The 115,343-nt window shown below is 35.4% G+C and carries 120 protein-coding genes, 1 tRNA gene, 5 pseudogenes and 1 riboswitch (2 of these 127 cut by a window edge); of the genes and pseudogenes, 31 read left to right on the top strand and 95 right to left on the bottom strand.

From position 1 onward, the window contains the following. Together grdC and grdA are read right to left on the bottom strand one after the other, a co-directional pair. A protein-coding gene (gene grdC, locus ACQV2Q_RS00955; RefSeq protein ID WP_428875758.1) for a glycine/sarcosine/betaine reductase complex component C subunit beta crosses the window boundary here: on the bottom strand, positions 1–1,387 show its 5' portion. The gene continues 161 nt to the left of window position 1, outside the view; the window shows 1,387 of its 1,548 coding nt (coding positions 1–1,387); it begins with the start codon at positions 1,385–1,387; the stop codon falls past the left edge of the window. A gap of 148 nt (positions 1,388–1,535) precedes the next feature. After that, on the bottom strand, positions 1,536–2,009 hold the full coding sequence (grdA, locus tag ACQV2Q_RS00950) for a glycine/sarcosine/betaine reductase complex selenoprotein A (protein WP_258435592.1): 474 nt from the start codon (positions 2,007–2,009) through the stop codon (positions 1,536–1,538). 262 nt (positions 2,010–2,271) lie between these two features. Here grdA and ACQV2Q_RS00945 point away from each other — a divergent pair, with 262 nt between their 5' ends. Continuing rightward, positions 2,272–3,516 (top strand): glycosyltransferase family 4 protein, encoded by a 1,245-nt coding sequence (locus ACQV2Q_RS00945; RefSeq protein ID WP_428872811.1) that lies wholly within the window; start codon positions 2,272–2,274, stop codon positions 3,514–3,516. 204 nt (positions 3,517–3,720) lie between these two features. On the opposite strand, the gene selA is transcribed toward ACQV2Q_RS00945, so the two are convergent. From selA to ACQV2Q_RS00830, 23 genes are all read right to left on the bottom strand, one after another. Next, positions 3,721–5,106 carry an L-seryl-tRNA(Sec) selenium transferase gene (gene selA, locus ACQV2Q_RS00940; RefSeq protein ID WP_428872810.1) on the bottom strand — a complete coding sequence of 462 codons (1,386 nt, stop codon included), beginning with the start codon at positions 5,104–5,106 and terminating at the stop codon, positions 3,721–3,723. Next, positions 5,106–7,019, bottom strand: coding sequence for a selenocysteine-specific translation elongation factor (gene selB, locus ACQV2Q_RS00935; protein WP_428881683.1), 1,914 nt, complete (start codon positions 7,017–7,019; stop codon positions 5,106–5,108). Before selB ends, selA begins: the two co-directional genes overlap by 1 nt. Positions 7,020–7,045: 26 nt before the next feature. After that, positions 7,046–7,384 carry a sulfurtransferase-like selenium metabolism protein YedF gene (gene yedF, locus ACQV2Q_RS00930; RefSeq protein WP_428872808.1) on the bottom strand — a complete coding sequence of 113 codons (339 nt, stop codon included), beginning with the start codon at positions 7,382–7,384 and terminating at the stop codon, positions 7,046–7,048. A 22-nt stretch (positions 7,385–7,406) separates the two neighbouring features. Next, the gene (selD, locus tag ACQV2Q_RS00925) at positions 7,407–8,384 is read right to left on the bottom strand and encodes a selenide, water dikinase SelD (protein WP_428873009.1); all 978 of its coding nucleotides are present in this window, start codon (positions 8,382–8,384) and stop codon (positions 7,407–7,409) included. Positions 8,385–8,582: 198 nt separating this feature from the next. Further along, entirely contained in the window at positions 8,583–9,089 is a 507-nt protein-coding gene (locus tag ACQV2Q_RS00920) for a hypothetical protein (RefSeq protein ID WP_428872807.1), read from the bottom strand. 1,209 nt (positions 9,090–10,298) lie between these two features. Next, positions 10,299–10,871, bottom strand: a complete 573-nt coding sequence (gene nrdG, locus ACQV2Q_RS00915) for an anaerobic ribonucleoside-triphosphate reductase activating protein (protein ID WP_428873008.1) — start codon at positions 10,869–10,871, stop codon at positions 10,299–10,301. Continuing rightward, complete coding sequence (nrdD, locus tag ACQV2Q_RS00910; RefSeq protein WP_428874627.1) at positions 10,871–13,036, bottom strand: anaerobic ribonucleoside-triphosphate reductase; 2,166 nt, start codon at positions 13,034–13,036, stop codon at positions 10,871–10,873. Before nrdD ends, nrdG begins: the two co-directional genes overlap by 1 nt. An 18-nt stretch (positions 13,037–13,054) precedes the next feature. Further along, complete coding sequence (gene nrdF, locus ACQV2Q_RS00905; protein WP_428872803.1) at positions 13,055–14,050, bottom strand: class 1b ribonucleoside-diphosphate reductase subunit beta; 996 nt, start codon at positions 14,048–14,050, stop codon at positions 13,055–13,057. A 9-nt stretch (positions 14,051–14,059) separates the two neighbouring features. Then, complete coding sequence (nrdE, locus tag ACQV2Q_RS00900; protein WP_428872802.1) at positions 14,060–16,255, bottom strand: class 1b ribonucleoside-diphosphate reductase subunit alpha; 2,196 nt, start codon at positions 16,253–16,255, stop codon at positions 14,060–14,062. Next, positions 16,248–16,616, bottom strand: coding sequence for a class Ib ribonucleoside-diphosphate reductase assembly flavoprotein NrdI (gene nrdI, locus ACQV2Q_RS00895; protein WP_428872801.1), 369 nt, complete (start codon positions 16,614–16,616; stop codon positions 16,248–16,250). Before nrdI ends, nrdE begins: the two co-directional genes overlap by 8 nt. Next, a complete protein-coding gene (locus ACQV2Q_RS00890; RefSeq protein WP_428872800.1) occupies positions 16,610–16,843 on the bottom strand; it encodes a glutaredoxin family protein in 234 nt (77 codons plus the stop codon). Before ACQV2Q_RS00890 ends, nrdI begins: the two co-directional genes overlap by 7 nt. Before the next feature lie 148 nt (positions 16,844–16,991). Continuing rightward, positions 16,992–17,087, bottom strand: a riboswitch (adenosylcobalamin-variant (AdoCbl-variant) riboswitch). A gap of 150 nt (positions 17,088–17,237) precedes the next feature. Continuing rightward, a tRNA-Sec gene (locus ACQV2Q_RS00885) sits at positions 17,238–17,334 on the bottom strand. A gap of 137 nt (positions 17,335–17,471) precedes the next feature. Then, on the bottom strand, positions 17,472–18,182 hold the full coding sequence (locus ACQV2Q_RS00880; RefSeq protein ID WP_428881682.1) for a YdjY domain-containing protein: 711 nt from the start codon (positions 18,180–18,182) through the stop codon (positions 17,472–17,474). 19 nt (positions 18,183–18,201) lie between these two features. Continuing rightward, positions 18,202–18,588 (bottom strand): hypothetical protein, encoded by a 387-nt coding sequence (locus ACQV2Q_RS00875; protein ID WP_428872798.1) that lies wholly within the window; start codon positions 18,586–18,588, stop codon positions 18,202–18,204. A 20-nt stretch (positions 18,589–18,608) separates the two neighbouring features. After that, positions 18,609–19,511 (bottom strand): nucleoside hydrolase, encoded by a 903-nt coding sequence (locus tag ACQV2Q_RS00870; RefSeq protein ID WP_428872797.1) that lies wholly within the window; start codon positions 19,509–19,511, stop codon positions 18,609–18,611. Positions 19,512–19,517: 6 nt separating this feature from the next. Continuing rightward, a complete protein-coding gene (locus ACQV2Q_RS00865; protein WP_428881681.1) occupies positions 19,518–20,213 on the bottom strand; it encodes a TVP38/TMEM64 family protein in 696 nt (231 codons plus the stop codon). Further along, a complete protein-coding gene (locus tag ACQV2Q_RS00860; RefSeq protein ID WP_428881680.1) occupies positions 20,182–20,871 on the bottom strand; it encodes a TVP38/TMEM64 family protein in 690 nt (229 codons plus the stop codon). Before ACQV2Q_RS00860 ends, ACQV2Q_RS00865 begins: the two co-directional genes overlap by 32 nt. Positions 20,872–20,919: 48 nt before the next feature. Then, the gene (locus ACQV2Q_RS00855; RefSeq protein ID WP_428874881.1) at positions 20,920–21,597 is read right to left on the bottom strand and encodes a TlpA family protein disulfide reductase; all 678 of its coding nucleotides are present in this window, start codon (positions 21,595–21,597) and stop codon (positions 20,920–20,922) included. A gap of 10 nt (positions 21,598–21,607) precedes the next feature. After that, positions 21,608–22,261, bottom strand: a complete 654-nt coding sequence (locus ACQV2Q_RS00850) for a cytochrome c biogenesis CcdA family protein (protein ID WP_428874882.1) — start codon at positions 22,259–22,261, stop codon at positions 21,608–21,610. 127 nt (positions 22,262–22,388) lie between these two features. Continuing rightward, complete coding sequence (locus ACQV2Q_RS00845; protein ID WP_428872790.1) at positions 22,389–23,111, bottom strand: glycine/sarcosine/betaine reductase selenoprotein B family protein; 723 nt, start codon at positions 23,109–23,111, stop codon at positions 22,389–22,391. A 12-nt stretch (positions 23,112–23,123) separates the two neighbouring features. Continuing rightward, positions 23,124–23,804: a TIGR04283 family arsenosugar biosynthesis glycosyltransferase gene (locus tag ACQV2Q_RS00840; RefSeq protein ID WP_428872789.1), complete on the bottom strand. Its 681-nt coding sequence runs from the start codon at positions 23,802–23,804 to the stop codon at positions 23,124–23,126. Next, positions 23,801–25,318 carry a TIGR04282 family arsenosugar biosynthesis glycosyltransferase gene (locus ACQV2Q_RS00835; RefSeq protein WP_428874883.1) on the bottom strand — a complete coding sequence of 506 codons (1,518 nt, stop codon included), beginning with the start codon at positions 25,316–25,318 and terminating at the stop codon, positions 23,801–23,803. The genes ACQV2Q_RS00840 and ACQV2Q_RS00835 overlap by 4 nt, the downstream gene beginning before the upstream one ends. Continuing rightward, complete coding sequence (locus ACQV2Q_RS00830; protein ID WP_428874884.1) at positions 25,318–25,776, bottom strand: hypothetical protein; 459 nt, start codon at positions 25,774–25,776, stop codon at positions 25,318–25,320. The genes ACQV2Q_RS00835 and ACQV2Q_RS00830 overlap by 1 nt, the downstream gene beginning before the upstream one ends. Positions 25,777–25,944: 168 nt before the next feature. Between ACQV2Q_RS00830 and ACQV2Q_RS00825 the strand changes: the two genes are divergently transcribed. Further along, positions 25,945–26,661, top strand: a complete 717-nt coding sequence (locus ACQV2Q_RS00825; RefSeq protein WP_428872786.1) for a rhodanese-like domain-containing protein — start codon at positions 25,945–25,947, stop codon at positions 26,659–26,661. A gap of 54 nt (positions 26,662–26,715) precedes the next feature. Here ACQV2Q_RS00825 and ACQV2Q_RS00820 read toward each other — a convergent pair whose 3' ends face one another. The 5 genes from ACQV2Q_RS00820 to ACQV2Q_RS00800 form a co-directional block, all read right to left on the bottom strand. After that, positions 26,716–27,756 carry an ABC transporter ATP-binding protein gene (locus ACQV2Q_RS00820; protein WP_428874885.1) on the bottom strand — a complete coding sequence of 347 codons (1,041 nt, stop codon included), beginning with the start codon at positions 27,754–27,756 and terminating at the stop codon, positions 26,716–26,718. 10 nt (positions 27,757–27,766) lie between these two features. Continuing rightward, positions 27,767–28,561 carry an ABC transporter permease gene (locus tag ACQV2Q_RS00815; RefSeq protein ID WP_428874886.1) on the bottom strand — a complete coding sequence of 265 codons (795 nt, stop codon included), beginning with the start codon at positions 28,559–28,561 and terminating at the stop codon, positions 27,767–27,769. Further along, positions 28,551–29,480, bottom strand: a complete 930-nt coding sequence (locus tag ACQV2Q_RS00810) for an ABC transporter permease (RefSeq protein ID WP_428881679.1) — start codon at positions 29,478–29,480, stop codon at positions 28,551–28,553. Before ACQV2Q_RS00810 ends, ACQV2Q_RS00815 begins: the two co-directional genes overlap by 11 nt. Next, on the bottom strand, positions 29,461–30,687 hold the full coding sequence (locus ACQV2Q_RS00805) for an ABC transporter substrate-binding protein (protein WP_428874888.1): 1,227 nt from the start codon (positions 30,685–30,687) through the stop codon (positions 29,461–29,463). Before ACQV2Q_RS00805 ends, ACQV2Q_RS00810 begins: the two co-directional genes overlap by 20 nt. Positions 30,688–30,761: 74 nt before the next feature. Beyond that, positions 30,762–31,841, bottom strand: coding sequence for a sulfurtransferase (locus ACQV2Q_RS00800; protein WP_428874889.1), 1,080 nt, complete (start codon positions 31,839–31,841; stop codon positions 30,762–30,764). Positions 31,842–32,040: 199 nt separating this feature from the next. Between ACQV2Q_RS00800 and ACQV2Q_RS00795 the strand changes: the two genes are divergently transcribed. The 3 genes from ACQV2Q_RS00795 (at position 32,041) to ACQV2Q_RS00785 (ending at position 34,912) form a co-directional block, all read left to right on the top strand. After that, a complete protein-coding gene (locus ACQV2Q_RS00795; protein WP_428875766.1) occupies positions 32,041–33,189 on the top strand; it encodes an aminotransferase class V-fold PLP-dependent enzyme in 1,149 nt (382 codons plus the stop codon). Positions 33,190–33,293: 104 nt separating this feature from the next. Continuing rightward, a complete protein-coding gene (locus ACQV2Q_RS00790) occupies positions 33,294–34,220 on the top strand; it encodes a selenium metabolism-associated LysR family transcriptional regulator (RefSeq protein WP_428881678.1) in 927 nt (308 codons plus the stop codon). Between the two features lie 89 nt (positions 34,221–34,309). Continuing rightward, positions 34,310–34,912 carry a TVP38/TMEM64 family protein gene (locus ACQV2Q_RS00785; RefSeq protein ID WP_428874891.1) on the top strand — a complete coding sequence of 201 codons (603 nt, stop codon included), beginning with the start codon at positions 34,310–34,312 and terminating at the stop codon, positions 34,910–34,912. A 43-nt stretch (positions 34,913–34,955) separates the two neighbouring features. On the opposite strand, the gene ACQV2Q_RS00780 is transcribed toward ACQV2Q_RS00785, so the two are convergent. The 5 genes from ACQV2Q_RS00780 to ntdP form a co-directional block, all read right to left on the bottom strand. Continuing rightward, positions 34,956–35,324 carry a Spx/MgsR family RNA polymerase-binding regulatory protein gene (locus tag ACQV2Q_RS00780; RefSeq protein WP_428881677.1) on the bottom strand — a complete coding sequence of 123 codons (369 nt, stop codon included), beginning with the start codon at positions 35,322–35,324 and terminating at the stop codon, positions 34,956–34,958. 123 nt (positions 35,325–35,447) lie between these two features. Further along, entirely contained in the window at positions 35,448–36,353 is a 906-nt protein-coding gene (locus tag ACQV2Q_RS00775; protein ID WP_428872773.1) for a YitT family protein, read from the bottom strand. 132 nt (positions 36,354–36,485) lie between these two features. Next, on the bottom strand, positions 36,486–38,276 hold the full coding sequence (glmS, locus tag ACQV2Q_RS00770; RefSeq protein WP_428875769.1) for a glutamine--fructose-6-phosphate transaminase (isomerizing): 1,791 nt from the start codon (positions 38,274–38,276) through the stop codon (positions 36,486–36,488). Between the two features lie 301 nt (positions 38,277–38,577). Further along, entirely contained in the window at positions 38,578–40,464 is a 1,887-nt protein-coding gene (pulA, locus tag ACQV2Q_RS00765; protein ID WP_428872769.1) for a type I pullulanase, read from the bottom strand. Positions 40,465–40,572: 108 nt separating this feature from the next. Beyond that, the gene (gene ntdP / locus ACQV2Q_RS00760; protein WP_090289229.1) at positions 40,573–41,118 is read right to left on the bottom strand and encodes a nucleoside tri-diphosphate phosphatase; all 546 of its coding nucleotides are present in this window, start codon (positions 41,116–41,118) and stop codon (positions 40,573–40,575) included. Between the two features lie 204 nt (positions 41,119–41,322). On the opposite strand from ntdP, the gene ACQV2Q_RS00755 reads away from it, so the two are divergent. Both ACQV2Q_RS00755 and ACQV2Q_RS00750 read left to right on the top strand, forming a co-directional pair. Further along, positions 41,323–42,462, top strand: a complete 1,140-nt coding sequence (locus ACQV2Q_RS00755) for an LLM class flavin-dependent oxidoreductase (protein ID WP_428874894.1) — start codon at positions 41,323–41,325, stop codon at positions 42,460–42,462. After that, on the top strand, positions 42,462–43,028 hold the full coding sequence (locus tag ACQV2Q_RS00750) for an NADPH-dependent FMN reductase (protein ID WP_428881676.1): 567 nt from the start codon (positions 42,462–42,464) through the stop codon (positions 43,026–43,028). The genes ACQV2Q_RS00755 and ACQV2Q_RS00750 overlap by 1 nt, the downstream gene beginning before the upstream one ends. A gap of 91 nt (positions 43,029–43,119) precedes the next feature. Here ACQV2Q_RS00750 and mutY read toward each other — a convergent pair whose 3' ends face one another. Then, entirely contained in the window at positions 43,120–44,319 is a 1,200-nt protein-coding gene (gene mutY / locus ACQV2Q_RS00745) for an A/G-specific adenine glycosylase (RefSeq protein WP_428872766.1), read from the bottom strand. A gap of 4 nt (positions 44,320–44,323) precedes the next feature. Then, positions 44,324–45,274: a RecX family transcriptional regulator gene (locus ACQV2Q_RS00740; RefSeq protein ID WP_428875772.1), complete on the bottom strand. Its 951-nt coding sequence runs from the start codon at positions 45,272–45,274 to the stop codon at positions 44,324–44,326. A 114-nt stretch (positions 45,275–45,388) separates the two neighbouring features. On the opposite strand from ACQV2Q_RS00740, the gene ACQV2Q_RS00735 reads away from it, so the two are divergent. The 5 genes and pseudogenes from ACQV2Q_RS00735 (at position 45,389) to sdaAB (ending at position 49,396) form a co-directional block, all read left to right on the top strand. Beyond that, the gene (locus ACQV2Q_RS00735; RefSeq protein WP_428872764.1) at positions 45,389–46,180 is read left to right on the top strand and encodes a threonine/serine ThrE exporter family protein; all 792 of its coding nucleotides are present in this window, start codon (positions 45,389–45,391) and stop codon (positions 46,178–46,180) included. Next, positions 46,171–46,626: a threonine/serine exporter family protein gene (locus ACQV2Q_RS00730; RefSeq protein WP_428872763.1), complete on the top strand. Its 456-nt coding sequence runs from the start codon at positions 46,171–46,173 to the stop codon at positions 46,624–46,626. The genes ACQV2Q_RS00735 and ACQV2Q_RS00730 overlap by 10 nt, the downstream gene beginning before the upstream one ends. An 83-nt stretch (positions 46,627–46,709) precedes the next feature. Beyond that, on the top strand, positions 46,710–47,666 hold the full coding sequence (locus ACQV2Q_RS00725; protein ID WP_428872762.1) for a DUF697 domain-containing protein: 957 nt from the start codon (positions 46,710–46,712) through the stop codon (positions 47,664–47,666). A 113-nt stretch (positions 47,667–47,779) separates the two neighbouring features. Beyond that, positions 47,780–48,649: pseudogene (gene sdaAA / locus ACQV2Q_RS00720) on the top strand (L-serine ammonia-lyase, iron-sulfur-dependent, subunit alpha); the annotation flags it as partial. Continuing rightward, positions 48,629–49,396 (top strand): L-serine ammonia-lyase, iron-sulfur-dependent subunit beta, encoded by a 768-nt coding sequence (sdaAB, locus tag ACQV2Q_RS00715; RefSeq protein ID WP_428873007.1) that lies wholly within the window; start codon positions 48,629–48,631, stop codon positions 49,394–49,396. The pseudogene sdaAA and the gene sdaAB, both read left to right, overlap by 21 nt. A gap of 48 nt (positions 49,397–49,444) precedes the next feature. Here sdaAB and ACQV2Q_RS00710 read toward each other — a convergent pair whose 3' ends face one another. The 8 genes from ACQV2Q_RS00710 to ACQV2Q_RS00675 all read right to left on the bottom strand — a co-directional run bounded on the left by ACQV2Q_RS00710 (position 49,445) and on the right by ACQV2Q_RS00675 (position 54,834). Next, the gene (locus ACQV2Q_RS00710) at positions 49,445–49,861 is read right to left on the bottom strand and encodes a hypothetical protein (protein WP_428872761.1); all 417 of its coding nucleotides are present in this window, start codon (positions 49,859–49,861) and stop codon (positions 49,445–49,447) included. Positions 49,862–49,896: 35 nt separating this feature from the next. Next, entirely contained in the window at positions 49,897–50,418 is a 522-nt protein-coding gene (locus ACQV2Q_RS00705; protein ID WP_428872760.1) for a hypothetical protein, read from the bottom strand. After that, entirely contained in the window at positions 50,402–51,232 is an 831-nt protein-coding gene (locus tag ACQV2Q_RS00700) for an NAD(P)H-hydrate dehydratase (RefSeq protein ID WP_428881675.1), read from the bottom strand. Before ACQV2Q_RS00700 ends, ACQV2Q_RS00705 begins: the two co-directional genes overlap by 17 nt. A 142-nt stretch (positions 51,233–51,374) precedes the next feature. Beyond that, a complete protein-coding gene (locus tag ACQV2Q_RS00695; protein ID WP_428874896.1) occupies positions 51,375–52,226 on the bottom strand; it encodes a DegV family protein in 852 nt (283 codons plus the stop codon). Continuing rightward, positions 52,219–52,752, bottom strand: coding sequence for a DUF1836 domain-containing protein (locus ACQV2Q_RS00690; protein ID WP_428872756.1), 534 nt, complete (start codon positions 52,750–52,752; stop codon positions 52,219–52,221). The genes ACQV2Q_RS00695 and ACQV2Q_RS00690 overlap by 8 nt, the downstream gene beginning before the upstream one ends. Before the next feature lie 106 nt (positions 52,753–52,858). Further along, on the bottom strand, positions 52,859–53,590 hold the full coding sequence (locus ACQV2Q_RS00685; RefSeq protein WP_428872755.1) for a YebC/PmpR family DNA-binding transcriptional regulator: 732 nt from the start codon (positions 53,588–53,590) through the stop codon (positions 52,859–52,861). Positions 53,591–53,611: 21 nt separating this feature from the next. Next, complete coding sequence (locus ACQV2Q_RS00680) at positions 53,612–54,439, bottom strand: exodeoxyribonuclease III (protein ID WP_428872754.1); 828 nt, start codon at positions 54,437–54,439, stop codon at positions 53,612–53,614. A 65-nt stretch (positions 54,440–54,504) separates the two neighbouring features. After that, positions 54,505–54,834: a hypothetical protein gene (locus tag ACQV2Q_RS00675; RefSeq protein WP_428872753.1), complete on the bottom strand. Its 330-nt coding sequence runs from the start codon at positions 54,832–54,834 to the stop codon at positions 54,505–54,507. A gap of 191 nt (positions 54,835–55,025) precedes the next feature. On the opposite strand from ACQV2Q_RS00675, the gene ACQV2Q_RS00670 reads away from it, so the two are divergent. Continuing rightward, a complete protein-coding gene (locus ACQV2Q_RS00670) occupies positions 55,026–56,492 on the top strand; it encodes an NCS2 family permease (protein ID WP_428872752.1) in 1,467 nt (488 codons plus the stop codon). A 52-nt stretch (positions 56,493–56,544) separates the two neighbouring features. Here ACQV2Q_RS00670 and ACQV2Q_RS00665 read toward each other — a convergent pair whose 3' ends face one another. The 7 genes from ACQV2Q_RS00665 to ACQV2Q_RS00635 form a co-directional block, all read right to left on the bottom strand. Then, the gene (locus ACQV2Q_RS00665; RefSeq protein ID WP_428881674.1) at positions 56,545–58,530 is read right to left on the bottom strand and encodes an FtsX-like permease family protein; all 1,986 of its coding nucleotides are present in this window, start codon (positions 58,528–58,530) and stop codon (positions 56,545–56,547) included. Next, a complete protein-coding gene (locus tag ACQV2Q_RS00660) occupies positions 58,524–59,282 on the bottom strand; it encodes an ABC transporter ATP-binding protein (protein ID WP_428881673.1) in 759 nt (252 codons plus the stop codon). Before ACQV2Q_RS00660 ends, ACQV2Q_RS00665 begins: the two co-directional genes overlap by 7 nt. A 105-nt stretch (positions 59,283–59,387) precedes the next feature. Next, the gene (locus tag ACQV2Q_RS00655; RefSeq protein WP_428872749.1) at positions 59,388–60,284 is read right to left on the bottom strand and encodes a sensor histidine kinase; all 897 of its coding nucleotides are present in this window, start codon (positions 60,282–60,284) and stop codon (positions 59,388–59,390) included. Beyond that, a complete protein-coding gene (locus ACQV2Q_RS00650; protein WP_428881672.1) occupies positions 60,268–60,969 on the bottom strand; it encodes a response regulator transcription factor in 702 nt (233 codons plus the stop codon). Before ACQV2Q_RS00650 ends, ACQV2Q_RS00655 begins: the two co-directional genes overlap by 17 nt. Before the next feature lie 14 nt (positions 60,970–60,983). Then, on the bottom strand, positions 60,984–61,688 hold the full coding sequence (gene gloB, locus ACQV2Q_RS00645) for a hydroxyacylglutathione hydrolase (protein WP_428872747.1): 705 nt from the start codon (positions 61,686–61,688) through the stop codon (positions 60,984–60,986). Between the two features lie 14 nt (positions 61,689–61,702). Continuing rightward, entirely contained in the window at positions 61,703–62,200 is a 498-nt protein-coding gene (locus ACQV2Q_RS00640; RefSeq protein WP_428874899.1) for a methylated-DNA--[protein]-cysteine S-methyltransferase, read from the bottom strand. Positions 62,201–62,308: 108 nt separating this feature from the next. Next, on the bottom strand, positions 62,309–62,827 hold the full coding sequence (locus ACQV2Q_RS00635; protein WP_428872745.1) for a GNAT family N-acetyltransferase: 519 nt from the start codon (positions 62,825–62,827) through the stop codon (positions 62,309–62,311). Positions 62,828–62,919: 92 nt separating this feature from the next. Between ACQV2Q_RS00635 and ACQV2Q_RS00630 the strand changes: the two genes are divergently transcribed. Next, positions 62,920–63,402, top strand: a complete 483-nt coding sequence (locus tag ACQV2Q_RS00630) for a hypothetical protein (protein ID WP_428872744.1) — start codon at positions 62,920–62,922, stop codon at positions 63,400–63,402. Between the two features lie 42 nt (positions 63,403–63,444). On the opposite strand, the gene ACQV2Q_RS00625 is transcribed toward ACQV2Q_RS00630, so the two are convergent. Next, the gene (locus ACQV2Q_RS00625) at positions 63,445–64,344 is read right to left on the bottom strand and encodes a magnesium transporter CorA family protein (RefSeq protein ID WP_428874900.1); all 900 of its coding nucleotides are present in this window, start codon (positions 64,342–64,344) and stop codon (positions 63,445–63,447) included. Positions 64,345–64,567: 223 nt separating this feature from the next. Here ACQV2Q_RS00625 and ACQV2Q_RS00620 point away from each other — a divergent pair, with 223 nt between their 5' ends. Beyond that, the gene (locus tag ACQV2Q_RS00620; protein ID WP_428881670.1) at positions 64,568–65,875 is read left to right on the top strand and encodes a ClC family H(+)/Cl(-) exchange transporter; all 1,308 of its coding nucleotides are present in this window, start codon (positions 64,568–64,570) and stop codon (positions 65,873–65,875) included. An 89-nt stretch (positions 65,876–65,964) separates the two neighbouring features. Here the strand turns inward: ACQV2Q_RS00620 and ACQV2Q_RS00615 are convergent, their stop codons facing one another. Further along, the gene (locus tag ACQV2Q_RS00615; protein ID WP_428881668.1) at positions 65,965–66,291 is read right to left on the bottom strand and encodes a hypothetical protein; all 327 of its coding nucleotides are present in this window, start codon (positions 66,289–66,291) and stop codon (positions 65,965–65,967) included. A gap of 194 nt (positions 66,292–66,485) precedes the next feature. On the opposite strand from ACQV2Q_RS00615, the gene ACQV2Q_RS00610 reads away from it, so the two are divergent. Beyond that, a complete protein-coding gene (locus tag ACQV2Q_RS00610; RefSeq protein WP_428874902.1) occupies positions 66,486–66,893 on the top strand; it encodes a helix-turn-helix domain-containing protein in 408 nt (135 codons plus the stop codon). Between the two features lie 54 nt (positions 66,894–66,947). Here ACQV2Q_RS00610 and ACQV2Q_RS00605 read toward each other — a convergent pair whose 3' ends face one another. The 11 genes from ACQV2Q_RS00605 to ACQV2Q_RS00555 form a co-directional block, all read right to left on the bottom strand. After that, positions 66,948–67,571 carry an ABC-2 transporter permease gene (locus tag ACQV2Q_RS00605; protein WP_428872739.1) on the bottom strand — a complete coding sequence of 208 codons (624 nt, stop codon included), beginning with the start codon at positions 67,569–67,571 and terminating at the stop codon, positions 66,948–66,950. 1 nt (position 67,572) lies between these two features. Beyond that, positions 67,573–68,436 carry an ABC transporter ATP-binding protein gene (locus ACQV2Q_RS00600; protein WP_428881667.1) on the bottom strand — a complete coding sequence of 288 codons (864 nt, stop codon included), beginning with the start codon at positions 68,434–68,436 and terminating at the stop codon, positions 67,573–67,575. Further along, positions 68,436–68,813: a GntR family transcriptional regulator gene (locus ACQV2Q_RS00595; RefSeq protein ID WP_428872737.1), complete on the bottom strand. Its 378-nt coding sequence runs from the start codon at positions 68,811–68,813 to the stop codon at positions 68,436–68,438. Before ACQV2Q_RS00595 ends, ACQV2Q_RS00600 begins: the two co-directional genes overlap by 1 nt. A gap of 121 nt (positions 68,814–68,934) precedes the next feature. Further along, on the bottom strand, positions 68,935–69,342 hold the full coding sequence (locus ACQV2Q_RS00590; protein WP_428881666.1) for a GNAT family N-acetyltransferase: 408 nt from the start codon (positions 69,340–69,342) through the stop codon (positions 68,935–68,937). A gap of 38 nt (positions 69,343–69,380) precedes the next feature. Then, entirely contained in the window at positions 69,381–69,989 is a 609-nt protein-coding gene (locus tag ACQV2Q_RS00585) for a hypothetical protein (RefSeq protein ID WP_428874904.1), read from the bottom strand. 10 nt (positions 69,990–69,999) lie between these two features. Continuing rightward, the gene (gene hemW / locus ACQV2Q_RS00580) at positions 70,000–71,127 is read right to left on the bottom strand and encodes a radical SAM family heme chaperone HemW (RefSeq protein WP_428881664.1); all 1,128 of its coding nucleotides are present in this window, start codon (positions 71,125–71,127) and stop codon (positions 70,000–70,002) included. 104 nt (positions 71,128–71,231) lie between these two features. Then, positions 71,232–71,495, bottom strand: a complete 264-nt coding sequence (locus tag ACQV2Q_RS00575; RefSeq protein ID WP_428872727.1) for a barstar family protein — start codon at positions 71,493–71,495, stop codon at positions 71,232–71,234. A gap of 13 nt (positions 71,496–71,508) precedes the next feature. After that, positions 71,509–72,051, bottom strand: a complete 543-nt coding sequence (locus tag ACQV2Q_RS00570) for a ribonuclease domain-containing protein (RefSeq protein ID WP_428872726.1) — start codon at positions 72,049–72,051, stop codon at positions 71,509–71,511. 361 nt (positions 72,052–72,412) lie between these two features. Further along, the gene (locus tag ACQV2Q_RS00565) at positions 72,413–73,345 is read right to left on the bottom strand and encodes a metal ABC transporter solute-binding protein, Zn/Mn family (protein WP_428874906.1); all 933 of its coding nucleotides are present in this window, start codon (positions 73,343–73,345) and stop codon (positions 72,413–72,415) included. Further along, complete coding sequence (locus ACQV2Q_RS00560) at positions 73,342–74,181, bottom strand: iron chelate uptake ABC transporter family permease subunit (protein WP_428874907.1); 840 nt, start codon at positions 74,179–74,181, stop codon at positions 73,342–73,344. The genes ACQV2Q_RS00565 and ACQV2Q_RS00560 overlap by 4 nt, the downstream gene beginning before the upstream one ends. A 1-nt stretch (position 74,182) precedes the next feature. After that, a complete protein-coding gene (locus ACQV2Q_RS00555) occupies positions 74,183–74,914 on the bottom strand; it encodes a metal ABC transporter ATP-binding protein (protein ID WP_428874908.1) in 732 nt (243 codons plus the stop codon). Positions 74,915–75,143: 229 nt separating this feature from the next. On the opposite strand from ACQV2Q_RS00555, the gene ACQV2Q_RS00550 reads away from it, so the two are divergent. After that, a complete protein-coding gene (locus ACQV2Q_RS00550; protein ID WP_428872723.1) occupies positions 75,144–75,797 on the top strand; it encodes a metal-dependent transcriptional regulator in 654 nt (217 codons plus the stop codon). 102 nt (positions 75,798–75,899) lie between these two features. Here ACQV2Q_RS00550 and ACQV2Q_RS00545 read toward each other — a convergent pair whose 3' ends face one another. The 7 genes and pseudogenes from ACQV2Q_RS00545 to ACQV2Q_RS00515 all read right to left on the bottom strand — a co-directional run. Beyond that, positions 75,900–76,838, bottom strand: a complete 939-nt coding sequence (locus tag ACQV2Q_RS00545; RefSeq protein WP_428881663.1) for a linear amide C-N hydrolase — start codon at positions 76,836–76,838, stop codon at positions 75,900–75,902. Positions 76,839–78,688: 1,850 nt separating this feature from the next. Beyond that, positions 78,689–78,919 (bottom strand): annotated as a pseudogene (locus ACQV2Q_RS00540) (hypothetical protein); the annotation flags it as partial. Positions 78,920–78,979: 60 nt separating this feature from the next. Beyond that, positions 78,980–79,126 (bottom strand): hypothetical protein, encoded by a 147-nt coding sequence (locus ACQV2Q_RS00535; protein WP_428881661.1) that lies wholly within the window; start codon positions 79,124–79,126, stop codon positions 78,980–78,982. Positions 79,127–79,221: 95 nt separating this feature from the next. Beyond that, a complete protein-coding gene (locus ACQV2Q_RS00530) occupies positions 79,222–80,022 on the bottom strand; it encodes a D-alanyl-D-alanine carboxypeptidase family protein (RefSeq protein WP_428881660.1) in 801 nt (266 codons plus the stop codon). Between the two features lie 534 nt (positions 80,023–80,556). Continuing rightward, a pseudogene (locus tag ACQV2Q_RS00525) lies at positions 80,557–80,649 on the bottom strand (hypothetical protein); the annotation flags it as partial. A gap of 61 nt (positions 80,650–80,710) precedes the next feature. Continuing rightward, entirely contained in the window at positions 80,711–80,899 is a 189-nt protein-coding gene (locus ACQV2Q_RS00520; protein ID WP_428881659.1) for a FeoB small GTPase domain-containing protein, read from the bottom strand. 28 nt (positions 80,900–80,927) lie between these two features. Continuing rightward, positions 80,928–81,068, bottom strand: a pseudogene (locus tag ACQV2Q_RS00515) (FeoA family protein); the annotation flags it as partial. Between the two features lie 335 nt (positions 81,069–81,403). Here ACQV2Q_RS00515 and ACQV2Q_RS00510 point away from each other — a divergent pair. Genes ACQV2Q_RS00510 through ACQV2Q_RS00495 form a run of 4 tightly spaced genes read left to right on the top strand, consistent with a single transcriptional unit; the run spans position 81,404 to position 84,509 of the window. After that, complete coding sequence (locus ACQV2Q_RS00510; RefSeq protein WP_428872715.1) at positions 81,404–82,363, top strand: VOC family protein; 960 nt, start codon at positions 81,404–81,406, stop codon at positions 82,361–82,363. 3 nt (positions 82,364–82,366) lie between these two features. Next, positions 82,367–83,266 (top strand): VOC family protein, encoded by a 900-nt coding sequence (locus tag ACQV2Q_RS00505; protein WP_428872714.1) that lies wholly within the window; start codon positions 82,367–82,369, stop codon positions 83,264–83,266. Positions 83,267–83,279: 13 nt separating this feature from the next. Continuing rightward, on the top strand, positions 83,280–83,891 hold the full coding sequence (locus ACQV2Q_RS00500; RefSeq protein WP_428872713.1) for a flavin reductase family protein: 612 nt from the start codon (positions 83,280–83,282) through the stop codon (positions 83,889–83,891). Between the two features lie 9 nt (positions 83,892–83,900). Continuing rightward, positions 83,901–84,509 (top strand): alpha/beta hydrolase, encoded by a 609-nt coding sequence (locus tag ACQV2Q_RS00495; RefSeq protein ID WP_428872712.1) that lies wholly within the window; start codon positions 83,901–83,903, stop codon positions 84,507–84,509. A 26-nt stretch (positions 84,510–84,535) separates the two neighbouring features. On the opposite strand, the gene ACQV2Q_RS00490 is transcribed toward ACQV2Q_RS00495, so the two are convergent. Further along, positions 84,536–85,888 (bottom strand): MATE family efflux transporter, encoded by a 1,353-nt coding sequence (locus ACQV2Q_RS00490; protein WP_428872711.1) that lies wholly within the window; start codon positions 85,886–85,888, stop codon positions 84,536–84,538. A gap of 110 nt (positions 85,889–85,998) precedes the next feature. Further along, on the bottom strand, positions 85,999–86,886 hold the full coding sequence (locus tag ACQV2Q_RS00485) for a class I SAM-dependent methyltransferase (protein ID WP_428881658.1): 888 nt from the start codon (positions 86,884–86,886) through the stop codon (positions 85,999–86,001). 242 nt (positions 86,887–87,128) lie between these two features. Between ACQV2Q_RS00485 and ACQV2Q_RS00480 the strand changes: the two genes are divergently transcribed. From ACQV2Q_RS00480 to ACQV2Q_RS00470, 3 genes are all read left to right on the top strand, one after another. Then, on the top strand, positions 87,129–87,536 hold the full coding sequence (locus tag ACQV2Q_RS00480; protein WP_428872707.1) for a helix-turn-helix domain-containing protein: 408 nt from the start codon (positions 87,129–87,131) through the stop codon (positions 87,534–87,536). A gap of 11 nt (positions 87,537–87,547) precedes the next feature. Continuing rightward, the gene (locus ACQV2Q_RS00475) at positions 87,548–87,889 is read left to right on the top strand and encodes a hypothetical protein (RefSeq protein WP_428881657.1); all 342 of its coding nucleotides are present in this window, start codon (positions 87,548–87,550) and stop codon (positions 87,887–87,889) included. Between the two features lie 105 nt (positions 87,890–87,994). Next, entirely contained in the window at positions 87,995–89,071 is a 1,077-nt protein-coding gene (locus ACQV2Q_RS00470) for a YeiH family protein (protein ID WP_428881656.1), read from the top strand. Between the two features lie 61 nt (positions 89,072–89,132). On the opposite strand, the gene ACQV2Q_RS00465 is transcribed toward ACQV2Q_RS00470, so the two are convergent. From ACQV2Q_RS00465 to ACQV2Q_RS00425, 9 genes are all read right to left on the bottom strand, one after another. Then, on the bottom strand, positions 89,133–89,576 hold the full coding sequence (locus ACQV2Q_RS00465) for a hypothetical protein (protein WP_428875791.1): 444 nt from the start codon (positions 89,574–89,576) through the stop codon (positions 89,133–89,135). Between the two features lie 168 nt (positions 89,577–89,744). Further along, entirely contained in the window at positions 89,745–90,281 is a 537-nt protein-coding gene (locus ACQV2Q_RS00460) for a GNAT family N-acetyltransferase (RefSeq protein ID WP_428874914.1), read from the bottom strand. A 27-nt stretch (positions 90,282–90,308) separates the two neighbouring features. Further along, a complete protein-coding gene (locus ACQV2Q_RS00455) occupies positions 90,309–91,109 on the bottom strand; it encodes a TatD family hydrolase (protein WP_428881654.1) in 801 nt (266 codons plus the stop codon). A 27-nt stretch (positions 91,110–91,136) separates the two neighbouring features. Continuing rightward, complete coding sequence (locus ACQV2Q_RS00450) at positions 91,137–91,877, bottom strand: tRNA threonylcarbamoyladenosine dehydratase (RefSeq protein WP_428881653.1); 741 nt, start codon at positions 91,875–91,877, stop codon at positions 91,137–91,139. Positions 91,878–91,996: 119 nt separating this feature from the next. Next, entirely contained in the window at positions 91,997–92,749 is a 753-nt protein-coding gene (locus ACQV2Q_RS00445; RefSeq protein ID WP_428881652.1) for an amino acid ABC transporter ATP-binding protein, read from the bottom strand. Next, entirely contained in the window at positions 92,742–94,397 is a 1,656-nt protein-coding gene (locus ACQV2Q_RS00440) for an ABC transporter substrate-binding protein/permease (RefSeq protein ID WP_428881651.1), read from the bottom strand. Before ACQV2Q_RS00440 ends, ACQV2Q_RS00445 begins: the two co-directional genes overlap by 8 nt. A gap of 322 nt (positions 94,398–94,719) precedes the next feature. Beyond that, positions 94,720–96,063 (bottom strand): aminopeptidase C, encoded by a 1,344-nt coding sequence (locus ACQV2Q_RS00435; protein WP_428881650.1) that lies wholly within the window; start codon positions 96,061–96,063, stop codon positions 94,720–94,722. Between the two features lie 561 nt (positions 96,064–96,624). Beyond that, positions 96,625–96,903: a hypothetical protein gene (locus ACQV2Q_RS00430; protein WP_428881649.1), complete on the bottom strand. Its 279-nt coding sequence runs from the start codon at positions 96,901–96,903 to the stop codon at positions 96,625–96,627. A 485-nt stretch (positions 96,904–97,388) separates the two neighbouring features. Then, on the bottom strand, positions 97,389–98,039 hold the full coding sequence (locus ACQV2Q_RS00425) for an alpha/beta hydrolase (protein ID WP_428874071.1): 651 nt from the start codon (positions 98,037–98,039) through the stop codon (positions 97,389–97,391). 457 nt (positions 98,040–98,496) lie between these two features. Here ACQV2Q_RS00425 and ACQV2Q_RS00420 point away from each other — a divergent pair, with 457 nt between their 5' ends. The 4 genes from ACQV2Q_RS00420 (at position 98,497) to ACQV2Q_RS00405 (ending at position 102,662) form a co-directional block, all read left to right on the top strand. Beyond that, positions 98,497–100,359, top strand: a complete 1,863-nt coding sequence (locus ACQV2Q_RS00420; RefSeq protein ID WP_428881648.1) for an alkaline phosphatase — start codon at positions 98,497–98,499, stop codon at positions 100,357–100,359. Positions 100,360–100,513: 154 nt separating this feature from the next. Then, positions 100,514–101,131 (top strand): hypothetical protein, encoded by a 618-nt coding sequence (locus ACQV2Q_RS00415; RefSeq protein ID WP_428881647.1) that lies wholly within the window; start codon positions 100,514–100,516, stop codon positions 101,129–101,131. Positions 101,132–101,151: 20 nt separating this feature from the next. Beyond that, positions 101,152–102,207, top strand: coding sequence for a hypothetical protein (locus ACQV2Q_RS00410; protein ID WP_428874924.1), 1,056 nt, complete (start codon positions 101,152–101,154; stop codon positions 102,205–102,207). A 155-nt stretch (positions 102,208–102,362) separates the two neighbouring features. Beyond that, complete coding sequence (locus ACQV2Q_RS00405) at positions 102,363–102,662, top strand: antibiotic biosynthesis monooxygenase family protein (RefSeq protein WP_428874925.1); 300 nt, start codon at positions 102,363–102,365, stop codon at positions 102,660–102,662. A gap of 87 nt (positions 102,663–102,749) precedes the next feature. On the opposite strand, the gene ACQV2Q_RS00400 is transcribed toward ACQV2Q_RS00405, so the two are convergent. The 6 genes from ACQV2Q_RS00400 to ACQV2Q_RS00375 all read right to left on the bottom strand — a co-directional run bounded on the left by ACQV2Q_RS00400 (position 102,750) and on the right by ACQV2Q_RS00375 (position 107,774). Further along, positions 102,750–103,211 (bottom strand): peroxiredoxin family protein, encoded by a 462-nt coding sequence (locus ACQV2Q_RS00400; protein WP_428881646.1) that lies wholly within the window; start codon positions 103,209–103,211, stop codon positions 102,750–102,752. Positions 103,212–103,499: 288 nt separating this feature from the next. After that, on the bottom strand, positions 103,500–104,114 hold the full coding sequence (locus ACQV2Q_RS00395) for a glutathione S-transferase family protein (protein WP_428874066.1): 615 nt from the start codon (positions 104,112–104,114) through the stop codon (positions 103,500–103,502). A gap of 121 nt (positions 104,115–104,235) precedes the next feature. Beyond that, positions 104,236–104,973, bottom strand: a complete 738-nt coding sequence (locus ACQV2Q_RS00390) for an SDR family NAD(P)-dependent oxidoreductase (protein ID WP_428874065.1) — start codon at positions 104,971–104,973, stop codon at positions 104,236–104,238. 11 nt (positions 104,974–104,984) lie between these two features. Beyond that, positions 104,985–105,740, bottom strand: a complete 756-nt coding sequence (locus ACQV2Q_RS00385) for an SDR family NAD(P)-dependent oxidoreductase (protein ID WP_428874064.1) — start codon at positions 105,738–105,740, stop codon at positions 104,985–104,987. A 145-nt stretch (positions 105,741–105,885) separates the two neighbouring features. Continuing rightward, positions 105,886–106,116 (bottom strand): hypothetical protein, encoded by a 231-nt coding sequence (locus ACQV2Q_RS00380; RefSeq protein WP_428874063.1) that lies wholly within the window; start codon positions 106,114–106,116, stop codon positions 105,886–105,888. Positions 106,117–106,226: 110 nt separating this feature from the next. Further along, a complete protein-coding gene (locus tag ACQV2Q_RS00375; RefSeq protein ID WP_428881645.1) occupies positions 106,227–107,774 on the bottom strand; it encodes a BCCT family transporter in 1,548 nt (515 codons plus the stop codon). Positions 107,775–107,930: 156 nt separating this feature from the next. On the opposite strand from ACQV2Q_RS00375, the gene ACQV2Q_RS00370 reads away from it, so the two are divergent. Next, a complete protein-coding gene (locus ACQV2Q_RS00370; protein WP_428881644.1) occupies positions 107,931–108,560 on the top strand; it encodes a phosphatase PAP2 family protein in 630 nt (209 codons plus the stop codon). An 88-nt stretch (positions 108,561–108,648) separates the two neighbouring features. Here ACQV2Q_RS00370 and ACQV2Q_RS00365 read toward each other — a convergent pair whose 3' ends face one another. The 6 genes and pseudogenes from ACQV2Q_RS00365 to ACQV2Q_RS00340 form a co-directional block, all read right to left on the bottom strand. After that, positions 108,649–109,428, bottom strand: a complete 780-nt coding sequence (locus ACQV2Q_RS00365) for a dimethylarginine dimethylaminohydrolase family protein (RefSeq protein WP_428881643.1) — start codon at positions 109,426–109,428, stop codon at positions 108,649–108,651. Between the two features lie 66 nt (positions 109,429–109,494). Then, the gene (locus ACQV2Q_RS00360) at positions 109,495–110,040 is read right to left on the bottom strand and encodes a hypothetical protein (RefSeq protein ID WP_428881642.1); all 546 of its coding nucleotides are present in this window, start codon (positions 110,038–110,040) and stop codon (positions 109,495–109,497) included. A gap of 586 nt (positions 110,041–110,626) precedes the next feature. Next, positions 110,627–110,770 (bottom strand): hypothetical protein, encoded by a 144-nt coding sequence (locus tag ACQV2Q_RS00355; protein ID WP_428874058.1) that lies wholly within the window; start codon positions 110,768–110,770, stop codon positions 110,627–110,629. Positions 110,771–111,285: 515 nt separating this feature from the next. Further along, positions 111,286–111,468, bottom strand: a pseudogene (locus tag ACQV2Q_RS00350) (YdbC family protein). A gap of 481 nt (positions 111,469–111,949) precedes the next feature. Next, positions 111,950–113,299 (bottom strand): MATE family efflux transporter, encoded by a 1,350-nt coding sequence (locus ACQV2Q_RS00345; RefSeq protein WP_428881641.1) that lies wholly within the window; start codon positions 113,297–113,299, stop codon positions 111,950–111,952. Further along, positions 113,262–113,891 carry a TetR/AcrR family transcriptional regulator gene (locus tag ACQV2Q_RS00340; RefSeq protein ID WP_428874056.1) on the bottom strand — a complete coding sequence of 210 codons (630 nt, stop codon included), beginning with the start codon at positions 113,889–113,891 and terminating at the stop codon, positions 113,262–113,264. The genes ACQV2Q_RS00345 and ACQV2Q_RS00340 overlap by 38 nt, the downstream gene beginning before the upstream one ends. Before the next feature lie 469 nt (positions 113,892–114,360). On the opposite strand from ACQV2Q_RS00340, the gene ACQV2Q_RS00335 reads away from it, so the two are divergent. Both ACQV2Q_RS00335 and rbsK read left to right on the top strand, forming a co-directional pair. Further along, positions 114,361–115,341, top strand: a complete 981-nt coding sequence (locus ACQV2Q_RS00335; protein WP_428881640.1) for a LacI family DNA-binding transcriptional regulator — start codon at positions 114,361–114,363, stop codon at positions 115,339–115,341. Then, a protein-coding gene (rbsK, locus tag ACQV2Q_RS00330) for a ribokinase (protein WP_428874054.1) crosses the window boundary here: on the top strand, positions 115,341–115,343 show its start. 906 nt of this gene lie beyond the right edge of the window; 3 of the gene's 909 nt are visible here — the first part of the coding sequence; it begins with the start codon at positions 115,341–115,343; the stop codon falls past the right edge of the window. Before ACQV2Q_RS00335 ends, rbsK begins: the two co-directional genes overlap by 1 nt.

The raw sequence follows: 115,343 nt of genomic DNA, 5'->3' as shown, positions 1-115,343 counted from the left end.
CTAAGAATAATGAACCCTTACCAACGATCATTGCCCGATTAATACCTGAATCACTTGTCATATCGTCATAAGCGAATCCTAGGTAAGGAGCTCCTGAAGGAATATGACCTTGAGTTGGTGCCCAACCAGGAATTCCTTTTTCTGCAACAAAGTTAGCTAAATCAGCACGTTCTAATTCTTTACGTAATACTCCTACCGCACCAATCATCTTAAGGTTAGCAGTTGGCACATCTCCAGCACCAGCAGATTTAGTAATATCTGGGTTTTGCATTTCAACTGAGAAAATATCAACATCTGGAATAGTTAAGCCTGCTTTATCTAAAGGATCTCCTACCAAAGCAGTCATAACCGCTTGAGGTGAAGAACCAGATGAAACAGTATGACGTCCAGTAACATCTGTACGGATCACTGGGCTCTTTCCATCGTTTTGAGAAATTAAGTAGGCCACACCAGCTACTGAATCCTCTAATAATGGCATATCTTTTTCATAATGAGATTTACCATTCATACCTAATTTAGCAGTAGAACCTCCGGCAACAACCGCTACTGCTTTATATGTTCCAGCTCTTACTAATGAAGCTGCACTGATCAATGCATGTGTTGGTGCCCCACAGAAAGCACGTAAGTCAGATCCTGAAGCATTTTTTAGACCACAAAGCTCTGCAATAGCTTTAGCCATGTTACCCCCACCACGCTGGTTCATGTCGCCGATTGCTTCTTCTGATGCCTCAATCACATATTCAATGTCTTCAGCATTGATATCTTCAGTATCTCGTAATAAGTGGCGTAAAGATAAAACACCTGAAGCTTTGTTAACTAAGTTTTCTAGCATGATATGAGCATTTAAGTTAGGGTCAATATCGTGGGCACGTGAAACCACGCCGACTAATTCACCTTCATAATATAGTCCCTCAGCTTCATACTCATCGATATGTTTTTGTAACCATTCAGCCGATTCGGTGTTTTTAATCTTGTCCACATCATCTTTAAAGATTTCATTTTCTGCCATAACTTCTTTTACCTTAGCAGCAAATCCTTCTTCAAGATATACTAAGTCAAATACGTCTACGATTGAAAGTAGTCCGTAAAATTCAATCTCTGGCATAATTTCGCCACGTTTTGAGTAACGTCCACCTTCAGCTTTAGTTTTGAAACGTGGTTCTTCAATTTTTTTCAATTCAGAATAATGCATATTATTAATATACGTTTGGTTATTAGGGTCTGTTAGAACCTCTTCGTAACTACGTAAATGTTTATCTAGATTCTTAAGATATTCAGAATCTGGAGTGGTGATGCGCTCAGTGGTTTGAGTCGTACCATTATGAATTAACATATTAGGTGTATGTGCTAGAGTATAAGCTGCACCTTTCAATACTGGAAGAGTCATTTGCATTCTCCTTTTTTATGGTTAGTTTATATTGTATATTATTTCACATATCTGTTAAAAAAGCAAGTCTTTAGAACTCTCTGAATAAAAAAGCCAGCATAAGCAAACTGCTTTTACTGGCCCTCCTTTTAGATATAATTTTTAAAAATTATACTGAATATTTAGAAAATTGATCGCGAATTGATTTCATTTCTTCAGCGATTGAATCAACATCTAATACCATTTCCATCATACCGATTTGTTCATCGTAAATGTCTGGATCAGCGTATTCTTTGAACTCAGGTTCAGTTGCATGGTATACAGCTAAACCTAGAGGTGTGTTTGTTAAAGCACCCGCATAAGTTGGGTCTCCGTTGGTAACTGTTTCAGCTGCTAGACCAGCAGATTCTGCTTCAGCCCCACCTAAGATTACAACAAGATTTTCTGCACCGTGTTTTTCAGCAGCTTCTTTAATACGACGTTGGTTTTCCAAATCCATGGCTCCTGCAGCCGTTCAAACGAAGCACTCTGTTGATGACATTAAAATCTCAACTGGTTTACCTTCTAAACTAGCTTCGATTGCTTGTCCTGGAATACCGTCACGGTCTCCAATGATCAATAATTTTTTATTATCCATTGACATAATGTTACCTCCTAAGATATTCGAAATAAAATGTTCGCAACAACAATATATCACTACTATGACTGTAGTATAACCCTAGCTTTCATATTTGTCAAACCAATTTATAAACGATTACGTTTTATTCATTATTCACTAAATCCACCCTCCAAAAACACTTTAACAGCAAGCTTTAAGCATTTATTTAAATTTATAATAAATAATTTTTTAATAAGCATGTGTATCAATTTTAAGCTATAATAATGACAGATTTAGGAGGTTTTTCATGAAGGTCTTACATGTTTTAGCCCAGCTACCTGCTCAAACAGGTTCTGGCATTTATTTTCAAAATTTAATCACGGGCTTAAAAGATAAAGGCATAGATAATGGCATTATCTACGCCACTCAACCCCCTTTTAAAGAATTATTGCAAACAGATAATTGTTACCCTGTTCATTTCCAATCCAATGAACTCCCCTTCTCAATTGTCGGTATGTCAGATGTGATGCCTTATCAAAATTCTATTTATTCTCAATTAACAGATCAGCAGACTGAACAATGGCAACAAGCTTTTATTAAAAGATTAATGCAAGCAAAAGAAGAATTTCAACCGGATATTATCTTAACCCATCATCTTTGGTACTTAACTTCTTTGGTGCTAGATACTTTTCCTGAAATTCCAGTGATTGGTATCAGTCATGGGACGGATATTCGGCAAGCTAGACGCCACCCTCATTTAAAAACACGCTATTTGGGTAATATGAACCGGCTGGCTTTGATTTTCTCTTTAACTCAAGATGATCGTGACAATTTAATCGAGGAGTTTCAAATTGATGCTGAAAAAATTATAGTTACCGGCAATGGTTTTAATTCTGCCATTTTTAATCTAGAAGGTTCACGAAAGTCCAAGCAGTCTTCAATAAATTTAATCTATGCTGGTAAAATCACTCGTTCTAAGGGTGTCTTTGAATTAGTTCTAGCTTTTGAAAAAGTCAAAAAATCTTTTCCTCAAAGCCAACTGTTACTAATTGGTAACGGCGATCCTAGTGAAATTAAAGAATTAAAAACAATTGTCTCTTCTTATGGAATAGAAGATATTCACTTTCTTTCAGCACTTCCTCAATTAGAATTAGCCAGTTGGATGAAAAAATCTGATATTTTTATTCTGCCATCATATTATGAAGGTTTAGCAACTATTTGTTTAGAAGCCATGGCTTGTGGTTTGCGTACAGTAGTTTCTGAATTAGCCCCTTTAAAGAATTTCTTAGCTGATGAGATTAACCAATCTCAATGGATTGAATATGTTCCGCTTCCACGCATTGTTGACCAAGATAAAGCACATCAAGAAGATATCCCAGAATTTATTGCAAACTTAAGTCAATCTATTATTTTACAAATAAATCGATTACAGTCGCAACAAGCCATCGATCCTCATATATATGATTTAATAATGCAATACTCATGGGAACGTTTAATAGATAAACAATATCATTGCATAAACTTCTTATTTAAAGAAAAAGATAAAGCATAAACTTTAAGACTGCAGGCAAAAACCCTTCAAATGTTTACTGTCTGCATTGACTGACGTCATGGAAATCACCCGTTTTCTTTTTATTATACATGACAAAAATCCGTCCCTAACACTGTTACCACAACGGGGACGGATTTTTACTGGGTGTTGGCGTAATTTATGTTGTCGCCTCTTGGTCTTCAATCTTAAACCTTATTCTTTTATTTACAATTGTTTTAAATAACTAATGATTTGCTCCATGTCTGCTAAAGAAAGTGTGCGAACATCAAATTGTACATGATTTTGCTGAACACGTGCTATAACTGGCTTATCTTGACTCCTTAGGTAAGATTCAATTTGACTTGCCGACAACTTTCGGTGGTCGACTTGAACCAAGATGGTTGATAGTGTTGATCCAGGGTATGATCCTCCCCCTACTTGCGATTGTCCTTCTATCAAATCTACTTGCCAAGAACCGGCTAATTCCCCAATGGCTTGTTGGAATTTTTGAGCCTTTTTAAGTAATTGTTCACGATCTTGGCTAATCATTTGTAAGACTGGTATTTTGCTAAAGGCCAGTTCTGGATTTAAATATTGTCGCATGGTCACTTCCAAGGCTGCAAGCGTTAGCTTGTCAGTTCGTAAGGCACGAGTTAATGGGTGGGCACGCATCTTATCTAACAATTCTTTTTTACCAACTATAACCCCTGCTTGCGGCCCACCTAGTAATTTATCGCCAGAGAAAGTTACTACATCGTATCCCGCTTGAATGGCTTCTTGAACCGTTGGTTCATAAGGCAGACCAAATGTTTGCATATCCATAAATAGGCCTGAACCTAAATCGTTTAATGCAAGAAGACTGTGTTCATGAGCCAAGTCTACTAGTTCTTGATCATCCACTTTTTCAGTAAAGCCAACTAAATGATAATTGGATGTATGGACTCTTAATAAAGCTCCGGTCTCTTCATTGATAGCAGCTTTATAATCACTAAGGTGTGTTTTGTTAGTAGATCCTACTTCATGGAGCAGGGCTCCTCCACGGGTTATCACATCAGGTATCCTAAATGAGCCGCCAATTTCAACCAACTCACCACGAGATATAACCACTTCTTTAGCTTCTGTTAGGGCTGAAAGCATTAAAAGTACTGCTGCAGCATTATTATTAACTACTAACGCATCCTCTGCACCTGTTATTTGTTTCAATACATCTTTTAAGTGAGTGTATCTAGAGCCACGTCTGCCCTCTTCTAAATCATACTCTAAGTTAGAGTAATTGGGCCCTAAATCAACAAGAGCATCAATAACTGTTTGAGATAAAGGCGCCCGTCCTAAATTGGTATGTAAAACTGTTCCGGTGGCATTAATTACTGGTTTAAGAGAGGGATTCAGTCTTTTAGCTAAAGCTTCTTCAATATGTTTTATCACACTTTCAAACTCTAATGAACTAGCCTCAGTAATCTCCCCACTTAAGACACCTTGCCTGATAAAGTCAATTTGTTTTTGAATACTTTCTTTAACATAAGCTGGATCTAATTTTTCGGTCCATTTTCTAATACGTTCATCTTGTAGAACTCTATCAACTTTTGGTAGTGATGATAATAAATGTTTCATTAAATGAAAGCCTCCTCAATCTTTTGCAGATATTTAGGGTTCATTACACGTACATCCTCATTTCTTATGGTTATCCCACGCTTATCGAAATCCTCTAACAGTAAGAGAGTGTATTTACGACTGGTTCCTAAAAGGTTTCTAAAATCTGCCAAGGCAATTGTATCATGTTCTTTAAGGAAATCTCTCAACCTTTTGAGCGCCTCATTATAGTAAGAAACGTGAATCTCAGTTTGCTTATCCAAACGGTAAAATTCATTTTGTTTACGCATCAACCTATAAACTTCTCGCATGTTTTTATCTTTACCAACCACTTCTTCAAAAAGTGGCGGTGCGAAAGGGGTTTCAGCTAATTTTGCTTCAATAGCTTTTCTTGCTTTCGCTTGAGCTGGCGTAATAGCAATCGTGTGGTCAACTAAGCGAATTAAATCGCCCTCAATTACAAAGTGGCCCTGACCAACTATGGTTTGAATGATTGCATTCAGCTCCTTAGGTGCAATTTTATTAAAGCGTGAACGGAATTCTTCTAAGGACATACCAGCAATCATATTATTCACCTGGTGAAATTCTGATAATGTTTCTTCCATTTCTTTTTGAATGGCATCAAATGAAACTCGGGCCATATAGAACTGGCCAAATTTCATTAAGTCGCCGGCTTCGACCATCTCTTTCACATATCCTTCAATCGTACGCATTTCTTCATTCAGATAGTCAGCCATTTCTTTAATGGATGTAAAGCCGGCAGAACGATGGGATAAGAAATCCAATAACACATCTGACATAGTGCCTGATTCTAGTACTTCTAATGACTCAATGACATCTTGATTGTAACGTTTATGTTTCTTAGGGGTAGGATCGAGAACCTCACCCCCTCCGATTGTAATTACAGGTGAATAATTTCTTAAAATAAAACGATCGCCTTTCTTTACAGCAATTTGTTCTTCTAAACGTATTTGCATAAAAGCTGTCTGTCCCGGTTGAACTTTTTCAACGCCTAAGGGGACAAGTCTACCAATAACTTCACGCGTTCCAATATGCACATGTACTCTATCCCAAAGTTCCATCGGTTGGCTGGCATCTTTAAGACATTGCACCTTGGTGTCCAACATATATGAAGACTCTAAAGGCGCTGCACTTAGGACATCGCCACGACCAATTTGATCAAGGTCGACCTTGGTTAAGTTGATAGCGGTCCGATTGCCAGCATGCGCCTCTTCTTGATCTTGTTCGTGAATTTGAATTGTACGGATCCGAGTTGGTATGCCAGATGGATAAATCGTTAAATCGTCACCTACTCGAATAGAACCATCAATTAGAGTGCCTGTTACGACAGTCCCAAATCCTTTAACAGAAAAAGCGCGATCAACATTTAAGCGTGCCGGTAAGGATTCGTTATCCCGTTGAATCTTCTCAACCTTTTCAGCCAGTAAGGCCTTTACTTGTTCAATACCAATGCCTGAAATAGCGTCCGTTTCAACGATAGGTGCGTCTTCCAATGGCGTTCCTTCAAATTGTTCACGAATATCTTCGTAAACTAGTAGTTTAAGCTCTTCATCTGCATCCGCTACCTTTGTTAAGACAATGATGAAATCTTTAATACCTAACAAGTTAAGAACAGAAACATGTTCTTTAGTTTGCGGCATTATGCCTTCGTTCACATCAATCACTAGCATTACTAGATCAATACCGGCCGCACCTGCTAACATGTTTTTGATGAACTTTTCGTGTCCGGGAACATCTACTATACCAACTCGTTCCCCATTATTTAAATCAATATAAGCAAAGCCTAAATTGATAGAAAGGCCACGCTGCTTCTCTTCCTTAGAAGTATCTGTTTCGATACCTGTTAAGGCTTTGATGAGCGTGGTCTTTCCATGATCAATATGGCCTGCCGTTCCTAAAACGACATTTTTCATTAAGTAATTCCTTTCTTATCAACTAACTAGGGTCTTACAACTCGGTCATAAGATCTTAATTGTTCAAGAATATAGCGCATATTGGTTTCTTCACCGACCGCAAGCTTGTCTTTTAATTCGTAGAACGAAACACAAGTCCCACAAGCTTTAACTGCAACCCCTTTGTCAAGGAGCGTTTGTAAATCTTCGACGGTGTCAGCACCTTCTGCTGCTAAGGTTACTCCACCATTGTATAATAAAATTTCTTTTGGTAGTTCTTCTTCTTGAGCTAATACACTAATAAACGATTTAATTAGTGTACGACCTAGATCATTATTACCTTCTCCTAGTTTGTCACTTGCAATAACTACAATGTAATCAGTCAAATTATTTCCTCCTAAACTTCACTTATTTTACCACAATTGCCTTGTCTTTTTTTTCAACCATATAACCAATATGAGCGGCTTGAATGGATTTTTCTTTATAAGCCACTAAAATTGCTTCTAGCTGATCTTCAGGAACTGTTATTAATAAGCCTCCTGAGGTCTGTGGATCAAATAGCACTTCCTCCATGGTTGAATCCTCAATTTGAAAATCAATATTCTTAGCATAATGAGCGCGGTTACGTTTGGCACCACCAGTGGTTAAATGTTCTTTAGCTGCTTGGTAGGCACCTTCAATAATTGGTATTTTATCGGCAAATATTTCTGCCGTCAACTGCTCATCACACATCTCCATCAAATGACCTAAAATGCCAAAGCCAGTTATATCTGTACATGCGGTAGCTTGATAATCCAACATGACTTCAGCTGCATACTTATTCAAAGTTGTCATTAATTCTATTGCTTCATCAAAAGCCTTTTCATCAATTAATCCTTTGTTATGTGCAGTGGTTACAATGCCTACTCCCAATTTTTTAGTCGCAATGATAGCATCGCCAGCTTTTGCACCATTGTTGGTAATTATTTTATCAGGATGCACAACTCCTGCTACTGCTAAACCATATAGCGGTGTGGATTGACGAATCGTATGTCCTCCCGCTAGAACTCCTCCAGCTTCTAAGACTTTTTCAGCTCCCCCACGTAGAATTTCAGCTAAATTTTCGAGCGGTTGACTGTCATCAGGATAAGCTACTATGTTGAGTGCCGTAATCACTTTTCCTCCCATTGAATAAACATCCGATAAAGCATTGGTTGCTGATATTTGACCAAAAACATATGGATCTTTGACCATTGAAGGGAAGAAATCAGTTGTTTGAATAACTGCAACATCCGGTGAAACTTGGTAAACTGCTGCATCATCACTAGAATCATAACCTACTAGTAAATTACCATCAAATTGCTTGGGTAATCCTTCTAAAATTTCAGACAAACTGCCTGGTCCAATTTTAGCGTTTCATCCACCACATATTTCTAATTCATTCATTTTTTCTTTATCTATCATTTATATCTCCCCACTTCCTTTTATGATAGTCCTATTATAGCCTTTTTAATTATTGTTTTCAGTAATCAAAAACTTGGATTTATTAGTTTTCATAATAAAAGCAGCACAAGTCTGACTTGTGCTGCTAAGTTAAAATTTTGATTAGAACTCAACTTTTTCAGATTTAACACGACCTTTTTCATTAACATAGTATAAGTCTACACGGTCAGTGAAAGGTGTTGCGTCTGCTCCTACACCATCTTTACGAAGTGAAACTTGTAAAGCTTTATGATCAAAGCCTTCAGTTTCTTTGAGAACTGATTTCATAACCTTCATGATAGAGATTGGTGTTTCAGGTTCTTTTAATGTAACGATTGCTTTACCTTTTTTCAATGCTGCTGCAACTAAATCTTCAACTTGATCAGCTGGCGCTCCAAAGATTAAATAGTAGTCGCCTTCTTTTTCTAAGTCTTCAGCTTTACGAACTTGAACAGAATCATGCGTTTTCTTAGCTAATTGCATGATGTTAGCCATCAAAGGGCGAGATCCAGTTGAGCGGTGTCCAGCAATAATTACTGAAGATTTTTCTGCAAAAGCCTCTTCAATTGCGTTTGCTACTTTCTCGTTAAATAATCCATCTTCAACAAATTTACCTAAAATTGCGTTCATAATTAAACCTCCATATAGTTAGTTATGTGTATAGGTTCACAATATCACAAATTTTCCATTTTGCAAAGGGGTTGGCCTCATCTTTTCACTTATAAACAAAAGATGTGATTTTTTATTTATTTAGATTTATAATAAAAAAGACTTTATTTAAAAGGAGCTAGTCCGATATCAAATAAGCACCTACTAAAAATGCTTGCTAATCGTATCAAAAAGTCAGCCGCTGACTTTTATCATGAGATTGTTATAGAAAAATAAAAACACAGCTAGATAATAATAAATTAAGACGGACTATTGGATAATCTGTTGAAAATATAGCTTTTGCACCGGAGGAATCAAATATAAGGTTAGGTTTCGCCAATCCTCATGAGAAAGCTAAACCTCAATTAGGTGAAACAGTCGTCGATTTAGCTTGTAGTAAAGTTTTTGATGCTTTTTATTGCGGCTAAAACGGCTGGTAAAGAATGAACATCTGCACTTAATGGTATTAAAGTCCCACTACTTGACCCGATGGCTGTCTCACCAGTATTAGCCAGTGCGCCAATTACTGCACCTTCACCACCGATACACGTTAGAATAAATGGTCATCCTAAAGGTCATCTTATTGCATAAATTAATGGTTCACCCATTCCAAAAATACCTACTGGTAAGCCACCCTTTATCATTGAGATCAATTACTTGTTCTGACGATCTTTAACTCTTAAAAAGCTTCTGTTATGTATGAAAATGAGAAGCTGACTGAGTACAATCTTCTACTTAATTTAGACTTTGGTCTTCCTAAGGATCGTGAAGCGTCTTTAATCAGTTTGTTCTTTCGCTTTAAAAGACAATCATCTCTTCCAAGTTAAAGTTTTATTTCTTGACGGCACAAAGCTGTATGCGCCGGTGCTGATAAGTATTCCTTGCGCTTATGCTCAACCTAAGATTGTTGTTGAGAGAGTATTCGATCGCAAGAAGGGTGTAATTCTAGTATGCGAACAGCTTGGAGGAGAAAAAAGACAATAAATAACCTGGGTCTCTTCTTAATGGCTATAAAACTCACCCAATCAGTTCATTATTTACGAACTTCCCACCCCTTTAATGCTTGCTGGTCACTATTTTTATTCTTTAAACCACAAAAACAGTGGCGAATCTCATATTTGATGATTCGCCACTGTTTTTAAGGCTTTTGGTCCAGCCTCTTAATTGTTTAATAAATTATAATAACAATTTTTAATGATAAGAACCTTGGTGCCATAAGGACACTTGCCCTTGCCGTAAAGATTGTTGAACATCAATAATCCTTTGATTACTACTTCCTCTAAATTGCAAACTGAGGTCTTTTTTGTCATTATCAAAGCGACCGTCGACAAGCACATCCACTAATGACAAGAGTTCTAGTTTATCAGAGGAATCTTTTAATAGCTCTTCCCAATAATAACCCGACCAAGACCAAATGTCTTTACGGTCTCCATAAATAGATCGCACTTTTTTGACTAAGGGAATTAGAATTGGTGTAGAAAGAAAGGGTTCGCCACCCAATAAGGTTAAACCTTGAACATAATCATGGGCTAAATCTTCAATAATCTGATTTTCAAGTTCTTTAGTATAAGGCACACCATAATTGAAGTTTTGGACCCGACGATTAAAACAACCCTTACAATTAAAGAGGCAGCCGCTGACATAAAGACTATTACGTACTCCTTCCCCATCCACAAAATTAAAAGGTTTATAGTCTGCTATCTTTCCTAAACAATAATCTTGGGCTAGCCATTCTTTTGGTTTAGGATTTTTGAAATTTTCAATCACTGGTCACACATTCTTTCGGTTAAATGTTTTTGACGGGATTGAATCTCCTTATGACGTCCTTTGACCATCGGTCTTATATTCGGATTACCGAGGTAACCACAGGTTCTCTTCACTACATCACAAGTTTCAGGATTACGATTGTCACATTGCGGACAAGCAAAACCTTTTTCTGTAGGATTAAATTCTCCTTGGAAGCCACATTCATAGCAATGATCGATAGGGGTGTTGGTCCCTAAATACCCAATTTTGTCATAGGCATAATCCCAAACTGCTTCTAAGGCCTTAGGATTTTGACGTAAATTGGGATATTCACAATAATGAATAAAACCTCCTGAAGTATATGGAGCATAGTCCTTTTCGAAATCAATTTTTTCAAAAGGATTTGGACTTTTACGCACATCATAATGAAAAGAATTAGTGTAATAATCCTTGTCTGTCAAATCCTTAATAGCACCAAATTTAGCTCGATCTAAACGGCAGAAGCGATCCGTCAAGGACTCACTCGGAGTCGAATAAACAGAGAAATGATAATCGTATTGCTGAGCTAATTGATCGGCCTTCTTTTTAAGTTCTTGGATTACTTTCAATGAAAAAGTTTTAGCCGCGTCATTCTGCTCCCAATTAGAACCAAAGAAATAAGCCGTAATCTCATACAGACCAATATAACCTAAAGATATGGTGGCGCGCTTATTTTTAAATAATTGGTCAACATTCTCATCAGCTTTCAGATAATGACCAAAAGCTCCTTCACGGTATAGAATTGGAGCATTCTCCGTCTTAGCTTGTTTGACTCGCTCTGCTCGATACACAAGAGCTCGACCGACAACTTCCAGGCGATCATGCAACAATTCCCAAAAATTATCGAAGGAATGATCCGACTCCATAGCGATACGGGGAAGATTTAAGGTGACTACCCCTAAATTCATTCGTCCACTATTTACTTCTTTTCCTTTTTCATCTTGCCAACCTTGAAGAAATGATCGGCATCCCATTGGCACTTTAAAGCTTCCAGTTAGTTCCTTGATCTTATCATACATTAGAACATCTGGATACATCCGATTACAAGCGCACTTGAGGGCTAATTGTTTAATGTCATAATTGGGATCTTTCATTAAAAGATTAGTTCCCTTGCGTAAGCTGAAAACTAATTTAGGAAAAATAGCTGTACGGTGTTCTTTACCTAAACCATTCAAACGAATTTTCAATATAGCTTTTTGAATTTCGCGTGCATACCAAGATGTTCCTAAACCAAATCCAAGTGTAGTAAATGGTGTTTGACCATTTGATGAATAAAGTGTATTGATTTCATACTCCAAACTCTGCATGGCATCATATATATCTTTTTGCGTTTTATTCTTAGCAAAATTCTCAGCCTGTTGAGGATCATCCGTCAATTCTTTAGCTAAGCTAAGATTCTTCTTAAAATTTAAATCCGCATAAGGAGCCAGCACCTCATCAATTCGATCAATCGAGCATCCCCCGTATTGACAAGAAGAAACATTGGCAATAATTTGAGCAATTTGTGCTGTAGCTGTATTGATAGATCGCGGACTTTCCACTTCTGCATTCCCTATATGAAAACCGTGCTTCAGCATAGTCTCAATATCAATCAAGCAGCAATTAGTCATTGGACTATAGGGCGAATAATCTAGATCATGAAAATGTATGTTCCCCTTCAAATGTCCATTAGCTACTTGCTCGGGCAGCATATTCAAGCCAATGGCTTTGGCCGTAACCCCACAGGTAAGGTCTCTCAAGGTGTTAAAAACACGACTATCCTTATTGGCATTTTCATTGACTAAAGTCGGATCGCGTTTAATCAGTTGATCCATACGGTCCTGTAACCGCATCTGCGATTGATAGTCTGCTAATTTAGTTTCAGCAAAAGCGACATATTTATTTGCGGCTGTTTCCAATCCTCGCTTGTTTAATTGCTCAATAACCGATTGCTTGATGTCAGAACTGTTCATCAAGTGAACAACTTGTCTTTCTATTTCATTACATATACCTTCAATTAAAACATGGTCTTTGGTATCTAACGCTTTTTTTAGTGAGGCTTTTAGTTTCCCCCTAATAAACTTTTCAATACTGCCGTCTCTTTTATTTATTTTAATTCTAACTTTACTCGATTGTTCTTGTTTTAATGTTGCAGTTTGAACCATTGTCTTATCGTCACTCCTTTATAAATACTGGTAATCTTCGTCCTCCATTGCTTCTACTCGGCCCATTAAATAACCGGAACCTACTTGAGAGAAAAAATCATGATTAGTTGTTTCTGTCGACAGACCGTTATAGACTATTGGATTAATATCTTGCGCACTCGCTCCATCAAATACTGCTTCAAAGCCTAGATTTTGTAATGCCTTATTGGCATTATATTTAACAAAGCAATCTACTTCTTCTACCCAACCAATCTCTGTATATACCTCCTGAGTATATTGGGTTTCATTCATATAGAGATCAAACACTAAATTATAGGCCCATTCTTTAAGTTGAGCTTGTTCTTGATCACTTAATTCTTGATAACCTAATTGAAATTTGTAGCCTAGATAGGTTCCATGAACCGACTCATCACGAATAATTAGCTTGATAATTTCAGCCACATTGGCTAGTTTATTATTTCCTAAATAGTACAAAGGGGTATAAAAACCACTATAAAAGAGAAAGGATTCTAGAAAAACACTGGCTATTTTTTTCTTGAGGCCGTTAATTATTTGTTCTTTACTCTCTTTTCCAGAAGGTAAAAGATAAACATCTTCAATTACTTTAGCCTTGTACTGCAAGGAGGGATGATTATTCCCCCACTCGAAGATTTCATCAATGGTAGCTGAATCGTTTAAAGAAATAAAAATAGTCGAATAAGATTTGGCATGGACTGATTCCATAAATAAAATATTATTCAGCACTGCCTCTTCGTGAGGGGAGCGAATATCATTTCGCATGACATTTGCGCCTTCTTCTGATTGCAAAGTATCTAAAAGAGTCAATCCCACAAAAGCTTTATTGACCACATCTTTTTCAACCTCAGTCAGTGAACGCCAATCTTTCAAATCGTTTGAAACTGGAATACGCGTATCTAGCCAGAACTGAGAAGTTAATTTTTCCCAAGTCATTTTATCTACTATGTCTTCAATACGATTCCAATCAATAGCTTGATAATGTAAATAATTGGTCATAATTTCCTCCTAAATCATACATGACTCACATTGATTAGCTCCAACAATCTCACCATCCAGACTATGTGTTCGGACATAGTAAAGTGACTTAATCCCTTTAGAGAAGGCATAGTGACGTAAAATATTCAAATCACGTGTAGTCATTTGATTAAGCCCTGCTTTTTTCCACTCATAAAGACCTGCTGGAATCTCTGATAGCATAAATAAAGTCAAAGACATTCCCTGGTCAATATGCTTTTGAGCGGCGGCATAAACATCTATAATTTTTCTTTGATCCATCTCGTAAGCTGTTTGATAATAGGGCAGCGTTTCATTTGAAAGTCCTGGAGCTGGATAATAAATGGCCCCATTTTTCTGTTCTTGCCTTAATTCCATTCGATGAGTAATCGGGTGTAAGGAAGCAGAAGTTTCATTAAGGTAAGAGATTGACCCATTCGGTGCAACAGCTAAACGATTACGATGATAAAGACCATCTACTTTAACCTTAGCTGCTAGATCTTGCCAATCTTTAGGAGTGGGTAATTTTACAGCTTTGAAAAGTTCAGCCGCTGCCATTTCTTCAAATTTAAAAGCTTCCTCAATATAAGGAGCAAAATAAGACCCGTCTGCATATTTTGATTGCTCAAACTTGTGGAATGTCTGCCCTTTTTCTTTTGCTAATTTATTAGATGCAAGCAAGCTATAGTAGTTGAGAGCCATAAAATACGCTTCAATAATTTCGATAGATGCTTTAGACCCATAAGTGATTTTATTTTTTGCTAAGAGAGTGTGAAAGCCCATCGCTCCTAAGCCAATAGTATGATAAAGATCATTACCATTTTGAACCGTTGGCACTTCGGCAATTTTAGTTTTATCAGAAACGGTGGTTAAAGCTCGCACAGCCACTTCTACTGACTTACCAAAATCAGGACTGGTCAACATTTTTTCCATGTTAGTGGAAGCTAAGTTACAGGAAATATCGCTACCTAATCTTTGATAAGATAAATCATCGTTTAAGAGTGAAGGTTCTTGAACTTGAAAAATCTCTGAACAGAGGTTGGACATAATGATTTTTCCATGGACTGGATTCGCTCGATTAACTGTATCGATATTAATGATGTAGGGATAGCCGGATTCTTGCTGTAATTTAGAAATTTCTGTTTCTAACTCACGCGCTTGAATTTTCTTTTTACGGATTCTTGGATTATCTACTAAAGCTTGATAATTCTCACTTATATCAAAGTATGAAAAAGGGAGACCGTACTCTTTTTCGATGTCATAAGGGCTAAAAAGATACATTGGTTGATTGTTTTTTACCAACTCATAAAATTTATCAGGCACTACAATTCCTAGAGAGAGAGTTTTGACACGGATTTTTTCATCGGCATTTTCTTTTTTACACGATAAGAAAGCTAAGATATCTGGATGGAAAACATTTAGGTAAACTACACCTGCCCCATTCCTCTGCCCTAACTGATTGGAATAAGAAAACGAGTCTTCTAACAATTTCATGACAGGAACGACACCTGAAGAAGCATTTTCAATCGCTTTAATAGGGTCGCCCGCTGCTCGAATATTAGACAAATTAACGCCAACTCCGCCTCCTTTTCTTGAAAGTTGCAAAGCTGAGTTAATGGCTCGACCAATCGACAGCATGGAATCATCAACATCTAACAAGAAGCATGACACCATTTCACCTCGACGCTTTTTACCTGCATTTAAGAAAGTAGGTGTAGCGGGTTGATAGCGTTGCGAAATTAATTCTTCAGCAATAGCCATAGCCAATTGTCGGTCTCCATCTGCTAAATACAAGGCATTCATAGCCACTCGATCTATGAACCCTTCCAGATATTGACGACCATCATTTGATTTTAAAGCATATTGATTGAAAAATTTGTAAGCAGCCATAAAAGATTTAAAGTTAAAATTCTTAGCTTGTAAGAAGTCATATAGTTTCTTGATAAAAGCATAAGGATCTTTATCATTTACATCAGCTTCTAAATATTTATTGATGAGGTCTTCTTCTAAGTAATCATTCTCCAATAAATAATTTAAGCGATCCTCTAAAGACGCAAACTTTGGACTATTGGCTTCAATTTCTTCTTGGTAATAAGCTTCCAATGCCTTTTGATCTTTATAAAGAGGAATAGCTCCATCTTCCGGTATATTCAATTGATTATTCCATTGGAAATAGCTTTTTTTCTTTAATGATTGTCTCTCAGTCATTCAGCATTACCTCCTTAATATATGAAACATCTGACTCGTTTCCTTGGAATTCAAACTTATGAATTAAAGGAATTTGATAGTCACGACTAATGTCTTTAGCAGTAAAACAAAATAATTGGGCGAAATTCAAATTACCACCACCTACTACTCCGCGACAATTTTGTCGATTAACTTCATTTTCAAAAAAATCATCCACTAAGTCTCTTACCACTTCTTGATAAGTGGGAACAATCAATAAATAGGGCTGATTGACTATCATGTCACATGTAAGATCGTCCAATTCTAATTGGTAATCAGCTGATAGTTTTTCAACAAAACGACGGGTTTGACCTGTTAAGCTAATAAAGACAATCGCTAACATTGACTGAGTAGCCTCTCAATTACATCCGGTTGGAAACCAACAACAGGAGCTGATTGCCCGATGAGAACAACTGGCAAACTCTGACAATTGAGTTCTCTTACTTCTTCTAAGTAACTTTCGTCTTCGACATTTTTTTCTAAATAGTTAAGACCTTTGCTATCTAAATATCTTTTTAAGAAAACGCACTGTCCGCAACCCGTTTTACTATATAATGTGATTTTTTCCATAAAATGCTCCTCCTCGACAAAAAACGGCTTTCCCTTCCCAGGAAAGCCGATGGTAAAATCAAAAGAAAGCAAAGCATAGGTGTACCTATACTCACTACTAAAGAATATTTCCAAAGATCACTAAACCCTGAGAAGTGATAAGTGTAATAAATAACCTGGCGATCTGACTTATGAGCGAGCTCAAATACAGTAGCATAGGGACTGTGTAGGATTCTAACCTGCTTCCCCAGAATTATTTACATTTTGTCTATATATTGTGTCTTAAAGTTAGATTAACACAAGATGTTGGGTTAGACAAGAGCAATTATCGAAATAATACAAATCAATTAAAAGCAAAAATAATAGCCTAGTTAATCACAGTTAAACTGTGATTAACTAGGCTAGTTTAGTTTCCTGGCGGGAACGTGTGAGAATCGAACTCACCCAAGACGCTCTTAACGCCTCATACTGGTTTTGAAGACCAGAGGGCACACCAGAACCCATCCGCTCCCAATTAAAATCTTTAAAGAAGACTCTTATAATATTAACAATATTTAAAGGAAAACGCAAGTGCTTTTATGAGTCTATTAAGAAACATTCTTTAAGCAAAAGGGGCTGTATCTTTTAGATACAGACCTCCAATGAATTATTATTCTGCTTCAGCTTTTTCGTTTGATTCAACTTTCTTATCTTTACTATCCTCTTTGTGGATTGAATAAGTAATGATTACCGGAGTCCCTTCTTCTGGTAAAATCTCACCATTTCCTGAAAACGCTACTTCCCCTCTTTTTTCAACGGCCCCGTAGGTATAAGTAGCATTTGAAATAAGTCCGACTGGGCATGAATCTAAACAAGTGATACAACCTGTATGTTTATCATGGGCACGCCCTTTATTTCCACCAAAGCGGAATTCAAAGTCATTGCCATTAGAATCAATAATTGTTTCACTTAGGTTGTATTCTTTTTCAGCACCTTCCCAAGTTACTTTAATATCCATTAAATCCCCTGCAACATGCGTTTCTTCCGCATTTTCAGCCGTCATATTATCGCCTGGTTCTGCCCCGATTTCTATTAAAGCTTCATAGAATTTATTTTGATTAGCAGTTGTTCCGAATACCGATTTTCCACCAAAATTACCATCATCGAAGACCACGGCATGACGGGTAGATGTTTCTAAGTATTTTCCATTTACGTAAGCATATATCGAAATGGTGCCTGCTTCCTTATCGACCACCATCGGGTTTTCCTCTGTCGGTAAATTTGCAGGAGCATCTTCCTTTGCAAGTGTTGGGACAGATAAAGATAAAACGGTAACGAAGGCAAAGACAAGTATCATTAATTTTTTAATCATTTTGTTCATATTATTCATCCTTTCAAAATTAAACTTGCTGACTTTTTAGCTTTCGATCTTTCAACCAAAAGTAAATCATTAAAAGAGTCATGACTATCATCAAAATTAAAGTAATCATTTTAATTTGACCTATCTTCATATCTAAAAAAAACATATCGCGAACATTATAATAAAAAATATTAGGTGATTTAACAAGCATTAAAGTAACGACACTAATAAGTCCTAGGAAGTAAGTTATTGGTTTTATCTTGAACAAAAAACTTACCATGATAAATAGAACAAAAACTATCCAACATAAAACCCAAGTATGCACTCGCATTTCTAACCATACCCAATATGACATTAAAGCGCTTGCTAGAAGAGCAAAAATAAACCCTGAGCAAATTGCTATTAGTAAATTATGCCATTTGAACATCTAAAAACCTCCTTTGCTATTTAATCTTCCAATTTAACATTTAGCCAGCGCTGAAATAAATTCTTTCGTATTTGATCTGCCTTTTTAACAACAGGTGTATTAATTAAAGCTTTTTTTAAAGGTCTAGAGCTTGAGTAAGGACTGAAATCAAAATCTTCCGCTATTAAAGAACCCATTGAGAGACTATTAACAGAAACATTAAAAGAAGTCCATTGATCCTCAAATAATTCAGGATTTACTAAATAGACCGCTGCTAATGAATCCCAATTATAAAAGCCTTTAATACCATACTCATCTTCATTATCGACAAACCAAGGTTCTGCATAGTTTTGAATTAAATGAGCAATGGCCGATTGTTGGTTAGAAAAAGCTTCTTCATATTCTGATCGAGTAAATAAAAGATCTAAACAGTGATTAGCTGTTAAAATAGAAACATTTCTTCCCTTAGTTAAAACGGTAAAAGCAGCCTGCGGATCAATGGAAAAGTTCATTTCTCGCATTTCTTGCTTGTCAAAGATCAACGGCTGAGTAATCCCACCCATTAAGACAAGTTGTTTAACTTTTTTGAAGAAATTACTGTCTCTTAGATAGGCCCCTTGCAAGTTGGTCATTGAACCGACTGCAATAATGATTAACTCATCTTTATATTTATTAGCCAAATCTACCAATAGCTGGCTTGCTGGTGTTAGATAATCAGCTGTTTCACTTGCACCTTTTGCATAAGGAATTGAATGAAGGCCAAGTTTGCTTATTAATTGACGGGTCGATTGGTCTACTTGCTCAATGGTCGAATTCCCAAATGTCGAAGTGATACCCACTATAGCGACTTCTGGACTCCCTAATAAATACATCAGCGCCAAACCATCATCAATGTCGCGATGGGGTGTGAAAAAAGTATTATCAAAATCAATTAAAACTTTCATTATCCCTTATTCCTCCTCATCTACTTCAAGCTTTTGGGCTACTTCTGGATTTTTCTTCTTAATAAATTTCCCTAAAAAGGCTGTGCCGAATACTAGTAAAGCCACTAATATTATTGATAGTGAAAAAGAGGCATCACTAGGTTCTAAAGCCTTATCGCCAACATTTACAAAAATAAATGTCCCCGGCAAAATGCATATGAGAGAAATCCAAAGATAGTCCCAGAATGAGATATCCGTTAAGCCAAAAGCATAGTTTTCAACATTATAGGGAATTACAGGCATAATTCGAGCCAATGCAAGAACTAACTTTAAATGTTGGTTATCGGTGGTCAATATCCCTTTGGAACTAGGATATCTTTTAAATAAAAATTTTTGTGCCGGTTGCCTAAATAAATAGCGCGAAATTAAAAACATGAAAGTTAGATTCAAAGCCGCACCTATAAAAGTCAAGATGGAGCCTAACCATAATCCAAATCCCATACCTCCAGCAAAAGCTAGGAAAGGAACAGGGAAAAACCCCATCGGTAAGAAAACCCAAAGTAATACATAAATCCATTTTGCAGAAGACCCTGATTGTAAGATTATTTCTCGTACACGCTCGGTTGAAAAATTTAAGGTCAGCCAGATAGTTAAAGCTACTAAAGCAATCACTAAGCAAACCTTAAACCATTTACTTAGCTGCTTTTTTTGCATGGCGTTCATTATAAATCGATTTAACAATATAAATGACAATTGTTACAGCAAATAGTGACATTAATCCAATAAATAATTGTTTACCGCCACCACCGAAGTTTTGTCCAATATAAGAATAAACAAGAGTAGCCGGTAATTGACCGATTCCGGTTGCTAAAAAGAATGGCCAGAATTTCATAGAAGTTAAACCAGCTGCATAAGAGACTAGGTCAAAACTAACAAATGGTAATAAACGGCAAACTACAATGGTGTACTTTCCATATTTTTCAAAAAACACATCTAAAGATTTCAAGGCTGTTTTACTGGTAATCTTGGCAACTGCGTCGCGTCCCAAAATTTTAGCAATGTAAAAGCATAAGGTCGCTCCAGCCATTGAAGATGTCCAAGACAATACCGCTCCCCAAAACCATCCAAAAATGGCAGCATTAGATAGAGTGATTAAGAAAGCAGGAATGGGTGAAAGAATCGATTGCAAAATCATCAAGAAGAAGGAAACACCAGCAGCAACTTTTCCGTAAGAACGAATATAAGCAATTGTCTCTTCTAAATTAACTGCTTTCATGGCTGAAATAGACTCGTTAATAAATGACTGCACCGAGGGAATAAAGAGATAAGATAAAAGTGATAATACAAGTACAACAATCACTGCCAATTTATTTTTTTTCATAAGAACCTCCTAAATATTAAACTCCACCACCATCAAAATTTTACATTTTTATAACAATTCCTCGATTTGCTCTAGTAATTGCTTTTCATTGATTAGGCCAATATGATGGTATACTACCTCTCCTTCTTCATTTATAAAAATAGTAGCGGGCAAAAAGGTAGCTTGTAGGGACATCATGGTTGAAAAGTTAACATCATAGAATACAGGAAGAGTCAAATTAAGGTCTTCTAAATATTCATTCACTGCTTCTTTAGTTTCGCCAGGTTGCGAATTAGTGGCATTGATCATATAAAAATCAATATCTTCTTGGTAATCTTCCCAAGCCGTTTGAAAATAAGGCATTTCTTTTTTGCATGGTGGACACCAAGTTGCCCAAACATTAACAACCATAGGTCGACCAAAATTTTCAGATAAAGTCATTGATTTATCTACTTGATCTTTAATCCTTACACTATCTACATTAAGATGACCATATCGATCTTGTTTTTCTTCATTTGTGCTATTAAGCTGACTACTTTCTTCCCTTGAAGTTTGAAGAGATACTTCTTTTCCTTCAATAACCTCTTCGCTTGTTTTGTTAAATGTTAAATCGATCTCATTGACAGTTTCCTGAATTGTTTCTTTTTTATCGATAGATAAACTTTGATCTTGAACTTTGTTATAAATAAAGCCCCCCAGACCTATAATAACGATTAAAAGCAAACCATACGTTAATAACTTTTTCATTGTATTCCTCCTAGACTAGTTGTAGTAAAAGCGTTTCTAAGATGCCTGATATTGTTAATAAACCGAAAAGGATTAAAAACCAGCCTGAAGATAGATTGACTAAGTGATAATGTTCCTTGATAAATGTAAGGACTTTTTTACTTTCATCTACCAATAATGCAGACAGAATGAAAGGAATACCTAAACCTAAACAATAGCTAATTATAAGCAAAAATGAAGTCCAGCTAGTAGCGACACTGGCTATATAAGTTAATGCAGAAGCCAAAAATGTTCCAACACATGGCGACCAAGAAATGGCAAAGACTAGACCAAATAAATAAGGATTGGCCACATAGGAACCTCGCGAATGAGGCCTTAACTTAGTCATTAGCTTTTGACCATTAAGATAATCGACACCCATAATAATCATAATGCTTCCTGCGATAAAGTTAACGACTTGTCGGTGCATCATAAAAAAGGATCCTACAGTGGACACAAAAAGACTTAATAAGATAAATATCGTAGAAAATCCTAACATAAATAAAATTGCTTTAATGAGGGTTTGTTTAGTAGAGCTCTCCCCTTCACTGCCTGCAAAGAATGCAATATAAAGTGGAAGCATTGGCAGTAAGCAAGGAGAGACAAAAGTCATTAATCCCTCGATAAATAATAATAGATAGTCCATATTTTTAAGCTCCTTTCTCACAAAGATTATCATGCCATTGGAGTCATTCAACTAAAAGTAATCACGCTAGTATAAATAAATTAATTATTTGAAAGTAAGCCGCTATTCGCATTATGTGATTGAATAATTAAGCTTTTTTAAAAGGTCTTATCTCCTCTGCCCCACCTGATACAGCAAAATCTAAGAATTGATCCATAACTTGCCAATGCTTAATAGAATCATTCGCCTCTCCAAAAGTTAAACCTAAAGGAAAATCAATGGTAAACATTCTAGGTGGTCTCGATTTGGCTGCCACTTTAGGTAAGTGCATAATTGAAGCGGTACGGATCCCTTGCTTTTCTACTTCTCTTTGGATTAGCCCAACGGACTGATGGCAAATATATCAGCCAGGAGAAAGGAGTACCAAATCTACTTGATCTTCAACTAACTGACGGGCAATCGCAGGTGCTGTTTCATCAATTAGTAAATTTACTTTTGGTATATAACCCATTAGGCCATAATGGCGCGGTGCAACAGAGCCGATTTTGCCCTTTGTTGCCATCTCTTGAAGCATCTGTATGGGAAAGACACAGTTTAAATCTTCATCTGCCGGTCCATGATCATAATGATCATGAGTAATCATAATATTTTCCACCCGACTATCCCCAGGAATCATTCGGAAAGTATGATCTCCCTTAATATTAAAAGGGGCATCGCTTTTCAAATGGGTTCCTGCTGTTGTGATAAATGCTACCCTACACTCTGAAAGAGGCTTAGTTAATTCAACATTAGAGGGGGCTTCATCGATGGTAACCACCATTCTTTTGGCTATGGCTGCAATGATATTTTCTTTAATACTTCTCTTTTTCATTCGAATCCCCTTCTACGAATAATAGACTTGAGTGATTGCTTTCATTGAGTAACCCTTACGAAATAGATACTGGCAATATTGCATCTTAAGAAGTGTTCTAAAGACACCTTTTTCTTTAAAACGACGGTCCGAGGTATAAATGAACTGATCTGCTACAACTAATTCTTCACCCTTAGCCTTGTTTCGTAAAAATAAATCATAGTCTTCCATTAAAGATAAAGCATGAAAACCTCCTAGTTCCCAATAGTAATCTTTTGTCATAAAAATCCCTTGATCACCGAAAGCTATCTGTCGATGTTTAAGTCGCCAATTTGATCCATAAGCAATCGCTCTTAGCCATAAATTATCTGTTTGAAAGTCTAATGGAAAAGCTCCAATCTTTCCTTTCAGCAGACTACTCAGGATGACCTTTTTTGGAGAACGTTTAAAGTAGCTATCTGCATGTAAGAATAAAAGATAGTCTCCTTTGGCCTTTTTAGCCCCTACAGCTAATTGACTACCACGACCCTTTGGACCATTCAGGACTTTATATTGATTTTCGCTAATAAATTCTTGAGTTCCATCTTCACTACCACCATCTACAAACAGAATTTCAATTTCTTCGTCCTTTAAATGCTGTAGATGCTTTAAAGTTTGAGGTAAAATTTTTCTTTCGTTATAAACTGGAATAATCACACTGATCAAATAATTCATAAGGTAATATCCTCCAACTTTTCAATATAAGCTTTAATTTCTTGTAAGAAAACAGGGCTAATAAAGCGGGAGATGGTTTCAAAAGAGTGGTCATTTGACTTAACTTTTTGTGCTTCTAAATATTGAACATAAGCCATCGAACACCAAGTGACTCCTCTTAAACAAGTAAAATGAAGATATTGTTTAAGCTTATCTTTATTAATTTTCACCTGGGAGGACTTATCATACTCTTTAATGAAAGCGGAGATTTGCTCATATGAAAGTAAGTGGTCTGTTTTCCATAATGTGGTTGTGGGAGCTAGAAAATGAGCGATATCTTGTTCCCTCTCACCAACCAAAGGCTTCTCCCAGTCAATTAAATAGGAATCACCTTTAGAATTAATCAAAAAATTGTGTGAATTAAGTTCTGTATTAATAACGCAAGGATTGCTTAATTTATTATTGAACGAATATTTTTTCAGACCTGCCATCAATGCATCGATTAGATCAATAACCTCAAGATCTCTGCCCTTCCATTTTTGATAATGACTATACATGTCAACAAATTCCTGATACATCAGTTGGAAGGGATTATTAGCCTTAATAAGATGAGGAATGGTCTGGCTATCTACACTATGGATTCTAGCCAAAATATTAGCAGCTTTGGATAAGTCCTTTTGATAGTCTAAGGGATGACCGGGGAGGTATTCTTCAATTAAATAACCCTTACCTAACAACTTAGTATGAGGCTGGCATTGATATACCTTCGGCACAACCCCTGAAGAAGCCAAACCCTTCAGTGCTAAGTATTCATATTCAATTTGATTGTCTAAATTCATTTGCGAACCTAAAGCAATCCTAAAAATCTTTCTGCCCTTATCAATTAGAAAGTTGGCATTATATTCCCCCTGATTAAAATAAACTGCATCTGGATCTCCTGATAGATAACGCACCACATCTTCCCGCGTGTCTAGGTCACGAATGGTTTCTGTCAACGCATAGGAAAGTTTTGCTGCAGAAACTTTATTGATCGTCCTTTGGCATACTTCATCGTGTGAATAATTCTCTAAATCAAAAAGAGACTTAGAGAACAAACGGCTGGCTATAATGCCATAACCTCCATCTAAGGTAGGAGCTAAAACAACATCTTCAGTGTCTAGCATGTCAATCATTTGCTCAACCAAAGATTGCTTGATGTCAACTAGATCACAGCCTAATAAAAGAACTTTATCATAGCCACGGTTAAAAATTTGCTGCATGGCTCGCGACATTCGTTCTCCTAAATGAGCTGTTTCAAGCTGGCCGAATATCTTATCACTATCAATAGCTAAGTATTTTTGAATGGCTAATTTTTGATCAGCAGGTGCTACAAAAAGAAAGATGTCTGCATCCACCTTACAAATTTCTTTGTAAGTTTGTTGTAAAAGGTGAATCGATAGATGGTGAATATCTTCCTTAGGTAAAAACCCTTGTAATCTAGTTTTGTTATATCCAATTAAAGGTAATTTGACAAAATAAATAATTGCAGTCGACATTATATGGCTCCTATCTTAATTTCGCATTCTTTAGTCTGAGGATGGAATAAAAAAATTAATAAACAACCTATCAAATTTCCAACTCCTAAAAGTGGTAATCCTACTAGGAAATACGGATACATAATTAAAAGACTTTTATCTGTAAAAAAGCTCATAATAATTAGTTCAGACAGAGAAACGATCAACAGTATCGCCCAATGTGTTTTCCAAGAAAATTGATAACAAAATTGAATCCAGCTTTTAGTTTTAAATAGAGCAATAATAGCAATTAAAATAATGAAAATAGCTACAACATACCAAATCCAATGATAGTTTTCAGCAAACCAAAACTGATTAAATTGAAATTCTCGATAATACACATGGCGATAGAGTCCTATCCGCTTACTAGCATATTCATTCACAAAAAAACCACCTGTGACTATTAATATTTCAATCGCCCAATATATTTTACTTAACATTTTGGACCTCCTCTTATAACCTTGCTCATTATAGCATACAGCTACTTTTTTTGAATGAATGTTTTATTGATATTACTAATAAATAGCCCGTATTTATTTAATAAGTCTATTTGTGATTAGATGACCATTTTAATAAAATAAAGACATCAAAATAAAGGAGTGGGTATAATGCAAAAAACACTTTTAAAATCTTTAAAACTTATTGTCACTTTTGTAGCAGTTTTTGCTTTGGGTCTTTCGAACGTTTACGCCCAAGCTGAGATAATGACAGGCGAAGAACTTGAAAAAATCCAACTAGATAAAAAGAAAAAGGAAAAATATTTGGTAATTGATGTCCGACCTGAAGAAGACTATGCAGAAGGACATCTTTCACATGCCATTAATATCCCTTTAGATCAATTAGAAGAACAATTAGAACGATTAGAAGACTACCAAAAGATGCCAATTATTGTTTATTGCAACACAGGTAATAAGTCTGCAGAAGCTGCTAATCTTTTAATCGATAATGGCTTTGAAGATGTTAAAGATGCTGTAGGGGTTAAAGACTTTGAATATACTTTAGTAACTTATGAATCTATCTTGCCAGATACCTTCATTGAAGCAGCCGAAGCAGGCAAAACCATTTTCATTGATGCACGTGATCTTAAAGACTTTGAAAAAGCAAGTGTAGAAGGAGCCATTCATGCTTCAGTTGATAAGCCAGAAACTGTTTTAGAACAATTACCTGAAGACAAAGAAGTTGAAATTATTACTTTCTGTTATTCTGGTAATAAATCCGCTCAAATAGCTAACTTCTTAACCGAAAAGGGCTATACTAATGTCAAGAATTCTCTAGATGGTACAAAAGAAAATAAAAAAATTCCAATTATTGAAAAAGCTTCATAAACGATTGTAAGCAAAAAGCCCAACTTATAATTGGGCTTTTTCTATTTAAATCTATCATTCAAAACTAATAATATCTGCATGATTAACATAAAGCCAATATTTTTCGCCTACTTTATAATCTTTTAATGACTGGTGCAAGACATTGACACTCCATTGTTCACTTGAATTGATTAATTGAAATTTTAAATCTACATACTCTGGGTATTCAAAAAAATGGGTTAGTTTAGCAGGGAAAATGAGACTGGAAGAGGAAAATAAACGTTCTGTCTTAACTTCCACACGAATTGGTCTGACAAAAATTTCTTTGCCAATATAGTCTTTTAATTTAACATTAAAATCCATCTCTAACCAGTCTTTTCTACTTTCTTCAATAACTTTTAAACGGTTCAACACTCCAAAGAAACTACCCACATATTCATTTTTAGGATGATCAAAGACATTTTTAGGATAATCCACTTGCACTAAATTACCCTCATGCAGAAAAGCGATACGATCAGCAAATTGTACCGCTTCTCGCTTATCATGTGTCACTAAGATGGTTACCAGCCCTTTTTTAACATGTAAGTTATGTACTAACTGGCCCATCTCCCTTCTAAGAGGCTCATCGAGTCCGGAAAAAGGCTCATCCAACAAAAGAACCTGAGGTTCATTGGCTAAGGCTCTTGCGAGTGCTACCCTTTGTTGTTGACCACCTGATAGTTTATGGATGGAAGAAGCTTGTAAACCAGGTAAATGCACATCATTCAATAAAGATGCTACCCGCTCATCGATCTCTTTAGCTTTCATTTTCTTTAACCTCATAGGAAAAGCAATATTTTCTTTAACGTTATAATGCGGAAAAAGTCTTAAATCTTGAAAAACCACCGAAACTGGACGGGAATGACTTGGTTCTTTCATAATAGAAGTTTGATTAAGTAAAATATCTCCCTCAGCATTTTCAATTAGTCCAGCTAGTGTTTTCAAAAAAGTAGTTTTTCCAGATCCAGAAGGCCCAAGTAAAGCTAAATACTCTCCTTTTTTAACTTCAAGATTAAGATCTTTTAAGACTTTGTTATGACCCAAACTCACTGATATATTTCTAATGATTAAAGACACGGTTCACCTCCTAATAATAGTCGAATTTTTCATATTTACTTTGATATAAATTGGAAAGCCAAGAGAGTAGTCCCATAACTAAAAAGCTAATAATTAAAAAGAACAAAGCGTATATGCTAGCAATTGTACGATCGTTTCTTTGTAAATAAGGAAAAATAATTACTGATAGGGTTTGAATCTTCCCCCCACCTATCATTAAAGTCAGGAAATACTGACTAAAAGAAACAATGAATGACGTAGCCAAACTGGTCGCAAGAACAGGGAGCAGCAGTGGAAAAGTTATTTTCCAGAATGCTTTCAACTTATTTGCTCCTAATACCCATGCTTGCTCTTCTAAATGAAGGCCAACCGCATGGTAGGCATCAATCACTAAGTATGAAGCATAGGGTAAGGAATAAATCAAATGGGCTAATATCACGCCCCAAAGCTTATTAGCCCAGCCCCATTCAAACATTTTTTGATGAATACCTGTAGCAAAAACAATCACAGGAATTAGAAAAGGTAGGGCGATAGTCAACTGAATAAAATTCTTAAAGAAGCCTTTAGCCATTACCGTCGCTCTAGCAGTCATTAAGGCAATCAAAGATGACAGCATGGCTACACATGACGAAATAAATACTGAAGATAGTATAAGTGTTAGTAATTGATTAGGTTGCCGTACCAGATTTTCAAACCCTCTTAGGGACAAATTGTGCGGGATCAAATGAGGCCATGGCCAGCGAGCAGTAAATGCCCAGATTAATAAAATACTAATTGGCAAAAAAATAACTATAAATATTAAGAAATGAATAGTCTTACGATACATCTCGACCCACCTTTTCTTCACTGAATAGTTGTTTCTTTAGTTGTGGATAAAATGCTATCAGATAAATTACTACAACGGCCATCAAACTAATGAGTATTAAAATTCCATTATATGCCATTGCCAAAGGACGTTGGCTTAAATCAGGATGCATATATGCTTGATAAGCTGCAATTGGTAATGCCTTAGGTAAAGTTGGTCCTAATAAAGCTGCTAGCTCGTAGGAACCAAAAGCGTACATAAATATAATGAAAAAGGCAGCTAAGATTGTGTTTTTTGATAAGGGTAGCACAATCTTAATAAAACTTTGTAAGCGACTGGCTCCAAGCGTCTGTGCAGCTTCGCCAAGTTTATTATTGATTGAACTTATTATAGGATAACAATAAAATAAAACAAAAGGAATTTCTTTCCACATAAAAGAAAAAATAATGCCCCAACCATTTGGTTGAAACATTAATGCATCAAACCAAGCTTGGGCATTTGAAATTCCCATTGCAAATAAAATTCGTGCAAATATTCCGGTTCGTCCAAACAGTTGTAAAGTAAACAGTGCGACCACTAAATGAGGAACAATTATAGGAATTTTTACTAGCGTCTGTTGCCATCTACTTAATTTTTCTTGAACAAGCCAAAAGTAAGCCCAAGCTAGACCCATAATCGTTGAAAGAAAAGCTGAATAAAAAGCAATTTTCAATGAAAAAAACACTGATTGCTTAAATTGTTTATCATTTAATAAATCTTGATAGTAAGTCAGACTGAACTCATTTAAATTTAAAGAAGGAATGTATCCAAAAGACTGCACTATTCCAATCATTACACCTAACAGTAAAAACAAACTTAAAATGAACTGAGGCATAAATAAGAGAACTGCATAAAAACGCTTCTTCTTCGTAAGCTCCATTTTATTTTCCTGCCACTTCATCTAGCCAAATTTCTTCGATCAAAGGCACTAATTGTGCGGGCATTTCTGGCAGTCGCTTAGATAAAAGTTGTTCTTGTGGTATTATCCCCTCGCCAATTTCTACTTCCTCAAAGTCTGCTTTTAATTGATCATTTAATTTATCATTATCGATTACCGGAATTAGACCGAGGTGTTCGTATTTTGATAATTGCATTTCTGGCGATAGCATTTCATTTATTGCTACCATAGCGGCTGCTTTGTGTGATGCATTTTTACCAATTGCTATAAAGTTAGTATTACCTATTGTGCCCTTTTCAAAAACAAATGATTGGGCAGTCGATGGATACATTCCCTGTTCAATTGATCGAGCAATTTCATAAGCGTTATAGTTGATATGAAAAGCAACTTCTCCATCCATAAATAAATTGTTTAAGGCAGGACCATCGCTTGGATAAGTTTTCCCCTCACTCCATAAATAAGGAGCCAATTCATTTAAGTAATCCAAAGCCGGTTGAATGAGAACTTTCAGCTCTTCTTTATCTGTTTCCATCTTTTGAAATTCTTGATAATCAACAAATTCATAGATAATATTCCGAACAAAAGCGGAACCGGTAAAATCTGGCAATGCCGGATAAGTAAAGCTTCCAGGATTTTCTTTTACGTATGCTAACAAGGATTCAGCATCTGTAGGAGTTTCTTTAGTTACTTCTGAATCTTTAATTAAAACAAGCTGAGATTTTGAGTAAGGAGCTTCAAAACCTTCAATTGGATAGCCAAAATCCTGATTGTTTTCTATATCTTCTATATCTAGAAATTCTTGATAATTTGGTAAAATTTCTGTGAATGGACCATATAAGAGTTCATTTTCTCGAGCAGATTTAAAATTCTCGCCATTGATCCAAATCATATCCATTTCACTTTCGCTAGTTTGAGCTTGCTTCTCACTCACTAATTGACTCAAAATTTGATCGATATCCATCGGAATACGGTTTAACGTAATATCATATTTTTCTTTAAGTCTTGGTCCATATACTTCATCTAACCACTGGTTAAGCTTTTCATCGCCGCCCCATCCATAAAAATTAACTTCACTTCCTTTTGCTTGCTCTACTATTTCTTCAAAAGATAAGTTGTTTAATGGGCCTCCCTCATTGGCAAAAACATATGTAGTATTGACTATTAAACTGGTTATAACAGCTAAACTTAATAATTTTAGAATTTTTTTCATTAGTATTCTCCTTAATAAAAAGCATGCTCGTCGTCAATGGCGAGCACGCTTCCTTGTATTTTTGAAGATGCTTTCTAATTGGTTTCTTTTCCTTCTTCTAAATCTCCAACTGTTTTATATTTTACCGAATCTGATTGAGGATCACCAATTTGAACTTCCAAATCATCATTCATTTGCCATTCATTCCATCCACCATCAAACATGGTAACATCTAAACCCCGCTCATACATCAACAAGAATGGAAGGCTAGATCTCCAACCAGTTCCACAATAAAAGGTTAAATCATTTTCAACATCAAAACCTTCTTCTTGCCAAAAAGCCAAAATCTCATCGAAGCTTTTATTTGTACCGTCTTCATTTTTAAAATCTTCCATTCCTGAACTATTAGCTTCTCCAGAGCCCCTCAATAATGGACGTCCCCAAACTGCTCCTTTAGGTTCTCCCGCTTTAGGAATATAAGAGTATCCTGATTCTATACCTAACCATTCATTTTCAGAACGTAGAGAGACTAAGCGAAAGTTGTCATTATTAGCTAAAGCATCCACAGTATCATCTAAAGATATAAGATATTCAGAATGAGCAGGCACTTCGACTCCAAATTCTTTAACAGCTGCAGGGACCACTTCACCTTCTTCTATTTCGTAACCTGCTGCTTCCCAAATAGCTAAGCCGCCATCTAGAATTTTAACGGATTCAACTCCTGTGTACAATGCAGCATAAGCTACACGGTCTACACCTGTATCAGGTCCATATAAAATCAACGTCGTATCTTTATCAATCCCATATTTTAATAAAGATTCTTCAATTTCTTCGGCAGATCGCAAATTCCATACAGGACCCTCTTCAACCGAATCCGTATTAATATGAATCGCTCCAGGCAAGTGTTTTCTCAAATAATCTGGACTTGCATCGGCTTCGCCCCAAGTGACTTCCGCCAATACATATTTTTCAATGTCTGAATTACCATCTAAGACATTTTTAATCCATTCTGCATCAACATAAACTTGTTTGGCCGGATCGACAGGGTATTGCTCCTCACTTGAAGCTTCGGTAGTGTTTTCTTCAACTTCATCTTCAGCATTAATTCTAGCAAATGGTTGCATAAGCCCAACAAATAATACAGTCAACATCAACCATGAAAACATTTTTTTCATAAGACACCTCCTTATATATATTTTTTTACTGGCTAATCATATCACTTCAAATATGCACCGACAAGCTTTGTTAGAACAGCCTTGAGCATTTATCAGAATAACTGATGAAAGCGATATCAATTCAAATTAACCATGAAGGCCCTTATCTATTAAGATATAATGGGAATGATAATATAAATTTTAAAGAGGAGAAGATCTTATGATTTATTTAGATAATGCAGCCACTTCCCTAAATAAACCTCAAGTAGTCATTGACGCGGTCATTGACGCCATTCAGCATTCTGGCAATGCTGGCAGAGGTTCTTCGGATTCAGCCATGCAAGCTTCTCGAAGCATTTTTCAAGCCCGTCAATCTTTGAATCAATTGATTAACGGCAAAGACCCTCGGCAAATAATTTTCACTCATAACGCTACAGATAGTTTAAATACAGTTATTAAAGGATTATTTAAGAAAGGTGACCATGTTATTACGACTGTCATGGAACATAATTCCGTTCTAAGACCTCTCTATGAACTAGAAGAAAATGGTCTTGAACTGACTATTTTAGGCATCAATTCGAAAGGAATTATTGATCCGGCAACAGTAAATAATACCATTCAAAGCAACACTAAAGGAATGGTCATCACTCATGCTTCCAATGTTACTGGTGACATTAATCCGATCAAGGAAATCACTCAAATTCTACACCAACACAATCTTTTAGGTATTGTAGATGCCTCACAGACAATTGGCTGTATACCTATCGACGTAGAAGCTTTGGACATAGATGTTCTTTGTTTTACAGGACATAAAAGTCTTTTAGGTCCGCAAGGAACTGGTGGTATATATGTTCACCCAGATGTAGAGATTCATCCACTAAAATCAGGTGGAACAGGCATTGATACCTTTAGTCATCATCAACCTCTTGATTACCCCTCACGCTTAGAAGCCGGAACTTTAAATAGTCATGGAATTGCTGGTCTTGCAGCAGGTGTAAATTATTTAATTGATTATGGAGTGAATAAAGTAAGAGATTATGAAAGGAATCTCTTAAACATCTTTTATAAGGAACTTCAATCCATTCCCCAAATAAAATTTTACGGTCATTTTAATCCTACTGTAGACCGCTGTGGAATTCTTTCAATTAATCTAGGCGATTTTGACTCGGCCATCGTAGTTGAAGAACTGATTGACCGAGCTGAAATTATAACACGAGGTGGTGGTCACTGTGCTCCTTTAATGCATGAAGCATTAGGAACCAAGGAACAAGGAGTTGTGCGATTCTCACTATCGCATTATACGAAAAAAGAAGACCTCATGGTCGCCGTTGAATGTCTTAAAGACATTCAAAAAGATCTATCTGAGTAATTTTAAACGATTCGACAATTATTTATTATTTTTTCTAATAAATACCTCTCTCACCTTAAAATCAAAAATAAATATTAAATCGATATCAGAAAGTAGTGACTTTTGTGGAATTAAAACAAATCCAAACCTTTATAACAATAGTAGAATGGGGTAGTTTTTCAGAAGCTGCTAACCAACTCTACCTCTCTCAACCAACTGTCTCTTTGCACATTAAACAATTGGAAAATGAATTAGGCATCGAATTAATTTCACGCACAACTAAAAGCCATGAATTAACTACCCAAGGACAGGAATTTTATAAGTACGCACAATCCTTATTAAAAATGTCACGTAACATTGAAACCACCTTTTCTCAAAGAAACAACCATGAAATCACAATCGGTGCCTCATCCATTGCTGCTTCTTATCTTCTTCCGTTAGCTCTTTCGGAATTTGCCAAAAATAATAAAGAGATGCGGGTCTCCCTTCACCAAAGTGATACCATTGATATTATTAATGATATTGCCCTAGGGTCTTTAAATATTGGTATTGTTGGCTCTCAATCGATGAATAGTAACTTGACTTTTGAGAAGCTCTTTTCGGATAAATTAGTCATTGTTACCCCTTATAACCAAGAATTCATACAATATAAAGAAACAGCTTATCCAATTAAGAAGATCTTAGAAAAACCTTTCATTACTCGCGAGGAAGGTTCAGGAACACTTAAAGAATCAGCATTGATACTGAGAGAGTTGGATATCGATCCACTCAAACTGAATAAAGTTTTTGAAGTAAATAATAATGAAACGATAAAACAATTTATTAAGTTGGGGGTTGGGATTTCCATTCTATCAGAGCTAGCTGTTCAGCCTGATGTGAAACATAAAGAAGTTTTAACCTTCGATATTGAAGGAGTGAATTCTATACGAAACTTTTACTTGGTTTATCGTAAAAATACACACCTTCCTGAATCCGTTAAAAACTTTATCAATTATATTCGTAACTATCAATTATCAGTTGAACCTTTTCAGTCCGATCAATCAATTAATTAAGACTTAAGTCTGTCTGATTTTGGTTAATTTTCATCTATGATTGTCATATCATCAACATATGTTAAAATGTTTTTGAGGAGTGTGACCCGATGGATGAAAAAAGACAAATTTTAACCCGAAAATGGATGCATTTCCTCAATATTTTGGGACTCATAATTACTTTCATATTAGTTATGTGGGGAATTCAAGCAGGTGTTTTTACCGACGAGAGAAAAATGCTAGTAATGATTAAAGGTTTTGGCTTTTGGGCGCCCTTGATTTTTATTATCATTCAGATAGCTCAAACCATTATTCCAGTTATGCCGGGAGCGATTACTATTCCCATTGGAATCTTAGCCTTTGGTCCCTTTTGGGGTTTCGTCCTCAATTTGTTACCCATCTATCTCGGATCTTGGGTCAACTTTTGGATTGGTAGAAGATATGGAAAACCTACTGTCCGAGCCATACTCGGTGATAAGTCTTATGGTAAAATGATCAGACTTTACGAAAGAAAAAACATGGGAAATTGGCTTTTTACTTTTTTAATGTTTTTTCCCTTCTCGCCAGCTGATATTCTCTGTTATGGAGCTGGAATCACTACTATGACTCGCAAGTACTTCATTTTATCCTTGCTATTTGGCAAACCTGTTTCCTTAGCTTGTTATGGTTTTGGAACAACTTATATTTTACATTGGTTAACATCATTCTTTTAAAAAAGAGGCTATCACTATATAGTTGATAACCTCTTTTTATGTTTTAAGCTTTGTTAATTTCCCACACTCGGTTAATTATTTTTAAATTAGAACCACTACTTGCCTTTTCTTTTTCAATTAAAAATGGTCTTTTAATTAGCATACCGTTTTTACTCATTAGCTTTAAAACTTCTTCAGAAGACATACTATCTAAACGGTCTTTTAATTTCATATCTCGGTAGACCTGTCCAGAAGTATTTAGCATTTTGCGAATATTGCCATCTGTCGATTGATAAGCCACTTTTAATTCCGAAAAAGAGGGGGGATTGTCGCGAATATCTTCTATCTCAGTCAATTCCAAACCATTTTCCTGCAAATACTTCATAATCTTGCGACAAGTTGAACATTGCTTTAAACCATATACTTTAATCATCATTTTCCCTCCGTCATTCATAAAAGAATACATAGCATAATTAGCTCACAGTATTATAAAATTGACTCTAATTTTTATCTCGTCCAAAAAATCGCCTTCCAATTTTGAAGACGAGTTCTTTTATTATTCATCGTAAAAACGGCGATTTTTATTATTAGGATTATAAAAAGTAAATCCTTGTCCAATAACTTCTTGAACATCACTAACTGTAACAAAAGCATTTGGATCAATTGAAGCAATATGTCGCTCTATTTTCACCACTTGCTGTTTAGATACAACAATATATAACACTTCTTTTTCCTTATGGGTGTAATAACCATAAGCTCTGAAAACAGTGATCCCTCTTGCAATTTCTTCGGTAATCATCTGACAAACTTGTTCTGGTTCTTTAGTAATAATTAACATTGCCTTCCGACGACTAAAGCCATCCGTAACAAATTCTAAGGCAGCTGAGGTTAAAAATTTCATAAAGATAGTAACAATAGTGTTTTCAGCACCTATAACAAACCCAGAAGCTAAGACAATTGACATGTTTAATAAAAAGGTAGCTGTGGCAAAATTAATCCCAAGGTATTTCTTTAAAATCATGGCGATAATATCTGTTCCGGCCGAAGAACCATGTCCTTTAAGAATTAATCCTAAACCAATACCCATTACAACTCCGCCTGCCATTGCCGAAATTAGCCGGTTTTCTGAAATAAAAACAGGTGGAAAGACAGTGTTTAAAGCCCAGGAGGTTACAATCATGGCATAAATTGTAAAAATTAACGTACGTTTTTCAAGAAATCGATAACCAATCAATAGAATAAAAGAATTTATAATGAGGTTTGTGGTCCCAGTAGGAATATCCTTGATATATTTTAAGATAATCGCGATACCTGCCACTCCACCATTACCAAAATGATTGGGGATTACAAAACTGTTTACCCCAGCAGCATAGACGAGACAGCCTAAAGTAACCATAAAGATGGAATAGGCAAGTGCCCATGGTTTCACCTGTAGCTGAAGTTTTGAAATTGACGGTTTCATTTATTCGCTCCTAATTTTATATTTCATTATCTATTATAGCGTTTATTCGATTTAAAAAACAGAACCTTCAGATGACTTTTTAATTAAATTTCTGTGGATAAAACCTCAGTCATTTCTCATCTTTTTTATAAATTACTCCACCGTTACCGATTTAGCTAAATTACGTGGTTTATCTACATCAAGCCCCCGTTCAACTGTTGCTAAATAGGCAATCATTTGGCAAGCAACCACACTCACAATTGGAGTTAAGAGCGGATGCACAGATGGAAGAACAAAGTCTCCTTCACTTGCGTATGGTTCACTTGCTATTACAAACGTTTTGGCTCCGCGCGCTTTCACTTCTTCTAAACTAGACCGCGTAATGGAAGCTGTTACTGGGTCAGTTATTAATGCAGTAACAGGCGTTCCCTCTTCTATTAAAGCAATTGTTCCATGTTTTAATTCTCCTGAAGCAAAAGCTTCGGTGTGAATGTATGAGATTTCTTTTAGTTTAAGAGCTGCTTCCATGGCTACTAAATAATCCATATGACGCCCTAAATAGAAAGCATGCACTTTATCTGCAAGTCCATTTTTTACCCAAGAATTTAAAGCATCTTTTTGAGTAAGGACCCTTTCAATGGCTTGAGAAACTAATGATAACTCATGTTTCATTGAGAAATCCTTTTGGCTTGCAAGAACATCTGCTAAAATCGCTAAGACTGTTAATTGAGCTGTATAAGCCTTTGTAGAAGCCACAGCAATTTCCGGTCCTGCATTCAATAAAAGTGTATAATCCGATTCTCTCGAGAGAGTAGATCCCTTGACATTAGTTATAGTTAAAGATGGATAGTTTAATTCATTGACTTTCACTAAAGCTTGTCGACTATCAGCTGTTTCGCCTGATTGAGAAATAAATATAAAGAAAGGTCTTTGACTTAATAGCGGCAAGTGATAAGAAAACTCTGATGAAAGATGAACTTCCACTGGTATTTTCGCCAAGTCTTCAATCATCACTTTACCTACTAAACCTGCATGATAAGAAGTCCCACAAGCTAAAATATAAAGACGATCCGCTTGCTTAATTTCAGATAAAAGGTCAGCTTCAATAGTAAATTCACTATCTTGATTCTGATAATAAAGAATATTTTTACGAACTACAGCAGCTTGCTCATCCATTTCTTTAAGCATATAGTGCGGATAAGTTCCTTTATCAAGATCACTAGCATCTAAGTCTGCAATATAAGAAGAACGGTCAATGACTTGACCCGATAAGTCCTCAATTAAAATGCCATCCGATTGAATCATCAATAATTCACCGTCGTGAATTTCAATATATTCACTGGTCAAATCAATCGTTGCCATTGCATCCGATGCAATTACATTGAAATCGTTTCCCATGCCCACTAATAATGGTGATTTTTTCTTAGCAGCATAAAGAGTTGTGGGGTCTTCTTTATCAATTAATCCAATAGCATAAGAGCCTTCTATCAATTGAAGCACCTTTTTTAATGCTTCTTTGGTAGATATTCCTTCTTGTGAGAAGTAAGCAATTAAAGCAACAATTACTTCTGTGTCTGTTTGTGACTTTAATGATACTTCACTTAAGTAAGTTTTCTTTAAGTCTAAATAGTTTTCAATCACACCATTATGGACTAAAGTAAAGCGATCAGAATTAGATTGATGGGGGTGAGCATTTTCTCTATTAGCAGGACCGTGGGTTGCCCACCGTGTGTGACCAATACCAATACTAGAGTTAAATTCTTGATTTACTGCCCTTTCAAGGTCGGCAATTCTACCTTTCTCTTTAAAAAGATGACCCCTACCTTCTTGATCTAAAAGATAAAGTCCGGCCGAATCATAACCACGGTATTCTAATTTTGCCAATCCATCAAGTATAATTCTTTGTACATTTCCTTCACCAATAAATCCAACAATTCCGCACATAAAATACGCCTCATTTCTTTCAATATTTTATGCTTTCGGTGCATAGAATAGACTCTGTCCAAGTTCTCGCGATCTTGTTTTAACTATTCTTAAAGACTGCACAGCCTTGAGTCATCCGCCGAAAATTCGATAAACTCATCCTCGTCACCTATTTCAATAGGTCTGGCGCTATCCAATTTTAGTCTCCTTTTATATTTTCTGAAAGCCTATTAAACTTACACTAAGCACGACTAAATGTCAAAAACTTCACACAAAAAAGCGTAAGGATTAAAAGGAATCTTCACGCTCTTTTGAATTATATTTATTTTGTTCTCTTTTTTAAACGTTTAATAACCGTCGTTGAATATGGAAGCAAATTAATCGATTTAATTTGATTAAGATATTCATTTTCTTCAAGATCAACAACATCATCGTAAACTAACATCGTATAATTGCCTAAAGGAACATTAAAGTGCGCATATTCTTCACCACCATTAAACATTAACAAGAGATCATAGCTTTTACCGGCATAACGAACCGCCATGATTTGGTCTGAAGCTTGAATTACTTCTGTCGAACAACGTAAGCTCTCATAGCTAGTTTGGCGTAGAAGAGGCTCTTCTTTTCTTAATTGAATTAAACCCTTTACGAATTCCACCGTTTTACAATGTTGAGTCATTAGAGACCAATCGATTTGATTAATAGCATCTGGTCGGTTATAAGAATCTCTGACTCCTTGCTTGCTTCTTAAAAATTCTTGACCAGCATGAATAAAGGGAATCCCTTGGGCTAGCAAGACTAAAGCCAATCCTAATTGCTGTTTTTTTATAATAATTTCCGGTAGATGATAAGGGTCAGCCATCATTAACCGATCATAGAGTGTATAATTATCGTGTGCTTCACAATATTGAATCACTTGCATGGGATTATTAAATTTTTCAGAATCATAGCGAGCTAGAAAATTATTAACTAGTGGTTCTTCCATGTACCAAGCACCATTAATAAACCCCCTTGCCTCAGGATTAAAATCATTCCCTTTTATAGCCTCTCGGATCCCATCATTAAATTGAGCTATTCTAGGCATTTTATAAGCATTATTTAAATTAGCTTTTTGATCTGGTGGAATGGGACTAGCCATATCCCAACCCTCACCTAAAATAATTATACTAGGGTCAATTGCATCAAGAGCTTCTCGAACAGCTTTTAAACTCTCAATATCATGCAAACCCATTAAATCAAAGCGAAATCCATCGATATGAAATTCACTTGCCCAGTATTGAACAGAGTCTACGATGAACTTTTGCATCATCACACGTTCAGATGCTGTATCATTTCCCACGCCACTGCCATTAGTTAACTGTCCAGATTGGTCATAGCGAAAATAATAGTGCGGGACTGTTAAGTGGAGAGGATGGTTTTCAACTTGGTAGACATGATTATAAACAACATCCATAATGACACGCATCCCTTTTTGATGAATAGCATGAATCATTTGTTTTAATTCTTTAATTCTAACAATAGGATCATAAGGATCTGTTGCATAAGAGCCTTCTGGAATATTGTAGTTATAAGGATCGTAACCCCAATTATATTCATTTGGTTGCTCAAAGGTTTCATCGATAGAGTCAAAATCGAAAAGAGGTAAAAATTCTAAATGGGTCACTCCCAACTCACTTAGATAGTCTAACCCTGTGGAATCCCCTTCAGGATTTCGTGTGTCGGTTTGAGTCAATCCTAGATACTTTCCTCTATCAGTAATGCCAGATTCGCCTTGAATCGTTAAGTCGCGTACATTCACTTCATAAATAACCATAGCTTCGTCTCGAGGAAAAGACGGCATCCTTTTCGACCAGCCTGCTGGATTGGTTTTTTTCAAATCAACTACGACTGATCTCCTACCATTAACTGTACATGCTCGAGCGTATGGATCGATTGTTTCCTTTTGGCTCCCGTCTTTGAAATCAATACGAAAGCGGTAGGTTGTTTGATGATGGTCCCCTGCTAATTCTATTTGGAATACAGGGCCTTGCTTAACCATGAGGTGTTCATCTTTAACTTGACCATAATAACCTTCAAAAACAATTAATTGGATGGAGCGAGCAGTTGGTGCCCATACTTTAAATACTGTTTTATCAGGTGAATAGATAGCTCCTAATGCACCTAAATATGCCATTTGATCTAATTCTTTAATCCTCTCTTTTGTATACATACCTTCACTCTCTCATCCTTTATTTTAAAAAAAAGCAATAGAATAACGATTTACTATCGCTTCTATTGCGTTTTACACAAAATCTCTCTCAGTGAATTCTACTATTAACTATTTATAACGTTTGCGATGTGACAATTGACAATAACGTTCATACCAAATATCGATAAAGGCCGGATTAAAAGGACCTTTTTTTTCCTCAATCCAACGGACCAGCTCTTGAATGTTATATTTCAAAATGCGATCAATTTCGACTGGATAATTATAACGTCGACTATGTACTTCATACTCATCTAAATCCAACAATCGCTTCTCACCATCTGGAAACATTTTAATATCAAGATCATAATCAATATATTTTAACGCTTCCTTGTCCATAACATATGGAGAGGCAAGATTACAATAATAAGTGACACCTCTTTTACGAATCATCGCTACAATATTAAACCAAAAATGTTGATGGTAATATACAATTGCTGCTTCTCGTGTCACCCATCGACGACCATCTGATTCGATCACTAAAGTATGATCATTGCACCCAATAATAGACTGCTCACTGGTCTTTAAAACCATCGTATCGCGCCATGTTCGATGCAAAGAACCATCGTGTTTATAACTTTTAACAGTAATGAATTCACCTTCTCTGGGCTGCTTCATCACTGAACCTACTTTCTATTGTGTAAATAATTAGCCATTCGGCTATCAACTTTTCCTTGAATATTATATCATACTCGCTTGTCTTTATGGGAGCAAATTTCATTTTATAAGAGAAAGCTTATTCTCTCCTTAAAATAAATTATTTCCTAAAATTCGAGATTTATGCTATAATTTGTTCAATAAAAAAAAGAAAGGAAGCTTATTATGAATTCAAGCACTTCCCCCAAAAAACCACTAGAAATTGGTATATATACTTTAGGTGATCATGTACCTCATCCAATTACTGGCGACCGTATTTCACAAGAACAAAGAGTCAATGAAATTATTCGTTATGGTATTGAAGCAGAAGCGGCTGGCTTAGATCTTTTTAGTGTCGGTGAAAGTCACCAACCTTATTTTACTAGCCAAGCGCATACAGTTATCTTAGCAGCTATTGCTCAAGCAACTTCTAAAATTAAACTTTCTTCTGCTGCAACCATCGTTTCAACTTCAGATCCCGTTCGCATCTTTGAAGATTTTGCTACCCTGGATCTTATTTCAAAAGGAAGAATGGAGATCATTGCAGGACGCGCTTCACGTGTAGGTCTTTTTGATTTATTAGGCTATAATATGCGCGATTATGAAGCCTTATTCGAAGAAAAATTTGAACTTTTACGTCAGATTAATGAAGATTTAATTATAAATTGGGAGGGAGAATTTAGAGCACCTTTGAAGAATGCTTCCATTCTACCTCGACCTTATCAAAATCGTAAACTGACAATTTGGCGCGCAGTTGGTGGCCATCGCACATCTGCTATTCAAGCCGGACGTCAAGGAGCCCCTATCTTCTTAGCACATTTAACTGGACCAGTCGATATTCATTTAGCTAATATTCAGTCTTATCGGGAAGCCTTAGAAGAAAGTGGCTATCAAAGCCAAGATTTCCCTGTGGCAACTGCTGGAATGCTATACGTAGCTGAAACTTCACAAAAAGCCAGACAAGAAGCCTATACTTTCATTTCTAAAGGCTTTACCTTCTCAAATGGTCAAGAATTTCCTAAGCGAGCTTTTGCCCAATCAGAAAACCTTAATGATATTCTTAACGTTGGAAGTCCGCAAGAAATCGTTGAGAAAATTCTCTATCAATATGAAACTTTCGGTATCAGCCGTTATGTGGCTCAAATTGATTTTGGTGGAATTCCTTTCGAACATCTAATGAAGAACTTAGAACTTTTAGAGGCTAAAGTTTTACCCGCTGTTCGCCGCTATACTGGTCAAAAAGCTGCCGATCAAGCTGAGCCAACCGATCACGCTAAATTTAGAGAGACGGTCCAAGAATTGACCAAGGAAAAGGAAGTGGAATAATGAGATTAATTTTACTTTCTGGTTCGAAGATGGGTAGTAAAACTCGCATTGCTATGAACCTCACTAAAGAGATTATTCAAACAAACTATTCAGACTTTGATGTGGAGTTGATTGATCTAGCTGAAAAAGATATTGAATTCGCGGATGGTCATCACTATGTTGAACTTACTGGCGATAGTGCTTATGTTACAAAAGCAATCATGGAAGCTGATGCTATCATAATTGGTAGTCCAATCTTCCAAGCCTCCATCCCAGCCACACTTAAAAATATTTTCGATCTTTTACCACAAAATGCTTTAAGAGGCAAGACAGTTGGAATGGTGATTACAGCAGGTAGTCCTAAACACTACTTAATTGCCGAATATCAATTGAAGCCTATACTTTCATATATGAAAGCTATGGTTATTCCTTCTTATGTCTTTATTGAAGAAGCTGACTATCATCAAGGTGAAATAATTAATCAAAACATCCATTACCGTTTAGATGGTTTAATTAAAGATACTTTATTATTTAGCCAAGCTATGGAATTAAAACGCCAAAAAGAAGAAGAAGCCTATGACTTTTAATAATTAAAATATATCGTTTGTAATCAAAAGACCTCTAGCTCTTTTTGCTAGGGGTCTAAATTTTTTAAAACTTATTTGTTTGATGCATCATTTAAAAAAGTCGTAAGTCATCATTAGAAGATGCTTTATTACTATCTAATAATTTTATCTGCAGTGAGGACAAGGCCAATTGACTTATATCACTCTCTGCTACCCACCGAAAGCTACTATCATTTAGATGAAGCTGATCAAGTAATTGCTGTCCACTACTTTCAAAATTGACCGCTAAAATGCCAACTTGCCAAATTCGATGGCTAAAAACATGTTTTATTGCTGGAGTAAGCTTTTCTATCTTGACTTTAAAGTATTGCTGAATTTCTTCTACAACAGATTCCATTACCATTTCATCTGGCTTGAGATAAGTATAAAAGAATGCCTCTTTAACTTCATTTGCATCTTTTAAAGCTAGCAAATCGACTTCTACTAAAGGATAGTGCCATAAGCCGAACAATAATTCTCCGGTTTGATGCTGACGCATTAAAACTTTCCCTTCTTTATTTATAATTTTATAAGCAAGCCATTCTTGTCTTATCTGCTTAGTCTTCTTATGTTTAACTGGATAAAGATGACTCGTTCCATTTTGATAAGATTGATCAAATTCTTCTAAGATATGGTTTTCAGGCCGGTAATTGCTTGGTGTCATAACGGTAGCTCCAATATCCATCAAAGCTTGATTAAAGTCACCCGGTCGTTTGGGGTCAATCAGAGGGTCTAATATGGCTTTAAAAACTTTACGGTTTTTTGCTTGACCAATATCTTCCTCTACTTCAAATAAGCGAGCGATAATACGCATTAAATTGCCATCAATGGCAGGCTCAACTAAACCAAAGGCAATCGATCCGATAGCTGCTGCTGTATAAGGTCCAATACCTTTTAAACTTAATAGCTCCTTCATGGTTTTTGGCATGATGCCATCATAATCATTCATAATTTGTTTAGCAGCAAATTGCATATTTCTTACCCTTGAATAATAGCCTAAGCCTTGCCATAGCTGATGCAGTTGTTCTTCAGAACTTTGAGCTAAAGCTTGAATAGTTGGTAACTCGTCTATAAAACGCTCATAGTAAGGGATAACCGTATTCACTTGCGTTTGTTGCAGCATAATCTCACTGACCCAAATTTGATAGGGATCTTTGCTGTGGCGCCATGGTAAGTCTCGCCCTTCTTCATCGTACCAAGTTAATACTGTTTTGCGAAACTTCTGAATTTTTTGAGGAGACCAATCAAGATAACTACTTATAAATTTACTCATTTAACTACTCATTCTCCCCTTTCATATTCATCACACTTTCATTATCCTCTAGCCAATTTTGAATGTCTTGATATTCAAATCCCTTTTGGCGCAAGTCGACAATTAGACGCTGCTTAAGTTCGTAGCCTTCATGTTTTTTGGATCTTTTGCGGAAAATTTTTTGCCCCTCTTTATCCAGCAGATCCTCCTGAAGTTCAGGATCGACTTCCATTTTATAATTATCTAGAAAGGTTTGAATGAGTGTTCGATCATAGCCCTTTTGGTTAAGGTGTTGGTATAACTTTGTTTTTTGCATGGCTAAAGACAATCGTTTTTTACTTTTAATAAACTTATCCGCTAACATTTTTAAGTTTTCTCGTTGCAAATTTTCTGGATACTCCATTAAAGCTTCTTCAATTAATAGATCATTTAAACCTTTCATTTTCAGCTCATAAGAAATGTTTCTTGGCCCTTTACGGTTGATATTGGCTTGAGTGCGTACATAGGCTTGGCCATAAATAAGATCATTAATTAAGTTTTGTTCTTTTAGTTTGTCAATAATTTGATCAATCAAACTTTCTGAAATGTCAAAAGATGCATAGTCAACATTCCTTTGTTGTTTACTGGGATTAGCTAGTGGCGTTTTGCAGTTACTAGATTCCATTTCCTTAGAAAAATCCTGCCTTTCTTCCATCTTCTCACTTTGTGACTCTTTTATCATTTTATCAAGATAATCACGTACTTCTTGTTCAGATTTCAAACCATAAGACAGATAGTTTAGCGTTTTTTGATAAAAACGATAATGAAATTCAGCTTCTAAAATTTTTCTAATTAACTCTTGATCGACTGCTAAACCTTTTCTGATAGCAAACTTAATTAAAATTGCCTCATCGATTCCAAAAGCAAACTGATTATCTATAAAAATAGAATAGCGTTGCTTATTCTTTTTTTGAACCTGAATTTTTGATATTTTCAAATCATCACCTCTATTTATTATTGTAACACGATTTATCCAACTTCTCTGATTCAGACTTCTATTCTGTTATCGAGAATATGCTATAATAGACAAAAAAACTAAAGGGGCTTGCTCATGGATAAAAGAGAACAGTCAATTCTTCAACTAGCCACTCTTGCTGGGACCCTCTTGATTCAATCAGAAGCTGAAGGTTATCGAGTTGAGCGAACAGTTAACCAAATTCTCTCATTAAGTAACTTTGACCAACCCGCTGTCTTTTCATCTGCTTCTGGCCTATTTTTAGCTTTACAAAATAGTCAGTTTAAAGAAGAAAGCCCGGTGGGAAGCACAATTATTGTAAGGGTGAAAAACCGCAAAAATCACATGCGCATCATCCATCAAGTCAATGAAATCATTGGTCAATTATTAGACAAAAGTATTAGTCCACAAGAAGCCTATTTGAAACTAAACAGCATTCAAGACCAGGAATATACCACCCATAACCAATTTGTTTGGACAATTCTTTTGATCATGTCCTATGTTATCTTATTAGAAGGTGGTTTAGGCGATTTGGTGATTGCTCTAATTCCAACCATCATGATTCTATTTTTTAAACTATCAGAAGATAACTTTGGTCTCAACCGTTTTGCTGTCAATGTCTTAATGACAAGTTCACTAGCCTTTGTTTTACCCATTATCCATTGGTATGTAACCACCCGCTTTAACCTAAATATTGTTATTGGTGCCACTTTAATGCCACTTTATCCCGGAACGGCTTTTACCAATGGAATCCGTGATTTGCTTCACGGGGATTACTCTACTGGTATAACTCGTTTAATAGATGCTTTTAAGGAAGGATTGAGCCTTGCTTTGGGTGTCGGAATTGGCTTAGCTATCTCATATGGAGTGATTAACTTATGGAATTAAATCATTTAATATTAAGACTCGTTGCTAGTTATCTAGCAACTGTAGCAGCAGCTATCAATGTCAATGCTCCACGTAAATTCATTTATTGGTCAGGTATACCGGGAATCATTTCATATGCTGTTTATTTATTTGTTCTAAGTCACACCAATACCTTTATCGCTACTTTTATTGGTAGTCTTATTGTAAGTATTATGGGCCAGTGGATGTCACGTAAGTTTAAAACCGTCGTTAATGTTTTTTACATTCCTGCTTTCTTTCTTTATGTACCGGGAATTGCCATTTACGAGACTGCAGAATACTTTATGCAAAACAATTTGATTGCAGCTAGTCAGTCCTTTTATCAAGCCTTGGTGACTGCTCTTGCCATTGGTTTAGCGGTCTTTGTCGTGGATTCAGCTATGGATACTTATAAATATCACCTTAATAAAAGGTCACAAGCCGATTAAATTTTATGCTCAATCGGTCAGTCTATGGTCGGAGTAATCTTTCTATTTAAAATGTTAAACTTATAAAATCGAGGGGTGATTTTTTGAATAATTGGCGCCAATGGCTGAAAGTAGTAGCCTCAACTTTTTTAATTATAACCATTATTTTTATTTTCAATCAATTTATGCAATTATACCGTAATTTAGCTTATATCCATCCTCTCTTAGCACTCACAGTCATTTTTATTCTAGCTGTTATGTTAATTTATTTTACATTCCTAACTGTGAGAGAACTAATGAAGTTGCCTAAAGAAATAGATTTAGCAGATGGAGCAGGTCCAGAAGAATACGATCAGTATGTAAAAGATAGTTTAGTCAAACTAATTAAGAACCCTACTTTAAAAGAGCTGAATTACGATTGGCTTGCTCACGAAAACTTATCCGCAGAAGAACAAATTCACTTGGCCCATCATTCTTTAAGAGAACATGGCTTAATTGAAATCAAAAAACAAGCTCAAATGGTTTTCTTAACAACTGCTATCTCACAAAATGGTTCCTTAGATGCCCTTACAGTTCTAGTTGTTTTAATGAAAATGGTTTGGCATTTGATCAAAGTGTATGATACGCGTCCGAGTTTCGGAAAAGTTCTTTCCATATACACTAATGTTGCAACCACAATTTTAATGGCTAGAGGGATTGAAGACTTAGATCTTATTGAAGCTCAAATGGAACCTTTCATCTCTTCCATCCTTGGAGGCAGTCTATTATCCATGATTCCAGGCTCTGTTTCGATTACTAATTTAATAGCCAACTCGATTTTAGAAGGATCCATTAATGCCCTACTAACCTTAAGAGTGGGAATTGTTACTATGGATTATTTGGGCAGCTTGAAAGATGCTGATAATCAAGTTATCAAACGGTCTGCAACCATTGAAAGCACAAAATTGCTCGGTCAAATTATTAAAGATGGCAGTTTAAAAGTTATCCAAACCATCGTTAAATCTGTTAAAAAAACAGGTATCGAAAATAGTAAGAAATGGAATCCGTTTACAAAGATATAATAACAATGCTAGCGATTTACGCTAGCATATTTTTCTGAAAAAGGTTAAATTACAAGTAAGGCTGTGCTATAATGCACTAAGTAAAAATAAGTATCTGGATTGGGGTTGATTTTATGTCATTTACAAGTTTAAAAGGTTTAATTGATGAAGCTAATGAAAGAAAACTAACCATTTCTCAAGTAATGATTCAAAATGAAATGGAATTACGAGGAATTACTGAGGAAGAAATGTTAGTTGCTATGGAAGAACAGTTTGATGTCATGGTCAATTCAGTAAGAAAAGGTACTTTGGAGTCTGTTATGAGTCATACAGGTGTGACTGGTGGAGATGGTCATCGTGTCTTTGAATATACCCAAAAGGATGACTCTTTAATCGATTCCTTCACATTAAGAGTTGTCGCAAATGCGATGGCAGTCAATGAAGTGAATGCTTCAATGGGAAGAATTGTTGCGACCCCTACGGCAGGTTCTGCCGGTATTTTACCTGCTTGTTTAGTTCATATGCTTGATACTGGAAATTTTGAAAAGGAACAATTAGTCCGTGCGATGTTTACCGCTTCTGCTTTAGGCTTAGTTATTGCTAACCGTGCTTCTATTTCCGGCGCCCAAGGAGGTTGCCAAGCCGAAGTGGGTTCTGCCACTTCTATGGCAGCTGGGGCCCTAGTTGAATTGAAAGGTGGAACACCTGAGCAAGTTGGTAATGCAGTGGGATTAGCACTTAAAAACTCACTCGGACTTGTTTGCGATCCTGTTGCAGGTTTAGTAGAAATCCCTTGTATCATTCGGAATGGACTTCATGCACTGACTGCAATGGCTGCTGCTGATATGGCATTAGCTGATGTGGTATCCATTATTCCTTCGGATGAAGTTATTGACGCTATGGATGCTATTGGTAATGAACTCCCTGAATCATTAAGAGAAACAGGCATTGGTGGTGTAGCGGGTACTCCTACTGCCCGTCGTATCAAAGAACAGGTCTTTGGTAATTCAGATGAATTAGTAGCTGATGTTGAGGTTGAGTTATCTGGAACAGGTGAAAAGATTTTAGAGGATGGAGTTAGCGCGTCTTACCAATCTGGTTTCGAAATTATTGGTCCAGTAATGGTCGGTCCTTCATCTTCTCATACTGCCGGTGCCGTTCGCCTCGGTAATGTTGCTCGTCAACTTCTAGGAGAAGAACCTGAGGAAGTCGTATTCACCCTAATGGATTCTTTTGCTAAAACTTATCAAGGTCATGGCACTGACCTAGCATTAATAGCCGGCGTTTTAGGCTATACGACTCGTGATTCAGAAATAGCTGATATACGTGATATTGCTGAAGAACGTGGATTAAAGATTAATTTCCTCGAGCGTAATCTAGGAAACTATCACCCTAATACTGCTCGTATTCATATCTTCGGTCCAAATAACCACGTCACCATCATTGGCTCATCAGTAGGTGGTGGAAAAATCGAAATCAACAAATATGATGAATATGATGTTCGCTTTTCTGGCGAACGCCCTACTTTAATTATCCGTCATAAAGATAAAATTGGAACAATCGGTCGCCTTTCAACCTTCCTACAAGATCATGATATAAACATCTCATACATGACACACCAAAGAGCTAAAATTAATGGCCCCGCTATTACTATCTTTGAAATGGACCAAGAGCTTAACCAAGAAGATACAGATGAGCTTCTTCTTCGCTTTAGCTTTATTGATGATTTAAAGGCTATCTATGTAAAATAAATTAAAACCTATTCCCAGTCATGGGGATAGGCTTTTCTCATAGTATTTTTACTCCTCGTCATTTCGTAATAAATGGCCATCTTCGTTCTTGACCAAAAAGTGAACAGTAGCAAAGACAATAAAGATAGCTATGGATCCTAATACCAAATCTTCCATTGTTTGCGCATAAATCAGCATTTTTCTAGCAATTACAAATAAGATCAGTTCTAAAACTGCTTTAGGAGAGTGAAAAAGCAACATAAAAATTAACTCAATTCCCACTAAAAGCAACAAAGCATAACCTAAAAAATTTTGAAAAACAGAATAGGTTTCTATAACATCTGCTTGTAAAACTAAATAACCGTATTTAAATAAGTCAATCATTCCTACAGCGACACTTAAAGTAATAGCTATAACTATTACCATTTCAAGTAAACGAGAATATTCTTCGAGAGTCTGTTTTAATCTATCAATATTAAATTTCATTTTTTCGCTCCCTATATAATCTTTAATCTGAACGCTTAGCCATCAATACCACGTTCAATTGCTTTTTTATATGAATCAACAATCTTCTCTTCTTGTTTAATTAACTGTCCTAAAGTTAAAGTTAATTGTTGAGAGTTCTCTAAACTATCTAATTGATCCTTCTGATAATCAATGTCTCGCCAGACTAATTCATGTTCCAACTTTTTCCCTATTACGTTTAACTTCTCAATAATTTGATGCTTGAGCCGTTTTTTCCGTCTACTCTCTTGTGATTCTATTTGAGGTAGGAGTTGATAAATTGTCTCGAGTGGAATTTTTCTTTGCATATGTCCGTGCTTGACGATACAATATTCTTTACTAAAAGGACTGATTCCAGGATAGATTCCATGAATTTGATAAATACCATCGTATAAATGATACGTTCCCTTTTTAAACTCAGGAAGAAATACTCTTTTCAGTCGATAGACTGGATCTTCTCCCACAATCTCAGCTATCCACATTTTTTCATCACTATTTGGGCTTAAAGTTAGTTTTTGGGCTTTAAATTCTTCGTTCAAATCGATTACCTTTCAATTCAAATAAATCTTTCATAAATTCAGGAATTTGCTTTATTAATCTGGATGGTAACACAATAAATTCTTTTTGATTAATTTGATTAGCAATCGCTGTGTGCATATAAGCAGCTATCAATACAGCACCCAAAGGGGATGAAGACTGTCCCATCAATCCAGATATCATACCAGCTAAGGTATCGCCCATTCCCCCTATTGCCATGCCTGCATTGCCCGGGATATTGCTATAAGATAAGCCGGAAGGCTGATAAATCTCAGTTTGATGCGATTTTAATACGAGGATAGCTTGATATGAATCTGAAAATTCCTGAGGATCATTGATATTGTTCGCTTCTTGCATTTTTAGCCATTCACCCAAGTGAGGGGTAAAGATTAATTGGCCTTTACAAGAAAATGGACCTTCTTTCGCCCACAGGCTAATGGCGTCTCCATCAAGAATTAACACTTGATTAGGTTGGATACTTGATAGCGTTTCACTTAATATCTCAATACTTTCTTGACTCCTACCAAGGCCCGGACCAATTAACACGTGATTTGCTTTAGAAATCCACTGTTTCCTCAAATTTTGATCTGCCCAATTCCCAACCATCATCTCTGGAGTATGCAAATGACAAACATTTATATTAGTCTTTGCAGTTAGCAAACTCGTTAAGCCCGAACCAACATGAACACAGGCGCTAGCAGCTAATATTGCAGCCCCCGCCATCTGTTCATTACCTGCTATAATCAAACTATGTCCGTAGTTCCCTTTGTAACTATCAAATGGACGAGGATCTATAAGTGATCTTATTTTAGTCAAGCTTAATTCAATCATCGTTTTCCTCATTTCCTTGAATATAGTATTATATTAAGCTGAAATCTAATAACAAGCAAGTCAAAATAATACGCTTACAAAGTAAAAACGATGAGGCTAGGAATTTCTCATCATTTTTTATTTTTTTTTAATCAATAACAAGAATTGAAATACCTACTGACTGAGGTCCGGCATGTACTCCTAAAACGGGAGTTAATTCAGTCACAATGGATGTTTCAGCATTAGCAATTTCTTCAGCCAAATCTTTTTGTAATTGAGAGATTTCTTCGTTATTATTGCCGGCAAAAAGAGCGATTTTGTAGCGTTTAGCTCCTTGCAATTTTTCTTTAGCTGCTGCTAAAAGGGTTGCATAAGATCTTTTCTTCCCTCTTGCCTTATTAATGATTTCAATTTCACCGTTATGAATAGTTAATAATGGATTAATATTAAAGAAAGCACCAATCATACCAGCATACTTATTAAACCTCCCACCCTTAATAACATATTTCAACGTTCTAAACAGAGCGTAAATACCAGCTTTATTTTCCACTCTTTCTAATTCAGCTAAAATTTCCTCAGCTGACTTACCATCTTCTCTGAGTTCAGCAGCATAGATTGAAAGTAAACCAGTGATTGAAGCAATATAATTGGATTCATAAATGAAAATTTCTAAGTTTTTATACTGTTCTTTAACTACTTCATATAATTGACGCATACCGGTTAATTTTAAAGATGCTGTAATTACTACTGCTTGAGTATAACCCTTCTCTACTAAACGATCCAAAAGATCTATAATTTCTTGGATAGGCGGAATACCAGTCGATAAGACGTCATGATGTTGCATCTGTTCGTAGAATTCCCTAGAATCAATATCAATCAAGTCACGATAGTGTTTATCTCCCATTTGCAACATATAGTGAATGATTTCAATACCGTAATGTTCAGCAAGATCTGCCTTTAAGTCTTGTGAAGTATCTGCAATAATAGCTAATTTATTCATTATAATCTCCTATCTGGTCATAACCACCTGATTCAATAATCAATTCGGCTAGTAATTTAGTAGCAAATGCATGTGATACTGCATTAATACCTTCGGTTTTTTTACTTATTTCAATTCCTTCAACAACAAAGGGACGATTTTGACCTACCGTTTTAAAAACACGTTGAACAGCATTGTTAATTGACTCTGAAAACAAATCAAACCCTTCTTCGATCGTTACCCTCTTCGTTTGGAGTTCAATGCCCCTTCGAACGGTTTCAATAGGCAAAATACGTTTATAGATAGCAATAATTAAAAGAAAGGCTATCTGTTGACGTCCATACTTCCTACCCTTGATTTTAGGGATGACACCCCATTTAGAATAATTTTGAATCATCGTGGAAGTCATTGCTACTTCGTCATTCATGATTGGGCCCAAACAATCTTGAATATATTCAACCACTTCTTGGTTGAACATGGACTGTTTAGGTAATTCATCCCATGAAGGACAATGGAAAGCTAATATCTTCTCAATTTTTATCGTCACTTAGCACCCCTTTTATCTAGTTATCACCACTATATGTTACCATCTAAATACATTCTGTCAAGCAAAAAAACATATTAAAAAAACTCGAGAAAATATCTCGAGTTTTTTATTCATCAAGTTGACCATTATGAAACACTTCAGACACATCGTCATCATCTTCTAGAGCATCAACAATGGTTGTCAGTACCTCATAATCTTTTTTTGATAGATTGACAAAAGTTTTGGGTATTAAGGTTAATTCAGCTGTATAAATCACTAGCCCTTCTTGCAACAATTTATCTCTTACCTTGGCTAATTCACTGGGATCCGTATAAATCTCAAAAACTTCTTCAGAACTTTCTAAGTCTTCGCCGCCCACTTCTAGAACAAGCATCAACATTTCATCTTCATCTAGATTGTTCTTTTCTCTTTCTAAAACAATATAGCCTTTGCGATCAAACAGGTAATTAACCGTTCCGGATTCTCCAATATTACCACCATTTTTATTATAAGCAATCCTGACATTGGTCATAGTTCGGTTACGATTATCAGTCAATGCTTCGGTCAAAATAGCTACCCCTTGAGGGCCAAAGCCCTCATATATCACTTCATCATAATTCTCTCCTTCAGAGGAGGTCGTCGCCTTTTTAATGGCTCGATCGACATTATCATTTGGCATATTATTGGCTTTAGCCTTGTCCATAGCTAAACGCAAAGCGGGATTAGTGTCCGGATCCCCTCCGCTCTGTTTAGCTGCCATATAAATTTCCCGTGATAATTTTTGGAAGAGTTTCCCTCTTTTAGCATCCTGGGCACCCTTACGATTTTTTATATTATTCCACTTAGAATGTCCTGCCAATGTTATCGACTCCTTTCACTTTTATAAATCTATTTCTAATAAGATGGGGGTATGATCTTGACGCTCGCCTGAATCGATCATTTCAGATCTTTGAACTTTATCAGCGATTCGATCACTCACTAAGAAATAATCAATTCTCCAGCCTGAATTATTCTGTTTACTTGTTCGAACCCTTTGGGCCCACCAAGTATAAACGCCTTCTACTGGACCATGTAAATGACGAAAAGTATCCGTGAAACCTTTGTTTAAAAGATTAGTAAATCCTTGACGCTCTTCATCTGTAAAGCCTGCAGAAAAGTGATTTCTGTCTGGATGAGCCAAGTCAATTTCTTTATGAGCTACATTAAAATCACCTGTCGCAATCACAGGCTTTACTTGGTCTAAACATACTAAATAATCAGCATACTTTTCATCCCAAATCTGACGATCCTCTAGTCTCTTTAACTCGCTTCCAGCATTTGGAGTATATACATTAGTAAGGTAAAAATCAGCAAATTCCAATGTCATTATTCTACCTTCATAATCCATTGGATGAGGACAAGAAATTTCTGGATAAGAAACTTCAGCTTTCAAGTCTTTCTTATACATAAACATCGTTCCAGCATATCCCTTACGAGCTGGTTCTTGAGAAGAACGCCAAGCTATTTGATAATTAGGGAATAGTTCCTCTATAACCTTTTTATGTTTTTTGGTTGGTCCCTTAGCAGATAACTTAGTCTCTTGAATAGCTATTACATCTGCTTGCAAAGCGTTGAGTTTAATCAAAACTTCTCGAGACAGGATGGCTCGATTAGAATCACTGGTCAATGCAGCGTTTAGTGAATCAATATTCCAAGATATAATTTTCATTTCATTCTCCTTTTTAAATATTAGCCTCTTTATTTTATCATATTTAGCCTTGCTTCTCGAATGGTCTATAAATCTCTCAACTGTTTCAACTCATAGTGTTTACGATAGAATGCTAGTATTAAAATAATTAATGAACCTAACCAAGCCATCGGATTAGATAAGACCGTTCCAGAAAATCCAATCATAGGAGTTAATACAAAAGCGGCAATAACCCTCATGACTAATTCCGCAATACCAGCTAATCCAACTCCTGCTAAAGCATTTAAACCAATACTTCGCCCCACTATAAAAGTGTCTACCATATTGTAAAATAATTGGAATAAATTCCCCATTATTAAAGGAATCGAAAAACGAATAATCTTTTTAATGGAGGATCCGGTTGTCATATCATTCAATGGCCTACCTCCTAAGTTTAAATACCTACTCAGTATAGGAAAAACTAAAGATTGCTTCAATGAAATGAAAACACATTCTTTAGTAAAAAAAGCCGAACATTTAAATTTAACAAAAGATTATATATTTTTATGCTCTTCCGAAAGACAACTATCTTTGTTACAATCATTTCATCAATTTGAGGAGGAATTCAATGGAAGCCATTCGCAATTATTTTAAGTTTTCTGAGAACAATACGGACCTAGGAACAGAGATACAAGCAGGAATCACTACCTTTCTTGCTATGTCTTATATCATGTTCGTCAATCCAGCCATTTTGTCACAAGCAGGTATGCCGGCACAAGGAGTATTTCTAGCTACTATTTTTGCTGCTGCTATTTCAACTTTATTCATTGGAATATTTGCTAATGTTCCTTACGCCTTAGCTCCCGGGATGGGATTAAATGCATTCTTTACCTATACGGTTGTTTTTGCCTTAGGATTCACTTGGCAAGAGGCACTATCCATGGTATTCATTTGTGGAATCTTGAACGTTTTAATCACTATCACTAAAATTCGTAAATTATTAATCGTTTCAATTCCTGCATTTTTACAACATGCTATTTCTGCTGGTATCGGTATTTTCATCGGCTATATCGGTTTAAAAAATGCTGGTCTTTTACAATTCACCTCAGGTGCCGGGAATATTATCTCTGTCAATAATGGAGATCCTATGGCGGAAACAATCTCTGGTGGAGTATTCAGCGTTGTAACTGATGGTGGTATTGTCCCAGAATTGGTTAATTTCACCCAACCAGGTGCCTTAATTGCAGTTGTTGGTATAATTGTCACCATTATCCTAATGATGAGAAAGTCTAAAGGAGCCATTTTAATTGGTATCGCTGTTACAACTGTATTAGCTTTCCTAACCAATGTGGTTGACTTAGGACAAGTTTCATTCGCCGATAATTCTCTCTCTTCTGCTTTTGCTGACCTTGGGCAAATTTTTGGCGTAATTTTCACCAGTGCAGGAATCCCTTCTCTATTTGGCGATCTTACTCGCTTACCAATTGTTTTAATGACAATCTTTGCTTTTTCACTTTCTGATGTTTTTGATACAATTGGTACCTTTATTGGTACTGGTTTACGCTCAGGTATCTTTTCAAAAGCCGATCAATTAGCTTTAGAATCCGGTTCAGGATTCACTTCTAAGATGGATAAAGCCTTGTTCGGCGACTCAGTAGGGACAATTTTTGGAGCAATTCTAGGTACTTCCAATACTACAACCTTTGTCGAGTCATCTGCTGGGATTGGAGCTGGAGGTCGTACAGGCTTTACTTCAGTGGTAACAGCGCTTTGCTTTGTTCTTTCTGCTTTCTTATCGCCAATCATCTCTTTAATTCCTGCACAAGCAACAGCACCAGCCTTGATTATTGTCGGGATTTTGATGGTTAGCTCTCTATCCGATATTGACTGGTCGAATTTTGAAGATGCTGTGCCGGCATTCTTCGCATCTGTTTTTATGGGTTTAACCTACTCCATTTCCAACGGAATTGCAGCAGGATTCATTCTCTATGGAATCATTAAAACAGCTAAAGGACAAACTAAAGAAGTTCATCCAATTATTTGGGTATCGATTGTTCTCTTTATCATCAACTTCATCGTGCTAGCTATTATTTAAGAATAATACTTAAAACACCTGCTTTCTTTTTAAAAAAAGCAGGTGTTTTTATTTAATCTTCTTGATTGATAATGCGGTAGTATGACCGAGAAGTTAGATGGTAGAAAATCAGATAGAATAGAATAAATCCCGATAGGACCATACTGAAGCTAAACAAATAATCATTAAAATTATTAACACCTAATAAACCTAACAGTTTGAATATAATTTGACTCGCAAACAGATTATGAACAACTGCAATGATTAAAGGTAAGAAGAAAAACCAAAGTACTTGAGAGCGGATGGTTTTCTTAATTAATTGTAAAGGTAAGCCCACTTGTTTCATAATTTGATAATTCTTTTTATCTGCATAACCTTCTGATATTTGCTTGAAGTAAAGCATCAAGATCATTCCTATTATCAGTACACTTGAAACGATAAGACCGATAAATAATAAGCCACCATTAAGCTGATAGAGCAACTCCTTTTTATAGGCCTTACTCTCCATGAAAAAGCCTTGCTCATCAACCAGTTTTTGAACTGTTTTTTCAAACTGAGGCTCTTTCAAATCAAAATATAAAGAGCTTACAGTGGATAATTCTATATCGGACTTATCTAATAAATACCTTTGCATCGCTTGTAACTCTGCTAAAGAATTGACACCAAAATACAGTGCATCAACACCAATGGTATAAGGAATAATTTCACCTTTACCAATATAGACCGCGCGTTCTAATCCATCTTTCCAATAAATTTTTTCCCAATGTGATACATCCTTTAAATTAGAAGCAAGAACCCACTGATCTTCTGGAACAGATTCATCGGGATATCTAGCTAGATAATCTGCCTTTAACCCGAGAATAACAAAGCTATGCTCTCCTTCTTCCACTTTTTGCTTTTGACCAGGCTCTAACAAAGGATAAATATGATCTTCTTTAATCAAGATAGCCTCCATCGCATTTGTCTCAATTAAATTGTTCGAAATCAAATCAGTTGATTGAAGTTCTGCTTGAAAATTTCGTAACAATTCTAATTGTTCCTCTGTTGTTTTTTCATAAGCTTGAGAAGGAGCAAAAGTTATTTCATACTCTCTTGGCATGGAACCTTCAGCAGCTGCTTCCATATTGCGATAGGTGGTTAAGGTCATTGCCAAGACCATCATAATACCAGTGGCTAAAATGGTTATCGAGGCTAATGATGTGGCATTTTTACTTATTCTCTGCAACATGCCTGAAGTACTTAAGAAATGAGTGGGTTGATAATAATAGCGCTTATTTTTTTGCATCAATTTCAACACAAACACCATAAAAGCTATGAAAAAAGAATATGTTCCGATCATCACTAAGAAAATAGCGATAAAAATCATAGACAGTGAATCTAAAACACCTTGAGTAGTAAGAGCAATATAATAGCCAGTCGCTAAGGTGATTAAACATATCGCCAAAATAATCCAGCGGTTCTTAACTCGCCCTTGTCCCTTACGGCTATCCTTCATCAAATCCAGCGACTGTAAACGATGAATTTTTAAGATGGATAAGAGATAGATAATAGCGTAAGTTCCCACCATCAATACTAAGGTTTCTAGGGCCGCTTTAGGATCAAAAGGATAATCCATAAATCCGGCTCCGGTATCCTTCATTAAACGATTAAATAAGACAAACAAAAAATTACCACTTAAATAACCTATTAAAACACTAAATAAAGCATTAACTAAGAGGACAATCGTAAATTGAATGAACGAAATACGACCTACATGCTTTTTGGCTAATCCTAGAATGGAATAGAGACCAAATTCTTGCGTTAACTTTTTTCGTATAAAGCTAGAAGCGTACAAAACAATAATAATATTCAAAAGAGTCGCAAAGAAAACACCAATCATCAATATAGAATTTAAACTGGCTGACCGTTCGATAATATATTGATTGCCAGTGAGCGATAAAATAATATATTCTAAAGCAAACAGAATAATGGAAGCAAGACTGAAAGGTAAAAAAAGTTCTTTGTTCGACTTCATTGATTTTATAGCTGACTTACGGATAACAGTCGACATACTTAGCATTTTGCTTCCCTCCGTCCATTCAACATCGCTAAGGCGTCAGCAATCGCATCTTGAAAATCAAGTGATGATTGTTGGCCTCGATATATTTCATGATAAATGACGCCATCTTTGATAAACAAAACTCGGTTAGCAGAAGACGCTGCCTTTATCGAGTGAGTGACCATCAAAATCGTATTACTTGCTTGATTTAATTTTACAAAAATTTGCATAATCTGTTCAGAAGTCTTTGAATCTAAGGCCCCAGTGGGTTCATCAGCTAGAATAATATCCGGTTGATTGATTAGAGCACGAGAAATTGCAATCCGTTGCGCTTGGCCTCCTGATATTTCATAGGGATATTTATCTAATGGTGCCTCTACCCCCACCAAACTAGCTACCCTTTTAAGTTGTTCTTCCATTTCAACCACTGATTTCTGTGATAAAACCATTGGTAAGAGGATATTGTCTCGGTTGGTAAATCCATCTAATAAATTAAAATCTTGAAAAACAAACCCTAGCTTCTCACGGCGAAAACTGGCAATTTGCTCTTCTTTAAGCCCCGACAAATCAAAATCATTTATCAAGACACGACCGGCAGTCGGTTGATCAAAAGTCGCTAAAATATTCAGTAAAGTTGATTTCCCCGACCCTGACTCTCCCATAATAGCTACATATTCCCCTTCATTAATAGCAAAATTAACATCTCTTAAGGCGATAGTCTTATTGCCTCTCCCACTGTATATTTTTTCAACATGTTCTACACTTAATAACATAAACTAGTCCCCCCTCTATTTCTTAAATCAAGTCTATAGGAATATTTAATTATCGGCCTTTATCAAAACTTACAAATTGTAAAAGAACCTTACATTTTTGTAAGGTTAACTCATCTCTTGATTAAATTGTATGATAAAACGGCTTCCTTCACCCTTTTTTGACTGAACACTTACGGCTTGGTTGAGACGCTTACTAATTAACTGCACCATGTATAAACCAATACCAGAAGATTGCTCGTTCAGTAAACCATTATGGCCCGAATAACCCTTATCAAAAATCTTAGGTAAGTCTTGAGAATGAATACCTCTTCCATCATCTTCAATGACCAAGTCATAACTAGCTTGTCTCCATTTAATCCATATATTCCCTTTGGGGCTGTATTTTAAAGCATTGGATAAGATTTGTTCGATCATAATCTGACACAGATTAGCCTCCGTTAAAATTGCTTGATCGATCGGTTGATAGTGTAAAGTAATCTCCTGATTGATGAACTGATGGCGGTAACGTTTTAAGAGCGGTTGGATAATCTCATTCAATTGAACCCGGCTAAAGACCATGTCTCTTTTAGGGTTAGTTACTTTAAGATAATTTAAAGCTAAATTAGAATAAGATTCAATTTTGACTAACTCTTGATTAAGTAGCCCTTTCGACGGATCATCGCTTTCTTCTAAGAGCATTTTACTTGCCGCAATCGGTGTTTTAATTTGATGGACCCATAATAAGAAATAGTCTTCCAAATCTTTCTCCCTATTTAATTGAATATTCTTCTCAACAAGTGAACTCTCCAATAAAGTTTGAAATTTTACTTGGTAACTTACTTCCATTTGAAAATAAAACCATTGCCTCCCTAAATATAAGACTAAAATAAGCACAATCAGTAAAGAAGGGATGAGGTAATGCATCCAGTTTAGATGAAATAAGTAAAAAACAAGAGCAAAAAGAGCTAAGATAAAGAGAACAAATAATATCAGACCGCGATATTCATTAATGAAAGCTTTCATTTTTTGCCTCTTTCTTTAAAAGACAATAACCGACTCCTTTTTTAGTACCAATTACCGGCCCACGATTAAATGCTATCAATTTTTTTCTTAAGCGTGAAATATTGACCGCTAATGTATTATCATCAATAAATTGGTTTTCTTGCCAGCAGGCATCAAGTATTTCATCCCTTCTTGCATAATTCCCCTTTTTCTTAAATAAGACTGCTAATATTTGGTATTCAGTGGCGGTTAAGTCAATAATTTCTTCTTGGTATCCAAGGCTTAAAGCTTGTGTATTTAAAGTCATCCCATCAAAACTAAGATTAAGACTGTTATCTGGTTGATAGTTATAACTTCTTCTTAAAAGAGCCTGGATTTTTGCAACAATCAGCTGACGATCAATTGGCTTGACTAGATAATCATCTCCCCCCATCTGTAAGGCTACTAGCTGGTCCATACTTTCAGATAAAGAAGAAATAAAAATAATTGGAATTTGTGATTGAGCCCGCAACTGACTACACCAATAATAGCCATTTTGATAAGGTAAATTAATATCTAAGAGGACCAGATGGGCTTGCCAAGAGAGGCATTCTTCGACAACATTTTCAAAGTCTAGACACTTTCTAACTTCAAACCGATGCTTAATTAGTGTATTCGCTAAACCCTCAGCAATAATCGGGTCATCTTCAACGATAAATACTCGCATACCCTTCTTCCTTTCTAAAATTGATCACGCGCTTTTCTTAATTGGATGAAATCTTTCAAGCTTTCAGCTTGTAGGAACAGATTAATTTCCTTTTCAACAGCTAAACTAGTCGGGAGGCTCGGTAAGCCTTTGGACCTTAAAACTTTGACAGCTTGTTGCTGGTTCATTAAGTTTTGGTTGTCAGGTTCGATGGTTAAAGCAAAGGCCAAGTTGGTTAAAGTGTATTCGTGTCCAGCATAAAGTTGCGTTTCATCAGGCAAGTCTTTTATTTTTTGAAGACTGTCATATTGCGCTTGATAATCATTAGTAAATACACGCCCACAACCCGCTGAGAATAAAACATCACCACAGAAAAGATGCTTCCCCAGTAAATATGACACATGCTCAGCACTGTGCCCTGGTGTTTTAAGCACCTCAAACTCTAAACCACTTATCTCCAACCGGTCACTCCCTTTGACCACTTGATTAACTCTTTCTTCAACTTCAATCGGTCCGTAAACGGTCACCGCATGCTTTTGACTGGCTAACAATTCGCTCAATCCACCGACGTGGTCCTCATGAAAATGCGTTAAGAGAATCGCTTTGACTTTTAAGCCTAATGTTTTTAAGTAATTTATTAAAGGTTCACTTTCTCCTGGGTCCACGACAATAACTTCATCTTCTTTTTCAATTACCCAAATATAATTATCTTCTAAAGCAGGAATTGCTTTTATTTGCATCAGTCTCATCCTTTCTAAACTTTTTCGTAATTTAATAACCAAATCTTCCTATCAGTCCCTGCACTATAAGCAGTCAAAGCATTTGTTGCTGAGATCACTCGATGACAAAAAATGAGCAACAAAATAGGATTGGCTCCCACTGCCCCTCCTACTGCTTGAGCAGATACCTTTTGCTTAGTTTCGGCTTCAATAGTTTTCGCTATCTCTTTATAAGTCATTGTCTTTCCGTAAGGAATTTTCTTTAATATTCGCCAAACGTTTTGCCAAAAACAGTCTGGTTCATTGGATTGAGAGGAAAAAATAATGGCAGAGTTAGTTTGTCCGCGGAAATAGCTTTCTAACCAATTGATATAGGGTTTAAATTCAGGTCTCGACCAGGAAATAAAGTGCACATTGTCCGGTAAATTTTCTTCCACCCTTCCTTTGTTCTTGAACCATCGGCCAATGAGCGCTTCTTGGTCTACTAAAAGTTGTAATCGTCCAATCGGACTATCATAAATCGTAGAGATCAACAAAACTCCCCTGATCTTTCATTCAATTTATCCTAACAAATTAACATCTACAAATGAATAAAAACCGAATCTTAATTGAAGATACTGACATCCTTTAAACCTTCTAAGTTAACTCGGTAAGTCAATCCAATAACGATTTACCCTTACACCCTTTTCTATTCTTTGGTCTTCCAATACACCCTTCCACTTTTTAATGGTCGCTTGAGAGGCTTTATTACTGGCTCTACAAGTAATTAGAATGCGTTCATTTCCTAGTTCATGGGCTTTCTTCAAGGCCTCACCTAGCATCCAACTTGCTACACCTTTAAACCGATAGTCTGGATGAACCACATAACCAATCTGACCCCCAGAATGAAGTAAATAGTCATTCAGATGAGGACGTAAATTAATGGCACCGATCATTGTTCCTTTTTCATCAAGACATAGCCATTGAATCACGGGTACTCTACCGACAGGTAGTTCCTTCCCTTGAGACCAATTCTTCATTAAATTAATCCACTGGTCTAATTTTCCATGATATCGGTGAAGACTAGAAGTCCCAGCAATCCATTGATCAGATTCAGGATAACTGTCTAAAAATGCTTCAATTCTATCTATATCTTTTAAATCAGGTTGTTTTAAAAACATTTGATTATCGTTCCTTTTCTTATAAATGTTAATAGCTTATTGCTTTCAAGAATGGTATAGTTATTTTAAGGCAAAATTTAAGGAGTGATCTTTTGAAAGACATTGTATCCATACTCTTGACTATCGCTTTAATCGCTGGTAGTAGTTATCATTTTTATAAAAGAAGTCGCAATCTTTTTGTAGAAGTAACTCAAAGCTACTGGATTTGGACTCAATTAATAACCATCGGTTTGTTAGTTTGGATTGGTTTTCAATTTGCAACTAGTAGGTGGCATTATTTATTGATTGCTTCAGCCATTCTTTATTTTATCTCGGGCCCATTAGCTAGAGGTATCTCAAAAAATGATTTTTCTATTTTCAGAGGAACTTTATCCGTAATGATTCCAATTTCTTTTGCAAAGGTCGATCGTGTTGTTTTAACTAGAGATCTTAAAAAAAACCGTATCAATTTATTAGGAAAAGCCAATAAGCAGTATTTTGCCCAATCTTTTCCTTTAAATGATGAAGGCAAACTAATCGCCCATTTAAAAGAAGCAAATATTGAAGTAGATGTTCAAGATGTTACACGTCCTTAAAGTAAAGTCAGACAATCATTGTCTGGCTTTTTGGAAGCTTAATTATAAATAATCTTTAGATTTTAACCAAAACACAACAACGATACTGATTATTAAGCTTAATAGAATTGTCATAAAAAATCCCGCTTCGCTATTTGCAAACGGAAGTGGTACATTCATTCCCCACAGTCCTCCAATAATTGTCGGAATCGTAAGAATAATCGTAATCGAGGTCAAAACTTTCATTACATTATTCAAATTATTGGAAATTACATTCGAGAATAGATCACTTAATTGACCGGTGATTCGCATCCCTTCATTAACCATTGATTCGGCCTGATACGACTCAATCAAGACATCATGCATTAAAGACTTCAAAGCAGGCACAGACTGAAATCTTTCATCCTGACTAATTTTTTCCAGAATTATTCGATTATTATGCACGGCTGTTTTTATATATGCCAAGCTTTTATCAAGTCTCATAAGACGGTAAAGTTCTTTATTTTGAGAAGAATACTCAATATCTTTTTGCATGTCTTCAATTTCTTCATGCACCCAAGCTAAAACTTTAATGGTTTCGTTTTGAATTTTCCAAAAAACTTTCATTATCATCTCTTCATAGCTTAATTGAATATTTCGATCAAATTGTTTAAAAAGATCTGAAAAATACTGAGGATCTTCATTGAGACTCACAAAAAGCTGGTCTTCCACTTTTACTAGCGAAATAGCTCGTGTCTTGTATTCGCATTCTTCCAAATTATTAGATTGTGGTAGTAGGTACTGTAAAACGACTAGGTAAGTCGAATGCCCTTTGATATTAACCCCATCTTCTATACGCGCTATTTCAAAAGGATCGTTGACGCTTGTAAGGTAGTCGTTAGGAATTTTTAACTTTCCACAGATATTCTCCAACTCTTGCTCGGCTAACCCTTGAAATAATTGCCAATGAACATCTTTCACCATCTATTCAGTCTCCTTTAAATTGTTTAGAAATTTCATTTACTTGGTTTAAATTGCTCAAGAATGCTCTTTTTTATATTCAAACTATTTAATCGTTGACCCCACTTTATTATAAGTGAATTTTCACTTCAAATACTATTATATCACTCGCTAAATGTATAACCTTCAATTAACAAGCACTTGTCAAAAAAAATAAGATGCCCTAGAATAAAAAAGGAGGTTTTTTATGAAAAACACTTATACTTCAATCAAAACGCTCTTGCTCTGCGCCCTTACCGGATTAATAACTGGCTGTGTAATAGCAGCTTTTAATCTTCTTATCAATCATCTTGCAAATTTTTCATACTCCTTATTATCACTCTCGCATCAAAATATAACAAATCTTATTATTTATGCTTTGTTTATGCTAGGTCAGGGATTTTTTACCGCCTTTAGCTTAAAAATGGAACCAGCTATCGGAGGGTCAGGTGTCCCACGAATAAATGGCCTTCTTCACAAGCATTTAAATCAAAATGGGCTCACCGTTTTAATTTACAAATTTTTTGGTGGAATTGCTGCTATTGGCTCCGGCTTAACTCTAGGAAGAGGAGGCCCATCTATTCAAATCGGCTCTACTATCGGGCAAGTTGTGAGTAAGTTTTTTCATAGCGATTCTTCTATCAGTCGTTACCTAATAGCTGGTGCAGCAGGAGGAGGAATGGCGGCTACTTTCAATGCACCTTTATCAGGGCTATCTTTTATCTTAGAAGGTTTATTCTATAAAACAAGTAGGCAATTATTTATTTATGCCGGTATAATCGTGCTGCTTGCTAATCAAACAGCTAATAGCATTTTAGGAAATCAACCTTCTATTATTCTGCTTAGACAAGCAGAACTTCCAGATAATTTATTGATAACTTGTCTTGGTTTAGGGCTTATTACGGGTCTTTCTGGTGTATTGTTTAATTGGATAATAATCCAGGGAAAAGGTCTTTCACAGGTTTTAGCAATTCCTCAATGGCTAAAATCAATCCTACCTTTTATATTAACCGCTATTATACTCTATTTTGACCGTAATTTATTTGGTTCTGGAGCTAATTTAATAAGTTTCCCAATCGGCGCGAACCCTAATCCTAACTACCTATCTTATTTATATTCAATGAAGATATTATTATTAGCATTCGCTTTTTGTTCAGGCATGCCCGGTGGTATCTTTTTTCCATTATTATCTATTGGAGCTATATTAGGTAATCTCTATGGCAGTTTATTGTACAATTTAGGATTGATTCCCTCTGACCTTATCATCTATCTTTCTTTATTTGCAATGAGTGGACATTTTGCTGCAATTGTCAGAGCACCCCTTTCTGGTATTTTTTTAATTCTTGAAATGACAGGTGTTTCTCTCCCATGGTTATTTCCTATCACCTTGGTTACTTATCTTAGCTACTTAGTCGCTGAGTTACTAGCAAGTCCTCCCATTTGTGAAAGCCTACTTGATCTGATATTACTTAATCAAACTCACTTCAATCATACAAAAAAGTCTGTTCCTCAATAAAGAGAAAACAGACTTTTTATATTACATGGTACATTTAAGGGGACCCCACTATGTTTGCTCAGTTTAAACGAACTATTCGTTTTAATGGATTAGTGATACTCTTTCCACAATAAATAAACTAAGGCAACAAAGAAGAGTAAGCCTGATACCTGCCATATAACATAGTTCATAATTGAAGCAATAACTAATTTACCAAAATCTTTACCTAGAGGGTAAAATCCTAAAAATTGGGTATCTGTGGTTGACCTCAAACGTTCTTTTAAAATATAAATAATTAACATAATAGCTAGTGGAAATAGAATGAAATTACTTAAAGCATCAAAGCCATTAATAGCAAAATAAATAAAAGAAGCAACAAAATTATAAATCCAAAAATTCTTTTCAACACTTTGCACATATATATTTAGTGGGATCATATTCATCTTCCTTTCTATGGTTTAATTATACTATTTTAAGTTTTCAAGCTAATCAGACTTAGGACCTAAAAGAAAAAGAAGCCATTATTTTTTTTAATTCAACCACTCCTTGCGACTTTGCCAACTATAGTTGCTAGATAAGCAACTAAGTCTTTTGATAAAATTAAGGAAAGTTTAAATAGGAGGAATTTATTATGACTATTGGTGAGCGTATTCAAACTTTAAGGAAGAAGCAAGGCTTGTCTCAAGAAGAACTGGCAAATAAAATTGATGTCTCGCGACAAGCTGTTTCTAAATGGGAAAGTAATCAAAGTAATCCAGATCTCAAAAACATTGTAGCTTTGAGTGAAGTTTTTAAAACTTCAACAGGCTCCATCCTAAAAGATAGTCTAGGCGATTTTCAAGCTTTTCAAAGTAACAATCCACTCTTTATTCTAGCCTTTGCCTTAACTTTTTTCATTTTAGTTGGCGTTTGGGCTTATTCAGCGAACCGTTTTCGTGAGGATGAGATCTTTTGGATGGCTTTCTTGTCTGCTATAGCTGGGGGAAGTTTAGGGTATATTGTACAAGTCATTTTACACAAGAATCGTAAAAATCAATAGAAAGACAACATTTAAGAAAAATCTTTAATGTTATCTTTCTTAATGAAACTCGCTTTAAAAATCTTTTTTGCTATAAGATCGAGCAGCTAATATGTAAGAAAGACTGAGTGATAGAATGATATAAACAGACAATGGCATGAGTAGTTCTTGAAAAGAAAATTGATTGGAAAAATTGGTAAATGGAGCAAATAATGGTTCATTTAGAGTTCCTTCACTTTTAGCTAAAAAAAAGAAAAAATAGAAAGACATTAAACTACATATTTGGTAAAAAAATTTACCAATAACATAATATGCAAAGTATGAAAATGAGATCGAACCTATTGAATAAGTAAAGGCAATTAAAACTTCATTAGGAGAGTAGGCCTTGAATTCGGGTAAAAGATAATTTGGTAAAATAAAACTAATAAAAAATAGCGTCCCCATCAAAATAGTGTAAACATATTTAGCTAAGACGATTTTTTCAGCCTCAATAGGTAAACTATTTAAAAGCACTCCCGATTTCTTAAAATTTTCCTTTTCATTCATAATTAGTGGGTACCAAACTGTCAAAACAACGGGACAAATGATTGGAATTTGAAATGAATCGGATAGAACACATCCCACAAAAAATATAGCCATAAAAATCAGTAAATTTTTTTTAGAATTTAAAATAAATTCTTTATGGATTAAAGCCTTCATACTATCTCCTTTCATCAAATAAATTAACCATTATCTCTTCAAGATTAGCCGGATCGATAATCATTTGTTCTCCAAATAATTCTTTAAATAGCTCATAGTTTGACGAAAGGCCCTCAAATCCGACTGATGTTTCTCGGCAATTAATTAATTGGCTCCTGAGCTCGTCGTCTAAAATTTCTTTAGGTCCCTTCACTAACCTGTATTGGTTGAGGAGATAATCTTTTTCTTTATTAATAATCAGTTCTCCATAATGAATCATTGCAATATGATCAGCTATTTTTTCTATATCTGTCATAATATGACTTGAGAAAAAAACAGACTTTTCAGAGTCTTGGATATAGTCAAACAAAATATCTAAAACTCTATTTCTTACGATAGGATCCAGCCCAGAAGTTGGCTCATCAAGAATAATCAACATAGGATCATGTGATAAGGCAATGGCTAAAGAAAGCGCTACTTTCATACCCGTTGAGAGTTCTTCTATTTTTTTAGCTTTTGATAATCCAAATGATTGGGTGTAAGACCAGTAGGTTTCCCAATCCCATTTTTTATAAAAAGGGGCGATCATTTTTCCCGTTTCTTCGACTGTTAAGTGATCATAGAAATAATTTTCCGCATAAACAAAGCCTATCTCTTCCTTAATGGCTACCACATGCTTTTTAAGATCCTTACCAAAAACTTTAATCGATCCACTTTCTGCTTTCATAAGTCCCATAATTAATTTTATGATCGTGGTTTTTCCAGATCCATTCGGTCCCACAAAACCAGTCACATAACCTTTACGAATCTTTAAATCTAAGTTGTTAATTGAGAAATCAGTAAATGTTTTTGATACTTGATTCATTTCAATCACAAATTCTCCCATTATTTACCCTCCTTATAGATCCTTTCCACCAATACTTTTATTTCTTCCAAACTGAGGTCAATCATCGCACTTTCTTCAATCAGATTTTTAATTAATGCTTCCATTCTTTTTAAGTATTTCCTTCTAATGAAATCATGGTCTTGCTCAGCTATATAGGTACCTTTCCCGACCACTGAAGTTACATAACCTTCTCTTTCAAGGTCTTCATAAGCTCTTTTGGTCGTTATTACACTGACTTTTAAGTCTTTTGCTAAGCCCCTTACCGAAGGAAGTAAGTCTCCTTCTTCCACATCCCCATTTAAAATGGCTTGGATAATCTGTTCTTTTATCTGTTCATAAATAGGCTTGGGATTTAACTTAGATATTAAAATGTTCATTGATTCACCTCACCTTAGTTGTTGTGTATATATACAGTATATACACAACGGTTGTTTTTGACAAGTTTTTTCCATAAAAAAAGCCTCCATTCTTATAATAAAGAATTGGAGACTTAGACTTTTATTTCATATAGGTTACTAACTGATACTCGTCTGTTCTAAATAAACCATTTTTCTTATAAAAACTTTGTGTTTTATCAGTATCGTCAGTCATCAATATAATTTGCCGCACCGCTTGGTATTCTTTTAATATCTTCTGCAATAACTGACTACCAATACCTTGTCCTTGATAATCTTCAAGTACTAAAATATCTTGAATATAGATAATGATTAGCCCATCCCCTACTACACGTGCTAGGCCAATTAGTTGATCACCCTCCCAAGCTGTCCAAACTTTTAAGCTGTTTTGGATAGCTTTTTCTAAAAGCTCTGGTTCTTTAGTATAGGCTGTCCAACGAACATTTTCATAAAGAGCTAAAATTTGCTCAAATGGAAGCAGTCCATCTTCTCTAATTTCAATATCGTTCATTAAAATCCTTCCTTACTTTATAAACTTAAAAAATCGGCTTAGTTTAACGACGAAAAATAATCATCACAAAACTGATTCCATTGGACTTGATATTCATCATGTGTCAAAACTTTTAAGTCATAAGGTGATAATATGTCACGAGCTATTGCCTCTTTGACAAAATATTCCAAACCCTCATCAGCAGCTGTTTCATAAACTTGAATCGTTTTAAAGCCATTTTCTACAGCATAAGCCAAACGGCTATGCCCGTCTAAAGAGACCCATCTCTTGTTCATTTTTGTAACTGGTATGATGATATCTGTCTGTTTTCTGATAAAAGATGAAATAGCCTGCAATTTGTCCTTATCTACATAGAACTGCGAAGGCTGAATGTGATCCAGTTCCAAATAAAAAAGTTTAACCGGTTGAAATTGTTTAATTATTTGATTGTTTTTATCGAGAAAAGTATCTATATGTTCAGCATAAAAACGAAAAGCTTCAATTAAAGCTGGAAAATGATTGGCCTCTTTTCCTAGCACTCGGGCCGTATGTCCATTGATAATATGGACACTATAGGGCTGGTTATCAATCAAAAAGGCTCCGTGCTGACTTAAGACTTCCTCATTAAAGCGGTCATCTAGATAATGATTGACCCGTTTAACTTCCAATATACCCCTCCTATAAAATATCCAAATAAAATTGATTCCCAATATCTAAGCCTTTTTCAGTAAACCAAATACGCTCATGGTCATAATCAATCAAGCCTAACTTTTTATGTTTGGCCAAGATTTCCTGGTACTTGTCAATAAAGTCAATATTAAATCGCTGGTTAATCGCTGTGAATTCAAAACCTTCCAACAGGCGCATATTCAACATGATGAACTCTTTTTCGCGATCTTCTAAAGAAAGTTCTTCACTCATTTGGATAGGATATTTTCCTTGATCAATCATGCCGTAGTAATCAGCAAAACGTCGATGGTTAACATACCGTACTAAGTCCATATTTGAAGAAGCGCCTAATCCAAGTCCCAGGTAATTTTCTAATTGCCAATACTTCTTATTATGACGACTTTCAACCTCTCCCTTAGCAAAATTCGAAATTTCATATTGGTGGAAGCCATGCTTAGATAGTTCTGATTGGATATAATGGTACATTTCTCTTTCAATTTCATCGTCTAAAACGCGCATCTGTCCAGTTAACACCCAACGCTGAAAAGGTGTGTTCTCTTTAATCATTAGGGAGTAATAAGAAATATGATTAAGCGGTAATTGCATAGCTAATTCTATGTCCCTTTTTAAAACATCCATGTCCTGTTTAGGGTTAGCAAACATCAAATCAATTCCCAATTTCTTAACACCTAAGTCTTTTAATAAAGCAATCTTTTGATAGACTGTTTCACGATCATGTAAACGCCCCATCATTCTTAAGGTTGCATCATCAAAGGACTGGACTCCCATAGAAAAGCGATTAAACCCATATTTTAAATAGGTTTTTACTTTTTCTTCCGTGACAGATTCGGGATTCATTTCAATCGAAATCTCACAATCTGAAAGAATCACAAAATGACTCTGGATGGCTTCCATAATCTTAACCATCTGTTCAGCTTCTAAATAAGAAGGTGTTCCACCACCAAAATAAATTGTGTCTAATTGATAGTTTCCACTATAAAGAGCCATTTCTTTAATTAAGTAGGTAACGTATTCATCCATTCTCTCTTCCATATCCACAAAGGTTAAAAAGTCGCAATAATGGCATTTCTTTTGACAGAAAGGGATATGTATATAGAGTCCAATTGTTTCTTGCATAGCTTCTCCCACCTTTAATTCTCTCATTCTACTATAACGAGTTTGATTTAAATTTAATAGTACTTATTCTTAAAAAAGAGAAGACGATTGCCTTCCCAAATACTCTACCAATGAAGAGTCACTTGATGTTCCATTTCAATTGAAGCATCCCCAAACAAATCGAGCAACCAACGGCCATAATCATTGAGTTGGTCCAAAATTAAACGCGCACGGTATATTTCAATCTCTAAAGGACGGCTATCTCCTAGGACATCCCATAAAGCATCTAAATTATGACCCGTGTAGTGGGGCAAATTTAATCGATCAATCAAATAGCAATAAGTCGTCTCCTTGTCTGTAAAGGCTTGGCCATCTAATATAATTTTCATACTCTTCATCCTTTCAATAAAGCTGCTTAAAACTATCATAATGATCGTCAGTGTAATAAATCAGCCCATCATTAGAATACACGATTCGTTCAGATCCACGATGGTGACTGTACCCTGCTTGAATATCAGCTTCATAGTATTGCCTTCCTTTTTTCTTAGGTAATTTACCCTCTCGATTGCCAAAACGATTGCCACCAATCACATAAATCGGATCAGCAGTTGACCAGTTTTGCTTAGTTGCCTCTTCCTTAGTTATATAATTAGCTGGCAATCGATTATATTGATGAATATAGGCAGCGACTTGTTCTAGATTATAATAAAACGCTTCTTCTTGAACGACCTCGCTCGTATTTTCTTGGTTAAGCCATGGATCTGTTTCAACTTTTAATTCTGTAAAACCCTCTCGGCTTGTTTTACTGGAATCACTTGCTAACTGTTCACTGACTGGTTCTTCAGTGAATTCTTGCAAAAACTCTTCAACTTGTAAGCAGCCACTTAAAGAGATGGCTAGAAAAAGTATTAATAAGCTTAATAAATAGTTACATTTCGTTTTCATGCATTCCTCCAAAAATATTTCAGCAACATATTGATACTAGCATACTTTTCGCATATTTATTCTTTTTATTTAAGAGTTAAAGTTTTTTAATTATCGGTAGATTCTGGATTACTTTCAGCAAACACCACCACATAGATCTTGATTTTTGCAAGACAGGATATATTTGCTACTCATATCCAATTACCATATAAAAAACGGTCGAGTATAAATACTCAACCGCATTTTATTCTCCCTATAATATAATCTACCGAACACCTCATGCATCCGATGAACGTGTATAAGTAGAATGTTTCTTAATTTCTAATATATCCTAAGCTCTCCCTAAGATAAATGTAGTTAGTTCTTTTAGCAAATCTTATAATTATTCCGTTTCAAGAATACCACTCACAATATGGTCAACATTCCATTTGATCATTGTGATGTATGTATCTCCTTCTTCGCCTTCATTTGCTAATGAATCTGTAAAGATTTTCGATTTAACAGGAATTCCTGTTTCTTGAGAAACTGTCTCCATTGTTTTAGGATTGATTGATGTTTCAACAAATAAGGCTTTCACATCACGCTCATTAATAATATCTAAGATTCGCTTCATTTGGTCAGGTGTTCCTTGATTATCTGTATTGATTTCCCAAATATAAGCTGCTTCAAAGCCATAGGCCTTAGAAAAGTATTTAAAAGCTCCTTCTGAAGTAACTAAGATTCGTTGATCTTCTGGAATTTTAGCAATTTCATCTTTTGCATATTGGTCTAGATCTTCTAATTCTTTGGTATAAGCTTCTTTATTTTTTAGATACTCTTCTTTATGCTCTGGATCAGCTTCAATTATTTTTTCAGCAATAAGATCAACATATTTAATGCCATTTTGTACGTCTAGCCAAGCATGAGGATCTTGCTCATTTTCTTTACCTTCAGCTGTTAAATGCATAGGTTCTACTTCTTCAGTCACCGCAAAAGCTACATCTTTTTTATCAGTTACATCAAGTAAATCATCAAACCAACCTTTTCCTGTTTCGAGGTTAAATCCGTTATAAAAAACGAGATCAGCTTCAGATACTTCTTGAGCATCTCCTGGTAACGGCTCATAGCTATGAGGGTCTGTTCCAATTGGCACTAAACTATAGACTTCTCCATGTTCTCCAACGATATTCTTAACCATATCAGCGATGATTGAATAACTTGCTACGATTTTTAGGCTTTTATCTTCAGCGGCTTGGGCTTTTACCCCCCCTCCAATTCCTGATAAGATAGTAGATAATAATAGAGTCAATGCAATAAATTTTTTAAATATTTTCATGATACTTTTTCCTTTCTAAAAAAATTGTTTTTTGGTGAAGCAAAAAATGAAATTAAGAAAACTAGTGAACCCAACAAGACAATTGCTGAACTCGTAGGCAGATTATTTTGGAAACTTATATATGTTCCGATTAGTCCCATTGAAGCTCCAATTATTGAGGCTAATAGAATCATATGGATTAGTTTATTTGTCCATAAATAGGAAGTCGCAGCTGGTATAACTAACATAGCAATAACCAACACAATTCCTACTTGGGAGAGTGAGGAGACAGTTACAACGGACAACATAAGCATTAATAAATAATGATAGAAATCCGTATTGAGTCCATATGCTTTCGAAACAACAGGATCGAAGGATGAAATTAATAACTCTTTATAAAAAAGACTTACAATAATAATCACAGCAACGAGTACCCAAAAAGATTGTTCTAACTCAGAATTCGGAACCGCTAAAATATTACCGAACAAGACGTGATTTAAATCGATTCCACTTCGTGCTTGACTAATTAAGATAATTCCTAAAGCAAAAAATGAACTTAAAATGATGCCAATCGCAGTATCACTTTTAATGTTAGATTTTTTTGAAATATATTGAATTAGAACAGCAGCAAAAATCCCAAAAAGCGATGCTCCAAACAACATATTAATACCAAACATATAGGAAAGAGCTACCCCAGGTAATACCGCATGCGATAATGCGTCTCCCATCAAGGCCATCTTTCTTAAAACAATAAAGCTACCTATAATTCCAGACACTACCCCTAAAAAAATTGCGGATAAACCTGCATTAATAACATAGGAAGGTAGGTCAAAGAGTTGAGAAAACACTTCTGTCATTTTAATCACCTAACCCTTTTATTTGAACATTTCCTAATGAGCCTCCGTAGGCTGCTTGAATATTCGCATTAGTAAACACTTCTTTAACTGCTCCCTCAGCGATGACTGATTTATTTAAAATTAAAAGTCGATCAAAGTATGACTGCACCTCATGAAGATCGTGATGGACCACTAATACCGATTTCCCATCACTGCGCAATTGCCTCAAAATGTCCACAATAATATTCTCACTTTTGAGATCAATCCCAACAAAAGGCTCATCTAAAAAGAAAACTTCTGCTTGTTGAGCCAGTGCTCGAGCAATAAACACCCTTTGTAGCTGACCACCAGATAGATTACTAATTTGTTTTTTTCGAATATCCTCAATCACTACTTGCTCCAAACAGTAATCCACAATTTCTCTTTCCTTCTTACCTGGTCTTTTAAACAATGGTAAATTAGGGTAAGTTCCTGTTAAAACAGTATCTTCAACTGTAATGGGAAAAGTTAAGTCTAAGTCACTTTTTTGAGGAACATAGGCAATTTTTCTTAATTTATTTTTAATGTCCTCGCCATTATAAGTCACTTTTCCACTGCTAGGAATAATTCCTAACATTGCTTTCATTAAGGTTGATTTTCCAGCGCCATTCGGCCCTATAATACCCTCACTGTATCCAAATGGGATATCAAGGTTCACATCGACTAGTGCTTTGTGCCCAAAATAATCAACATTCAAATGTTTAATTTGAATCATATATATATACTCCTTTCTTCACTAGTAAGAGTGTACACTATTTTTTAACTTTAAGCAATAAATTATTTAGGAGGGTCTAATGTTTTTGTTTTGTGATTGCTATATCATAATTTTGTTTGGTGAAAAACTATTTTAGTCTAGTTAATTGTAGTTGTGTTATACTAAATTTACTAAGAAAATTCACTAAGAAAGACTAAGGTATTAAAAGCTTATGAAAGAGGGAGAGATAATGAAACGATCCAATGTCAAAGAAAACTATCTTAAAGCGATTTTCAGTTTGAACGGTAGTGAAGAATATGTTTCAAATAAATTAATTGCGGACAGCTTAAATATTTCAGCTCCGTCTGTAACCGATATGATTAGCCGATTAGTTGAAGACAATCTTGTTGAATCCATCGCCTATAAAGGAGTGCGTTTAACCAGACAAGGATTAGAAAGTGCGATTAAGGTTGTGCGTAAACATCGCATTGCCGAACTTTTTTTAATGAAAATCTTAAAATATGACATCACGCAAGTTCACAACGATGCTGAAACCATTGAACATTTAGAAAGTGACTATTTTTTTGAGAAATTAGAAAAACTGCTAGATTATCCAAAATTTTGTCCTCATGGAAGTATTATTCCCACAATTGATAATTATCAAGAAGTTTATCGGACACCTCTATCATCATTTAGTGAAGGTGACCACCTAGTGTTTCGTCGCTGTATCGATAAACATGAACTACTAGAATACTTACAACAAATTAATCTTGAATTAAATCAAAGAATTCACCTAGATAAGATTGATGACACAAATCGTATTTTTATTTTTTCATATAACGATGATCAAACAGCCTATTTTAGTTTCGATATGGCAGAATTGATTTTCTGCGAAAAAATTTAATTTCTAAGACTATTAAAGATGAGTCTATTGGCAAATAAAATATACCCACTTTCGCATCCTATCACCATAAAAAAACGCTGGATAACTTCCAGCGTTTTTAATTTATTTAAGTGTTTGATAAGTAAATCCAGCCGGCAAGAATATAGCCTGTCTTCGATTTAAATCTTCGATGTCATCAAAAACTATTGAATAAACCATTTGATTTTGAGCGGATTGAATGGTCAACCTTCTTGATGGACTATCATAAGCAGATAAATAAACAGTATGTGTGTAAGAATGATATTTTTTGTTAGGGATAAAGCCTTTAGGTAAAGCAACAGAAGATAAGACGCGGTAAAGATTGCCAAAGGCAGACTGACTGTCATGATTATCAAGTGTTTGTTGTGCTAGATAATAAGCTTTTAAAAAACGTGATTTTGGATCATATCCACCAGGTAGGTCTTTAGCAGCATTAAATTGGTTCAAATTTTCTTGATTAAAAGTAGTTTGCAAGAGTTTTTGATGAGAAGGAAATTTTGGTGCATTGGTCATGACACCATAAGGATTTTGGTAGACTTTTAGTTTTTTCTTTTCAGGCTCAACCACAATGCAGTTTTGCTGACTGTCTGAAAACATAAAGTGGAAAATTGGTGTGATGACTTTATTTCCATTCATATCATGACTTGAGATGTGAACGGTCGGTAAAATCGCTAAGACTTCATCAACATTGCGACAATTACCTAAGATATAATTCATAAAATAAAAAGCAGAAACATTGTTCTTCTTTTTATCTACTTGATTATCATATAAGCCAAATCCTCCAAAATCATTGGTGATTCCAATCAGACCATGCTCATTGACCCCATCCTTTAAAGGGTCCATATTTCGAAAACCAACTCCAAACATCTTATATTGAGAATGGTGAAAGCCGCCTAACAAATTTTCAGCTACCGGATACCCCTTAGGCAAGTAAAGTATATTGTAGTCAACGGGTGCTTCCAGATCCATTGTTCGTCCTGCAACATGTCCGCCGGGGTAATTAATTTTAATTCCTGTACACATAGATATTTCCTTTCTATCTTTAGTATCAACCGACTAAATGATCAGCTCGAATTCTCAGTATAGCATTATTAGATCCGATAAGCGTTAAAAGTGCTTTTAAAAGATTGTTACTTTAAAAATTAAATAACAGAAGGCTTAGCTATGACGATTAGAAACTTCATATTTTATAATCCATCACATTTCTCATTTAATTAGGACAAATTATTGTCCAGTCAATTCCCAATAATAGCAGAGTATTAATCATTTTTGGCTGAGAAACTGTCTAAAAGTTGCTAGCTTCGATAAAATAGTAATCATTCTGAGGCAAAGTCACTGGAGTGAAGTCTATGAGATTGTGTGCAATCTCATATTATGAAAAACTTCTGAAAACAGTAGATAAAATAAAATCTGAAAGCTTGAACTTTATTTTAACCACAGGAGGGGGGCAGTCATTGGTGGGAGTAATTTATGACTGCTGCTTTTAATGGTAATCCTATCGATACCTTCTCAATCATCATTAGTAAAGTTTTAACGGTTAAAAAAGATCAGACGAGAAGAAAAAACAGCTATTGAAACCACACGCAATTTCTTCCAGCCAATTGGATTGCCTGCTAGCTTACAGAAATTGATATATATCAACTATCTAGTCAATTAACTTGAGGCCAATAAATTTACTAAAATTGGTGAACACAAAAATCATACGTTGAAAGTATCCAGAGCAATCTATAAAAAAGCTTTAAACTAGATAAAAACAGCCACATCAAAGTGGCTATAAGGTGATTCCAAAAAGTTAGAGTTAAAAACTAGCTTTTAATGAATTCTTTTTTTCTAATTTTAAAATATTTTAGTGTTAGCTTCTATATTATTAGGTATTTTTGTCTTTCTTTGGTATAAGGAAAGTGATGAATGAAAAAAAGTTTTATAAAATAGCTGGTATTCTTACGGCTGTTATAAGTTTACTCACTTATTTACCTTTATTTGGTGGCTGTCCTCAGAGTATTCAGGCTAGTTAGCTGTCTTAAGTTGTAAAGTTAATATTTGTTTAAAGTAGTTTTCAGCTTTTGAGAGCTACTTTTATTTTTTGATATTAAGTAAATAATTATCTATCACGTATTTCTTGTTTTTTTGCTTCTTCCTCCTTGGCTTTAGTTATCTTATATTCTAGTGTTTCTTTGTACTTGCTATCTATCAAAGCTTCCCCGTATCTTTCTTTTACTATTTTTTGTACGTCTTCTATCGATTTAGCAGACTTTCTCTTTACATCGTAAAAATCTTCATTATTTGCTGGTTTAAAAGCTGGTGTATCTTCTTTTTTAGGTTTAACCTTCTTCTTAACTTTTTTGTTGTTTGTGTAGGTTCTTCTTTGAACAGATCGCTATAATCTTTGTTTCCGTCGTTTTCTACCACTTGTACGTTTATTAGAGACGTTTGTGTGATTGGTGAGCGTTTTATTGCTGACGATTTCTTTTGTGCAGTTTTCTTTCCTGCGGGCTTTGGTTGACCTTGCGTATTTCATTCAATAGCTAAGTGAAGTTTTTCTTTAGCATAAAGAGTTCCCAATTTATCAGCTCTTATTTTTTGCTCTATAAAATCTTCATCTATAAATTAATAGGATAAATTACCATGCTTTCGTTCCCTCGCATCTACTTTATAATTTAATAATATATCCTCTTTAAACTTCTTCATGGTCACAACTTCAGAATTGGCTAGGGATTCTAGGATTCTCTCTTAAATCGTCTTTCCAAACACATTTACCCTTGTCAGCAGTTTTAATTTCGCTAATCGTTCTACAATTAATCGCTTTATCTTTTGATAAGTAATTACATTCGCACCAAATTCTCCTAGTATTTCGTCGTGCTTAGGCTGTATATTTACCCAACGATTATTAGATCTTGATAGTTTGATACACCAATTGGATTCGGGTTGTTTATAACAATGTGATTATATAGGAATGCATTTTCGTTGTCTGCTTGTGTAACTACTAAAACTTGTCGACCAGGGAACAGCCTTTGCCCCGTTTCTAAGTCTAGCTCATGAACTTTCTTTATGTCTTCGGGATTGTCTACTATAAATTCACCTCTTGAAAACGATGGAATAGCGTTATAAGTTTGAACATTTTACCCTCATTAACATTGAAGCTATCCCACACTTTAGAAAAGATTCTAAAGCAGTTTCTGATAAACAATTAATTCCTGAAGCTTGCAAAACTCAATCCATATCTTCGCGATGGCTCTTTTCTTCCATCGCTTGACACCCTTTTCCTTTTCTATTACTACCTTTAATCGCCAGTCAAAATTATCTTTAGACATACATATGACCTCCTAATTCCGTATCCGGATTTAGGAGGTCAGTACACTTTGAGAGTCCTTTTTAATATTATTTATAAGTTTTCTTCCGTTTTTTACTATAGTTCTGAAAGAATTTTAAGTGTATCCAGCACTTGTCCTTCTACTCGGTTATTAAGATCATTTAATTCTGAACCCATGACAACCACTATATATTCTTTACCATCTTTTTCAGCTAAAGTGGCCCAGCATAAACCGGCTCCATAGGTAGTACCAGATTTGCCACCAGTAATCTCAAAACCGTCTTGATAAAATTCCCGCAATTTTTTGAAAACAGTACTTTCCATATAAACACCTGAGGGATGGGCATTAGTTGCTGTCGATAAATAGTCTTTACGTTTAAAGATTGCTTCAAAATGACCATTTTTTAAAGCTTCTTTCAATAACATAGCGATTTCCTTAGCAGTAGTTACTTGACCTACTTGATCCATGCCATCCACGCTTTTAAACTTAGTTTTTTTTAATTTTAATTCTTCAGCTTTTTCATTCATCCACTTAATAAAAGTCTTTTTGGATCCGGCTACATTAAGTGCTAATGAATTTGCACTTTCAGCTCCTGAAGGAAGCATGGTGCCATAGAGCAAATCACGAAAAGTGGTTGACTCATAAGGATAATAACCCGCCATAGCTGCGCCTTCTTCTATGGCCTGATAGTAACTGGCTTCATCCACTGGAGCATAGGCTGATAGATTATCGATATGTTCTAGTGCAACAAGTGTTGTCATAATTTTTACTAAGGAAGCAGGTTTACGAGAGACGTTGGCTTTTAAAGACAACTCGGTTTTGTCTTCTGTTAAATTATAAACATAAATACTTTTAGAATAGTAAGTCTCCAAAGCCAGGACTTGATATGGATACAAAAGATTTACAAGACTGATCAGTGTAAGTATTATTATCGATTTTTTAAAAAAAGATAAATCTCGCATCCAAAACGCCCTCTCTATTTTATTATTTCTTTTTTAGAGTCTCATACTTTTCAAAGTCGGTCAAGTCAAGAACGGAAATTTCTATTTTAATTCAAAAACAGCCTAAACCAATATAAAGAGTAGAGCTGTTAGTTATTAATTTTTTTGAAATTTAACTTTGGCCTGAGCAATTTCTCTTTGAATAACTAGTCGCTCTTCATCAGATACTTTATCACAGGAACATCCTACTATATTGGTGGGTGTTTTAACATTCAATTCGGCCAAAGGACAATCCGTTACAGTGCAAGATGTCCACTTGTTCTTTCCGGCTTTAAAAGATTACCATTCTTTTTTAGGAGATAAATTAAACCTCCTACAATTATGAAAAGAATCATAAAGGTTTTAAAATTCATTAACAGAAATGAAAAGAACAACTCAATGAAAGAATTCTGATAAAACTATTGAATCTAATTCAATGCTTTTTTTAACTTATGATGCCCTATTCACTACAATAACCAGTGGGATTCCTAACTCTAATAATTGGATAGTTAAATAAAAACTTCTTTCAAATCTATTCCCATCTACTACATTTAAATCATATCAGCCTGCTCATCTAATAGATAATCGTGTGACAAAGTTTCTTTTATATAGGAAGGTAAAAAAATGCCTGGTAAATCAACAATGACCGTGGTAGGATTCGTTTAAAATTAGCCCTCTTTTTATCAATCGTCACGCCCGGCCAATTTCCAACCTTTTGATTAGATCCGGTGAGCAGATTAAAAAGTGTGGTCTTCCCACAGTTAAGATTAGCTAATAAGGTAATTTTACGCATGCTTCGCTCCTCCCGATAAAAGGGTTGTTTAAATTAATTCAGCTTCACTCTTACGAATCGAAAGTTGATAACCTCTCACTCGAATTTCGAGTGGATCTCCTAAAGGTGCCAATTTAACAAGCTCAATGATTGCATTTTTTGCAATTCCCATATCCCTAATGCACTTTCTAAATTAAGTTTCACTTTCTACTTTTATAAGCTTCGCTCTCGATTTGACTTTCAGCTGACTAAAAGCTACAAAATCTTCATTATCATAAGATAACATTTCGATCGTCACACTTTTAGCAAATTACAGACTGACTGCAAGACACATTCCTTATCAACTTCACACTCTTAATTTATACTAAAACCATTCAATAAATAATAAAACAATGCGAAATGTAAAATTCGAGACAAAATGCTTGCATTTTCTGTTCATTCATGTTAAATTTAATTCGAATTCGAGATAACAAAATCGAATCTTATTAAATGCTTTGACTCTCTAAATTTAAAGGAGGAAATTTTATGAACAACTTATTAGGAATCCACCACGTGACAGCTATGACAAATAGCGCAGAAAGAAACTATGACTTTATGACAAAAACTTTAGGCTTACGTTTGGTTAAGAAAACAGTTAACCAAGATGATATCCATACTTATCACACTTTTTTTGCTGATGACCGTGGAAATGCTGGTACGGATGTAACTTTCTTTGATTTTCCTAACTTACCAGAAGGCGTTAAAGGAACAAACTCAATTTCCCGTATTGGTTTGCGTGTAAAATCTGATGAGGCTTTAGAATATTACTTAAAACGTTTTGAAGAAAAAAATGTTAAACATGAAGGTATTAAAGAATTATTTGGTAGCAAAGTATTAGCTTTTGAAGAAGAAGATGGCCAAGCCTATCAAATCTTCTCAGATGAAAATAATGAGGGTATCCCTGGAGGAATTCCTTGGAAAAACGGTCCTATTCCTGAAGAATTTGCTATTTACGGCCTTGGGCCTATTGAAATTACTGTCGGTTACTTTGAAGAATTCAAAGCTGCCTTAACAACTATCTATGAAATGCGTATTGTCGAAGAACATGACGATGTTGCACTCTTAGAAGTTGGTGAAGGCGGACACGGTGGTCAAGTTATTCTACGCAAAGACGTTGAAACTCCACAAGTGCAGCAAGGTTATGGACTTGTTCACCACGTATCCTTCCGAGTAGCCGATGACGAAGCGATTCAAGCTTGGGCAGATCGTTACCAAAAACTAGAAATTGGAAATTCTGGTTTGGTTGATCGCTATTACTTTAAGGCTTTATACGCTCGCATCGGTCACATTTTAATTGAAATCTCTACTGATGGACCTGGCTTTATGGGAGACGAATCTTATGAGAATCTGGGTGAAATCTTATCTTTACCACCATTCTTAGAAGGTCAAAGAGAATCAATCGAAAGTCAAGTTCGCCCATTTGATACTGTTTGGAAAGGGGAATAAATCATGGTTGATAAAATTCAAAGTATTCATCATATTAGTGCCATAGTGGGTAATGTGCAAGAAAACTACGATTTTTATACAAAAGTCCTCGGTTTAAAACTTGTTAAGCAAACTGTCAATTTTGATGACCCTTCTGTTTATCATACCTATTTTGCGAATTCGAAGGTTGATAATGGAACAATTATGACCTTCTTCCCATGGGATAATGACCATAAAGGGACAAAAGGCGGGGGGCAAGTCGGAAGAATTGCTTTTTCTATCCCTAAGGGCAGCCTCACAGCTTGGCAAAATCAATTAGAAAAACATGAGATTACTTATCATAAGAGTAATATGTTCTCTGCAGCCACTTTAGAATTTTCAGATCCTCATGATCTAGATATTGCTTTAGTCGAAGCTGAGACAAGCTCAGACAATAATGAAATTATCGGTTTCTATGGCTTGGTACTCCTATCTACCAACCCTCAAGGGACTCTTGACTTGTTAACACGTGAAATGGGGGCCAAATTGGTTGAAGAAGCTGACGAATACCTACACATCGAATTAAGTGGACCTGAAAAACACCGTGTGTTACTTTTAAAAAAGGCACAACCACTAGGACGTTTTGGCATAAGCACTGTTCATCATGTAGCCTGGTCAGTTGATCGATTGACTGACCTTCAAGCTTGGCATGACCATTTAAAAGAAGCGAATTATCATCTGACTCCTGTCAAAGATCGTAAATACTTTAAATCGATTTATTTAAGAGAAAAAGGTGGCATCATTTTCGAATTTGCTACTAAAGAACCTGGCTTCCAAGTAGATGAAGATTTCGATCATTTAGGTAGTCAATTAAAACTACCTGAACAGTTTGAGTCTAAGCGTTCAGAAATCGAGTCATCTTTACCTAAATTTATAGTGGATTAGGCGAGTAGATAATATGTTATCTTATAAAGTTACAGACTTATCACCTAAAGATCAGTATAAGGTTTTAATTGGTTCAGTCATCCCTAGACCTGTTACAATGATAGCCACACAAAATGACGATCAAAGCTTAAATTTAGCACCCTTTTCCTACTTTAATATGGTAGCTTACAATCCACCCATCCTCATGGTGTCCATTCAAAGAAAAGGTAAGATGAAGGATACCGCTCGAAACATCCTAGCTAATAAAGAAGCCGTTTTCCACATCGTAGACCAAGAAAATTTACAAGAAGTCAATTTGACAGCTAGCAATTTGCCAAAAAATAAGAGTGAATTGGATTTAACCCAATTCACTCTTGCTAGCAGTCAAACAATTCAAACGCCTGGTATAGCTGAGATGAAAGTAAGGTATGAAACAGTATTACACCAACACATCGAGATCCCATCATCAAATGGTAAAGAAGTTTCAGCTGACTTATTCTTGATGCGAGTAGTACATTTCCATCTTTCTGAGGAAGTTTACCAGAATTCTTATGTGCTTGCTGATCAGTTAAAACCGATCAGTCGTTTAGCGGGTAATGATTATGCAACTTTAGGACAGACCATTCAACTTGAAAGACCAAAGTAGGAGGTAATTATGGAATATATCTATCACGCAGCTGATAATGCTGAATACACTTTTGTCCTGTTACACGGTACAGGAGGAGACGAAACTAACCTTATTCCTTTAGCCAAAGAAATCTCATCTTCAGCTAATATTCTCTCTATAAGAGGAACTGTTAACGAAAATGGAGCCCTCCGTTATTTTAAACGGAAGGCCGAAGGTCTCTATGATTTAGAAGATCTAGCGGAAAGAAGTGATGAGCTTGTTGAATTCATCAAAAAGATGAGTAGTGAAAAAGGATTTGATTTAAGTAAAGTAATATTTATTGGCTTCTCAAACGGATCTAATATTGCTTTAAATATCTTAATTCACTATCCAGAAAGCTTTAATAAAGGAATTTTATTTGCCCCACTCTACCCTATGGCCATTGATCAGCAGAAAGATTTGTCAAATCATCAACTCTTCTTATCCATGGGTGAGGCAGATCCAATCTGTAGTATGCAAGCAAACAATGACTTAATTAAAAAATTAACAAACGTTCAAGCAGACCTATCCATTGAATGGGTACATACCCATCAAATTACGCCTCAAATTGTGCAAGATGCTAAAGATTGGGTGTCAAATTTAAAAGAGAATAATTAATTAATTTAAGCTCTACTTTCTTATGTCTAATTAGCATGAGACAGGTAGAGCTTTTTCCAATTCTTACGGGCTAATAAGTAAATAATTATTCCTTTTAAAGCAGTGGAAAGAGACATAGCAATCCAAACTCCAACCACACCATAATTAGGCATAAACAGCCAAGCAAATGGGATTCTCAACAAATTACAAACAGTATTCACAGTTGCAGGGGCTTGAGTATTTCCTAAACCGTTAAGGAAGCCACTTCCACCAATTTCAAAACTCATAAATAATTGGCTTAAACCAAAGACAAGTAAATAAACAGCTCCTAAAGCGATAGCTTGCTGGTCATCTGGTATAAATAGCTTGAAGAACTGCATTCTAAATACGATAAGAACTAAGGTCGCAAATGAACCAATGGCTAATAAGGAGCGAATGGTCGTTTGATAAATCCCTTCTACTCGTTCATAAAGTTTAGCTCCATAATTCTGCCCTACCATAGCCGTAATCGCTACTGCAAAACCTTCAGTGGTCATCCATGAAATGGATTCAATGTTTGACCCCACACTGGTAACAGCTAAAGGCATAGCACCATAGGAAGCAACATAACGATTTAGTAACACACTGACTAAAGCGTGTGCATTCGACTGAATAGAAGGTGGTAGTCCTACTTTAATGATTTGCCCTAGATTCTTACTGTTAAATGACCACAAGTGGATGCGACTGCGGTAAAGTAAATCTCCTTGGCGATAAATAGCATAAAGATACAAAATAAATACCATAAACTGAGCAAAAATAGTTGCCATAGCAGCCCCTTTAATCCCTAGGGCTGGAAGAGGCCCTAAGCCAAAAATTAAGATGGGATCTAAGATAATATTAATAACCAGTCCGAGAGTATTGACGGCAAAAGGTGTTTTACTATTACCTAAACTATTATAGGCTCCAGATATAACAGGGTTAATAAAAAATAAAAAAACACCCGAAGCAATCACAATCAAATATTCTTCAGTCAGTTGATTGACGTCATCTTCTAATTGGAAGAAATTAATAAAGGGATCTTTAAATAAAATTAAGAGGCCTCCAAAAGCAAGTCCCATTATAAGGGCTAACCAAAAACCATTGTTAATATAAGAGCGTGCTGTCTTTTCATCTCGTGCCCCATAGGCTTGTGCCGTCAGGACACTCATTCCAATTCGAGGGATCAACATCAAACTCGAAGCAATCCACAAAGCAAAGCCAACTTGTCCTGCTGCAGCTACAGCCTCAGTAGAGAGTCTTCCAATCCAGGCAATATCGGTTAAAGTGTAAGTCATTTGAATAAAAGCAGTTAACATTAAAGGCGTCGATAATTTCAACATTGTTTTAAATATCTTACCGTTTAATAAATCTAAATTTCTCATTGCTACTCCTCCATATCTCAATAAATAGTAACAAGTTGAAGCACTAATTACAATCACCAAAAACTTAGTGAAAGAAAAAAGATCTTTCAATAAGTTTTAATGGCTTCATTTTATTCCTCTAAGGACGTTGGTAGTAGAAATCTTCGTATCCCACTGTTTTGGCCCTTTTGATAAAGCACCCATCTTTTATCATACTTTTGATTGGTCTTTGCAATCATTTGTTCAATGTCTTTTTGTAATTCTTTTAAAAGGGGATTCTTGAATAATCTGTTCAATATTTCAAGATCACCGAGACGGTCGCTCTCAATCATCGCATGAGCCAAGCGATCACTTACTTGTGGATTATCCGGGGTCAAATGAGTCGTAACATAGGACATTGAGACGTCTTGGAAACCAAACTTTTCCATTATTTGAGGCAATTCTTGCTCGTTTAATTTATACTTACCTAGTTGAAAAGTTTGGATACTATCATCTTGGCCGTTTGTTAAGACTTCAATCTGCTGCCAAAAGGTATTTTCATCTTCATTAAAAGAAAGCAAAGCCGGTGCTTGGTGAATGACCCCTTGAGCTTGACTGAGACAAAGACAGACTCCTCCGGATTTTAATAAATGATACTGTGTTTTAAAGAAAGTGTTTGTTTCAATGTGCTCAACCACTGTATTCGAAAGAATAACATCAAAACTATTTCCCTCAAAAGGAAGCTTATAAATATCACCCTCTAAAAATTCAACTTCAGGAATGTTTTCTTTAGCAAATTCTATGAAGTTGTGATCGCGGTCTAATCCAATTACATTGGCATTCGGGTACCAATCTTTTAATACCTGACATAAAGCACCCGGCCCACAACCTATTTCTAAAATTCTAAGAGGAAGTTTTTGATCGATATTAAAAATGGTTTGATAAGCATTGGCATTTTCCTTACTAAAACGTAGTTTACGACTAGAATAGAGCGTTTGAATTCCCTGTACTTGGTTAGACCAAAAATTTAACCTGTTCATTGTATCCCCCTCTTTTCGTTCCAACCTAACTTCAAACATGATATTTTGTGTTTTCAGATTTTTTAACAGAGCCTATTATATCATTTATTAGTAATTTTTGATTAAATTTGCCCATCAAGGTCTTAAAATGGATGATAGGGTCATGTAAAACATCTTTTCCACTATTATTTTACGAATGTAAAAGACTTTCGCTAGACATATCAAGTGAAAATGCTAAATTTAAAACAGAAGGAGGCGACATTATGAGTCTTGGCCAACAACTCAAAACAGCACGCTTGCATGCAAATTTAACTCAAGAAGAAGTTGCAGAAAAAATTGGGGTTACTCGTCAATCCGTTTCAAATTGGGAAAACGAGAAAAATTACCCTGATATTCGGAGTGTCATAGACCTTAGCAATCTTTATCAAATCAGTCTGGATCAATTGATGAAAGGAGACGAAAAATTGATTAATCATTATCAAGAAAGTTCAAATGTAGTTCGTAGTAACAAACATTTATTTAAGATTATTTTAATTAGTTTAACTATCATCTTAGCACTATTCATACTCCATCACCTGATGCCTAACCATGTCGAATGGCTACTTGCTATTTTTATTATAATGGCCATAACGGCAGGAATCATTATTCATGAAATCATTCAAAGAATATAGGAGGCGTAAAAATGAATGAAACTATCAAAATATTTATAATTGTAATTGTCGCTACCATTGCGCTGGCTTCTGGCAGCTTATTAGCTTACTTCATCTATAAAATGACTATTATTGATGCTAAGGCGCGAGGGTTAAAACATCCCAAATTTTGGGGTATTTTTAATATCGCTGGAAACAACTCTTCAAATATCTTACTCTATCTTATCGGCAGAAGGAAATTTCCTAAAGATAAACTCACTTCCTATGATCAACTCTTAATGAAGCAATATAAAAGAGAAGCTAGTATCTCTCTTATTTGCCACCTTTGTGGGACGATTATCCTACTTATCTGCATTGTTTATTTCTATGCCTAACTAGTTCGCCTATCTTTATTAGAAAAAGTAGGGTTTTTGTTATTTTATTAATTAATAAAGTTTGGTAGGATAGATGTGATATAAAATTAAAGGAGATCTCTTTACATGAACTCAGTAAAAAATAAACTTCCAGGACTTCTTTTATGTTTCTTGATTGCTATTTTTGCTAGCCTTTTAGCTAGTGTATCGATTGGAAACTTTTCACTGGCGATTATTGGAGCACCCGTCTTTGCTATCTTAATAGGCATGATCATCAGTCTCATTCAGTCCCAATTAGCTAATCATGCCATTTTTCATCTCGGTATTCGCTTTTCAGCGAAAAACATCCTACAATGGGCAGTTGTTTTATTAGGTTTCTCCTTGAACCTCTCAATGATTATTAAAGTTGGTAGCAAAAGCTTACCTGTAATAGTTGCTACTATCTCGATTGCGCTACTGGTTGCTTGGTTCTTTCATAAGCAATTTAAGATGGAAACGAAATTAGCGACTTTAATTGGGGTCGGATCAGCTATTTGTGGAGGTTCTGCAATTGCAGCCACTGCTCCAGTTATTGAAGCAGATGATAAGCAAGTTGCTCAGGCTATTTCAATTATTTTTATTTTTAATGTACTGGCTGCTTTGATTTTCCCTACTTTAGGTTATAACTTAGGATTAGGAACAGAAGGTTTTGCTATCTTCGCAGGTTCTGCAGTTAATGACACTTCTTCAGTGACTGCCGCAGCAGCGACAGCAGAAAGCTTCTATCAAGTGGAAGGCATCCTATCTGCTGCAGTAACGGTCAAATTAACACGAACACTAGCCATTATTCCCATTACGATAGGTCTATCTTTGATGCAAGCTCGTAAGGAAAATGAACACGCAAAAGCCACTATTTTTCACTTACTTCCTACATTTATTCTCTATTTTATTTTAGCTGCCTTAGTCACTTCCATAGTGGACCTTCTTCCAACAAATGCATTTACCTATAGTTACGTCGAAAAGTTTATTCCCCTGATAAAAACTCTCGCTAAATTTTTTATCAGTATGGCTATGGCGGCTATCGGGTTAAACTCTCAATTAAGTGAACTAATTAGAGAAGGAAAGAAACCCATTTTACTTGGCCTCTCTTGTTGGATAGCTATCAGTCTCGTTTCACTAACCGTTCAAGCTCTAACCGCTACTTTTTATAGTAATCTTCCTTAATCAAAAACGGTTAACTAGTAGAGTTATCTAGTTAACCGTTCTTTTCTATTTAATTAACTGCTTAATTTGAAAAGAACCATTTTTGATAGCCCTTATCAATCAATAGGCTCACGAGCATTTGAATAATCATAGAGATAAAAACTGTTAAGGGAAGCCCCTTTAAAACACCCAAAAAAGCTTGGCCGTTTATGCCCGCTTCCATCCATACTCCAAGAAAGCCCATGACAAAAGAAAAGATCAAGGCGGGTGGGAATTGTCCCACTACGAATTTTAACCATTCTGGATGCTGGATACCTAGTAATTCATTGAATTGCTCAGACATTTTTGGTATATCAAGAAGATAAGCCCCAAGAATTACTGAAACGGGTAAAAGAACAGATAGTTTAACTAACATTTCAGGGAATACGACTTGCCCCTGCATGGCAGTCATAATTAAGGGCATGATAATTCCAAGATGAACGGGAAAAGCAAAGCGTTTAAATGTTTCAAAGTTTATCGAATGCAAAATAATGTCACCTTTCTAATTGTGTTTTTAACTTTTTTACTCTAACAAATACCTTAAGCCCTTTGCAAGTTGTTTTTAACGACTCACCACATACTTTGTCTTTAACACATCATTTTCTAGTTAAGTATGCTCAAAAAATAGAACAATTTTTGAAAAGATAATACTTCATTATTCATCCCTTAGCTCTATCCAATACCTTTGATCGACAGTGCCATCAGGATAAACTACTTCATTTTCTAAAACGCCACCATTTTTTTGAATGGATTTCGCGGACCCAATATTTTCTTTATTACAAATCATTAAAACCCTTTTTATACCGATTCGTTTACACTCTTTTAGTGCTAATCCTATCATTGCTGTGGCATAACCTTTGCGTCGCTCACTCGGTCGAATACCGTCTCCTATATGTCCACCCTTTAGTAAAAGGCCATCATTTAAATAATGGCGAATATTCACTGCCCCTACCAAAACATTCCGATTGCGGTCGAGACAAAAAAAGGTCGAATCCGGTACACGGTCTGAGTGTACAGCTTCTTTATCTTCTATACTCTTAATATATCCTCCAAAATCATGTGGATCATGACGAAAGATGGCCGATGGCGAACCATCTGTTTGATTTTTTTCTATGTCTTCTTTCCATTCTTCGATCATCTCAATTAATAGTAGCTGATGTTTTTTCTCTAACTTAACAAGTTCGATATTCATATTAGGCTTATCCCTTTCAAAGTGGTTTTATACTTTATAAATTTTGGCTTGCGTCCTAGCGATAACTGGTCCCATCTCTTCTTGTCGGATGGCTGATAAATCTATGACGGTTTGCCTAAGAAGTTCTTTTAAAGATTTAGCCATATGCTGAACTTCTTTTCTATCACAAATAATCTTATCCTCCGTTGGCCAATCACTCTCAAGTAAAATGTGATCTCCAGCTATTTGTTGAACATAGGCGCGTCCTTTTTTTGTATTTAACATCGTCGGATGAACAGATAGATAACCTCCTTGATCTCGATGTCTGGTTAATTGATCACTGGTTCCATTAAAGCGGTGTAAAATTGCCGTAATATTCTTAGCAGAATGACTTTCTATTAAGTCCAATACTTTTGAAGCTGATTGTACTGCGTGGATTGATAACACATAATGATTATTTAAACGCTCAGCTAATAGTGATAGAATGTTTGAGAAAACATAAATCTGTAAGTCCTCATCCGCTTTTTCCAATCCATTGGTCGAAAAATCTAAACCGACTTCTCCTATTAAAAGAGATTGGTCTAATTCCCCTTGAAAGATAGCTAACTCCTTATTCGCTTGTTCCTTAGACTTAATCCACCAAGGATGAAAACCTAAAGATAAATAAGGCAGAAACTTTTGATCACAATCCATTTTTTTGAGGCTATCCTTTAACTCAATAAAACCTGAGGGTGTGACAGTTTGAGCCACAATTTTAAGCTTTTCTTTAGCAATTGTTTCTAAAAATAACTGACGAGCCTGTTGGTCTTTTATAAAATCAAAGTGATAGTGACTATCTAATAAATTCATAGTCTCTCCTCTCCTTCTTACTTCGATTTACCAAACTTTATATTCTTCCTTCCCTGCCAAACGTCGGATCACTTTTCCTGCTAGCATCATTCCCATAATTGGTGGCATATAACTCATCGAACCTAAGGTTTGTGATTTTGTATTGCCAGTAGGATTTTCAACTTTGAAGGGTTGTTCATTAGAATAAAGAACCTCTAAATTTTTAATGTCTCTTCTACGGCACTCTAGACGTATAATCTTTGAAAGGGGACAATAAGAGGTCTTTTCTATTTTACTAAAGTTTAAGTAAGTCGGATCTAATTTATTCGCTGCCCCCATAGATGAAATTAAGGGCAATTTTTCTTTTTGACAAAAGGCTGCAATTTCTAATTTTTGAGAGATAGTATCAATACAATCAATTATATAATCCACTCCTGCTAGATCAGTTAAAATTTCCTCAATATTTTCTTTGGTTAGAAATATTTGACGGGCATCCACTTGGCAGTCCGGATTGATTTCAGCGATCATCGCTTTCATAACATCTGCTTTAACCTTACCCACGGTTGATGAAAAGGCTAAAGCTTGACGATTAATATTGCTTTCTTCAATAATATCTCCATCAATTATCGTTAAATAGCCTACTCCTCCTCGAGCTAACGCCTCAGCACAAGCAGAACCTACTCCGCCTAGCCCCAATACTACCACTCTTGATTGAGCTAACCGACTTAGGCCCTCTTCTTTTAAGAGCAGGCTCACCCTTGAGAGTCTTGTTGGTATTTTTGCTTCCATAACATCATCCTTAATCTTTTAAGTTTATTAGCTGCTTTTTTATTATAACACCATCGCTCTAATTAGATCTTATTAAAAGAGGTGGTCATAAAGATCACCTCTTTTAGGTCTATTAATTTTTACATTTGCTCTTTATGAAAACGACTTAAGAACAATTTAGTTCGCTCATGCTGGGGCTCATTAATCACTTGCTGGGCTAAGCCATCTTCCACAATTACACCTTTGTCCATAAAAACAACCCGACTAGAAACATCACGGGCAAAAGCCATTTCATGAGTCACTACTATCATTGTCAGACCCTCTCTTGCTAATTGGGTCATGGTATCTAATACCTCTCCTACCATTTCTGGGTCAAGCGCTGAAGTCGGCTCATCAAACAGTAATAATTCTGGATCCATTGATAAAGCCCGAGCAATAGCAACTCTTTGCTGTTGTCCACCTGACAATTGTTTAGGACGCGCATTGACATAAGGAGCCATACCCACCTTAGTCAAGTTGGCCATAGCAATTTGCTCTGCTTCTTCTTTTGTCCGTCCCAAGATTTTAACTTGTCCAATGGTACAATTCTTCAAAACATTCATATTATTAAAAAGGTTAAACTGTTGGAAAACCATTCCCACTTCTGCTCGATAGTGATTCAAAGGGTAATGATTGGTCATCACTGACTTGCCTTTATAAAAAATATCCCCTCCGCTCGGTTGCTCTAGAAGATTGAGACATCTCAGAAGGGTTGATTTTCCTGAACCTGAAGAGCCAATAATAGAGATGACCTCTCCTTGTTTCACGCTAAAATCAATGTCTTTTAAGACTAAGTTGTCCCCAAATTTTTTAGATAAGTGAGCAATCTCTAAGATTTTATTTTCATTAGTCATGTGTTTTCACCCCCTTGACCGCTTCTGTGGATGAAGACTGAACAACTGTATAAGAATGAGAACCTGACATCTTTCTCTCAATTAAATTTAAAATACGAGTGGTCGTAAACGTTAAAACAAAATAAATCACTGAGGTAATCAAGAAGGTCTGGAAAGTCTGATAGGTCGATCCTGCGACAGACTTGGAAACAAAGAACAATTCTGTCACTGCTATAACATTTAAAACGGAAGTATCTTTGATATTAATCACAAACTCATTTCCTAAAGTTGGTAGAATCGATAAGACAGCTTGCGGTAATACCACATGTCGCATGGTTTGTCCGTGGGTCATACCAATTGCTTTGGCCCCTTCATATTGTCCCTTATCCACCCCTTGAATACCTCCACGCATGACTTCAGATAGATAGGCACCTGTATTAATTGAAACAATAAATAAAGCTGCTGTCATTGAAGAAAGATCAATATCAAAGAAAAGTTTTAGACCATAAAAAATTAACATGGCTTGAACCATCATCGGTGTTCCTCTAAAAATTTCGATGTAGGTAACTAAAAGAAAATCAACTACTTTAAACAAATAATAAGAAGGGCGACCTTTTTGGAACAAGTCCTTCATCGAACGGATCACTGCAATCAAGAGTCCAATTACGGACCCCACAATGGTTGCAAACAGCGCAATGAATAGAGTGTTCAAGGCACCACGAATAAATTGATTACCGTAACTAGCCCACAAAGCCTGAACATCTTGCCAAAAGCTAAGGTTTTCTTGACCTTGATTGAGTTCTACCATTTCTTTCATCAATGCTATCCGTTCCTCTTCATCAATCTGACTTAAAGCTTGATTAATTGGTTCCACCAAAGGACTTCCTTTACGTAAACCAATCGCGATTCCTGTATCTACCTGACTCAGATCAAAGCCATTCTCTTTAGTAAATTTTACATAAGTTAAGTCGGTGTTAGCAGCTACAGCAGCCATGGCTCCTGGTTCTTCCGATAAATAAGCATCAATTTTACCTGATAGGACGGAAGAAATCATGGTTGGAAAAGAATCCAAAGCTGTCCCTTTCTGGACATTAGGTATTTGATCGATTAAGCCATAATGGAAGGTATTTAGCTGAGCGGTTACTTTAGCATTTGAAAAATCTTCGATGGATTGAGCATCGACAAAATCAGAATCTTTGCGAACTACCAGGACCATCTGACTTTCATAATAATTATCAGAAAAGTCAATTTCCTTCTTACGCTCTGGTGTGACCGACATGCCAGCAATGATAGCATCTACCTTACCAGAATTTAAAGCTGGAGGTAAACCATCCCACTCTAATTTTACAATTTCTAATTCCAAACCTAACTGTTGCGCTAACTCTTGTGCGATATGGACATCATAGCCATTGCCAAACTCTCCTTTAGAGTTAGAAATAGGGAGCGCTCCATTTACTAGAGAAGGTTGCGACCAGTTAAAAGGTGAATAATTAGCTTCCATTCCTACTTTTAAAACACCAGGATCTTCAAGTCCTTCTTGGATCTGTTCACTATTAATAGTTGATAACTTCTTGTCTTCAGCACCTACAATCATTTTAACAGGCAAAAGCAATATAAACATTAAGATTAAGACACTGAGCTTTTTAAACAGTCCTTGATTCTGTTCCATTCTGATCCTCCTCGTAATTTTTACTATAAAAAATAAATATACCTTTTATAGTAAATTTGGTCAAGTTTTGAATGTATAGACTATTATTAAAAATGTTGAATGTATAGACTATTATTAAAGCTTCTTAATGAGACAGATCGAAATGTTAATATTTTTTGTAATAGTATTTCTATTTTTTCTAAAAAAACAGATCAAAAAACTCCTTTGATTCATAATTACACATGTATAATGCTCTCTGCAAATTATACTGTCTTCATGATCTAAGGAGTTATTTGTTTATATTTAATTATTAAATTTAGGGGTTATTTTAAACTGGATCATCTTAGTTCCAATCAGCTAAAGATCCCATTGGATCCCATGGTTCTAATTCAATGACTGGTTGATTAAGAGCATCTAACCATTTTTGATCAAGGTATTTCTTATCAACAGTCACTTGATAGTTATACTCGTCAAACCATTGATCACTCATTGAGAAGATACCTTTATCGCCAGATTTTTCACCCCAACTGTTCTCAACCTTCCAATTGACTGGTTTACCATCAGCATCTAGGTCCACACCTACTAAAAGCATGGCGTGAGTTAATAAACTCTCCCCATAATCTAAGCGCTCAGCCTTATTTAATTGAGGCGCTTCAGCTAAGATAGCCTCATATTCGTATAAGTCTTTATCCATAATACCCAATTCACGATCACTCATCTTACCAACATCACAACCAAACCAAACTGGCTTGCCATCTTTGATTGAAGCAATTGCAGCTTCTTTAAGCACTTCAATTGGTGCATTAATATAAGTAATCGGGTGGCCTTCGGCTACAGAGGCTAAATATTTAACAGTGAACGCCCGTCCGAAAGGCTTATCTTCAGTCGGTGCGTTGATTACACTGACTTTACCTTCTAAATCCCAACCCACATACTTATTAAAGAAATCTTGTGGTGTGATGTCTTCAATACGGTGATATTTTCCATCCTTGTCGCGGTAACTGTAAGAGAACTTCTCTGGAACCTGTCCCAAGGCTTTAACTAAGATGTTATATATAACATACAGCATATCCTCTTTCATTGCTTTCAAATCTTCTTTTGAAGCCTTATTTTGATAAGCCGTTCTTAATTCTTTAGCAAAGGCTCTTAAACGTTTAGTAATGATTGCTACCATTTCATAAGTATTAGAAGAATGGTAAGTTTCTGGCATTACCGATTTAGGAACTGAACCATACTTTTGTAGTAAGGCTGTGAACATATCCCATTGTCCACCATCTTCGACCGGCGCTTGCAATAAATGTTGTACCACACGTGAATTTAAAGGTTCCTCTACCGTTTCAATGATAGAATCCAAGAAGAAGTTTGATTTTTCTAGCTTATCCCAGAAGAGGGTATAATTTTGCGAAAATTCAAAAGTTTCTAAATTTAACTCTTCCATTGTATTTACACGCGCACCGTTTAAGGCAGCAAACATCCAGCAACGACCGCTTTTCTTCTGATCGGTAATCTTGCCTCTTTTTGTTTCATCGGAGAAAACGAAGGTATGGTCTCTCACGGCCTCATTATTAAATGAAGATTGATTGAACCCAACTTTAGCTACCGCATTTTCTACTGCATGATTGATCGTTTCTGCTTGATATTTTGTTTTGAATGATTGTATTAATTCTTGATTGATTGTCATAGTCATTTCCTTTCTTTAAATAAGATTTTTTAGAGTCCATTCTAATAATAGAGAACTTCTTCATTTATTCTGGCTAGTCTTTAAATATTTTTCTAAAGAATAGCTTAAAAAATAATCACTACTATTCACACCACTTCCTTTAATAACTAATCATTTTAACTAATTAATAAGATATAGGACTGGCCTTCAAAGCTTAAATCCCTTAAGAATTTATATAGAATTAGCGATTAAATAGGCTTCTAAACTTACTATATAAAAACTCAGTGCCACCATTAAACTTAATTAATTATATAAAGCTACAGCCATTCCCTAATAATATTTTATAACAAAATTAGAGTACTTGCAATAAATTTTTAGGTTAACCTAAAATACCCTTCAGTCTATACCTTGCTAAGTCACAACATACTTTATGATCAGTCATCGAATATAGCTACAATTTAAAAATTCCAGCCAAAACCCCCCCACTTGATTAAAATGAACCTTAGATCAGATATATTGTACAAAAAGTGCTCCTGGATATCCACAATCGGGTCTTACTTGACATCTTAACCTATCACCAAAGAAAATTTAATTCTCAGTGGTCATTTTGCTGATATCATTATCAAAATCTTTATTGATAGTCGTTAAGTGAAGATTGCACCATTCTAACCATCCATTAGTCTTTTGATGAAAATAATTCAAATTTCCTGCTAAGACTTGCTCAAAATACATTGAAATTCCTTCGGTAAAGAGTAACCATAAAAAATAGTTTTCACCTTGCTCAAATTGGTCAAAATTACCATATTGTTGATGATAGACATGCCCTAATTCTTGAAAAATAAGTCCATACATACGGTCTTTACTCATCCAATCTCATTCGATCATTTTTTCAATTCCCACTAGAATATAAGTTCTTCTGTCCAGTTCTACCACCCAACCTGCCCCATTACATAAACCTAAATAAAGCATAATTGTAAAATCTAGCTCTTTGCCAAATGCTTGAATAACTTTTTTATTTAACCCCCCAGTTACTTGCCTAAATGAGTCTACTACTTTGAACCGCTTTTTGCTTTCTGAAAAAGTCCTTTTTTTAATGGGGAAATAATTGTTTAAAAGCTAAACTTCCCACCAACAAACACTCTTTTGGCGTCATCAGACAGTAAATCCTGATAGTTGGCTAACCATCTATCCATATATTCTTTCATAAACTGATTTGAAACTGCCCATTTACAAATAATGGATCAACTTCAGCAGTCACATTAATGATTTCCATACCAAGTCTCCTCTTATTACCTATGTCAGCATATCCTATAGATCGGATCATTGCCAAACAAAGACCAGGATAATTTAAGCTATTTACAATTAGTCATATTCAGCCAACTAGCAATTTCTTCAGCTATTTTTTCAGGTTGGTCTTGATAGATAGCATGACTCGCGTTTTCGATAATTTTCATGCTTATATTATCATTTAAATTTTTAGATCTTTTTAGCTTGGTCGGTAAAACCTCTTGAAGATCACTAATCAGAAGCAATGTAGGTGTTTTATATGCTTTACTAGTAATCGATAACTGAATCGAATGATTAAGACTCAAAAGATTCAAAGCGCTCTCCTCGTTCATATATTTATAATTACCGCTAGATAGGATCTGTTTTGCATTGATCAGTTCATCTTCCAGTGATACTCCAAAATCTTCACTTGAGATAATCCCTCCATCAAGTAAAATGACTTTAGTTATATTACTTAAATGTGCAGCTAGAAAAGCAGCTATTTCACCCCCGATAGAATGCCCTATTATAACAGATGGTTTCTCCCCGATAGTATCCTTATAAAAGTTAATCAGTTCTTCTTTAGCTACTACATTGTCATTAAAGGCCTCTTCATGTCCGGGTAAATAGAGATAATTTACTCCTAAGCCTTTTTTAGACAATAATTTCAAAAAAATTTCACTCTCTTCCTTCATGCCACCAAAACCATTAATAAAATAGATACATTCTTCTAACATATTGCTCTCCTTAATCTTATCAAAAACAGATTGTTAAAGTGGTTAAATACATAAATTAATTATACAGCGATACTAAGACAACTTTCAAAGTGTTTTGAATGTTCCACAAACTTGCTCAATGGATAAAAATCATAAATTTATGGGGACTTTAACTCAACTTATAAACAAATAATAATAATTACATTTTAACATAGTAATAGTTGCTGTGTTTAGCTTGTTTATACCGTAGCTATTATCATTTATGTTGGTCTAGTAGCCTATTGATATACCAGTTATTCATCTTTGTACTCTTGTCGCAACAATCTTATTCTCTTTTGTACAATTTGGAGTCATTTCTTAATAAATTGTTGAAAATTTACCTTACTTTTACTTAGAATTTACTAAAAATTTACAATGCTCTGCTAACTTATATCTAGATGAATAAATCATCAATAAATTATAAAGAAGGATTGAGCCAATGAAAAAAACAGTAATTCTATCATTATGTGCTTCTGTATTAATGTCAGTATGTGCCCCTACAATGACTTCTGCTAAACAAGAAGAAGGTCAATGGTCGGAACTTCCAGTAGCAACCTTGGAAGAAGGCCGTGCGTTAACTGAAGATTTATCTCTTATTTCTAAAAACCGAGCAAAATATGTCTTCTTATTTATCGGAGATGGCATGGGAAATATCCCTGTTTCTGCGGCTGAATATTACTTAGGTCCAGATAATGGTGACGAAGGTAACGGTCAAGCAGTCGCTCAACCGTTAAATTTTGCTAAATTTCCTGTTGTTGGTCTGCAAAACCCAACCGATGCTGACCATTATGTTCCGGACTCTGCTGGTACTGCTACCGCATTTGGAAATGGCGTAAAGATTGATTCAAACGTCATTGGTCTAACACCTGGCTATACCGAACAAACAGAATCAATTGCTGAAAAAGCTCAAGCTCAGGGAAAAGCCGTTGGTATCCTATCGACAGTAACTTTAAATCATGCGACTCCTGCTGCCTTCTATTCAAACGTTGAACACCGTAGAAATTATTACGAAATTGGTGAACAAATGGCTGCTTCAAACTTTGAATATTTTGCAGGGGGTTCTCTTGGTAAGCGAACAGGTGCTGAAGATGATCAAAAAGACTTATACGAGGTATTAGAAGAAAAAGGATATATGGTAGCAGATACTCAAGAAGAATTCGATACTATTACTGCTGACACTGAGAAAGTTTATGCACCTGCATCTGTTCTTTCTGAATCAGATGGTTCTTCTATGAAATATGCGATTGATCGACAAGAAGGTGAACCTACATTAGCAGATATGGTCGCTAAAGGAATTGAAGTCCTAAGCGCTAACGAAGAAGGTTTCTTCATGATGACAGAATCTGGTAAGATTGACTGGGCAGAGCACGCTAATGATGCCGCAACAACTATTAAAGAAGTGATTGACTTTCAAGACTCTATCCAAGAAGCAATTGATTTCTACTATGAACATCCTGAAGAAACTTTAATCGTTGTAACTGCTGATCATCCTACCGGCGGTTTCACCATCGGAAACTCGGAAACAGGTTATAACTCTTACTTCCATTTACTAGACAATCAAAAAGTTTCTCAAGAACAATTTGATGTAATCTTTGCTAAGGCCAAAGAAGAAAATCCAGAAATGACTTTTGAAGATGCTGTTCCATTACTAGAAGAAAACTTCGGATTTATCTTTGACCTGGAAGCAGAAGAAGTTGTGAAGACTGCTGGCGAAGTCGAGAAAGCGGCTGAAGAAGGTGAAGAAGAAGCCAAAGACTTAATGTTAGTAACACCTTATGAATTGGCAGAATTACGTTATGCTTTCGAACAAACAATGAAACCATATGAAGAACGTAATCTGGGTCAAGCAGATATTATCAAAGGCTACCATGCATATGAACCATTATCAATCGCTGCTACACGTCTATTAGCACGTAAAGCTGGTTTAGCATTCACAACTGTTGACCACTCACCTGAGAAAGTTCCAGTTTTTGCAATCGGTGCTGGCGCTGCAATGTTTGAAGGTAATTTTGAAAATACAGATATTGCCTATAAGATTTTAGCAGCCATGGGATTATATGAAGGTGGCGATACTAAAATGGCTCCTTTAGAAGTAACAAAGAAGTTTTCTGGATCTATTGAGGAAAACGATAAAGAAGAAGCTTCTGAAGAAACAGTTGAAGTAGAAGAAGTTTCTGAAGAAAGTGTTGAAGAAAGTTCAGATTCTGAAACAAGTGAGGAAAGTTCTGAAGATTCATCGGCTGAAGAAAGCAGTAACTCTGAAGAAGAACCTGAAGAAGTAATTGAAAGCTCTGCTGAATAATTAATACATTAGTCACAAAAAGCACAGCTAAGATAAGGCTGTGCTTTTATTCTTTAAGGAGAATCTTATGCAACTTAAATCTATTTTAGCAAGTTTCCTTTTGGTTATTTCCCTACTCTCACCTTGTTCTCTTGTTAAAGCTGAAAGCTCAAGCATGAAAGAATTACCTTTCAGCGGATACTATCTAGCCCCTGAAGCAAGTAGTATTGAAGGATTGCTTTTTCAAGAAAACCAATTAATCATCTATATTAAAGATGAATCAGGGTATGCTCACCCTGTTTATGGACACGACCATGAAGATAACTATGATAATGAACAGCAAGATGTGGAAAAAGATATTAAATCAAACAAAGACCATCACGATGACACCATTGATCAAGAATTTATAGAATGGTTATTCGAATTTAATGCTTACCCTTATCCAGACCTTAAGAATTATTCTATATCTGTTCAAGAGAGATATAAGAAAGAAAATAATCTTCCAATTAACTTAAAAGAAGTTTATCTAGCCATTGTAGATCAGATAACACCTGAAATGACACAAAGAAATATCTTAGACTTGATTAATCAAACGATTCCTGACATTTCATATACACAAAAAAATGATTATAATTATTTCACTATTTCCTGCCCAACTATCACTGTAAATAACGATCATTGGACCGTCCAATTATTCGGTGAAGAAATTTTTTCTTTTGTGCAACAGTCTGGACAATTAATAGATAATCATGGAAATACTTATGAATACATTGACGGAATTAAACCCAACTAATTGCTGAAAGGTGTGAACTAATGAAAAGAATATTTATTACTTTATTAATTTTAACTGCCTTAACCCTTAATCTACTTTTTCCACACGCCACTTTCGCACAAGCAGAAGCTGATGTTAAAGAAACAAACCATATGAAAGTAGACGGTCATCACCAAGGACATCACATTAAGGCTAATTTTATCCCTGATAAAATTCTTAATCCTGACGATAGTCTATATGAAGCACCAGAAAAAATTGAAAAGTACGTTGGTATATATCAAGCACAAGCAACAGTTCCTAAATTGAATCTTAACTTAGATATCATTGTCTCAATCGAAGAAAGTGGCTTATTTAATATGGCCTACTATTTTACACAACGAGAAAAAGGAGAAAGTATACGTTTCTACGTAGATGAGAATGAAACAATTGAATCTATACCCGCTCCATATCAAGACCTCGTTATCTTGACAGGAGGTCTCAAAGAGTTTGAAGGTGGCTTAGGCTCAGGCTTAATTCGTAAAACGGTGTCACCGGTAGTACTATTAAATAATCAAGGCAAACCCGAAAGCTTATATCCTTATCAATCAATGGCATATGATCTGCGAGAAAATTATCAAAATGCTAGGGTTTATCAAGACCTTGGTCTTTATATAGTAAATGATGAAATTGTGATCGATGTAAACCATTTGATTGGTCTAGATGATGAACAAGAAAATAGAATCGCATTAAAAGCTACAAGTTTTAAAAATGAAGATGCTTTCCTAGTTGAAAAGAAAACATATGAAATTCTTCAAAAAGCTTTTGATTACTATCTTGATGATTATAATGATTTTAAGCTTCAATTTAAAAATAGTAATGACTTTGTTCAAGTCATTCAAGCAATGCATTTGAAGACCAACGCCAGTTTTCCTGCCGATACTAAATTTGAACTGATCGATCCTAGTCAAGTCAATAAAGATTCTGAAAGTGCCCATACATTTGCTTTGCTCATTAATGACCAAATCTTATATTTTTATGATGGACACAAATTATTTGTTGCAAATGAAATTGAAAATAATAATAGATGCTATTCTGCGAATGAATGGCAAACGAATTAATAGTTGAAGTCACCGAAAATTAAATTCTAAAATTTTCCATCCAGCCAAACCCTATTAAATAATCAACAACTACAAATAATCCCTTGTTAGATTGAGCAAATCGATTGAAGATAAATGCCATCTTTGCTAATGTTTAAATAAAGGAGATGGTATGAATGTTTTTAGTTATGCAACATATAAAACCTAAAGTAGGCAAAACAGAAAGCATCATCAATAAATTATCGAATCGTGAAATCATAAATGATCAACCAGGTTTCATTAATTTATCAATCAGTAGAGGCATTGAAGAGGATTTAATTGTGGTTTTAGGCTCATGGAAATCACAAGAAGATTGGAAAAATTGGGAAAATTCAGAAGATCGAAAAAAATTAGACGATCCAGATGACAGTGAAATTGAATCGATGGAGTCACATAAATTAGAAATTCTAAAGGACGAAAAAATGCCTAAAAAATAATCCAAGTTATCTTAAATAATTCGATAGGATTAGGAAACAAAAGAGCAAGCAGCATGTGTGCTGTTTGCTCTTTATTTAGTTAATTGATTATAAACTATCTATCAAATCTAACATCTCACTATTTTCAGGGATATCTTTCATGGAATGACCGTAGTGAATATATCTCAATTCACCCTTTTTATCTACCAACATTTGAGCTGGCATCCGTCCCATCTTAAAAAGATTTACTTCTTGACCATACAATTTTAATACCGAATGGTTTGGATCAGGTAGACCATAAAATTCTAAGTCATTTTCATGCCAGTAGTCTGCGAATTTTTTTTCGTTTTCAGGACCAATGACGACAATAGCGGTGTCTCTTTTTTCAAACTGATTATAATCTTTATGCAACTGCATCATGTGCTTGCGGCAGAAAGGTCATATAAAGCCTCTGTTTAATACAAGCATTACATTTTTACTTCCTCTGAAAGCTGAAAGCTTAACTGTCTTTCCTTCGAAATCTTTTAATTCAAAGTCTGGGGCCTTTTTATTGACTTCAATACTTGCCATAAAATTCATCTCTTTCCTTTCACTGATTAAACAATATACTATTTAAAAATCACTATCTTTCAGCTTTATTAAATCAATAAAGTGGTTTAATGATTAATCTTAAAGGATTAACTTTTTATATCCACTTTAATAAAACACTTTAAATAGTTGATACATACAACTTACCACTCATTGCTTAGTCATTTTAAATATTTACAAAGCTTATTGTTATAATGTTTTTGTTTAAAAATAAGAGACATGAATTTAATTTCATGTCTCTTGTTTTTAATTTATATCAACACTTTTGACCTACTCATTAGCTTCAGTAAGAACTTTTTGAACAGCTGGATCTTCCTTAAGATGTTCTACCATACGCTTAACGTTTGGATAGTCTTTATACGTTTTTTCTAAATTCTTAGTCCAAGTTGCAAAAATGAATGCTAATGGATCAAGCACAGTACGTTTATTTTGGTAGAGGTGATTAGAATCACCAATAATATCATCAAGATGTTTGAAGTTCGCATCAATACGAGCAGGTGCTGCCGCACGAGCCATTTCAATTACATCTATGTCTTCAGATGTTGTATAACGCTGTGGGTTAAAGAACGGCCAGAATGATGGATGAATATCTGCAGAAAGGAATAGAGATGTTTCATCAAACTCAAAAACATTTTCTAACCCTTCATTAGGTCCTAAATCTTTTTCTGGAACGGAATTAGCAATGTATTGTAAAATTGCTCCTGCTTGAGTCATCGGACGATCGGCTCCAATTTCAAGAGCAGGAACCATTCCTAAAGGATTAATTTTACGATACTCAGGATCATTGTAATCCACACGAATGGTTTCATACTCAAGACCAGACCATTCTAAAGCGATCCAGCAAGCCAAGGAACAAGTACCAGGTGCATAGTATAATTTCAACATTTTATCAAACCTTTCTTTTTTTTATTGATTATATTATAGCATTAAAAAGTGTCATAGGAAATAATTGAGTGAATTCGATAGCATGCTTTTAAAATAAGAGTAAGCTAGTAACTAACTAATTTTAAACAGCAGCTGTAACTCCTCCATCAATGACAAACTCAGAGCCAGTTGAATATCTTGCTTCATCGGAAGCTAAGAATACAACTAAATTAGAAACTTCTTTAGGCTGAGCCACTCGGCGCATAGGAATAGTTTCTTTAAATTTATCAACCGCTTCCTTAACACCCGGTTGTTCTAACATTGGTGTGTGTACTACACCAGGATGGACAGAATTAACGGTTATATTATATGGAGATAACTCTCTCGCTGCTGATTTCGTCATTCCTCTAACCGCAAACTTAGTGTCTGTATATCCGATCGCCCCACCTACTAAACCATTCATAGAAGAAATGTTAATTATAGAACCATACTTTTGTTGCTTCATAATAGGTGTTACGGCTTTAATACCTAAAAAGACGGAAACTTGGTTGATATTCACAATTTTCATGTAATCGTCTAATGAAACATCTTCAATTTTCATATTATAAGTGATACCTGCATTATTAACGAGCGAGTCTATCCTGCCCCATTTATCCATTGTCGCATCAATTACCTTTTTCCAGTCACTTTCCTTGGTCACATCTTGTTTAACAAATAGAACATTTTGACCAAGTTCTTTAGCAACTTCATTCCCTTTTTCTTCATTAATATCAGTAATGACAACCTTAGCTCCTTCAGCTAAAGCGACCTCTGCATGCACTTTCCCCATCCCTTGAGCGCCGCCAGTAATAATTAAAACTTTACCTTCTAATCTTTCCATTTTGTTTCCTCCTAATATAATTTAATACTTCCTCCATCGACCATAAATGTTTGACCTGTGATGTAACGTGATTCATCACTTGCTAGAAAAACTGCGACTGGTGCGATATCTTTGTCAATATCACCAAATTTTTGGAGTGGAATACCTTGAACGACTTTTTCATAATATTCAGGGTTTTCAGCACGCCAAGCATCGACACCTTCAGAATAGGCTATAGGTGAAATGACATTCACATTGATACCATCTTTACCAAACTCATTCGCCATCACACGCGAAATCCCACGAATCGCTTCTTTGGCTGCTACATAAGCCCCTTGATGGTTATCACCCTTAATGGCTGCTCCTGAACCAAAATTAATGATATTTCCTTTAGTCTTTTTAAGATATGGAATAGCTAGTTGGCTCAAGAAAAAGGTAGCATAAAAACCAGACTCCATTGATAGAGCTAAATCTTCTTCTGTAATATCTAAGAAGCTCTTCATCCTTGAAGCATGAGCATTATTGACCAACACATCGATTTGATGATAGCGGTCAACAACCCCTTGAATGCACGTTTCTAAGGCTGATTTTTTTGTCAAATCAGTCTTGATAAAGAAGGTATTATATCCCTCCTCATTTAGAGAACGGCTTAAAGCCTCGCCTTTTTCTTGATTAAGATCGACGATTGCTACTTTTGCCCCTTCTCTAGCATAGGCGCGGACAATGGCTGAACCAATTCCACCAGCCCCGCCTGTTACTATTGCCACTTTATCTTTTAAGCGCTCCATTCTATTTCCCCCTTATAATTTATTTTTGAATCTATAACATCTGCATATTTTAATCATACGCCACTTTAAGAAAATTGGCTAATAAAGCGACTCGTAAAAACGTCCTTAGGGTTGCTATAAATACATTTGTTAAAATTTTAAACAGTTAGGATAAAAATAATTTTAATCCTTTATATTTAAATTCCGTATAGGGCGGGTCATTCAGTTGAAGCATATCTTCTTGAAGCATTTCCTGTAATAAAGTGTTGATATATAAGTCACCGATCTCTGTAAGTTCTATAAAAGCTTGCAATTCTTTTTTAAAAGCATCTTGATAGCTATTCGGATCTTTTAAATAACTGATTACAAAATCTTTTTCTTCACGACTATATTCCATTTAACCCCCTCCTTCTCTATTAAAAGCATCCTCTTATCCATATTCGGTGGCAAACCAGACGGCTTAAAAAAACCTCCTGCTGATACAGGAAGTTTAAATAAGTCGCCCACTTAATCTTCATAAGATTTAAAGGGATCGTTTGAATTAGGTAATCGGTCTGGTGTAATGGTTAAGCCCATTTCTCTTTGTTCATGATTCAATTCTTTGATGAGGGATAAAATAACTAAAATAAGAATGAAAACAAAGGGTAAGGAAACGATTATTAAGACATTTTGAATAGCTAGTAAACCGCCAGACAATAGTAAGACAACCGCAATAATTGAAAGTGTAAATCCCCAAGTAATCTTAGTTCTATTATTAGGCTTGATATTACCTTCTTCCGACAACATGGCCAAAACAAAAGTCGCTGAGTCCGCTGACGTAATAAAAAATGAGACAACAAGAATAATCGCCACTAAAGAAAGAAGGCCGCTTAAAGGATAATAGTTAAAGGTTGCAAATAGCAACTGTTCGGGTTCAAAAGCTGTTAAGTCGGCTATATTCATTTGAACATTGGCTGCTAAAGTTCCAAAAGTAGAGAACCAAATAAAACTTAATAGCGTAGGAAGTAGAAGTACCACCGTTAAAAACTCACGTATGGTGCGTCCGCGCGAAATACGGGCTATAAAAATCCCCACGAAGGGCGACCATGAAGTCCACCATGCCCAATAAAACAAAGTCCAAGTATTAATCCACTCCCTCTTATCCCTATCAAAAGCGGCTGATCGAAAACTCATTTCAATAAAATTTTGTAAATAATTACCCAATGATTCTGTAAATGTGTTTAAAACACCGACAGTCGGGCCTACAATAGCGACAATGGCTAATAGACAGCCCGCTAAAAGCAGGTTTAAATTGGAAAGAATTTTAACCCCTTTTCCTAACCCTGAAATAGCAGAAAGTATAAATAAGATCGTTGTGATAATTATAATAATAATTTGGACACTATTAGAAATAGAGATATTAAACAAATAATTTAACCCACCATTAATTTGGGCTGCGCCAAAACCAATAGTAGTTGCGACCCCAATAACAGTGGCAACAATCGTTATTGTATCCACTACTGTTCCGATCCAGCCCGTTGCTTTATTTCCTAGTAAAGGTTTTAAAGTATGAGATAATAGGTAGTTTTCTTGCTTACGAAAACCAAAGTAAGCTAGGGCAAGTGCTACCACACCATAGATCGCCCAACCATGTATCCCCCAATGGAAAAAAGTAAAGCGAAAGGCATCCGCTAACGCTTCTTGACTTCCTGCTGGAGCAATCGGAGTCGAAATAGCAAAGTGTGACAAAGGTTCTGCCGCTCCGTAAAAAACAAGCCCAATTCCCATACCAGCGAAAAACATCATAGCTACCCAAGAAGTGGTCGAATATTCAGGTTTTGAGTCGGGTTCTCCTAAGCGAATCTGGCCTAAGGGACTAAGTATGAAATAAATACAAACTAATAATATTAGTGGAATGAGTAGAAGATAAAGCCAACCAAAATTGTTTGCCACCTGATCTTTTAAAATTTGTGTTCCAACACTTAATTCATTAGGAATAAAAATACCTAAAATAACTAATAAAAATGACGTTATAAGCGATGCATGATATACTGAAATTTCTTTTAACTTTTTCAATTCATTCCTCCTAAATTTATTTTAAAACAGGGCTTTTATACTATCAAAATTGACTTTGTTTGTAAAATTTACCCATTTTTCATCTTAAGACTTGTTGTTTTTGACAAGATTTTATATAGTTAATATTTATAAGTATTCAATAGAAAGGATGCCCTTATGACCAAAAAAATTATTGGTAAAATTACTAGTGCTTATTTTATCTTCACCATACTGACCACACTTTTTGTCCATTTAGGTTTAGAAATTAAAAAAAATGAATTGGTAACTTTCGATACTCCCATTCAAAGCTGGGTACGCGACCTTCAAAATCCCTTGATGGACAAAATCATGCTCTTTATTACCCACTCTTCAAGTGCCATACCAGTCTTAATTTTTTTCGCCATCATCCTTTTAATGCTTTTTAAAAAAAGAGCCTTTAATAAAATGCACTTCCTATTGATAGCTATTCCGGGAACTTTGGTTATTAATACAATTCTAAAGTTGATTTTCCAAAGAGACCGACCAGATTTGCTCAATCTTTTAATCGAAGAAAACTTTTATTCTTTCCCATCTGGTCATGCTATGATTAGTTCTACCGCTATCTTTGCCATAATGGTCTTATGTTGGCGTAGCAAGCACTTTTATAAAATTTTAACTTTAGGTTTAATTTATACTTTTCTAGTTGGTTATTCCCGCGTTTATCTAGGAGTACATTTCCCTTCGGATATTATAGGCGGCTGGATGATTAGTTTCGCTTGGGTGGTCTTAGCTCAAAAATTAATTTTAAACAAGAATGTGATTGAATAAAAAAGCCAGCTCAATTGTACTGACCCCTTAAACCCGAACAAGGTTTTAGGGGGTCGGTACATTGAGCAGGACTCTTTTTTTAATTAGCTTAAAATCTTAAAGATAAACACGTTAAGCTACCGTCAATTTTCTTAAATTCATCAGTATTTACTACTTTTACAGGATAACCTAAACTTTCAATATGTGCTTGTGTTTTAGGGTGACCTTCAGGAACCAGCACCGTCCCATTGATATAAAGACTGTTGATGGCATAGAGTTCTTCCGCTTCAACCACATATCGCTTATATTTTTGGAAATCCTCGACCTTATTCATCACCGGACTAACTAACATATTGTTATTTTCTAAATAAATAACAAAGTCTTTTAAGTGCAGTCCTTCTGTGACCGACACTGTTGAAGAAGTATAGCCAAACTGGCGCACAATTTGGTCAAATTGTTTAGCCCCTTCTTGATTAGTTCGATCGGATAAGCCCACATAAAAATGCTTATCTACTAGCATCACATCTCCACCCTCCATAGTTCCGGGTGCCTCAATGTAAAAGATTTGATCTTCTTTATAGAAATCCTTAAGTACTTTTTTCATTTCATATTTTTCTCCATTACGCGATTCTTTGGGTGAATCAGTCACAATCGCAAACTCTGCCATAACCACAGCTGGATCTTCAACAAAACAAGAATCAGGGTATTCTTCTAAAGGCTCTAAAGCAGTGACTTTTACTCCTAATTCTTCCAATGCTTTGACATAGTTAGCGTGTTGCACCAAGGCATCTTCATAAACTGGTTGCTCTTTAGAGAACATTCCAGTCGTAATACCTTCTAACATTGATTGACTAGGTGTTCTAACGATGGCATGCGAAAATTTTAACATGTAATTCCTCCTGTTTTTTTAGTTATTGATGTGTTGGCACTATTGTATTTATTCAAGGACTTGTATTTATTTTATTTGTTCAATTAATTTATTATCAATACTTAACAAATCAATTAGGACAATGTCTTCATGTTTGATTTCGTATAACTGATTTTCAGTCAAATCATCGATTGTTGAAGAAGAAAGAACAAATGATTCCTTGGTTTTTTCTATAATCCTACCTTGAAGTATAAAATCATTCTCGGTAGTTATAATAGATACTTGTTTATTCACTAAGATAGGCTCATTGATTGGGTCTTTTCCTTGAAATTGTTGTTCATAATCTTTGGTCAGTGAATATGGGTCGTAAAGATTAATTGATTTATTATAATCAATTATTTTTTTAAAATTTTTAAGATAGCAAGTTGAAGAAACGATATTGGATATAAATGCATTTTTCCTATATTGAAAACTCTCAATCATTCCATATTCATTAATTGAAATTAGAGTTGAGAAGTCGTCTTCAATTGCAATTAAGTATCCAAGTGAAAAATATTCTTCATTTTTGCTACTAAATTCAGAATAAATTTCTACTAATTGATTTGTTTTTAAAGTTAATTCTAATTCATTCATATAAATCAGCTCCTTAATTAGATTGCTAAATTCTCATGAAATTCACTCCCTTTTTTTAGTGTTTATAGGTGGGGTTAGTGAATGTCCGTTTGTAATCTTTCTATTATTTAGGCTTTTTAGTAAAACTTTGTAACCTATTGTCCTCCTATAAAATGAAAAAGTTCCAGCATAGGCTTTGGTTCTAGTAGGATACACTATTCCTCCAAAAACAAAGTGATGGTTTTCTAACAATGCATTATAATTCATAGCTTATCTCTTCAAATAAATCAGCTTGTTCCACTCCTGCTTTTGTCTTTTCATGCTCCTTTCTTTCAATAGATAATCTTTCAACTTTTTTCTCTAGACTCTTCCATTAATAAGTTGAACTGTCTTACACTTTCCTCTCGGAATATAGGAAGGGCAGATTATTTATCGATATATTTTACATTTCCACTGAAACTTTGCTTTAATCGAAAGGCTTCTCCTAAACGTTCACTATAGTCGAAAATGCTAATAGGTGTGTGTCTAATCGCATGCTTGATAGATAGTCTCCCAATTTTTATTTGTTCAATTTAAAGCTTTATTAAGCATCGGTATATTTAATTGGTTAAAAAGCTAGTGTCTTAAAACTATCCACCTGCAAGATGTTTGTATTTTCTTTTAATCGTTTAAGTATTGATTTATTGCCGATACCATTTAGCTCTTTGAACGATAAAATCAGCTTTGCAATCGCTCGATTCATTTTTTCCAATATTTTCACTCCAATTGATTTGTCTCATTAATTTTATCAAAAAAACGCTTTAAAGTCTTAGCTATTCATAGTTAATATTTAGAGAATCTAACTTCGGAATGACCGATATAAAAGACGCTCCTGCTGCTTAAACTCTATTTTTTTGACTTACAAGCTATGAGGAGTAAAACGAAGCCATAGATAGACAACCGTCTATATAGGAGAATGTAAATGAATTGAGAAGAACTTAGTTTATTACTAAAAGCAATCGCCGATCCTAATCGTCTCAAGATCTTAGAACTTATTTCATGTCAGGGAAAGAGAGCTAGTGAACAAACCACGACCTATTGCTGGCATTGAGAATTTAAAAGTAGCTAATTTCAGTCCTGAAATTTCCCCTTCAAAGGTAAATTGATTAGGATTAGAAACGAAGCCTCCTAACTGTTGGCTCCATTAAACATTACGCCTAAAAAAGAGTGCCCTTCACTGATTAAAATTACCCTTTAACCGGTTAAGATTCCATTGTTTTTAATAACTCATAATTGCTTGACTTCCTCATCCGTTAAAGTAACTCCTTTGCCCATCTTATCATGATCAGGTAAACAATCTCCAAGGCCCTATTTAGCAGGACACTTATTCCATGAAAGAAGATTGAATTCTTTAGACCATCCTTTATTAGCGGAAAGACTCCCAATGGTTTCAATATTTTTGTAAGTAATAGCTGCCCTTTTAAAGTAGTCTTATTTTTAAACGAATAGCCACCCTCTGTTTCTATCCATCTTATAGTCTTCATTACCGTCATTATTATCACTAATCCTTCCAGTTTAATTTACCATAAGCCTCGATGACTAAAAACTATTATAATCAAAAGCACTTATCTCTAAGAGACAAGTGCTTGATCGTATTACGGATATTCTTTTGCTTTTAAATTTCTTTCTAAATGGGTTTCTTTCACAAGAATTATTCATCTATAGTGAGTAGTGAAACCTGAGCTGAAATTTCTTTCTAAGTACTGCTTGCCATAATCCGTCATATATAACAAAAAAATTATGCAAAGATTGGCTTTTAATGATTATTTCCATTTTAGCAGTAACATTTAGCTTTTTAGTAGAGACGTAACCATTCTTGTAATATAGATAAACTCTTAAAGAATTGGGTTGCCTTCTCCTCCCTCCACCATTGGTTAATTGGCACTAAAAATTAAATCAATTCCGTTTGCTTAAAAGCTTTTATTTCTTGGACCATCATGGCTAAAGCAATAAGAATTACAATCAAATCAACTAGTGCTTCTGCCCACCAAACAGCCCCACTTCCAAACATTCCAGGTAAGATAAGCAAAGCTGGTACGAATAAAATAAGTTGTCTTAACAGAACAATAATCCCAGCTTTTTTACCATTGCCAATCGATTGGAAAAATGTGATTGCCATATTCATAGCTGCATAAAGTATATATACTGAGAAAAACAGTCTAAAATGCCCCACTCCACGTTGGATAATTTCTTCGCTCACATTAAATAAACCAAATATTCTTGCAGGGAAAAATTGTGCCGGTAGGTAGAACACTAAAGATAATATAGTACCTGATAGGATAAAAATCTTCATCGTTTCTTTAACTCTTGCATACTGCTTCGCTCCAAAATTAGCCCCTATAATAGGTTGAAGGGCTTGACTCATACCCCAAAGTGGAATAAATGAGAAGCCATAAAACCTCAAGGTCGCAGCCATTAGTGTTGCCCACTCATCACTTCCATATTGAAAGGCTTGTCGATATAACAAGCTTTGTTGAACCATAAATAAAATCTGCATGAGCATAGCTGAAATACCTACCCCCACCATTTCTTTAGAAAGTTCATTAGCCTTTTTGATTTTTCCTATCTTTACAACATCACTCTTATAACGGAAATAATACAAGGTAAACCCTGCTTGAACGGATTGAGCCAAGATTGTAGCTAAGGCTGCTCCTTCTATTCCATATTCTCCCATCGCAATCATGAAAATAGGGTCAAGAATTATATTGAGAATTGCTCCAAGCCCCATTATCAGCATAGCCTTTTTTACTTGGCCTTCGCCTCGCATGACCATATTAGATGATTGAACATAATTGATAAAAAATGACCCTGCGAAAATAATTCTCACGTATCGAAGACCTAGCTCTTTGATTGCTCCACTTGCTCCTAATAAATCTAAAAAATAAGGAGATAAAAAGATTCCAAATACTGTAATCAAAAGTGATAATACAATTACCCAATAAACTAAGTTCCCCATTATCTTATCGATTTTCTCCTGATCACCTTCTCCTAAGGCTCTTGATAAAATAGAAGCACTCCCTATTCCAATCAATGTCGATACGCCATTATTTACAAAAGTAATCGGCGCAGAAACAGAGCAAGCCGTCATGGCAGCTTCTCCTAAAATATTTCCAGCAAAAATTCCATCCATCAAAGGAAACAGTCCGATAACGAGCATACCGAGTACAGCTGGAACAGCCTGATGAAACATAAGTCGAACAAGATTATCCGTTAAAAGTCTTTCTTTCATTGTTTTTTCCATTTTGTTTTCTCCCTTCTTTGAAAAGTGCTACAAACATTTTTTCTATAATTTCTTTATTTTTTTTAAAATTATCTCTAGCTTCTAAAATATCTGCCCCTAAAATCATTGAATTAATAAAATCTGTCACAAAATCATAGAGTGCATCATTCAATAAAAATTCTGGAACATTCCTTTGAAGCTGACTAAATTCTTCCCTACTTTGTGCTTTTAACTGGTTAAAGATACTATTGAGCTTTTTGCTTCTCTTTTTTTCAATTAAAAATTGGACATAAATTTCCATATATAAATTATCATCCAGTATTTTTTCGACAAGTTGTTTTGCTATAAACTCTATTTCATACCCTTGCTTGAACTCACTTAAGTTGGATTTGATTACTTCATTTCTATAATGTATCCCATCAACCATTAGGTCATGAAGAATATCAATGGTGCTTTTATAATAATGATAGAAGCCTCCTTTAGACATGGTCGTTTCGTTAATAATATCTTCCATCGTAGTATTAGCGAACCCTTTACTAACAAATACTTTTCTGGCTGCTTCTTTAATTTCATTTTTTCTTTCTTCTGGCTTTAATCGCCTAGCCGAGCACATGCAACCCCCCCTTTTTTTTATATACCGACGGTATCGTCGATAATAGTTTATTATTCTTACTTTAGAGAGTCAAGAGTTTTTATAAAAAAGAATGCTCTAAATTTTACCCCCCCGTGCAAATCTCGTTCCATACAAAGAAGTAAGAAAATATTAAATAGTTTACGTCTAAATTTTTTAACGGCTTCTGAGACACTTATTAGTCGTGTCCCTTAGAGTGCGTCCTTTAATTCATTCATTGAAACAATATGGGTTGTTAAAATAGGTTGAAATACAGCTTCCTTCGTTTTTAATCGGTAGGATTATAACGCTTGAGTAAGTTTGAGACGTTTCACTTTTTTAAGCTCCTAATTGAATTGCGAATTAGGGGCTTTAGATAATACAAAAACTCATTAAACCTTTCTTCTTGACAAACTAAAAAAAATTAATATAATAATGTGTGTAAACGGTTACACATGGAGGTGTGAAGTTTTTGGTAACAATTCGTGATGTGGCAAATGAAGCAGGCGTTTCAGTCGCAACTGTTTCGCGCCTGATGAATAACAGTGGTTATGTGAGCGAACAATCCAAACACAAGATTCTTTCGGCGATTAAAAAATTAGATTATATCCCTAATGAAATTGCTAGATCTTTAAATAAACAGTCGATGAAAATTCTTGGTTTATTGGTTCCGGATATTACTAACCCTTATTTTCCTTCTTTAATCAAGGGAGTCGAACAATGTGCCTTGCAACACGGCTATATGCTTTTATTAGGCAATACCGAAGGCCAAGAAACGATTGGTGAGAACTATCTTAATTTTTTTAAACAATATAAAGTCGCTGGATTAATCAAAATTGATGGGACTCATCTAGACACACCTGAGGACGTTCCAACCGTCTCATTAGACCGGATGAATGATCAAGACCAGTTTGCAGTAATCTCTGATGATTTTTATGGCGGAGAACTCATTGGACAAACTATTCTTGAAACTAATTATGGCTCTATTTTGATTATGACGGGTCCAATGGATATTCAAGTGTCTAAAATGCGTTTACAAGGAATACAGTCTGTATTTGATCAATATAAAATCGACTATCAGATATATTCTACTCCGTCCTTCCAGACAGAATTTGCAGATCAAGTTGCCAAGGAGATTATTCGTGACTATCCCAATATTGATACGGTGATTGCTCCTAATGATATCTATGCTTTAGCCCTTATCCAAGCTTGGAATCAATTAGGTTCTATTATCCCAGAAGATGTCCAAATCATTGGGTATGATGGAATTGTCTTTGGAGCCTATGCCCATCCGAGTTTAACTACCATTGAACAACCGGCTTATAAAATAGGTTATCAGGGAACAGAATTGTTACTAGCCATTATTAACCAACAAATAGATCCTGAAATGTCTAAAATCATCCAAGTCAAACCGCGATTATTAAAAAGAAATTCTTTAAGGGAGGTAAAATAATG

This window comes from Facklamia sp. P12950, from assembly GCF_050409465.1.
Taxonomy (GTDB): Bacteria; Bacillota; Bacilli; order Lactobacillales; family Aerococcaceae; genus Facklamia.
Note: the sequence above shows the minus strand (reverse complement) of the source record. Positions and strands in the feature narration are given on the sequence as shown.

Excerpts from the sequence above, each read along its gene's own strand:
- ACQV2Q_RS00945 (WP_428872811.1), top strand. The coding sequence starts at position 2,272 with ATGAAGGTCTTACATGTTTTAGCCCAGCTACCTGCTCAAACAGGTTCT.
- selA (WP_428872810.1), bottom strand. The coding sequence starts at position 5,106 with ATGAAACATTTATTATCATCACTACCAAAAGTTGATAGAGTTCTACAA.
- selB (WP_428881683.1), bottom strand. The coding sequence starts at position 7,019 with ATGAAAAATGTCGTTTTAGGAACGGCAGGCCATATTGATCATGGAAAG.
- ACQV2Q_RS00920 (WP_428872807.1), bottom strand. The coding sequence starts at position 9,089 with ATGAACGCAATTTTAGGTAAATTTGTTGAAGATGGATTATTTAACGAG.
- nrdD (WP_428874627.1), bottom strand. The coding sequence starts at position 13,036 with ATGGTTCAAACTGCAACATTAAAACAAGAACAATCGAGTAAAGTTAGA.
- nrdF (WP_428872803.1), bottom strand. The coding sequence starts at position 14,050 with ATGACCAATTATTTACATTATCAAGCTATTGATTGGAATCGTATTGAA.
- nrdE (WP_428872802.1), bottom strand. The coding sequence starts at position 16,255 with ATGACTGAGAGACAATCATTAAAGAAAAAAAGCTATTTCCAATGGAAT.
- nrdI (WP_428872801.1), bottom strand. The coding sequence starts at position 16,616 with ATGTTAGCGATTGTCTTTATTAGCTTAACAGGTCAAACCCGTCGTTTT.
- ACQV2Q_RS00890 (WP_428872800.1), bottom strand. The coding sequence starts at position 16,843 with ATGGAAAAAATCACATTATATAGTAAAACGGGTTGCGGACAGTGCGTT.
- ACQV2Q_RS00880 (WP_428881682.1), bottom strand. The coding sequence starts at position 18,182 with ATGAACAAAATGATTAAAAAATTAATGATACTTGTCTTTGCCTTCGTT.
- ACQV2Q_RS00875 (WP_428872798.1), bottom strand. The coding sequence starts at position 18,588 with ATGTTCAAATGGCATAATTTACTAATAGCAATTTGCTCAGGGTTTATT.
- ACQV2Q_RS00870 (WP_428872797.1), bottom strand. The coding sequence starts at position 19,511 with ATGAAAGTTTTAATTGATTTTGATAATACTTTTTTCACACCCCATCGC.
- ACQV2Q_RS00865 (WP_428881681.1), bottom strand. The coding sequence starts at position 20,213 with ATGAACGCCATGCAAAAAAAGCAGCTAAGTAAATGGTTTAAGGTTTGC.
- ACQV2Q_RS00860 (WP_428881680.1), bottom strand. The coding sequence starts at position 20,871 with ATGAAAAAAAATAAATTGGCAGTGATTGTTGTACTTGTATTATCACTT.
- ACQV2Q_RS00855 (WP_428874881.1), bottom strand. The coding sequence starts at position 21,597 with ATGAAAAAGTTATTAACGTATGGTTTGCTTTTAATCGTTATTATAGGT.
- ACQV2Q_RS00850 (WP_428874882.1), bottom strand. The coding sequence starts at position 22,261 with ATGGACTATCTATTATTATTTATCGAGGGATTAATGACTTTTGTCTCT.
- ACQV2Q_RS00840 (WP_428872789.1), bottom strand. The coding sequence starts at position 23,804 with ATGAATTATTTGATCAGTGTGATTATTCCAGTTTATAACGAAAGAAAA.
- ACQV2Q_RS00835 (WP_428874883.1), bottom strand. The coding sequence starts at position 25,318 with ATGTCGACTGCAATTATTTATTTTGTCAAATTACCTTTAATTGGATAT.
- ACQV2Q_RS00830 (WP_428874884.1), bottom strand. The coding sequence starts at position 25,776 with ATGTTAAGTAAAATATATTGGGCGATTGAAATATTAATAGTCACAGGT.
- ACQV2Q_RS00825 (WP_428872786.1), top strand. The coding sequence starts at position 25,945 with ATGCAAAAAACACTTTTAAAATCTTTAAAACTTATTGTCACTTTTGTA.
- ACQV2Q_RS00815 (WP_428874886.1), bottom strand. The coding sequence starts at position 28,561 with ATGTATCGTAAGACTATTCATTTCTTAATATTTATAGTTATTTTTTTG.
- ACQV2Q_RS00810 (WP_428881679.1), bottom strand. The coding sequence starts at position 29,480 with ATGAAGTGGCAGGAAAATAAAATGGAGCTTACGAAGAAGAAGCGTTTT.
- ACQV2Q_RS00805 (WP_428874888.1), bottom strand. The coding sequence starts at position 30,687 with ATGAAAAAAATTCTAAAATTATTAAGTTTAGCTGTTATAACCAGTTTA.
- ACQV2Q_RS00800 (WP_428874889.1), bottom strand. The coding sequence starts at position 31,841 with ATGAAAAAAATGTTTTCATGGTTGATGTTGACTGTATTATTTGTTGGG.
- ACQV2Q_RS00795 (WP_428875766.1), top strand. The coding sequence starts at position 32,041 with ATGATTTATTTAGATAATGCAGCCACTTCCCTAAATAAACCTCAAGTA.
- ACQV2Q_RS00785 (WP_428874891.1), top strand. The coding sequence starts at position 34,310 with ATGGATGAAAAAAGACAAATTTTAACCCGAAAATGGATGCATTTCCTC.
- ACQV2Q_RS00780 (WP_428881677.1), bottom strand. The coding sequence starts at position 35,324 with ATGATTAAAGTATATGGTTTAAAGCAATGTTCAACTTGTCGCAAGATT.
- ACQV2Q_RS00775 (WP_428872773.1), bottom strand. The coding sequence starts at position 36,353 with ATGAAACCGTCAATTTCAAAACTTCAGCTACAGGTGAAACCATGGGCA.
- glmS (WP_428875769.1), bottom strand. The coding sequence starts at position 38,276 with ATGTGCGGAATTGTTGGATTTATTGGTGAAGGAAATGTACAAAGAATT.
- pulA (WP_428872769.1), bottom strand. The coding sequence starts at position 40,464 with ATGTATACAAAAGAGAGGATTAAAGAATTAGATCAAATGGCATATTTA.
- ntdP (WP_090289229.1), bottom strand. The coding sequence starts at position 41,118 with ATGAAGCAGCCCAGAGAAGGTGAATTCATTACTGTTAAAAGTTATAAA.
- ACQV2Q_RS00755 (WP_428874894.1), top strand. The coding sequence starts at position 41,323 with ATGAATTCAAGCACTTCCCCCAAAAAACCACTAGAAATTGGTATATAT.
- ACQV2Q_RS00750 (WP_428881676.1), top strand. The coding sequence starts at position 42,462 with ATGAGATTAATTTTACTTTCTGGTTCGAAGATGGGTAGTAAAACTCGC.
- mutY (WP_428872766.1), bottom strand. The coding sequence starts at position 44,319 with ATGAGTAAATTTATAAGTAGTTATCTTGATTGGTCTCCTCAAAAAATT.
- ACQV2Q_RS00735 (WP_428872764.1), top strand. The coding sequence starts at position 45,389 with ATGGATAAAAGAGAACAGTCAATTCTTCAACTAGCCACTCTTGCTGGG.
- ACQV2Q_RS00730 (WP_428872763.1), top strand. The coding sequence starts at position 46,171 with ATGGAATTAAATCATTTAATATTAAGACTCGTTGCTAGTTATCTAGCA.
- ACQV2Q_RS00710 (WP_428872761.1), bottom strand. The coding sequence starts at position 49,861 with ATGAAATTTAATATTGATAGATTAAAACAGACTCTCGAAGAATATTCT.
- ACQV2Q_RS00695 (WP_428874896.1), bottom strand. The coding sequence starts at position 52,226 with ATGAATAAATTAGCTATTATTGCAGATACTTCACAAGACTTAAAGGCA.
- ACQV2Q_RS00680 (WP_428872754.1), bottom strand. The coding sequence starts at position 54,439 with ATGAAAATTATATCTTGGAATATTGATTCACTAAACGCTGCATTGACC.
- ACQV2Q_RS00670 (WP_428872752.1), top strand. The coding sequence starts at position 55,026 with ATGGAAGCCATTCGCAATTATTTTAAGTTTTCTGAGAACAATACGGAC.
- ACQV2Q_RS00665 (WP_428881674.1), bottom strand. The coding sequence starts at position 58,530 with ATGCTAAGTATGTCGACTGTTATCCGTAAGTCAGCTATAAAATCAATG.
- ACQV2Q_RS00660 (WP_428881673.1), bottom strand. The coding sequence starts at position 59,282 with ATGTTATTAAGTGTAGAACATGTTGAAAAAATATACAGTGGGAGAGGC.
- ACQV2Q_RS00655 (WP_428872749.1), bottom strand. The coding sequence starts at position 60,284 with ATGAAAGCTTTCATTAATGAATATCGCGGTCTGATATTATTTGTTCTC.
- ACQV2Q_RS00650 (WP_428881672.1), bottom strand. The coding sequence starts at position 60,969 with ATGCGAGTATTTATCGTTGAAGATGACCCGATTATTGCTGAGGGTTTA.
- gloB (WP_428872747.1), bottom strand. The coding sequence starts at position 61,688 with ATGCAAATAAAAGCAATTCCTGCTTTAGAAGATAATTATATTTGGGTA.
- ACQV2Q_RS00635 (WP_428872745.1), bottom strand. The coding sequence starts at position 62,827 with ATGTTTTTAAAACAACCTGATTTAAAAGATATAGATAGAATTGAAGCA.
- ACQV2Q_RS00625 (WP_428874900.1), bottom strand. The coding sequence starts at position 64,344 with ATGGTGAAAGATGTTCATTGGCAATTATTTCAAGGGTTAGCCGAGCAA.
- ACQV2Q_RS00620 (WP_428881670.1), top strand. The coding sequence starts at position 64,568 with ATGAAAAACACTTATACTTCAATCAAAACGCTCTTGCTCTGCGCCCTT.
- ACQV2Q_RS00615 (WP_428881668.1), bottom strand. The coding sequence starts at position 66,291 with ATGATCCCACTAAATATATATGTGCAAAGTGTTGAAAAGAATTTTTGG.
- ACQV2Q_RS00610 (WP_428874902.1), top strand. The coding sequence starts at position 66,486 with ATGACTATTGGTGAGCGTATTCAAACTTTAAGGAAGAAGCAAGGCTTG.
- ACQV2Q_RS00605 (WP_428872739.1), bottom strand. The coding sequence starts at position 67,571 with ATGAAGGCTTTAATCCATAAAGAATTTATTTTAAATTCTAAAAAAAAT.
- ACQV2Q_RS00600 (WP_428881667.1), bottom strand. The coding sequence starts at position 68,436 with ATGGGAGAATTTGTGATTGAAATGAATCAAGTATCAAAAACATTTACT.
- ACQV2Q_RS00595 (WP_428872737.1), bottom strand. The coding sequence starts at position 68,813 with ATGAACATTTTAATATCTAAGTTAAATCCCAAGCCTATTTATGAACAG.
- ACQV2Q_RS00590 (WP_428881666.1), bottom strand. The coding sequence starts at position 69,342 with ATGAACGATATTGAAATTAGAGAAGATGGACTGCTTCCATTTGAGCAA.
- hemW (WP_428881664.1), bottom strand. The coding sequence starts at position 71,127 with ATGCAAGAAACAATTGGACTCTATATACATATCCCTTTCTGTCAAAAG.
- ACQV2Q_RS00575 (WP_428872727.1), bottom strand. The coding sequence starts at position 71,495 with ATGAAAATTATATTAGATGGCCAAGCCTTTACAGACAAGGAGACGACT.
- ACQV2Q_RS00570 (WP_428872726.1), bottom strand. The coding sequence starts at position 72,051 with ATGAAAACGAAATGTAACTATTTATTAAGCTTATTAATACTTTTTCTA.
- ACQV2Q_RS00565 (WP_428874906.1), bottom strand. The coding sequence starts at position 73,345 with ATGAAAATATTTAAAAAATTTATTGCATTGACTCTATTATTATCTACT.
- ACQV2Q_RS00560 (WP_428874907.1), bottom strand. The coding sequence starts at position 74,181 with ATGACAGAAGTGTTTTCTCAACTCTTTGACCTACCTTCCTATGTTATT.
- ACQV2Q_RS00555 (WP_428874908.1), bottom strand. The coding sequence starts at position 74,914 with ATGATTCAAATTAAACATTTGAATGTTGATTATTTTGGGCACAAAGCA.
- ACQV2Q_RS00550 (WP_428872723.1), top strand. The coding sequence starts at position 75,144 with ATGAAACGATCCAATGTCAAAGAAAACTATCTTAAAGCGATTTTCAGT.
- ACQV2Q_RS00545 (WP_428881663.1), bottom strand. The coding sequence starts at position 76,838 with ATGTGTACAGGAATTAAAATTAATTACCCCGGCGGACATGTTGCAGGA.
- ACQV2Q_RS00535 (WP_428881661.1), bottom strand. The coding sequence starts at position 79,126 with ATGTCTAAAGATAATTTTGACTGGCGATTAAAGGTAGTAATAGAAAAG.
- ACQV2Q_RS00520 (WP_428881659.1), bottom strand. The coding sequence starts at position 80,899 with ATGCGTAAAATTACCTTATTAGCTAATCTTAACTGTGGGAAGACCACA.
- ACQV2Q_RS00510 (WP_428872715.1), top strand. The coding sequence starts at position 81,404 with ATGAACAACTTATTAGGAATCCACCACGTGACAGCTATGACAAATAGC.
- ACQV2Q_RS00505 (WP_428872714.1), top strand. The coding sequence starts at position 82,367 with ATGGTTGATAAAATTCAAAGTATTCATCATATTAGTGCCATAGTGGGT.
- ACQV2Q_RS00500 (WP_428872713.1), top strand. The coding sequence starts at position 83,280 with ATGTTATCTTATAAAGTTACAGACTTATCACCTAAAGATCAGTATAAG.
- ACQV2Q_RS00495 (WP_428872712.1), top strand. The coding sequence starts at position 83,901 with ATGGAATATATCTATCACGCAGCTGATAATGCTGAATACACTTTTGTC.
- ACQV2Q_RS00490 (WP_428872711.1), bottom strand. The coding sequence starts at position 85,888 with ATGAGAAATTTAGATTTATTAAACGGTAAGATATTTAAAACAATGTTG.
- ACQV2Q_RS00485 (WP_428881658.1), bottom strand. The coding sequence starts at position 86,886 with ATGAACAGGTTAAATTTTTGGTCTAACCAAGTACAGGGAATTCAAACG.
- ACQV2Q_RS00480 (WP_428872707.1), top strand. The coding sequence starts at position 87,129 with ATGAGTCTTGGCCAACAACTCAAAACAGCACGCTTGCATGCAAATTTA.
- ACQV2Q_RS00475 (WP_428881657.1), top strand. The coding sequence starts at position 87,548 with ATGAATGAAACTATCAAAATATTTATAATTGTAATTGTCGCTACCATT.
- ACQV2Q_RS00470 (WP_428881656.1), top strand. The coding sequence starts at position 87,995 with ATGAACTCAGTAAAAAATAAACTTCCAGGACTTCTTTTATGTTTCTTG.
- ACQV2Q_RS00460 (WP_428874914.1), bottom strand. The coding sequence starts at position 90,281 with ATGAATATCGAACTTGTTAAGTTAGAGAAAAAACATCAGCTACTATTA.
- ACQV2Q_RS00455 (WP_428881654.1), bottom strand. The coding sequence starts at position 91,109 with ATGAATTTATTAGATAGTCACTATCACTTTGATTTTATAAAAGACCAA.
- ACQV2Q_RS00450 (WP_428881653.1), bottom strand. The coding sequence starts at position 91,877 with ATGGAAGCAAAAATACCAACAAGACTCTCAAGGGTGAGCCTGCTCTTA.
- ACQV2Q_RS00445 (WP_428881652.1), bottom strand. The coding sequence starts at position 92,749 with ATGACTAATGAAAATAAAATCTTAGAGATTGCTCACTTATCTAAAAAA.
- ACQV2Q_RS00440 (WP_428881651.1), bottom strand. The coding sequence starts at position 94,397 with ATGGAACAGAATCAAGGACTGTTTAAAAAGCTCAGTGTCTTAATCTTA.
- ACQV2Q_RS00435 (WP_428881650.1), bottom strand. The coding sequence starts at position 96,063 with ATGACTATGACAATCAATCAAGAATTAATACAATCATTCAAAACAAAA.
- ACQV2Q_RS00430 (WP_428881649.1), bottom strand. The coding sequence starts at position 96,903 with ATGAGTAAAGACCGTATGTATGGACTTATTTTTCAAGAATTAGGGCAT.
- ACQV2Q_RS00425 (WP_428874071.1), bottom strand. The coding sequence starts at position 98,039 with ATGTTAGAAGAATGTATCTATTTTATTAATGGTTTTGGTGGCATGAAG.
- ACQV2Q_RS00420 (WP_428881648.1), top strand. The coding sequence starts at position 98,497 with ATGAAAAAAACAGTAATTCTATCATTATGTGCTTCTGTATTAATGTCA.
- ACQV2Q_RS00415 (WP_428881647.1), top strand. The coding sequence starts at position 100,514 with ATGAAAGAATTACCTTTCAGCGGATACTATCTAGCCCCTGAAGCAAGT.
- ACQV2Q_RS00410 (WP_428874924.1), top strand. The coding sequence starts at position 101,152 with ATGAAAAGAATATTTATTACTTTATTAATTTTAACTGCCTTAACCCTT.
- ACQV2Q_RS00405 (WP_428874925.1), top strand. The coding sequence starts at position 102,363 with ATGTTTTTAGTTATGCAACATATAAAACCTAAAGTAGGCAAAACAGAA.
- ACQV2Q_RS00395 (WP_428874066.1), bottom strand. The coding sequence starts at position 104,114 with ATGTTGAAATTATACTATGCACCTGGTACTTGTTCCTTGGCTTGCTGG.
- ACQV2Q_RS00390 (WP_428874065.1), bottom strand. The coding sequence starts at position 104,973 with ATGGAAAGATTAGAAGGTAAAGTTTTAATTATTACTGGCGGCGCTCAA.
- ACQV2Q_RS00385 (WP_428874064.1), bottom strand. The coding sequence starts at position 105,740 with ATGGAGCGCTTAAAAGATAAAGTGGCAATAGTAACAGGCGGGGCTGGT.
- ACQV2Q_RS00380 (WP_428874063.1), bottom strand. The coding sequence starts at position 106,116 with ATGGAATATAGTCGTGAAGAAAAAGATTTTGTAATCAGTTATTTAAAA.
- ACQV2Q_RS00370 (WP_428881644.1), top strand. The coding sequence starts at position 107,931 with ATGACCAAAAAAATTATTGGTAAAATTACTAGTGCTTATTTTATCTTC.
- ACQV2Q_RS00365 (WP_428881643.1), bottom strand. The coding sequence starts at position 109,428 with ATGTTAAAATTTTCGCATGCCATCGTTAGAACACCTAGTCAATCAATG.
- ACQV2Q_RS00360 (WP_428881642.1), bottom strand. The coding sequence starts at position 110,040 with ATGAATGAATTAGAATTAACTTTAAAAACAAATCAATTAGTAGAAATT.
- ACQV2Q_RS00345 (WP_428881641.1), bottom strand. The coding sequence starts at position 113,299 with ATGGAAAAAACAATGAAAGAAAGACTTTTAACGGATAATCTTGTTCGA.
- ACQV2Q_RS00340 (WP_428874056.1), bottom strand. The coding sequence starts at position 113,891 with ATGTGCTCGGCTAGGCGATTAAAGCCAGAAGAAAGAAAAAATGAAATT.